Annotated in this window: 110 protein-coding genes, 2 tRNA genes, 2 other RNA genes, 1 pseudogene and 1 other annotated feature (2 of these 116 only partly in view); of the genes and pseudogenes, 54 read left to right on the top strand and 61 right to left on the bottom strand. The window is 51.2% G+C overall.

All coding sequences use genetic code 11. The features are described from left to right. The 6 genes from M4I31_RS10905 to pspA all read right to left on the bottom strand — a co-directional run. Positions 1 to 402: the beginning of an ABC transporter substrate-binding protein gene (locus tag M4I31_RS10905; RefSeq protein WP_085048114.1), read on the bottom strand. It extends 891 nt beyond the left edge of the window; only the first 402 of its 1,293 coding nucleotides appear in the window; it begins with the start codon at positions 400 to 402; its stop codon lies beyond the left edge, outside the window. A 13-nt stretch (positions 403 to 415) separates the two neighbouring features. Then, entirely contained in the window at positions 416 to 2,098 is a 1,683-nt protein-coding gene (locus M4I31_RS10900; RefSeq protein ID WP_176281251.1) for a sugar phosphorylase, read from the bottom strand. 191 nt (positions 2,099 to 2,289) lie between these two features. Further along, positions 2,290 to 2,520, bottom strand: a complete 231-nt coding sequence (gene pspD, locus M4I31_RS10895; RefSeq protein ID WP_038640914.1) for a phage shock protein PspD — start codon at positions 2,518 to 2,520, stop codon at positions 2,290 to 2,292. A 14-nt stretch (positions 2,521 to 2,534) separates the two neighbouring features. After that, positions 2,535 to 2,894, bottom strand: a complete 360-nt coding sequence (gene pspC, locus M4I31_RS10890; protein ID WP_004193243.1) for an envelope stress response membrane protein PspC — start codon at positions 2,892 to 2,894, stop codon at positions 2,535 to 2,537. Then, positions 2,894 to 3,118, bottom strand: a complete 225-nt coding sequence (pspB, locus tag M4I31_RS10885; protein WP_038640917.1) for an envelope stress response membrane protein PspB — start codon at positions 3,116 to 3,118, stop codon at positions 2,894 to 2,896. Before pspB ends, pspC begins: the two co-directional genes overlap by 1 nt. 54 nt (positions 3,119 to 3,172) lie before the next feature. Continuing rightward, complete coding sequence (pspA, locus tag M4I31_RS10880; RefSeq protein WP_085048112.1) at positions 3,173 to 3,841, bottom strand: phage shock protein PspA; 669 nt, start codon at positions 3,839 to 3,841, stop codon at positions 3,173 to 3,175. A gap of 155 nt (positions 3,842 to 3,996) precedes the next feature. Here pspA and pspF point away from each other — a divergent pair, with 155 nt between their 5' ends. Beyond that, complete coding sequence (gene pspF, locus M4I31_RS10875) at positions 3,997 to 4,986, top strand: phage shock protein operon transcriptional activator (RefSeq protein WP_165353568.1); 990 nt, start codon at positions 3,997 to 3,999, stop codon at positions 4,984 to 4,986. 82 nt (positions 4,987 to 5,068) lie between these two features. Then, the gene (locus tag M4I31_RS10870) at positions 5,069 to 5,713 is read left to right on the top strand and encodes a quinolone resistance pentapeptide repeat protein QnrB12 (RefSeq protein ID WP_038640920.1); all 645 of its coding nucleotides are present in this window, start codon (positions 5,069 to 5,071) and stop codon (positions 5,711 to 5,713) included. Positions 5,714 to 5,808: 95 nt separating this feature from the next. Here M4I31_RS10870 and M4I31_RS10865 read toward each other — a convergent pair whose 3' ends face one another. The 4 genes from M4I31_RS10865 to M4I31_RS10850 form a co-directional block, all read right to left on the bottom strand. Further along, the gene (locus M4I31_RS10865; protein ID WP_085048111.1) at positions 5,809 to 6,717 is read right to left on the bottom strand and encodes an SDR family oxidoreductase; all 909 of its coding nucleotides are present in this window, start codon (positions 6,715 to 6,717) and stop codon (positions 5,809 to 5,811) included. 176 nt (positions 6,718 to 6,893) lie between these two features. After that, positions 6,894 to 7,409 (bottom strand): 2-oxo-tetronate isomerase, encoded by a 516-nt coding sequence (locus M4I31_RS10860; protein ID WP_233638400.1) that lies wholly within the window; start codon positions 7,407 to 7,409, stop codon positions 6,894 to 6,896. A gap of 10 nt (positions 7,410 to 7,419) precedes the next feature. Further along, the gene (locus M4I31_RS10855; protein ID WP_038640925.1) at positions 7,420 to 7,866 is read right to left on the bottom strand and encodes a DUF421 domain-containing protein; all 447 of its coding nucleotides are present in this window, start codon (positions 7,864 to 7,866) and stop codon (positions 7,420 to 7,422) included. A gap of 9 nt (positions 7,867 to 7,875) precedes the next feature. After that, positions 7,876 to 8,379: a hypothetical protein gene (locus M4I31_RS10850; RefSeq protein ID WP_085048109.1), complete on the bottom strand. Its 504-nt coding sequence runs from the start codon at positions 8,377 to 8,379 to the stop codon at positions 7,876 to 7,878. A gap of 131 nt (positions 8,380 to 8,510) precedes the next feature. Here M4I31_RS10850 and M4I31_RS10845 point away from each other — a divergent pair, with 131 nt between their 5' ends. The 6 genes from M4I31_RS10845 (at position 8,511) to sapF (ending at position 14,515) form a co-directional block, all read left to right on the top strand. Continuing rightward, positions 8,511 to 8,903: a YdeI family stress tolerance OB fold protein gene (locus M4I31_RS10845; RefSeq protein WP_085048108.1), complete on the top strand. Its 393-nt coding sequence runs from the start codon at positions 8,511 to 8,513 to the stop codon at positions 8,901 to 8,903. A gap of 329 nt (positions 8,904 to 9,232) precedes the next feature. Beyond that, the gene (sapA, locus tag M4I31_RS10840; RefSeq protein WP_038640931.1) at positions 9,233 to 10,876 is read left to right on the top strand and encodes an ABC transporter substrate-binding protein SapA; all 1,644 of its coding nucleotides are present in this window, start codon (positions 9,233 to 9,235) and stop codon (positions 10,874 to 10,876) included. Beyond that, positions 10,873 to 11,838, top strand: coding sequence for a peptide ABC transporter permease SapB (gene sapB / locus M4I31_RS10835; protein WP_038640933.1), 966 nt, complete (start codon positions 10,873 to 10,875; stop codon positions 11,836 to 11,838). Before sapA ends, sapB begins: the two co-directional genes overlap by 4 nt. Continuing rightward, positions 11,825 to 12,715 carry a peptide ABC transporter permease SapC gene (sapC, locus tag M4I31_RS10830; RefSeq protein WP_016156640.1) on the top strand — a complete coding sequence of 297 codons (891 nt, stop codon included), beginning with the start codon at positions 11,825 to 11,827 and terminating at the stop codon, positions 12,713 to 12,715. Before sapB ends, sapC begins: the two co-directional genes overlap by 14 nt. Further along, positions 12,715 to 13,707 (top strand): peptide ABC transporter ATP-binding protein SapD, encoded by a 993-nt coding sequence (sapD, locus tag M4I31_RS10825; protein ID WP_003020556.1) that lies wholly within the window; start codon positions 12,715 to 12,717, stop codon positions 13,705 to 13,707. The genes sapC and sapD overlap by 1 nt, the downstream gene beginning before the upstream one ends. A 1-nt stretch (position 13,708) precedes the next feature. Next, positions 13,709 to 14,515 carry a peptide ABC transporter ATP-binding protein SapF gene (gene sapF, locus M4I31_RS10820; protein ID WP_038640937.1) on the top strand — a complete coding sequence of 269 codons (807 nt, stop codon included), beginning with the start codon at positions 13,709 to 13,711 and terminating at the stop codon, positions 14,513 to 14,515. A gap of 40 nt (positions 14,516 to 14,555) precedes the next feature. Here the strand turns inward: sapF and M4I31_RS10815 are convergent, their stop codons facing one another. Next, the gene (locus M4I31_RS10815; RefSeq protein ID WP_085048107.1) at positions 14,556 to 15,245 is read right to left on the bottom strand and encodes an EAL domain-containing protein; all 690 of its coding nucleotides are present in this window, start codon (positions 15,243 to 15,245) and stop codon (positions 14,556 to 14,558) included. A 443-nt stretch (positions 15,246 to 15,688) separates the two neighbouring features. Here M4I31_RS10815 and fabI point away from each other — a divergent pair, with 443 nt between their 5' ends. From fabI to osmB, 7 genes are all read left to right on the top strand, one after another. Further along, on the top strand, positions 15,689 to 16,477 hold the full coding sequence (gene fabI, locus M4I31_RS10810; protein WP_038640941.1) for an enoyl-ACP reductase FabI: 789 nt from the start codon (positions 15,689 to 15,691) through the stop codon (positions 16,475 to 16,477). A gap of 212 nt (positions 16,478 to 16,689) precedes the next feature. Beyond that, complete coding sequence (locus M4I31_RS10805) at positions 16,690 to 17,832, top strand: carboxymuconolactone decarboxylase family protein (RefSeq protein ID WP_085048106.1); 1,143 nt, start codon at positions 16,690 to 16,692, stop codon at positions 17,830 to 17,832. A gap of 89 nt (positions 17,833 to 17,921) precedes the next feature. Continuing rightward, on the top strand, positions 17,922 to 19,856 hold the full coding sequence (locus tag M4I31_RS10800; RefSeq protein WP_085048105.1) for an exoribonuclease II: 1,935 nt from the start codon (positions 17,922 to 17,924) through the stop codon (positions 19,854 to 19,856). Positions 19,857 to 20,119: 263 nt separating this feature from the next. Further along, a complete protein-coding gene (gene pdeR, locus M4I31_RS10795; RefSeq protein ID WP_085048104.1) occupies positions 20,120 to 22,111 on the top strand; it encodes a cyclic di-GMP phosphodiesterase in 1,992 nt (663 codons plus the stop codon). A gap of 182 nt (positions 22,112 to 22,293) precedes the next feature. Beyond that, on the top strand, positions 22,294 to 22,476 hold the full coding sequence (locus tag M4I31_RS10790) for a hypothetical protein (RefSeq protein ID WP_042308514.1): 183 nt from the start codon (positions 22,294 to 22,296) through the stop codon (positions 22,474 to 22,476). 81 nt (positions 22,477 to 22,557) lie between these two features. Beyond that, positions 22,558 to 23,310 carry a DNA-binding transcriptional regulator YciT gene (locus M4I31_RS10785; RefSeq protein WP_085048103.1) on the top strand — a complete coding sequence of 251 codons (753 nt, stop codon included), beginning with the start codon at positions 22,558 to 22,560 and terminating at the stop codon, positions 23,308 to 23,310. Between the two features lie 268 nt (positions 23,311 to 23,578). Continuing rightward, the gene (gene osmB / locus M4I31_RS10780) at positions 23,579 to 23,797 is read left to right on the top strand and encodes an osmotically-inducible lipoprotein OsmB (protein ID WP_038640946.1); all 219 of its coding nucleotides are present in this window, start codon (positions 23,579 to 23,581) and stop codon (positions 23,795 to 23,797) included. An 89-nt stretch (positions 23,798 to 23,886) separates the two neighbouring features. Here the strand turns inward: osmB and yciH are convergent, their stop codons facing one another. The 5 genes from yciH to pgpB all read right to left on the bottom strand — a co-directional run bounded on the left by yciH (position 23,887) and on the right by pgpB (position 27,539). After that, positions 23,887 to 24,213, bottom strand: a complete 327-nt coding sequence (gene yciH / locus M4I31_RS10775) for a stress response translation initiation inhibitor YciH (RefSeq protein ID WP_061381244.1) — start codon at positions 24,211 to 24,213, stop codon at positions 23,887 to 23,889. Then, a complete protein-coding gene (gene pyrF / locus M4I31_RS10770; protein WP_139815561.1) occupies positions 24,214 to 24,951 on the bottom strand; it encodes an orotidine-5'-phosphate decarboxylase in 738 nt (245 codons plus the stop codon). 189 nt (positions 24,952 to 25,140) lie between these two features. Next, positions 25,141 to 26,310: a lipopolysaccharide assembly protein LapB gene (lapB, locus tag M4I31_RS10765; RefSeq protein ID WP_038640951.1), complete on the bottom strand. Its 1,170-nt coding sequence runs from the start codon at positions 26,308 to 26,310 to the stop codon at positions 25,141 to 25,143. 6 nt (positions 26,311 to 26,316) lie between these two features. Beyond that, the gene (locus tag M4I31_RS10760) at positions 26,317 to 26,625 is read right to left on the bottom strand and encodes a LapA family protein (protein WP_038640953.1); all 309 of its coding nucleotides are present in this window, start codon (positions 26,623 to 26,625) and stop codon (positions 26,317 to 26,319) included. Positions 26,626 to 26,774: 149 nt separating this feature from the next. Further along, on the bottom strand, positions 26,775 to 27,539 hold the full coding sequence (pgpB, locus tag M4I31_RS10755; RefSeq protein ID WP_085048101.1) for a phosphatidylglycerophosphatase B: 765 nt from the start codon (positions 27,537 to 27,539) through the stop codon (positions 26,775 to 26,777). Positions 27,540 to 27,740: 201 nt separating this feature from the next. Between pgpB and ribA the strand changes: the two genes are divergently transcribed. After that, entirely contained in the window at positions 27,741 to 28,331 is a 591-nt protein-coding gene (gene ribA / locus M4I31_RS10750) for a GTP cyclohydrolase II (RefSeq protein ID WP_038640958.1), read from the top strand. 52 nt (positions 28,332 to 28,383) lie between these two features. Here the strand turns inward: ribA and acnA are convergent, their stop codons facing one another. From acnA to topA, 5 genes are all read right to left on the bottom strand, one after another. After that, the gene (gene acnA, locus M4I31_RS10745; RefSeq protein ID WP_038640960.1) at positions 28,384 to 31,059 is read right to left on the bottom strand and encodes an aconitate hydratase AcnA; all 2,676 of its coding nucleotides are present in this window, start codon (positions 31,057 to 31,059) and stop codon (positions 28,384 to 28,386) included. Positions 31,060 to 31,366: 307 nt separating this feature from the next. After that, a complete protein-coding gene (locus M4I31_RS10740; RefSeq protein WP_165407704.1) occupies positions 31,367 to 31,534 on the bottom strand; it encodes a hypothetical protein in 168 nt (55 codons plus the stop codon). A 3-nt stretch (positions 31,535 to 31,537) separates the two neighbouring features. Next, on the bottom strand, positions 31,538 to 31,678 hold the full coding sequence (locus tag M4I31_RS10735) for a YmiA family putative membrane protein (RefSeq protein WP_216422382.1): 141 nt from the start codon (positions 31,676 to 31,678) through the stop codon (positions 31,538 to 31,540). 314 nt (positions 31,679 to 31,992) lie between these two features. Next, the gene (gene cysB / locus M4I31_RS10730) at positions 31,993 to 32,967 is read right to left on the bottom strand and encodes an HTH-type transcriptional regulator CysB (RefSeq protein WP_042308079.1); all 975 of its coding nucleotides are present in this window, start codon (positions 32,965 to 32,967) and stop codon (positions 31,993 to 31,995) included. A gap of 208 nt (positions 32,968 to 33,175) precedes the next feature. Further along, positions 33,176 to 35,773, bottom strand: a complete 2,598-nt coding sequence (gene topA / locus M4I31_RS10725; RefSeq protein WP_250856869.1) for a type I DNA topoisomerase — start codon at positions 35,771 to 35,773, stop codon at positions 33,176 to 33,178. A gap of 398 nt (positions 35,774 to 36,171) precedes the next feature. Between topA and M4I31_RS10720 the strand changes: the two genes are divergently transcribed. Continuing rightward, the gene (locus tag M4I31_RS10720) at positions 36,172 to 36,423 is read left to right on the top strand and encodes a YciN family protein (protein ID WP_003020616.1); all 252 of its coding nucleotides are present in this window, start codon (positions 36,172 to 36,174) and stop codon (positions 36,421 to 36,423) included. A 108-nt stretch (positions 36,424 to 36,531) separates the two neighbouring features. Here M4I31_RS10720 and sohB read toward each other — a convergent pair whose 3' ends face one another. Continuing rightward, positions 36,532 to 37,578, bottom strand: coding sequence for a protease SohB (sohB, locus tag M4I31_RS10715; protein WP_069324978.1), 1,047 nt, complete (start codon positions 37,576 to 37,578; stop codon positions 36,532 to 36,534). A gap of 222 nt (positions 37,579 to 37,800) precedes the next feature. Between sohB and M4I31_RS10710 the strand changes: the two genes are divergently transcribed. Continuing rightward, the gene (locus M4I31_RS10710) at positions 37,801 to 38,562 is read left to right on the top strand and encodes a YciK family oxidoreductase (RefSeq protein ID WP_085048099.1); all 762 of its coding nucleotides are present in this window, start codon (positions 37,801 to 37,803) and stop codon (positions 38,560 to 38,562) included. Next, positions 38,559 to 39,149, top strand: coding sequence for a cob(I)yrinic acid a,c-diamide adenosyltransferase (gene cobO / locus M4I31_RS10705; protein WP_085048098.1), 591 nt, complete (start codon positions 38,559 to 38,561; stop codon positions 39,147 to 39,149). Before M4I31_RS10710 ends, cobO begins: the two co-directional genes overlap by 4 nt. Positions 39,150 to 39,232: 83 nt before the next feature. Here the strand turns inward: cobO and rluB are convergent, their stop codons facing one another. The 3 genes from rluB to rnm all read right to left on the bottom strand — a co-directional run bounded on the left by rluB (position 39,233) and on the right by rnm (position 41,716). Further along, complete coding sequence (gene rluB / locus M4I31_RS10700) at positions 39,233 to 40,108, bottom strand: 23S rRNA pseudouridine(2605) synthase RluB (protein WP_038640972.1); 876 nt, start codon at positions 40,106 to 40,108, stop codon at positions 39,233 to 39,235. Between the two features lie 100 nt (positions 40,109 to 40,208). Next, positions 40,209 to 40,829 carry an L-threonylcarbamoyladenylate synthase gene (locus tag M4I31_RS10695; RefSeq protein WP_042308069.1) on the bottom strand — a complete coding sequence of 207 codons (621 nt, stop codon included), beginning with the start codon at positions 40,827 to 40,829 and terminating at the stop codon, positions 40,209 to 40,211. Then, positions 40,826 to 41,716 (bottom strand): RNase AM, encoded by an 891-nt coding sequence (rnm, locus tag M4I31_RS10690; protein ID WP_087856124.1) that lies wholly within the window; start codon positions 41,714 to 41,716, stop codon positions 40,826 to 40,828. Before rnm ends, M4I31_RS10695 begins: the two co-directional genes overlap by 4 nt. 123 nt (positions 41,717 to 41,839) lie before the next feature. Here rnm and trpL point away from each other — a divergent pair, with 123 nt between their 5' ends. The 6 genes from trpL to trpA all read left to right on the top strand — a co-directional run bounded on the left by trpL (position 41,840) and on the right by trpA (position 48,508). Continuing rightward, the gene (gene trpL, locus M4I31_RS10685) at positions 41,840 to 41,884 is read left to right on the top strand and encodes a trp operon leader peptide (protein WP_012905981.1); all 45 of its coding nucleotides are present in this window, start codon (positions 41,840 to 41,842) and stop codon (positions 41,882 to 41,884) included. After that, positions 41,861 to 41,955, top strand: a sequence feature (Trp leader region). It overlaps the preceding gene by 24 nt. 23 nt (positions 41,956 to 41,978) lie before the next feature. Next, entirely contained in the window at positions 41,979 to 43,541 is a 1,563-nt protein-coding gene (locus tag M4I31_RS10680; protein WP_085048097.1) for an anthranilate synthase component 1, read from the top strand. After that, positions 43,541 to 45,136 (top strand): bifunctional anthranilate synthase glutamate amidotransferase component TrpG/anthranilate phosphoribosyltransferase TrpD, encoded by a 1,596-nt coding sequence (gene trpD / locus M4I31_RS10675; protein ID WP_038640980.1) that lies wholly within the window; start codon positions 43,541 to 43,543, stop codon positions 45,134 to 45,136. The genes M4I31_RS10680 and trpD overlap by 1 nt, the downstream gene beginning before the upstream one ends. Before the next feature lie 3 nt (positions 45,137 to 45,139). Next, positions 45,140 to 46,498 carry a bifunctional indole-3-glycerol-phosphate synthase TrpC/phosphoribosylanthranilate isomerase TrpF gene (gene trpCF, locus M4I31_RS10670; RefSeq protein ID WP_085048264.1) on the top strand — a complete coding sequence of 453 codons (1,359 nt, stop codon included), beginning with the start codon at positions 45,140 to 45,142 and terminating at the stop codon, positions 46,496 to 46,498. Between the two features lie 10 nt (positions 46,499 to 46,508). Continuing rightward, on the top strand, positions 46,509 to 47,702 hold the full coding sequence (gene trpB / locus M4I31_RS10665; protein WP_085048096.1) for a tryptophan synthase subunit beta: 1,194 nt from the start codon (positions 46,509 to 46,511) through the stop codon (positions 47,700 to 47,702). Then, positions 47,702 to 48,508 (top strand): tryptophan synthase subunit alpha, encoded by an 807-nt coding sequence (gene trpA / locus M4I31_RS10660; RefSeq protein ID WP_085048095.1) that lies wholly within the window; start codon positions 47,702 to 47,704, stop codon positions 48,506 to 48,508. Before trpB ends, trpA begins: the two co-directional genes overlap by 1 nt. 32 nt (positions 48,509 to 48,540) lie before the next feature. Here trpA and M4I31_RS10655 read toward each other — a convergent pair whose 3' ends face one another. Next, positions 48,541 to 50,013 (bottom strand): GGDEF domain-containing protein, encoded by a 1,473-nt coding sequence (locus M4I31_RS10655; protein ID WP_085048094.1) that lies wholly within the window; start codon positions 50,011 to 50,013, stop codon positions 48,541 to 48,543. 185 nt (positions 50,014 to 50,198) lie between these two features. Beyond that, positions 50,199 to 50,471, bottom strand: a complete 273-nt coding sequence (locus M4I31_RS10650; protein WP_085048093.1) for a hypothetical protein — start codon at positions 50,469 to 50,471, stop codon at positions 50,199 to 50,201. Between the two features lie 649 nt (positions 50,472 to 51,120). Here M4I31_RS10650 and M4I31_RS10645 point away from each other — a divergent pair. Continuing rightward, positions 51,121 to 52,755 carry a phosphoethanolamine transferase gene (locus M4I31_RS10645; RefSeq protein ID WP_320204151.1) on the top strand — a complete coding sequence of 545 codons (1,635 nt, stop codon included), beginning with the start codon at positions 51,121 to 51,123 and terminating at the stop codon, positions 52,753 to 52,755. A 65-nt stretch (positions 52,756 to 52,820) separates the two neighbouring features. On the opposite strand, the gene ompW is transcribed toward M4I31_RS10645, so the two are convergent. Further along, positions 52,821 to 53,459 carry an outer membrane protein OmpW gene (ompW, locus tag M4I31_RS10640; protein WP_038640990.1) on the bottom strand — a complete coding sequence of 213 codons (639 nt, stop codon included), beginning with the start codon at positions 53,457 to 53,459 and terminating at the stop codon, positions 52,821 to 52,823. 283 nt (positions 53,460 to 53,742) lie between these two features. Here ompW and M4I31_RS10635 point away from each other — a divergent pair. The 4 genes and pseudogenes from M4I31_RS10635 to yciA form a co-directional block, all read left to right on the top strand. After that, a pseudogene (locus tag M4I31_RS10635) lies at positions 53,743 to 53,829 on the top strand (YkgJ family cysteine cluster protein); the annotation flags it as partial. A gap of 28 nt (positions 53,830 to 53,857) precedes the next feature. After that, a complete protein-coding gene (locus M4I31_RS10630) occupies positions 53,858 to 54,601 on the top strand; it encodes a YciC family protein (protein WP_085048092.1) in 744 nt (247 codons plus the stop codon). Between the two features lie 53 nt (positions 54,602 to 54,654). Continuing rightward, positions 54,655 to 55,194: a septation protein A gene (locus M4I31_RS10625; protein ID WP_069324644.1), complete on the top strand. Its 540-nt coding sequence runs from the start codon at positions 54,655 to 54,657 to the stop codon at positions 55,192 to 55,194. 164 nt (positions 55,195 to 55,358) lie between these two features. Further along, a complete protein-coding gene (yciA, locus tag M4I31_RS10620; protein ID WP_038640996.1) occupies positions 55,359 to 55,760 on the top strand; it encodes an acyl-CoA thioester hydrolase YciA in 402 nt (133 codons plus the stop codon). An 87-nt stretch (positions 55,761 to 55,847) separates the two neighbouring features. Here the strand turns inward: yciA and tonB are convergent, their stop codons facing one another. Continuing rightward, positions 55,848 to 56,564: a TonB system transport protein TonB gene (tonB, locus tag M4I31_RS10615; RefSeq protein WP_038643203.1), complete on the bottom strand. Its 717-nt coding sequence runs from the start codon at positions 56,562 to 56,564 to the stop codon at positions 55,848 to 55,850. 224 nt (positions 56,565 to 56,788) lie between these two features. On the opposite strand from tonB, the gene M4I31_RS10610 reads away from it, so the two are divergent. Beyond that, on the top strand, positions 56,789 to 57,085 hold the full coding sequence (locus M4I31_RS10610; protein WP_006684292.1) for a YciI family protein: 297 nt from the start codon (positions 56,789 to 56,791) through the stop codon (positions 57,083 to 57,085). 50 nt (positions 57,086 to 57,135) lie between these two features. On the opposite strand, the gene M4I31_RS10605 is transcribed toward M4I31_RS10610, so the two are convergent. Next, positions 57,136 to 57,309: a YciY family protein gene (locus M4I31_RS10605; RefSeq protein WP_087856120.1), complete on the bottom strand. Its 174-nt coding sequence runs from the start codon at positions 57,307 to 57,309 to the stop codon at positions 57,136 to 57,138. A gap of 142 nt (positions 57,310 to 57,451) precedes the next feature. Between M4I31_RS10605 and cls the strand changes: the two genes are divergently transcribed. Further along, complete coding sequence (gene cls, locus M4I31_RS10600; protein WP_250856868.1) at positions 57,452 to 58,912, top strand: cardiolipin synthase; 1,461 nt, start codon at positions 57,452 to 57,454, stop codon at positions 58,910 to 58,912. A gap of 34 nt (positions 58,913 to 58,946) precedes the next feature. Beyond that, complete coding sequence (locus M4I31_RS10595; protein WP_003020691.1) at positions 58,947 to 59,276, top strand: HI1450 family dsDNA-mimic protein; 330 nt, start codon at positions 58,947 to 58,949, stop codon at positions 59,274 to 59,276. Between the two features lie 33 nt (positions 59,277 to 59,309). Here M4I31_RS10595 and M4I31_RS10590 read toward each other — a convergent pair whose 3' ends face one another. The 7 genes from M4I31_RS10590 to ychE form a co-directional block, all read right to left on the bottom strand. Then, the gene (locus M4I31_RS10590; protein WP_038641095.1) at positions 59,310 to 60,146 is read right to left on the bottom strand and encodes an ion transporter; all 837 of its coding nucleotides are present in this window, start codon (positions 60,144 to 60,146) and stop codon (positions 59,310 to 59,312) included. 46 nt (positions 60,147 to 60,192) lie between these two features. Next, on the bottom strand, positions 60,193 to 61,197 hold the full coding sequence (gene oppF, locus M4I31_RS10585) for a murein tripeptide/oligopeptide ABC transporter ATP-binding protein OppF (RefSeq protein ID WP_006684288.1): 1,005 nt from the start codon (positions 61,195 to 61,197) through the stop codon (positions 60,193 to 60,195). Further along, positions 61,194 to 62,207, bottom strand: a complete 1,014-nt coding sequence (gene oppD / locus M4I31_RS10580) for a murein tripeptide/oligopeptide ABC transporter ATP-binding protein OppD (RefSeq protein WP_038641097.1) — start codon at positions 62,205 to 62,207, stop codon at positions 61,194 to 61,196. The genes oppF and oppD overlap by 4 nt, the downstream gene beginning before the upstream one ends. 11 nt (positions 62,208 to 62,218) lie before the next feature. After that, on the bottom strand, positions 62,219 to 63,127 hold the full coding sequence (oppC, locus tag M4I31_RS10575; RefSeq protein WP_008784950.1) for an oligopeptide ABC transporter permease OppC: 909 nt from the start codon (positions 63,125 to 63,127) through the stop codon (positions 62,219 to 62,221). A 14-nt stretch (positions 63,128 to 63,141) separates the two neighbouring features. Continuing rightward, the gene (oppB, locus tag M4I31_RS10570; RefSeq protein WP_003020708.1) at positions 63,142 to 64,062 is read right to left on the bottom strand and encodes an oligopeptide ABC transporter permease OppB; all 921 of its coding nucleotides are present in this window, start codon (positions 64,060 to 64,062) and stop codon (positions 63,142 to 63,144) included. 234 nt (positions 64,063 to 64,296) lie between these two features. Beyond that, complete coding sequence (oppA, locus tag M4I31_RS10565) at positions 64,297 to 65,928, bottom strand: oligopeptide ABC transporter substrate-binding protein OppA (protein ID WP_069324647.1); 1,632 nt, start codon at positions 65,926 to 65,928, stop codon at positions 64,297 to 64,299. A gap of 773 nt (positions 65,929 to 66,701) precedes the next feature. Beyond that, positions 66,702 to 67,349, bottom strand: a complete 648-nt coding sequence (gene ychE, locus M4I31_RS10560; RefSeq protein WP_038643209.1) for an NAAT family transporter YchE — start codon at positions 67,347 to 67,349, stop codon at positions 66,702 to 66,704. Between the two features lie 487 nt (positions 67,350 to 67,836). Between ychE and adhE the strand changes: the two genes are divergently transcribed. After that, complete coding sequence (gene adhE, locus M4I31_RS10555) at positions 67,837 to 70,515, top strand: bifunctional acetaldehyde-CoA/alcohol dehydrogenase (protein WP_038641104.1); 2,679 nt, start codon at positions 67,837 to 67,839, stop codon at positions 70,513 to 70,515. Positions 70,516 to 70,754: 239 nt separating this feature from the next. Here the strand turns inward: adhE and tdk are convergent, their stop codons facing one another. Next, complete coding sequence (gene tdk, locus M4I31_RS10550) at positions 70,755 to 71,372, bottom strand: thymidine kinase (protein ID WP_038641106.1); 618 nt, start codon at positions 71,370 to 71,372, stop codon at positions 70,755 to 70,757. A 630-nt stretch (positions 71,373 to 72,002) separates the two neighbouring features. Here tdk and hns point away from each other — a divergent pair. Then, positions 72,003 to 72,416: a histone-like nucleoid-structuring protein H-NS gene (gene hns / locus M4I31_RS10545; RefSeq protein ID WP_003020723.1), complete on the top strand. Its 414-nt coding sequence runs from the start codon at positions 72,003 to 72,005 to the stop codon at positions 72,414 to 72,416. A 138-nt stretch (positions 72,417 to 72,554) separates the two neighbouring features. On the opposite strand, the gene galU is transcribed toward hns, so the two are convergent. From galU to rssA, 3 genes are all read right to left on the bottom strand, one after another. After that, a complete protein-coding gene (gene galU / locus M4I31_RS10540; protein ID WP_038641107.1) occupies positions 72,555 to 73,463 on the bottom strand; it encodes a UTP--glucose-1-phosphate uridylyltransferase GalU in 909 nt (302 codons plus the stop codon). 204 nt (positions 73,464 to 73,667) lie between these two features. Next, positions 73,668 to 74,681 (bottom strand): two-component system response regulator RssB, encoded by a 1,014-nt coding sequence (gene rssB, locus M4I31_RS10535; RefSeq protein ID WP_038641109.1) that lies wholly within the window; start codon positions 74,679 to 74,681, stop codon positions 73,668 to 73,670. 89 nt (positions 74,682 to 74,770) lie between these two features. Further along, positions 74,771 to 75,682: a patatin-like phospholipase RssA gene (gene rssA / locus M4I31_RS10530; RefSeq protein WP_069324649.1), complete on the bottom strand. Its 912-nt coding sequence runs from the start codon at positions 75,680 to 75,682 to the stop codon at positions 74,771 to 74,773. Between the two features lie 111 nt (positions 75,683 to 75,793). On the opposite strand from rssA, the gene M4I31_RS10525 reads away from it, so the two are divergent. The 6 genes from M4I31_RS10525 (at position 75,794) to M4I31_RS10500 (ending at position 77,869) form a co-directional block, all read left to right on the top strand. Continuing rightward, positions 75,794 to 76,249, top strand: a complete 456-nt coding sequence (locus M4I31_RS10525; protein ID WP_038641113.1) for a YchJ family protein — start codon at positions 75,794 to 75,796, stop codon at positions 76,247 to 76,249. Positions 76,250 to 76,304: 55 nt separating this feature from the next. Then, positions 76,305 to 77,147, top strand: coding sequence for a formyltetrahydrofolate deformylase (purU, locus tag M4I31_RS10520; protein ID WP_006684274.1), 843 nt, complete (start codon positions 76,305 to 76,307; stop codon positions 77,145 to 77,147). 168 nt (positions 77,148 to 77,315) lie between these two features. Continuing rightward, positions 77,316 to 77,457, top strand: a non-coding RNA gene (locus M4I31_RS10515) — RtT sRNA. Positions 77,458 to 77,485: 28 nt separating this feature from the next. Next, positions 77,486 to 77,570: transfer RNA gene (locus M4I31_RS10510), tRNA-Tyr, on the top strand. Between the two features lie 37 nt (positions 77,571 to 77,607). Continuing rightward, positions 77,608 to 77,692: transfer RNA gene (locus M4I31_RS10505), tRNA-Tyr, on the top strand. Between the two features lie 45 nt (positions 77,693 to 77,737). Beyond that, positions 77,738 to 77,869: non-coding RNA, RtT sRNA (locus M4I31_RS10500), on the top strand. A 196-nt stretch (positions 77,870 to 78,065) separates the two neighbouring features. On the opposite strand, the gene narI is transcribed toward M4I31_RS10500, so the two are convergent. The 5 genes from narI to M4I31_RS10475 form a co-directional block, all read right to left on the bottom strand. Further along, positions 78,066 to 78,743, bottom strand: a complete 678-nt coding sequence (gene narI / locus M4I31_RS10495; protein WP_038641116.1) for a respiratory nitrate reductase subunit gamma — start codon at positions 78,741 to 78,743, stop codon at positions 78,066 to 78,068. After that, a complete protein-coding gene (narJ, locus tag M4I31_RS10490) occupies positions 78,743 to 79,453 on the bottom strand; it encodes a nitrate reductase molybdenum cofactor assembly chaperone (protein ID WP_008784959.1) in 711 nt (236 codons plus the stop codon). Before narJ ends, narI begins: the two co-directional genes overlap by 1 nt. Then, positions 79,450 to 80,988 (bottom strand): nitrate reductase subunit beta, encoded by a 1,539-nt coding sequence (gene narH / locus M4I31_RS10485; RefSeq protein WP_038641118.1) that lies wholly within the window; start codon positions 80,986 to 80,988, stop codon positions 79,450 to 79,452. Before narH ends, narJ begins: the two co-directional genes overlap by 4 nt. Beyond that, entirely contained in the window at positions 80,985 to 84,728 is a 3,744-nt protein-coding gene (locus M4I31_RS10480; protein ID WP_085048090.1) for a nitrate reductase subunit alpha, read from the bottom strand. The genes narH and M4I31_RS10480 overlap by 4 nt, the downstream gene beginning before the upstream one ends. A gap of 515 nt (positions 84,729 to 85,243) precedes the next feature. After that, the gene (locus M4I31_RS10475) at positions 85,244 to 86,635 is read right to left on the bottom strand and encodes a NarK family nitrate/nitrite MFS transporter (RefSeq protein ID WP_085048089.1); all 1,392 of its coding nucleotides are present in this window, start codon (positions 86,633 to 86,635) and stop codon (positions 85,244 to 85,246) included. A gap of 339 nt (positions 86,636 to 86,974) precedes the next feature. Between M4I31_RS10475 and narX the strand changes: the two genes are divergently transcribed. Continuing rightward, positions 86,975 to 88,771 carry a nitrate/nitrite two-component system sensor histidine kinase NarX gene (narX, locus tag M4I31_RS10470; RefSeq protein WP_085048088.1) on the top strand — a complete coding sequence of 599 codons (1,797 nt, stop codon included), beginning with the start codon at positions 86,975 to 86,977 and terminating at the stop codon, positions 88,769 to 88,771. Continuing rightward, the gene (gene narL / locus M4I31_RS10465) at positions 88,764 to 89,414 is read left to right on the top strand and encodes a two-component system response regulator NarL (protein ID WP_038641125.1); all 651 of its coding nucleotides are present in this window, start codon (positions 88,764 to 88,766) and stop codon (positions 89,412 to 89,414) included. Before narX ends, narL begins: the two co-directional genes overlap by 8 nt. A gap of 21 nt (positions 89,415 to 89,435) precedes the next feature. On the opposite strand, the gene M4I31_RS10460 is transcribed toward narL, so the two are convergent. Next, the gene (locus M4I31_RS10460) at positions 89,436 to 90,821 is read right to left on the bottom strand and encodes a YchO/YchP family invasin (RefSeq protein ID WP_085048087.1); all 1,386 of its coding nucleotides are present in this window, start codon (positions 90,819 to 90,821) and stop codon (positions 89,436 to 89,438) included. A gap of 208 nt (positions 90,822 to 91,029) precedes the next feature. On the opposite strand from M4I31_RS10460, the gene M4I31_RS10455 reads away from it, so the two are divergent. Together M4I31_RS10455 and M4I31_RS10450 are read left to right on the top strand one after the other, a co-directional pair. Then, entirely contained in the window at positions 91,030 to 91,383 is a 354-nt protein-coding gene (locus tag M4I31_RS10455) for a DsrE/DsrF/TusD sulfur relay family protein (protein WP_085048086.1), read from the top strand. Positions 91,384 to 91,644: 261 nt separating this feature from the next. Continuing rightward, positions 91,645 to 91,890 carry a DUF1883 domain-containing protein gene (locus M4I31_RS10450; RefSeq protein ID WP_038641131.1) on the top strand — a complete coding sequence of 82 codons (246 nt, stop codon included), beginning with the start codon at positions 91,645 to 91,647 and terminating at the stop codon, positions 91,888 to 91,890. Positions 91,891 to 91,944: 54 nt separating this feature from the next. On the opposite strand, the gene M4I31_RS10445 is transcribed toward M4I31_RS10450, so the two are convergent. Both M4I31_RS10445 and chaB read right to left on the bottom strand, forming a co-directional pair. Then, a complete protein-coding gene (locus M4I31_RS10445) occupies positions 91,945 to 92,640 on the bottom strand; it encodes a gamma-glutamylcyclotransferase (protein WP_038641133.1) in 696 nt (231 codons plus the stop codon). A gap of 196 nt (positions 92,641 to 92,836) precedes the next feature. Then, a complete protein-coding gene (gene chaB, locus M4I31_RS10440; protein ID WP_038641135.1) occupies positions 92,837 to 93,067 on the bottom strand; it encodes a putative cation transport regulator ChaB in 231 nt (76 codons plus the stop codon). Between the two features lie 274 nt (positions 93,068 to 93,341). Between chaB and chaA the strand changes: the two genes are divergently transcribed. Then, complete coding sequence (chaA, locus tag M4I31_RS10435; protein ID WP_038641137.1) at positions 93,342 to 94,442, top strand: sodium-potassium/proton antiporter ChaA; 1,101 nt, start codon at positions 93,342 to 93,344, stop codon at positions 94,440 to 94,442. Positions 94,443 to 94,497: 55 nt separating this feature from the next. Here the strand turns inward: chaA and M4I31_RS10430 are convergent, their stop codons facing one another. Both M4I31_RS10430 and M4I31_RS10425 read right to left on the bottom strand, forming a co-directional pair. Then, positions 94,498 to 96,189, bottom strand: coding sequence for an amidohydrolase (locus tag M4I31_RS10430; protein WP_085048085.1), 1,692 nt, complete (start codon positions 96,187 to 96,189; stop codon positions 94,498 to 94,500). Positions 96,190 to 96,217: 28 nt separating this feature from the next. After that, the gene (locus M4I31_RS10425) at positions 96,218 to 96,808 is read right to left on the bottom strand and encodes a TetR/AcrR family transcriptional regulator (protein WP_038641141.1); all 591 of its coding nucleotides are present in this window, start codon (positions 96,806 to 96,808) and stop codon (positions 96,218 to 96,220) included. Between the two features lie 72 nt (positions 96,809 to 96,880). Between M4I31_RS10425 and bdcA the strand changes: the two genes are divergently transcribed. Next, positions 96,881 to 97,594 carry an SDR family oxidoreductase gene (gene bdcA, locus M4I31_RS10420; RefSeq protein WP_085048084.1) on the top strand — a complete coding sequence of 238 codons (714 nt, stop codon included), beginning with the start codon at positions 96,881 to 96,883 and terminating at the stop codon, positions 97,592 to 97,594. Between the two features lie 46 nt (positions 97,595 to 97,640). Here the strand turns inward: bdcA and kdsA are convergent, their stop codons facing one another. From kdsA to hemA, 6 genes are read right to left on the bottom strand one after another with little or no spacing between them, the layout of a single operon-like run. Beyond that, a complete protein-coding gene (kdsA, locus tag M4I31_RS10415; protein WP_038641145.1) occupies positions 97,641 to 98,495 on the bottom strand; it encodes a 3-deoxy-8-phosphooctulonate synthase in 855 nt (284 codons plus the stop codon). Positions 98,496 to 98,530: 35 nt separating this feature from the next. Next, complete coding sequence (gene sirB1, locus M4I31_RS10410) at positions 98,531 to 99,340, bottom strand: invasion regulator SirB1 (RefSeq protein WP_006684256.1); 810 nt, start codon at positions 99,338 to 99,340, stop codon at positions 98,531 to 98,533. 3 nt (positions 99,341 to 99,343) lie between these two features. Then, a complete protein-coding gene (sirB2, locus tag M4I31_RS10405) occupies positions 99,344 to 99,736 on the bottom strand; it encodes an invasion regulator SirB2 (protein WP_085048083.1) in 393 nt (130 codons plus the stop codon). Next, the gene (gene prmC, locus M4I31_RS10400) at positions 99,733 to 100,566 is read right to left on the bottom strand and encodes a peptide chain release factor N(5)-glutamine methyltransferase (RefSeq protein ID WP_085048082.1); all 834 of its coding nucleotides are present in this window, start codon (positions 100,564 to 100,566) and stop codon (positions 99,733 to 99,735) included. Before prmC ends, sirB2 begins: the two co-directional genes overlap by 4 nt. Then, positions 100,566 to 101,648 carry a peptide chain release factor 1 gene (gene prfA / locus M4I31_RS10395; RefSeq protein ID WP_038641152.1) on the bottom strand — a complete coding sequence of 361 codons (1,083 nt, stop codon included), beginning with the start codon at positions 101,646 to 101,648 and terminating at the stop codon, positions 100,566 to 100,568. The genes prmC and prfA overlap by 1 nt, the downstream gene beginning before the upstream one ends. Positions 101,649 to 101,688: 40 nt before the next feature. Beyond that, positions 101,689 to 102,945: a glutamyl-tRNA reductase gene (hemA, locus tag M4I31_RS10390; protein WP_038641154.1), complete on the bottom strand. Its 1,257-nt coding sequence runs from the start codon at positions 102,943 to 102,945 to the stop codon at positions 101,689 to 101,691. Positions 102,946 to 103,156: 211 nt separating this feature from the next. Here hemA and lolB point away from each other — a divergent pair, with 211 nt between their 5' ends. The 4 genes from lolB to dauA all read left to right on the top strand — a co-directional run bounded on the left by lolB (position 103,157) and on the right by dauA (position 107,648). Next, the gene (gene lolB, locus M4I31_RS10385) at positions 103,157 to 103,780 is read left to right on the top strand and encodes a lipoprotein insertase outer membrane protein LolB (RefSeq protein WP_085048081.1); all 624 of its coding nucleotides are present in this window, start codon (positions 103,157 to 103,159) and stop codon (positions 103,778 to 103,780) included. After that, a complete protein-coding gene (gene ispE / locus M4I31_RS10380; protein ID WP_085048080.1) occupies positions 103,777 to 104,628 on the top strand; it encodes a 4-(cytidine 5'-diphospho)-2-C-methyl-D-erythritol kinase in 852 nt (283 codons plus the stop codon). The genes lolB and ispE overlap by 4 nt, the downstream gene beginning before the upstream one ends. A 265-nt stretch (positions 104,629 to 104,893) precedes the next feature. Next, positions 104,894 to 105,841, top strand: coding sequence for a ribose-phosphate diphosphokinase (gene prs / locus M4I31_RS10375; RefSeq protein WP_001518537.1), 948 nt, complete (start codon positions 104,894 to 104,896; stop codon positions 105,839 to 105,841). Between the two features lie 124 nt (positions 105,842 to 105,965). Beyond that, positions 105,966 to 107,648 carry a C4-dicarboxylic acid transporter DauA gene (dauA, locus tag M4I31_RS10370; RefSeq protein WP_085048079.1) on the top strand — a complete coding sequence of 561 codons (1,683 nt, stop codon included), beginning with the start codon at positions 105,966 to 105,968 and terminating at the stop codon, positions 107,646 to 107,648. A gap of 76 nt (positions 107,649 to 107,724) precedes the next feature. Here the strand turns inward: dauA and M4I31_RS10365 are convergent, their stop codons facing one another. Continuing rightward, positions 107,725 to 109,188: an aspartate aminotransferase family protein gene (locus M4I31_RS10365; RefSeq protein WP_085048078.1), complete on the bottom strand. Its 1,464-nt coding sequence runs from the start codon at positions 109,186 to 109,188 to the stop codon at positions 107,725 to 107,727. Between the two features lie 15 nt (positions 109,189 to 109,203). Next, positions 109,204 to 110,589, bottom strand: coding sequence for a diaminobutyrate--2-oxoglutarate transaminase (locus tag M4I31_RS10360; RefSeq protein WP_038641163.1), 1,386 nt, complete (start codon positions 110,587 to 110,589; stop codon positions 109,204 to 109,206). 611 nt (positions 110,590 to 111,200) lie between these two features. On the opposite strand from M4I31_RS10360, the gene lysC reads away from it, so the two are divergent. Beyond that, the gene (lysC, locus tag M4I31_RS10355; protein WP_085048077.1) at positions 111,201 to 112,562 is read left to right on the top strand and encodes a lysine-sensitive aspartokinase 3; all 1,362 of its coding nucleotides are present in this window, start codon (positions 111,201 to 111,203) and stop codon (positions 112,560 to 112,562) included. Between the two features lie 121 nt (positions 112,563 to 112,683). Here the strand turns inward: lysC and ychH are convergent, their stop codons facing one another. Then, on the bottom strand, positions 112,684 to 112,965 hold the full coding sequence (gene ychH, locus M4I31_RS10350; protein WP_085048076.1) for a stress-induced protein YchH: 282 nt from the start codon (positions 112,963 to 112,965) through the stop codon (positions 112,684 to 112,686). Positions 112,966 to 113,240: 275 nt separating this feature from the next. On the opposite strand from ychH, the gene pth reads away from it, so the two are divergent. After that, positions 113,241 to 113,825 (top strand): aminoacyl-tRNA hydrolase, encoded by a 585-nt coding sequence (gene pth, locus M4I31_RS10345; RefSeq protein ID WP_085048075.1) that lies wholly within the window; start codon positions 113,241 to 113,243, stop codon positions 113,823 to 113,825. A gap of 115 nt (positions 113,826 to 113,940) precedes the next feature. Beyond that, a complete protein-coding gene (gene ychF / locus M4I31_RS10340) occupies positions 113,941 to 115,035 on the top strand; it encodes a redox-regulated ATPase YchF (RefSeq protein ID WP_038641169.1) in 1,095 nt (364 codons plus the stop codon). Positions 115,036 to 115,241: 206 nt separating this feature from the next. Here the strand turns inward: ychF and M4I31_RS10335 are convergent, their stop codons facing one another. Then, a protein-coding gene (locus M4I31_RS10335; RefSeq protein ID WP_085048074.1) for a hypothetical protein crosses the window boundary here: on the bottom strand, positions 115,242 to 115,343 show its final stretch. It continues 1,011 nt past the right edge of the window; only the last 102 of its 1,113 coding nucleotides appear in the window; its start codon lies off the right edge, out of view — the gene reads right to left on this strand; the stop codon is at positions 115,242 to 115,244.

The following is a 115,343-nucleotide window of genomic DNA, read 5'->3' as shown; positions in this document are numbered from 1 at the left end:
ATCTTCGGTACGCACAATACGCAGTACGCCATCATAAAACGCGTCTTCACCCACACCGTTGATGACCTGCGCCACCGCTTTGCGATCGATAAGCGATTCTTTGTCCATGACTTTCGCGTAGTCATGGCTGGTTTCAATGACTTCAGGAAGTGAACCGCTACGTGCGAGGGTAATCACTTTGGTGTTGTAAGCATCCTCTTCAACAGGAACCTGTTTGACGCTGATACCGGGGTTCTCTTTTTCAAAGCGCTCAATCAGTTTGGCAATAACCGCCTGCCGCTCCTGTTCTACAGAAGAGTGCATAAATTCAATCGCGACAGAGGATTTTTTATCATCCTTACACCCGGTAACCAGGGCGCAGGACACCAGTGCTGAAATCAGCACAATTTTAGCTTTAAGCATGGAATGTTCCTTTTTATTTCTTAATCCACATAACCTGCCAGGCGTGTAACGTTAATTCCTTACCCGAAATACTTTCTTCGCTAATCAAATCAAATCCATTTTCAATATCAATATTAATGGTTTGTGTCTGAGCGCTGATATTAAATAAACCAGTAATTTCTTCGCCTGTTTCTGCCGTACGTTTAATTTGCATAACGGCCGGTGTAACACTGTTAATCTTAAAATCACTATCAGGATGAAATGCTTTGTTATTACGCCGCAGAACAATTAATCGGGATAACTCATGGTAAATGGCGTGACGCAAACAAGTTTCATCGGCCAGTTCCGTTTCTATTTGTCTTATATGATATTTTTTACGGTTGATCGCCCGGTTATAACCCAGTTTTTCCACACCTTCATAGTCATTGCGCGATCCGAGGATACTTTGAATATAAATCGCTGGCACACCAGGAAAACTCAGCAAAATGGCATGGGCAAGTATAAAGCGGGAAAATCTTTCAGCATCACTGCTATTACCCGGCGTTAACGCATCCATATAGGTTACGTTAATTTCATACGGGCTTCGGCTACCATCAGGATTATTCTTCCAGTTAACCAGGGCGCCTTCCTGTTGTAATTCCGTCACCAGTCGCATGATTTCATCTTCAGGTAACAGGCCCCGTAACGGGTTGAGGCCAATTCCGTCATGCGATGCGAGGAAATTAAACCATGTGGTCTCAGTCGATGGCAGTTCCAGTGATTGCGCCCACTGACACAATGTCGTTGTATCCTGGCGTTGCACCGCATGCAGCACCAACGGCGGCAGCGAGAACTGGTACACCATGTGCGCCTCATCGCGGCCATTACCGTAATAGGAAATGTTATCCTTATGCGGAACGTTCGTTTCAGTAATAATCGCCGTACCAGGTGCCGCGCAGTCAGCAATAGCGCGGAACAGTTTGATAAGCTGATGCGTTTTTTCCAGGTGAATACAGGTTGTCCCTGGCTCTTTCCACATAAAACCAACCGCATCCAGGCGGACATAATCAGCGCCCTGCTCCAGGTAACTCAGCAGTACATCGACCATCGCCAGTAATACCAATGGATTGGCATAGTTGAGATCGATCTGGTCGTCGCTGAATGTCGTCCAGAGATGACGCACAGTATTATCTTTCAGCGTAAACGGGGTCAGTAACGGTAATGCACGTGGGCGCGTGACGTTGCTCAGGTCCGTATCAGGATCCATCGCAATAAAGAATTCTTCATAACCGTCAAGCTGTTGCAAATAGTTATTAAACCATTCGCTTTTAGCTGACATATGGTTACAAACAAAATCAAACATCAGTCGACTGGATTCAGCTAATTGCTTAATATCATTCCAGTCACCGGTTTCTTCGGCAACCTGATAGTAATTAATTACTGAAAAACCATCATCCGATGACCACGGATAAAATGGCAACAGATGCACATGAGAAAATATCGACTTAAGCCATTCATTATAAAACTGATTAAACGTTGGCAGCGGTTTTTTATCTTCCGCGTAAAATTGATCGGCGTAGGTGATCAGAACGACATCACCTTCATCCCAATGCGCTTTACGGTTTTTTTTAATTAATTTTTGTGATTTTTCTAAACGCGCAACCAGCGCTTCATAGTGAAGTGAAGAAAATGTGTCGCCATAGACTTCACTCAGACATTTTTGGATTTTTTGGTTCACCTTCATTTCTCGTGGTAGCGGTCCCATAACGCAAGAGACTACTCTGCCGGAAATAAGCTGTCAATCAGCTGAGGTGGCCTGGAGAGGGGTTATAAAAGAATTTTGGCAGCCAAAAAATCGTATTTGTGAGCTGCCGCAAATTAACTGAGGGAATGTTGATTAATTGTTGCTTGCTTTTGTTGTTTCGGATATCAGGGTTGATTACCTGAATAGCGTTTCGACAATTTTGTCGCTGCCCGGCTCAACAAAGGTTCAAGTACTAACGCCAGCAACATTTTTAGCGGACGTCGGGCCACGGACTTCACGGCCCACCCTGCTACTCCAGCCGGGCCATAGCGCAGCGCAGTCAACAGCACCAGCTTACCTGCTATTTTAAAGCCTGGCTTTACCTTTTGCCCGGCACGTTGCCAGCGATTATTCATTTTTAACCTCACAATTACAATTGGCGGAAGCGACTGCGTAATGTGAAGGTATCAGATGTCACATAACGCTCCATCTCACGCAAACGCTTTTCACTTGCAGCCAGCTCACGATCGACAGCATCCAACAACTCACCGCTTGATGGCTGCTGTTCTCCGGAAACCACGTTGTCCGGCATCGGATCCAACACAAACGTCAGTACGATGTAGGCGACAAAGGTGAAAAAGGCCAGACCAAAAAAGATGGACAGCACCACCAGGATCCGCACCAGTTTCACAGGAACATCGAGATAATGCGCAATACCCGCGCAAACCCCTTTCACCATGCCTTGCTGCGGTATACGCCACAGTTTTTTGTTCAGATTAACGCCCCCCATTAGCGGTCCCTCCAGTTTGGATGTTCAGCATCAAGGATGTCTTCCAGCGCTTGAATGCGCTCACGCATCCGCTGTGCGTCCTGGTTAAGTTCAGCCAGACGCTGTTGTTCACTTTGCGCCAGCTCGCCGCGACTGGAACGATTGCTGTAATGCAGCCAGAGCCAAATCGGTAAGACGAACAGCACAAAGATGGTTAACGGGATGGCCAGAAATAGCGCGCTCATGAGTACTCCTTACAGGTGATGAGCGGCGGCGCGTTCGGGCACCGCCAGATATTATTATTGCTTGTCTTGCTGCATTTTGGCTTTCAATTGCGCCAACTGCTCGCTGATTTCATCATCTGCTTTCAGGTCAGCAAATTGCTGATCCAAAGACTTCTGCTTACCGAAGTTATGGCTTTCAGCTTCAGCTTCCATTTGATCGATACGGCGCTCAAAAGATTCAAAGCGCGCCATCGCTTCATCCAGTTTGCCGCTGTCCAGTTGACGACGAACATCACGGGAAGAGCTGGCCGCCTGATGGCGCAGCATCAACGCCTGCTGGCGAGCACGGGTTTCACTAAGTTTGTTTTCCAGTTCACCAATCTCTTTTTTCATGCGCACCAGCGTATCGTCAACCAGCGTTACCTCATGCTCCAGGGAGGCAATCAGGTCAGTCAGTTTCTGTTTTTCGATTAACGCAGAACGCGCCAAATCTTCTTTCTCTTTGCGCAGCGCCAGCTCTGCTTTTTCCTGCCACTCTGCCTGTTGGGCGCTGGCCTGTTCGATACGACGCGATAACTGTTTCTTTTCTGCCAGCGCGCGTGCGGAGTTTGAGCGCACTTCAACCAGCGTGTCTTCCATTTCCTGGATCATCAACCGCACCAGCTTCTGTGGATCTTCAGCCTTTTCCAGCAACGCATTAATGTTGGCGTTCACGATGTCGGCAAAACGAGAAAAAATACCCATAATGTAATCCTCACTTACTGTTCTGATATCGGGCAATGCCCTGCTGCTGTTCTAATGCACTTCGCATGCCAACTTTTTAATCTCTTGAATTACTTGAAAATATCCAATTTTACCTGCCGGGATAAATAGGGTAAATTGGTGAATAACACTAACAAATGGTGAATTTCATCATGGCAGGATACAAAGATAATCTTCTGGGCGAAGCGAACAGCTTTATTGAAGTTCTGGAGCAGGTTTCTCATCTCGCGCCGCTGGATAAACCTGTGCTGGTCATTGGGGAACGCGGTACGGGGAAAGAGCTTATCGCCAACCGCCTGCACTATCTCTCCACCCGCTGGCAAGGCCCGTTTATTTCACTTAACTGTGCGGCGCTAAACGAAAATTTACTCGATTCCGAACTTTTTGGTCACGAAGCTGGCGCCTTTACTGGCGCGCAGAAACGTCATCCGGGTCGTTTCGAGCGCGCCGATGGCGGCACGCTATTTCTTGATGAACTGGCGACCGCCCCGATGCTGGTACAGGAAAAACTGCTGCGCGTTATTGAGTACGGAGAACTGGAACGCGTCGGCGGTAGCCAGCCGTTGCAGGTCAACGTACGACTGGTTTGCGCAACCAATGCCGACCTGCCGCGCATGGTAAGTGAAGGCACGTTCCGCGCGGACCTGCTGGATCGTCTGGCTTTTGATGTGGTGCAACTCCCACCGTTACGCGAACGTCAAAGCGATATCATGCTAATGGCTGAACATTTTGCCATTCAGATGTGCCGTGAGATCGGGTTACCGTTGTTTCCAGGGTTCACCGACGAGGCCAAAGAAACGCTCCTCCACTACCGTTGGCCGGGCAATATTCGTGAGCTGAAAAACGTCGTGGAGCGTTCGGTTTACCGACACGGGACCAGCGATTACCCGCTGAATGAGATTGTGATTGACCCGTTCAGGCGTCACACCACACCGCCGCAGGCGCAGGAAACCAGACCTGCATCCGTAACCTTACCGCTGGATCTGCGTGAATTCCAACAGCAGCAGGAGAAGGAATTTTTGCAAAGCAGCTTACAGCAGGCGAAATTTAATCAGAAAAAAGCCGCTGAATTATTAGGTCTGACCTACCATCAGCTCCGTGCGTTACTCAAGAAACACCAAATTTAGCGTACAGGGGCAGACGTTGGACGCGAGGGTTAAAACAGTTTACCATGATGCAATCACTGTATAAAAAAACAGGTTAATCATGATGACTCTGGCGTTAGTTGGCGAAAAAATTGACAGAAACAGATTCACTGGTGCGAAAGTTGAAAATAGCACATTTTTCAACTGTGATTTTTCGGGTGCCGACCTCAGCGGCACTGAGTTTATTGGCTGCCAGTTCTATGATCGAGAAAGCCAGAAAGGGTGTAATTTTAGTCGCGCTATCCTGAAAGATGCCATTTTCAAAAGTTGTGATCTCTCCATGGCGGATTTCAGGAATGTGAGCGCGCTGGGAATCGAAATTCGCCACTGCCGCGCACAAGGTTCAGATTTTCGCGGCGCAAGCTTTATGAATATGATTACCACACGCACCTGGTTTTGTAGCGCCTATATCACCAATACCAACTTAAGCTACGCCAACTTTTCAAAAGTCGTACTGGAAAAGTGCGAGCTGTGGGAAAACCGTTGGATGGGTACTCAGGTACTGGGGGCGACGTTCAGTGGTTCAGATCTTTCCGGCGGTGAGTTTTCGTCGTTCGACTGGCGGGCCGCAAACTTTACGCACTGTGATTTGACCAATTCAGAACTGGGCGATCTCGATGTCCGGGGTGTTGATTTGCAAGGCGTCAAACTGGACAGCTACCAGGCATCGTTGATCCTGGAACGTCTTGGCATCGCTGTCATTGGTTAATATTCAGGGAGCGGTGCCTGCCGCCCCCTGCCCTTAAACAATATTGTCCGCGCTGGCTTTCCCCCGCGGACGTTTCGACTCAGCGAACATAGACGTCAGAGAGTTCCGGTCCCCCCGTCAGAACACCATACCTGACCGGATGTATAGCTGTTCTCTTCAGCCGCTAAAGTGACATACAGAGGGGCAATTTCTACCGGTTGGCCTGGCCGACCGAGCGGCGCATTTGCGCCAAATTTCTCAATTTTTTCCTGTGGCTGGCCGCCGCAACACTGCAATACCGTCCAGTACGGTCCAGGCGCGACAGCATTCACACGGATCCCTTTGGGTGCCAGTTGCTTTGCCAGCGATTTAGTAAATGCCACTATCGCCGCCTTGGTCTGAGCATAATCAAGCAGGATCTCACTTGGCTCATAAGCCTGTACCGACGAGGTGTTAATAATCACGCTGTCTCGTGAGAAATGAGGAACAGCCGCTTTGGTGATCCAAAACATGGCGTAGACATTGGTCTTGAATGTCGCATCAAACTCTTCTGTGGTGAGGTCTTCGATCGATTCGCAAAATTGCTGACGACCGGCGTTATTCACCAGAATATCCAACCCTCCCAGCGCTTCTACCGCCTGTTTTACCAGATGGTTACAGAAAGTTTCGTCACGAATATCACCGGGAATCGCCGCGACTTTTCTCCCTGCTTTTTTTATCAATTCGACAACCTCACGCGCATCGTCCTCTTCTTCAGGTAAATAATTAATCGCGACATCGGCGCCTTCGCGGGCATAAGCAATGGCAACAGCACGCCCAATACCTGAGTCACCTCCGGTAATTAATACCTTGCGACCATTTAACCTGCCGCTTCCCTGATAGCTTTCTTCGCCATGATCGGGACGCGGTTGCATTTTTCCAGCCAGACCCGGAAAAGGTTGTTTTTGATGTGGAAAAGGCGGCTGCGGAAAACGTTTTGAATTAGTTTTATTGGTGGTCTGTTTTCCTTTATTTAGGTCAGTCATTCAATCACCTCTCATGAGTCATCATTCATCGCAAAGACTAATAAGCGTAGAACAAAATGAATGACATGACCTTTATAATTTACCCACAACTTAATTTTTGCCAAATATTAACCTGGTCCTTACGATGATAACTTCACATTGCGTTGAGATATTTACTCGGATAAGTCCTGGTTTATTTATTTGTTCTTCCAGGCTGAAACTTCTTCAACCAATACCGCCAGGCTAAAACGTACCGCCTTTTCTATAACGTCCTGGCAATCCCCGGAAAAATATTCCCGTTTTGTTATTATCCGCCCGCGGAAATTCCACGCAAACCACACCGTTCCTGCAGGAGTACCATCCTCCCCACCCTCCGGCCCCGCATATCCGCTAATGGCTATGCTGATGTCGGTTTCGGCTTGCTCACGTATCCCTGCAGACATCTCACTGACCGTTTGCTCACTAACGGCGCTATATTTCTCCAGCGTACTGGCCCGCACGCCGAGCATTTTCTGCTTGGCGCGATCGCTAAAGGTTATAACGCCGATATCATAAAATTCTGCGGTATCCGCCTGTGCACAAAGCGCGGCGGCCAAGTTTCCTCCTGTACAAGATTCTGCGGTAGTCAACGTTAAACCGCGATCAATAAGCGTTTTTGCAACCCGTTTCGTCAGTTCATTGCGTGTTTTTGCGTCATTGTACTCCGTGTTCATTACCGCCTCGCTAATTCTCTTCAGGAATGACAGAAATATGTCCGTTACGTTCCAGAATGGCATACTTGATTTTACTGGATTCGGTAATCCCCTGATTTTGCCGCGCAGCGACTAATATATCGTCAAGAGAAACATCCACTTTCTTCATTTTATCCAATAAAGGGATCCCGTGATCAAGCAGGATAACCGGAGAGCCATCCAGTACAGATTCTGCCCCACCTACCTTTTTCTTAATGAAACCAAACAGAATATCAATAGTAACCAGTGTGACAATCGTGATCATGGCGCCGGTTAGCGAAAAATCATTACCCAATAAGGCTTGCTGAGTTGCTTCACTGATAATCAGTAATAAAATCAGATCGAAGCTGGTCATTTGTAACAATGCCCGGCGACCGGCTATTTTGAAAACCACCAGCAAAATAAGGTAAATGGCTAATGCCCGGAAGACCATCTCCATACCCACCTCCTAAGGATAAATAAATTGTCTGAAGCGGATTTCAGGTTCGCCATTTAGCTGGAGAAAACTCATTACACTTCCTGGCTTCACGGGCGTAACCTGCAGCCAGACAGTAAAATCCTGCGTTGCTTCAGAATCATTGTAGACAAGGTAAAGATGATTACCCTTGCTGTACATGCTGTCTGGCTGCGGCCAAATATTTTCCATCTCATAAAAGTTGTTGAAATCGCCGCCAATGCGCAACGTCATGTTCACAGAATCATGCTTCTGTGCCGAGATTTTAAATTTAAATTCCGTTTGCAAACGACCAAATTTTTCGAATTGTAACTCTGTTGTCTTTAAGGTGTTTTTTCTCGTTACCTCACTTAAATACCCGCCGGAAAACGCTCCCGCAGTAGCAAGTAATACAATGCAGAGCAAACAGATAAAACCAATCTTGTGAAAGCCTGATTCAAAATTCAGAAAACGCTGACTCTCTTTCACTCCTTGCAAATGGGCTTTCTCTCTGTTCATTTCACCGCCTCGCTTATATCACACCAATCCTTTGTTTTATTGAAAAATTATCATTTGAGACTTATCCCACTCGCCAGATTAATAAATAGCAACCAAACTTAATAAGTCAAATCAATTTCTATGGAGGCTCTATGAAAATATCTTTCGCCCCCTTACTGTGTTGTTTTTTATTGCCATCAGCGTTTGCCGATGATAATGGTGGATTGAAAAAAGATACCGCCCCGCCACCTGCCCACGCACTGGATGAAGGATATCGCGGCACTGAAGATGCAAGAATCATGGCCGTCCAACAAGCTAAAACTATGCATGACGGAGCGACTATCTCTTTACGGGGTAATCTCATTGAGGATCAAGGAGGAGATAAGTTTATCTTCCGTGACAAAACCGGCACGATCAATACGCTTATTCCGCTTGCCGTCTTTGATGGCCGAACGGTAAAACCCGATCAAATGATCAGGATTAACGGTAGCCTTGACGCTAAAATGCAACCGCCGGTGGTACGCGTTAATAAAATCCAGAAGTAATTCGACATACGGGAAGATATTCACTCTTCCCGCCTCATTCTTGTTTATTTTCCTCTGATTCTGCAGACATTCCTCCCACACAACAGACTCATTTTTCCCGTCAGACACCTCCCGCCATTGAATCCGGCGTTTAAGCGAGTCAGAGGTGCCATGAAAATGCTAAGATAGCTAATACAGGATATGCAAAGTGGATAGCAGGTATGAATTTTGACCAACTGGCGATGTTGAATTCGCGGTTATCAACCCTGCAGCCCCCAAACACAAACGGTAATGGCAAATGTCATTAAGTATTAGTAAGATAGCTTCTTTATATATAACCCTTTAAAATTATGCGCCTGGTTTTATCATCTCTGATCGTGATGGCTGGACTTCTGAGTGGTCAGGCTGCAGCTGCGCCTGAGCAGGCCTCGTACGCTGATATTCGTGACAGTGGCTTTGTCTATTGCGTCAGCGGGCAGGTCAATACGTTCAATCCGCAAAAAGCGAGCAGCGGTCTCATCGTAGACACATTAGCGGCCCAATTGTATGACCGACTGCTTGATGTCGATCCCTATACTTATCGTCTGGTGCCAGAACTGGCTGAAAGCTGGGAAGTATTGGATAACGGCGCAACCTACCGCTTCCATTTACGTCGCGATGTTCCGTTTCAAAAGACAGCCTGGTTCACGCCCACCCGCAAACTGAATGCGGACGATGTGGTATTTACCTTCGAGCGCATCTTTGATCGCCAACATCCGTGGCACAATATCAATGGCAGCAGTTTTCCCTATTTTGACAGCCTGCAGTTCGCCGATAACGTCCAAAGCGTGCGCAAGCTGGACAACAACACCGTTGAATTTCGCTTAAATCAACCCGACGCCTCCTTCTTGTGGCACCTTGCCACACATTATGCCTCGGTGATGTCGGCAGAATATGCCGCCAAATTAGCCAAACAGGATCGCCAGGAATTACTTGACCGACAGCCCGTCGGCACAGGTCCGTACCAACTTTCAGAAAATCGTGCAGGCCAATATATTCGCCTGCAACGGCATGAAAAATTCTGGCGAGGTACCCCCTTGATGCCCCAAGTCGTGGTGGATCTCGGCTCTGGCGGAACCGGCCGTTTATCGAAATTGCTGACCGGCGAGTGCGACGTGCTGGCCTGGCCGGCTGCCAGCCAGCTCAGCATATTGCGTGATGATCCTCGACTGCGTTTGACGTTGCGTCCTGGGATGAATATCGCCTATCTGGCGTTCAACACGGATAAACCGCCGTTGAACAACCCTGCCGTACGACATGCGCTAGCGCTGGCCATTAACAACCAACGGTTAATGCAATCTATTTACTACGGTACGGCGGAAACCGCGGCATCTATTTTGCCTCGCGCCTCGTGGGCTTATGACAACGAAGCTAAAATTACTGAGTACAACCCGGCAAAATCGCGCGAGCAGTTAAAAGCGCTGGGGCTGGAAAATCTGACATTACAACTTTGGGTCCCCACCAGTTCTCAGGCCTGGAACCCAAGCCCGCTGAAAACCGCAGAACTGATTCAGGCTGATATGGCTCAGGTGGGTGTGAAAGTGAAGATCATCCCGGTAGAAGGTCGTTTTCAGGAGGCGCGATTAATGGATATGAACCATGATCTGACGTTGTCCGGCTGGGCAACTGACAGTAACGATCCTGACAGCTTTTTCCGACCAATGCTCAGTTGTGCCGCCATTAACTCACAGACCAACTTTGCCCACTGGTGCAATCCGGAGTTTGACAGCATTTTGCGCAAAGCCCTCTCTTCGCAACAACTCTCCTCGCGAATTGATGCCTACGACGAAGCGCAAAATATTCTCGCGCGCGAGTTGCCGATCCTGCCGCTGGCCTCTTCGCTTCGTTTGCAGGCTTATCGCTATGACATCAAAGGGTTGGTGCTCAGCCCGTTCGGCAACGCTTCTTTTGCCGGGGTTTCCAGGGAAAAGGCTGACGAGGTGAAAAAACCATGATTATCTTCACCCTGCGCCGTTTTTTATTACTGCTGGTCACCCTGTTCTTCCTGACTTTTATTGGGTTCAGCCTGAGTTACTTCACACCTCATGCGCCGTTACAGGGCGCATCGCTGTGGAACGCCTGGGTATTCTGGTTCAATGGCCTGATTCACTGGGATTTTGGTGTGTCCAGTATTAACGGCCAGTTGATCTCAGAACAACTCAAAGAGGTGTTTCCGGCGACGATGGAGCTGTGCATTCTGGCCTTTGGTTTTGCACTGATGGTCGGGATCCCGATAGGCATGTTAGCGGGCATAACACGTAATAAATGGCAGGACCGTTGCATCAGCGCATTGGCTCTGATGGGCTTTTCTATTCCGGTTTTTTGGCTGGCGCTGCTGCTGACGTTGCTCTTCTCACTGACCCTCGGCTGGCTGCCCGTTTCCGGACGTTTTGATCTGCTCTACGAAGTTAAGCCCGTTACCGGATTTGCCATTATCGACGCCTGGATCGCCGACTCGCCCTGGCGCGATGAAATGCTGGTCAGTGCGATCCGCCATATGGTGCTTCCGGTGTTAACGCTCTCGGTTGCACCGACGACGGAAGTTATTCGTTTGATGCGTATCAGCACCATTGAGGTCTTTGATCAAAACTATGTTAAAGCGGCGGCTACTCGTGGTTTGTCACGGTTAACGATTTTACGCCGTCACGTACTGCACAACGCTCTGCCACCGGTTATCCCGCGCCTGGGGTTACAGTTTTCCACCATGCTGACGCTGGCGATGATCACCGAGATGGTCTTTAGCTGGCCAGGTCTTGGCCGTTGGCTGATTAACGCGATTCGCCAGCAGGATTACGCGGCGATTTCGGCGGGTGTGATGGTGATAGGCTCACTGGTTATCATCGTTAACGTCATCTCTGATATTTTGGGTGCTATGGCTAACCCTCTGAAACATAAGGAATGGTATGCCTTACGATAGCGTCTACAGCGAAAAGCGCCCGCCTGGTACGCTGCGCACCGCATGGCGCAATTTTTACGGCGATGCAACCGCAATGATCGGCCTGTATGGCTGTGCGGGACTGGCGATTCTGTGTATTTTTGGTGGTTGGTTCGCGCCTTACGGCATCGACCAGCAGTTTCTCGGCTATCAGCTTTTACCGCCGTCATGGTCGCGCTATGGCGAAGTCTCTTTCTTCCTCGGAACTGATGACTTGGGGCGTGATGTTTTAAGCCGCCTGCTCAGCGGTGCGGCCCCAACCGTGGGAGGTGCGTTTGTCGTTACTCTCGCCGCCACGCTGTGTGGCTTGTTACTGGGGGTGGTTGCCGGAGCAACGCACGGTTTGCGTTCCGCGGTGCTGAATCACATTCTGGACACTCTGCTGTCGATCCCTTCACTGTTGCTGGCGATTATTGTTGTGGCTTTTGCCGGTCCGCATCTGACTCACGCGATGTTTGCCGTCTGGCTGGCGCTGCTGCCGCGGATGGTTCGTTCCGTCTACAGCATGGTGCATGACGAGCTGGAAAAAGAGTATGTTATTGCCGCTCGCCTTGATGGCGCAACCACGCTCAATATTCTGTGGTTCGCCGTTCTGCCCAATATTACCGCCGGGCTTATCACTGAAATTACCCGTGCGCTGTCGATGGCGATTCTGGATATCGCCGCGCTGGGTTTTCTTGACCTTGGCGCGCAGTTGCCATCACCGGAATGGGGAGCCATGCTCGGCGACGCGCTGGAGCTGATTTATGTCGCACCGTGGACAGTGATGCTGCCAGGCGCGGCGATCATGATAAGCGTGCTGCTGGTTAACCTGCTGGGTGATGGCGTGCGCCGCGCAATTATTGCGGGGGTGGAATAATGCCATTACTCGATATCCGCAACCTGACCATTGAATTCAGAACCGGCGACGACTGGGTAAAAGCGGTTGACCGTGTCAGCATGACCCTCAATGAGGGGGAAATCCGCGGACTGGTCGGCGAGTCCGGCTCCGGCAAGAGCCTGATCGCCAAGGCTATTTGCGGCGTCGCCAAGGATAACTGGCGCGTAACCGCAGACCGTATGCGCTTTGATGACATCGATCTCCTGCGCCTTTCCGCGCGTGAACGACGCAAGCTGGTCGGTCATAACGTTTCCATGATCTTTCAGGAACCGCAATCGTGTCTTGACCCGTCCGAGCGTATTGGACGACAGCTGATGCAAAATATTCCAGCCTGGACCTATAAGGGGCGCTGGTGGCAGCGCATCGGCTGGCGCAAACGCCGGGCGATTGAGCTTTTGCACCGCGTCGGGATAAAAGATCATAAAGATGCCATGCGCAGCTTCCCGTATGAACTGACCGACGGCGAGTGTCAGAAGGTAATGATCGCTATTGCACTGGCGAATCAGCCGCGCTTGCTGATTGCCGATGAACCGACGAACGCGATGGAGCCAACGACCCAGGCGCAAATATTTCGCCTGCTGACCCGGCTGAACCAAAACAGTAATACTACCATTTTGTTGATCAGCCATGACCTGCAAATGCTCAGCCAGTGGGCGGACAAAATCAACGTAATGTATTGCGGACAAACGGTGGAAACGGCGCCCAGTAAAGATCTGGTGACGATTCCACATCATCCTTATACGCAAGCGTTGATCCGCGCCATTCCTGATTTTGGTAGCGCGATGCCGCATAAAAGTCGTCTGAATACCATGCCAGGAGCGATTCCATTGCTGGAACAATTACCCATCGGCTGCCGTCTGGGGCCGCGCTGCCCTTATGCTCAGCGTGAATGTATTGAAACCCCACGACTGACCGGAGCGAAGAATCATCTCTACGCCTGTCATTTCCCGCTGAACATGGAGAGAGAGTGAGATGGTAGAAACCCTGCTCGAAGTTCGCAATCTGAGCAAAACCTTTCGCTACCGGACGGGTTTATTTCGCCGCCAGACCGTTGAGGCCGTTAAGCCACTCAGCTTTACCCTGCGCGAACGTCAGACACTCGCGGTCATTGGTGAGAATGGTTCCGGTAAGTCCACGCTGGCAAAGATGTTAGCTGGCATGATTGAACCCACCAGCGGTGAACTGCTGATTGACGATCATCCGCTCCAGTATGGTGATTATTCATTCCGTAGTCAGCGTATCCGTATGATTTTTCAGGATCCGTCAACATCGCTTAACCCTCGCCAGCGTATTTCACAAATCCTTGATTTCCCGCTGCGTCTGAACACCGACCTGGAACCTGAACAGCGTCGCAAACAGATTATAGAAACGATGCGCATGGTTGGACTGTTACCTGACCATGTGAGCTATTACCCGCATATGTTGGCGCCGGGGCAAAAACAGCGTCTGGGGCTTGCCCGCGCGCTTATTTTACGACCTAAAGTGATTATCGCCGACGAGGCCCTTGCCTCTCTGGACATGTCGATGCGTTCGCAGCTCATCAATTTGATGCTGGAATTACAGGAAAAACAGGGGATTTCGTATATCTATGTGACTCAACATATCGGCATGATGAAGCACATTAGCGATCAAGTATTAGTCATGCATCAGGGTGAAGTTGTTGAGCGTGGCAGTACCGCGGATGTTCTGGCTTCCCCGCTGCATGAGCTGACTCGTCGTCTGATTGCAGGGCATTTTGGCGAGGCGCTCACCGCCGACGCCTGGCGGAAAGATCGCTAACAAAGCCGCTGCCCTCCGAAACCGGAGGGCAAGTGCGCCATCAGTGACCAACACCGGGTAAGAGCAGTGTCTCAACCTCGTTAAAAACGACTGACGGAAAAACGCTCCCCTGTATCGCCCAGACACCTGCGGCGCTGACGTCATCGATAAGTCGTAATGTTTCGACCCCCTCCACCGCAACGCGATCGCAATATTCCCGGATGTTTTTGATAAGCACCGGGAACATCGGCTTTTCTACCTGTTCAAGGAAGAAACCGCGATCCAATTTAACCACGTCAAAATGACCGCAAACCAGCGGACTTGCCCCGACGTTACCGGAGCCGAGATCGCCCAGCCATAGCGCGTTTGGGCCGTCACAGAGTGAATTAATCAGCAGATTATTCAGGCAAATCGTACTCGACAGAAAACGCTCTGACAGTTCCAGTGCAATAAAGGGCATTGCGTGTAGGGCCGACTTGATGACCGGATCACCAATCGCCAGAAGTGCCATTTCATCGATGAGATGAAGGGTACAGAGCAGATTGTTGCTCTCAAACCAATCACGCTTTTCGGCAATTAACTGAATTTGCTTGAGCATGAAATTACGCTTTTGTTCGCTATTCCACGCTGAAACGACGAAATCTGCATGCAATGGGCGAACCGTATCTGCAGCAAACCGGGCGATCATCTCCACGCCCAGCAACTTATTTGTTGTGTCTCTCATCGGTTCCGCGATGAAATGATAGTGCATAAGACCACTCCAATTGATCATAACTTCCTGATAATGCACTTTTAATCACAATCAATCAATAATATCGATCAATGTATCGATATTGATCGATAAAAACAATATATCATAACAATCTGAATATATGCATGTTTTTTGTTTTAAGAAAGTTCCTACCTTGCTATGTTTATTAACATCAGCTAGCGCCTTAATAATACCATTTTAGCGCCTTTAAAGCCTTGTATTTTCTCATTGTCTTCAATGCAATACGGGTCGGGCAAAGCACAACCAGGGGAAGTAATATCCTCGCCATTTGCAATGAATGGTAAGGGGCATTTAGGGGTGATAACCATTCTAAAAGGAACAATGAGTAGGATATAATTTCAGCCCAATTTCGCGCGTTTTTGACATGGCAATCATCACGCATTGATTGCTACGAAGAAGCAATGACCATAAGGATTAAAGCTATGGGTTTTCTTTCCGGTAAGCGTCTTCTGGTGACGGGTCTTGCCAGTAAATTGTCCATTGCCTGGGGAATCGCTCAGGCAATGCATCGTGAAGGCGCTGAACTGGCGTTCACCTACCAGAACGACAAACTAAAAGGCCGAGTGGAGGAATTTGCCGCTCAACTGGGGTCCAGCATCGTACTACAATGTGATGTTGCCGAAGATGCCAGCATCGATGCGATGTTCGCTGAACTGAGCCACTCCTGGCCGAAATTCGACGGATTCGTGCATTCCATCGGTTTCGCGCCTGCTGACCAGTTGGATGGCGACTATGTGAATGCGGTCACCCGCGAAGGTTTTAAAATTGCTCATGACATCAGCGCTTACAGCTTTGTTGCGATGGCAAAAGCTTGCCGCTCTATGCTTAACCCTGGCTCTGCGCTACTGACGCTATCCTACCTGGGTGCAGAGCGCGCAATCCCTAACTACAACGTGATGGGTCTGGCGAAAGCGTCTCTGGAAGCCAACGTCCGTTACATGGCTAACGCAATGGGTCCTGAAGGTGTACGAGTGAACGCCATTTCCGCAGGTCCAATCCGCACTCTTGCCGCTTCCGGCATCAAAGATTTCCGTAAAATGCTGGCGCATTGTGAAGCGGTGACGCCGATTCGCCGCACCGTGACGATTGAAGATGTAGGCAATTCCGCAGCATTCCTGTGCTCCGATCTTTCTGCCGGCATCTCTGGTGAAGTCGTTCACGTAGATGGTGGCTTCAGCATTGCAGCGATGAACGAGCTGGATCTGAAATAATCGTTTAGTCCTCTGTGGGCGGCCTGCCGTCGCCCATGATTTTCACCTCCTCCTCCACTGCCCTGTGCCATATATACTTTTCCGATATTTATTATCACGTAACAATCTTTCATCCCCTCATCGGCTTACGTCAGGATATTGCAGCGCAAACGATCCGGCGTAGATGTATGACGACGTGTCCGGGTCGCCACTTTTTAGACCAAGGAACGCCCATGGAACAACGCCGCATTGTAGGCAAAAGCCACTGGTATCATGAGACGCAATCCAGCACGTATCCGCAAGATGTTCTGCCGCTGGTGCCGGAGGCCGCTCATGTTGACGACAGCTTTTTACTGGACCTGGCGATACCTCATGACGTGCTTTTACCCTTTCAATCCTGGTTAACCCCTGCCCGTAAACTTGCCCAACTTCTTTTCCCTGCTCACGTCGTACTGGATCGGATGCATACGTTCAGCGCCTATGAACGGATGAGTACAGCCCTGACCGTCGCTCAGGTGTATGGCGTGCAGCGATTGTGTAATCACTATGCCGCGCGCTTAACGCCGCTGCCCGGTCCTGATTCGTCTCGCGAAAGTAATCATCGACTGGCGCAAATCACCCAATATGCGCGCCAGCTCGCCAGTTCACCGGCTGTGATCGGCGAGCGGGACCGTCAGCACCTGGATGCGGTCGGGCTGACCAGCTGCGATAGCATATTGATGAATCAAATCATCGGCTTCGTCGGTTTTCAGGCCCGGGTAGTCGCATTACTTCAGGCCTGCAGCGCTCACCCGGTACGTCGAATACCGGGCCTCGATATACAGCAATTCGCTCACGCTTCGCCATTTAGCGCCACCAACGCCAGCTGGCACGCTGCGCCATTAGAACCCGAGCAGATGCACACCCGCGCGAAACTGCGCGCGGATTATCCCAACGAACTGCACGCGCTGCTCCCCCTGCTAGCACATTCACCTGCCGTTTTAGATTTACTTGGGTCACTGATTTCCAGCACGCTACGCAGCGATATGCCGACGCGGGCATTTTCTCTGACGACCCTGATGACATCACGCATCAACGGCAGCGTGTCCTGCTTTAATGAACATGCGCATACGGCATATGAATTAACTGACATCATCACTGTCCTTCGTCAGGATGAACGTGAATTGCAGCGCTGGGAACAACGACATCCGGTTGAGCGCGTCACCCTGCAGGCGGTACAATGGCTCACCCGAGCGCCCGACCGCTTTAGCGCCGCACTGTTAACACCGTTGTTCGATCAGGGTATCTCTTCAGAACAGGCGATTAACCTGCTGGCCTGGAGTGGATTATGCGGATGGTTAAATCGCTTGAAAATCGCGCTGGGCGAGACGTATTAACCGATCCACTTACTTAAAGAGCGCTTGCTGCAACTGACAGAATCGCGTAAAACTGTCAGCCGCTCTTTTAGCCACGAAAATAGACAATTATGCTTCAGGACAACCCGCTGCTAGCGCAGCTTAAACAGCAACTACATTCCCAGACGCCGCGTGCTGAAGGGGTGGTAAAAGCCACGGAAAAAGGCTTTGGCTTCCTGGAAGTCGATGCACAAAAAAGCTATTTCATTCCACCGCCGCAGATGAAAAAAGTGATGCATGGCGACCGTATTGTTGCGGTGATCCATACGGAAAAAGATCGTGAGTCTGCTGAACCGGAAGAGCTAATCGAACCCTTCCTGACGCGCTTCGTGGGTAAAGTTCAGGGCAAAAATGACCGTCTGTCTATTGTGCCGGATCATCCGTTACTGAAAGAGGCGATCCCTTGTCGCGCCGCCCGTGGCGTTGAGCATGAATTTAAAGAAGGTGACTGGGCCGTGGCAGAAATGCGCCGCCATCCGCTGAAAGGCGATCGCACCTTCTACGCTGAACTAACCCAATTTATCACCTTTGCGGACGATCACTTTGTCCCGTGGTGGGTCACGCTGGCGCGCCATAATCTCGAAAAAGAAGCACCGGACGGCGTTGCGACCGAAATGCTGGACGAAGGTCTGGTGCGTCAGGACCTGACCGCCCTCAATTTCGTCACCATCGACAGCGCCAGCACCGAAGATATGGACGATGCGCTGTATGCTGAAGAACTGGCCGATGGCAAGCTACAGTTAACCGTTGCTATTGCCGATCCTACCGCCTGGATTGCAGAAGGCAGCAAACTGGATAAAACGGCGAAGATTCGTGCGTTCACCAACTATCTGCCGGGATTCAATATCCCGATGCTGCCACGTGAACTGTCTGACGATCTCTGTTCTCTGCGCGCGAACGAAGTACGCCCGGTTCTGGCTTGCCGCATGATCATTACCGCCGACGGTACGATTGAAGACAACATCACCTTCTTCGCTGCGACTATCGAGTCTAAAGCGAAGTTGGCCTATGACAACGTCTCCGACTGGCTGGAAGGCACCGGCGACTGGCAGCCTGAAAACGACGCGATTGCTGAACAAATCCGTCTACTGCATCGTATTTGTCTGAGCCGGGGTGAATGGCGTCACAACCACGCGTTAGTATTTAAAGATCGTCCGGATTACCGTTTTGTCCTCGGTGAAAAAGGCGAAGTGCTGGATATTGTGGCGGAACCGCGTCGCATCGCTAACCGTATCGTAGAAGAGTCAATGATTGCGGCAAATATTTGTGCTGCACGCGTTCTTCGCGACACGCTGGGCTTTGGAATTTATAACGTCCATATGGGATTTGATCCGGCAAACGCTGACGCACTGGCCGCGCTACTGAAAACCCATGGTATGCATGTAGATGCCGAAGAGGTCCTGACGCTGGAAGGCTTCTGCAAACTGCGCCGCGAACTGGATGCGCAGCCTTCCGGTTTCCTCGATAGCCGTATCCGCCGGTTCCAGTCGTATGCTGAAATCAGCACCGAACCAGGCCCGCACTTTGGGCTGGGTCTGGAAGCATATGCCACCTGGACCTCTCCTATTCGTAAGTATGGCGACATGATCAACCACCGTCTGCTTAAGGCCGTCATCAAAGGCGAAACGATTGCCCGTCCGCAGGATGATACGACCCTGCAAATGGCCGAACGTCGTCGTCTGAACCGCATGGCTGAACGCGATGTGGGTGACTGGTTATACGCCCGCTTCTTGAGCGACAAAGCCGGCACCGACGTCCGCTTCGCGGCCGAGATCATTGACGTCAGCCGCGGCGGTATGCGAGTACGTTTAGTGGATAATGGCGCAGTCGCATTTATTCCGGCCCCGTTCCTGCATGCTGTTCGTGACGAACTGGTATGCAGCCAGGAAAGCGGCACCGTACAAATCAAAGGTGAAGTGGTTTACAAAGTCACGGATGTGATTGATGTAACCATTGCCGAAGTGCGGATGGAAACCCGCAGCGTTATCGCACGTCCAGCCGTGTAACATTGATAAAGCTAACGGCCTTTCTCTTTCTGTGAAAGGTCGTTTTCTTTTCCCTCCCAAATCTCCATCACGCACTACACTTCTTTCATCCGGTCTAATTTATTTTTTACTATTTTCAGTTCCGCTAGCTTTGCTTTTTTTAGATTCTGCATTACATATAAATACATAAATAAAACAATACGTTCAGCCATAGTCACCCTGTATGAATCATGGCTAACTATACTTTTGAGGCTCTATGCGCTTTAAACGGGATAGTACACATCATGAAAGACGTCCGGGAGCGGGTTACGTTGTATAGCTATGTGGGCACTCATAACCCCTACTGGCGTTTGTCAGAGGATTGCAACATCCTGCATTTCTCTATCGACGAAGCGTCAGCAGTCGATCAGACCGTCGAATTGTCAGCTGAGCAAGCCGACCGCATTCGCGAAATGACGGTGATTACATCGAGCCTGTTGATGACGCTTCCCATTGAAGATGACGACATACCCGTGCATCTGGTCGGCAGGAAAATCAATAAGCGCGAATGGGCGGGAAGCGCATCCGCCTGGGATGACACCCCTTCCGTCGCGCGCGACCTGGCTCACGGCCTCTCTTTCGCTGAGCAGGTCGTTTCTGAAGCTAACTCCGTCATTGTCATTCTTGACCGTATGGGCAACATTCAACGTTTTAATCGCCTGTGCGAAGAGTACACCGGTCTCAAAGAGCGCGAAGTGATTGGCCAAAGCGTTTTCACGCTGTTTATGAGCCGGCGCGAGGCCGCAGCCTCACGGCGCAACATTGAGGTGTTTTTTCGCGAAGGTAACTCTTATGAGGTCGAACGTTGGGTTAAAACCTGCAAAGGCCAGCGTCTGTTTCTGTTCCGCAATAAGTTTGTGCATAACGGTAGCGGCAAGAACGAAATATTTCTGATCTGTTCCGGTACCGATATTACTGAAGAGCGCCGCGCGCAGGAACGTCTACGGGTATTGGCCAATACCGACTCCATCACTGGTTTACCGAACCGCAACGCAATTCACGAGCTGATCAGCAACGCCATTGAAAACGCGGGCGATACGCAGGTTGGGATTGTCTATCTCGATTTGGATAACTTTAAAAAGGTGAACGACGCCTACGGTCATATGTTTGGCGATCAGTTGTTACAAAGCGTGTCGCTGGCTATCCTCAGTTGCCTCGACGACAACCAGCTACTGGCCAGGTTTGGCGGTGATGAATTCATTGTCCTTGCCACCGAAACGTCCCAGGGTGCGCTGGAGGCTACGGCATCGCGTATCCTGACGCGCCTGCGTCAACCTTTTCGCATTGGACTGATAGAAGTCTATACCGGATGTTCAATCGGTATTTCTCTCGCGCCACAGCATGGACAGGACGGCGAGAGCGTCATCCGTAACGCGGATACGGCCATGTACACAGCAAAAGAAGGCGGTCGTGGTCAGTTTTGCGTCTTCTCACCGGAAATGAATCAACGAGTTTTTGAATATTTGTGGTTGGATACCAATCTGCGTAAGGCGCTGGAAAACGATCAACTGGTTATCCACTATCAGCCAAAAATAACCTGGCGCGGAGAAGTTCGTAGTCTGGAGGCTCTGGTTCGTTGGCAGTCCCCGGAACGTGGCCTCATACCGCCGTTGGAGTTTATCTCCTACGCCGAAGAATCAGGGCTCATCGTTCCGCTCGGTCGATGGGTTATTCTGGACGTCGTGCGCCAGGTGGCAAAATGGCGTGCCAAGGGGATAAATCTACGCGTGGCGGTAAACGTGTCTGCGCGCCAGCTCGCCGACCAGACGCTATTTACCGCTCTCAAGCAGGTGCTTCACGATCTCAACTTTGAATACTGCCCGATCGATGTTGAATTAACGGAAAGCAGTTTGATTGAAAATGAGCAGTTGGCGCTATCCGTCATTCAGCAATTTAGTCAGTTGGGGGCACAAATCCATTTGGATGATTTTGGCACCGGTTATTCGTCGCTATCTCAACTGGCCCGCTTCCCGCTTGATGCGATAAAACTGGATCAAACCTTTGTCAGAGATGTGCACAAGCAACCTATTTCGCAGTCGCTGGTGCGGGCCATTGTCGCGGTCGCGCAAGCGCTCAACCTGCAGGTCATCGCCGAAGGCGTTGAAAGTGCAAAAGAGGATGCGTTTTTGACCAAGAACGGCGTCAATGAGCGTCAGGGATTTTTATTCGCCAAGCCGATGCCTGCAGTTGCGTTCGAACGATGGTATCGACGACACCTGAATAAAAAAACGCGATAATGCAGAAAGATTCCTCGAAGAAAATAGCCATAAATGGACAATACGTGATGATTCTATCTGTATGTAATCACAGAATATATAATATTCTTCAATCATTCAGGTTAATACTATTTTTCCCTTCTCTTTTGCCATGAAATTCTGCATCATGAAATTCAAACTCTATTGCCCTTTGGATGATGACCATGTCTGATATCGACGCTCAGCGTCTGGCCGAACGCATTGATACCGTGCTGGATATCCTCGTTGCAGGTGATTACCACTCAGCCATCCACAATCTCGAAATTCTGAAGGCTGAACTGTTAAACACAGTCAAAGAAGATACTCAATCTTTGTCAACTAAACAGAAAGCTCCGTGGGAGATCTGATGACATCGCTCTCTTGATGTTACTGCTATCAGCAGACTTCCGTTTATTTTCCGATACGATATTGCTATAAAAATTAATACTATGAATTCCCGACAACAATCCATTTTGCAGATGGTGACCGATAAAGGTCAGATGAGCGTCGCCGATCTGGCAAAAATCACCGGCGTTTCAGAAGTGACGATTCGACAGGATCTGAATACGCTGGAAAAACAGAGTTATTTACGCCGTGCGCACGGATTTGCTGTTTCATTGAACAGCGATGATGTGGAAACACGCATGATGACCAATTTCACGCTAAAACGTGAGCTGGCCGAATTCGCTGCATCACTGGTCAGCCCCGGCGAGTCTGTATTCATTGAGAATGGCAGCAGCAATGCGCTCCTGGCAAGAACCCTGGCGGAGCAAAAAGATGTCACTATCATTACGGTGAGCAGCTACATCGCTCACCTGCTCAAAGAAACACCCTGTGAAGTGATTCTCCTCGGCGGGATTTATCAGAAGAAAAGTGAGAGCATGGTCGGCCCCCTGACTCGCCAGTTTATCCAGCAGGTACACTTCAGTAAGGCCTTCATCGGCATTGATGGCTGGCAGGCAGAAACCGGCTTCACCGGACGCGATATGATGCGTTCTGATGTGGTTAATGCGGTACTGGAAAAAGGCGCAGAGGTTATTGTGCTTACCGACAGCTCAAAATTTGACGCCATTCATCCTTATACCCTGGGGCCTTTAGCACGATTCAGTCGCGTCGTGACGGACTCTAAGCTCAGCGCCAGCGTACAAATGCAGCTTGAACATTCAGGATTAACCGTCAATATCATTGATACCAACGCATAATGGCTGCGCAAGATGATTTGTCGGCAGGCAAATCATCTCCTCTCTGAGAGTTATCTGACAACCCAATTAAGACTTTTTACCTGTTGTTAACAGGATAAACTCGTAGAATTAATATTAGCGATATAACAGGAGCGAACATCCAACTGCAGGATATTGGTTGTCATGCCTTCGCTAAACGGTTTCACGGAAATATCTTTGATAGTCGCGATTTAACGCTATCCTTAAAGAACACTGGATTCCGTGAATCAATAATTCAGGAGAAAGTATTATGTTAGTAACGAGCAAAAAAATGACCGCAGCCATTCTGGCGCTTACTCTGGCAATGTCTCTGAGCGCCTGCTCTAACTGGTCCAAACGCGATCGCAATACCGCTATCGGTGCCGGTGCGGGTGCAGTAGGTGGTGCAGTCCTGACCGATGGCAGCGCGCTGGGTACGCTGGGTGGTGCTGCTGTTGGTGGTATTATTGGCCATCAGGTAGGTAAATAATTTACGGTTGACCGGCTCGATATAATTAAACGTTTACTTTTTCAGCTCTGTATTTTAAAAAGCCACGGATTATCTCCGTGGCTTTTTTATTAACCGCCAGCCAGTTTGACTTTCATGCCTTTGGCCTCCAGCAATGATTTTATCAGGTCACGTTTATCGCCCTGAATTTCAATCACGCCATCTTTTACCGCCCCACCGCAACCACATTTTTTCTTCAGTTCCGCGGCTAATTTAGCCAGTTCCGCATCATCCTGATCAATACCGGTGATCAGGCACACGCCCTTGCCTTTACGACCGCTGGTCTGGCGTTGAATGCGGACAATACCATCACCCTTTGGACGCTCAGGGGCGGCCTTCGGTTCTTCAATGCGTCCGGAGTCGGTTGAATAGACCAGGCGAGAGTTTGAATCGCTCATTTACACACCTCGTTTCAGAGTGGCATTGATCATCTTCAGCGTCTGCGCCGGGTCGGCAGACTGCGTGACCGGACGACCAATCACCATGTAATCCACACCGGCTAACTGCGCCTGCTCTGGCGTCATAATACGACGCTGATCGCCCGCCTCGCTGCCTTCAGGACGAATACCCGGGGTCACTAACTTAAATGCCTGTCCAAACGCCTGTTTGAAACGTACCGCTTCCTGGGCAGAGCATACGACTCCATCCAGCCCGCAATGTTGGGTTAAACGCGCCAGTCTTTCAGCATGCTCCGCAGGTGACAACGTCACACCGAGATCGGCCAGATCGCTGGCTTCCATGCTGGTTAGCACCGTCACAGCAATCAGCAATGGCGCATCGTTACCAAAAGGCACCAGGGCCTCACGGGCTGCCGTCATCATGCGCGCCCCGCCAGAGGCGTGTACGTTAACCATCCACACGCCAAGGTCGGCAGCCGCAGCTACGGCATGTGCAGTTGTATTGGGAATATCATGAAATTTCAAATCCAGAAAGACGTCAAAACCGCGCTGTTGTAGTTCGCGAACCAACTGAGGTCCAAAAAGCGTGAACATCTCTTTGCCCACTTTCAAACGGCAATCACGAGGATCAATTCTGTCGACAAAAGCTAATGCTTTATCACGATTTGCGTAATCAAGAGCGACAACGACAGGAGAATCAGTAACAGCACGAGAAGAAGATGAAGCAGTAAACGTCATGACCAGACCTTCCTGAGGATGGGCGCCACCGGTGGCGCAAAATGGGTAAACGGCGTGCATTCTACCTGCGGCAATAGAAAATTAACAGGCGCGATTACATTTCTGCCAGGCGAACCGGCTGTGGAGGTTGATGATGGGACGATTACACCCTATAAGGATGTTGTAACTAAGTTGAAGCTTTTTTAAAAATTACAGCCCATCAAGCCCACGAATAGGTTTAATGGTTGACCATGAACGGCAGGATGGACAATGCCAGTACAGCGTATAAGCGGTAAACCCGCATTTTTGACAGCGATAGCGCGGCTTACTACGTACCTGCTCCCCGACCATATCGCGCAGCACCATCAGGCTCTCTTTGGCGCGCCCTTCTTCTGCTTCGTTAAGATGATAATCCATCAGCTTGTGGAATACACGCATCGTAGGATGGCGCTGCAGCTGACGAGTAATATAAACCTGAGCGGTATCAGTTCCCTCACGCGCCTCAAGGATATCTGCAAGCATCAGTTCAGCGGCGGCACCGGTATTTTCCTCAACCGCACGGCGTAAAAACTCTGCCCACTCATCGTTTTTGCCCAGATGCTGGTAGCAGCTTTGCAGCATTTCCAGCGTTTCACTGACCAGCTCTTTATCCTGAGAAATCACCCGTTGCAGACTTTCAACCGCCCTGGAGTAATCGCCGTTCAGCATATATACGCGCCCCATCATAATGGAAACGCGGGCGCTGTTTTTGTCTGCTGCCGCCCCTTTTTTCAACAGCGTCATGGCACGATCCATATCGTCGTTGCCCATTTGCTGTAACGCCAGTTCGCAATAGAAATGCGCTATCTCAATGCGTTGTTTGTCTTTGCCAAGCTTTACCAGACGCTCTGCAACGTCAATGGCTTTTTGCCATTCGCTGGTTGCCTGATAAATTTGCAGCAACTGTTGTAATGCCCCAACGCGAAAATCTGTTTCATCAGTAAGCTGATTGAACATGTCTTCCGCACGGTCATACAGGCCTGCGGCCATGTAGTCGCGGCCCAGTTGTTGCACTGCCAGCAAGCGCTGTTCGTATGTCAGCGAGGCACTTTCCATAAGCGTTTGGTGGATGCGGATTGCACGATCGACTTCACCGCGCGAACGGAACAGGTTTCCGAGGGTGAGATGAGCCTCAACGGTGCCCGTGTCCTCTTTCAGCATATCAAGGAACAGATCCACCGCTTTATCTTGTTGGTTGCTCAGGAGGAAGTTAACCCCGGCGACATAGTCACGGGAAAGTCGGTTGGCTTCATCCTGCTTTGTTTGTTGCGCACTTCTGCGACCCATATACCACCCATAGGCAGCGGCTACAGGTAAAAGCAGAAACAACAACTCCAACATAAATAATTATTCCTTTACAACCGACGAATCGGCGGGTACCGCAACGTCGGTCGCAGGCGCAAGCTGGTTTTCCAGTCGTTTGATTTTACGTTCGGCGCGCGCAAGAGACACTCGAACCTTCAGCCAGAAAAGGCCGCAAATTAGCCAACCAATCGCAAAACCTGCTGCAAACAATACAGCAAGCAGCGTAGAGATACGATACTCACCCTGAGCCAGCAGGTAATTAAACGTAACCTGTTGATCGTTTTGCGCACCTAATGTCACCGAAATAACAAAAATCGCCAACACCAGTAAGAAAATGAGTAAATATTTCACATTACTTCCCGTTATGTGGTTTAAGCGAATAAATCGTGTCCAACTTACCGCGTTGAGCCCTTTAAATTACCATTTTCACACCGAGTGCGAAATGGAAAAGCGCTTTATGCCTTCTGATTTAAGGGCAAAATTCGAAAAATCAATCATAGCTAACTTTCTTGCTCACGCTGCGCGATTTCTTTCGTCTCCTGCACTGGCGGTGTTAAGGGTCCGCATATCCGCTGCGCAAGCCAGGTTGCCAGGGTCACCAACAGCCAGGAAATCAGCGTTGCGACCACCAAATCACGGGGCCAGTGCATTCCCAGCAGCAAGCGGCTCCCCATCACCCCCGTCGCCCAGATAAGTAAGAATGCTATAGTCAGCGTACGTCTGCGCGGCCACAGCAATCCTACCGCCAGCAAAGCCCAACTGGCAGCAAACATTGTATGCCCGGAGGGAAAAGCAAATCCTGTTTCTTTTTGCCAGTGCTTACGTAGAAACGTTGGCACGTCCCGCTGTTCGGCTAATTGTTCTTTGACTAAGTTCCCGCGATCTTTCCGTTTTAAAGTGTAGAACTCATCCACCGGAATATGGTGCGTTTTTTCCAGCCATACAACAAATGGCCGCGGTTCCTGCACCTTATCTTTAACCCATGACTTCACGCCCTGCCCAACTAAAATCGCCACCGCCAGGATCGCAAACAGCATTACCGCCGCTTTCAGACGAAAACGCAGACACCATAAAAACCATGCACAGAGCACTACGTGAGTGATAATCCCCCATGGCTGTGTCACCGTTTCCGTTACCCAGAACAGGGATTTTAACCACCAGACATTATGCCCAGGTTGCCAGTTCCAGCCTGATACCCATACAGCAACCGGCATGATAAGCAGCAGTCCGGCGCCGACTGCGGTGCGCTTTGCAATTGAAAGCATTGCCTCTCCTTTCGTTGATAAGTCTCACAATCATAACTGAAAAATGCGCACGCCGGGAAAATTGACAATTTTGTGCCATTCCAAAAGCGAATCCGTTGTCGCAATTAGGTGAACATCGCTGGCTTATGGCAAAATAGTGCAATACAGAACAGAAGCCAACAGGCGACGGCACGACAGTGCCAGCATAATCTGGAGAATTACATGCAGCTTAAACGTGTGGCAGAAGCCAAACTGCCAACCCCCTGGGGTGATTTCCTGATGGTGGGATTTGAAGAACTGGCAACCGGACACGATCATGTCGCACTGATTTTTGGCGATATTACAGGCCAAACGCCTGTCCTGGCACGTGTCCACTCTGAGTGTCTGACTGGCGATGCGCTGTTTAGCCTGCGTTGCGATTGTGGTTTCCAGCTCGAAGCAGCCCTGTCGCATATTGCCGAAGAAGGGCGTGGCATTCTGCTCTATCATCGTCAGGAAGGGCGCAACATTGGACTGTTAAATAAAATCCGCGCCTATGCGCTGCAGGACCAGGGTTATGATACCGTTGAAGCCAATCATCAGTTAGGCTTTGCAGCAGACGAGCGTGATTTCACACTGTGTGCGGACATGTTCAAACTGCTGGGCGTTGACGAGGTACGTTTGTTGACCAATAACCCGAAGAAAGTGGAAATTCTGACCGAGGCGGGTATCAATATCGTTGAACGCGTGCCGTTGATTGTGGGTCGTAACCCGAATAATGAACATTATCTGGATACCAAAGCCGCGAAAATGGGCCATTTGTTAAATAAATAATTTCCATTTACCCGATACAGAAAAAAGCCTGCTCCCGCAGGCTTTTTACATGTCAGTTCAACATATTACGAATGACGTAGTGCAGAATGCCATCGTTCTGGTAATACGTTAACTCCGTCGCGGTATCGATGCGGCAACGGCATAAAATCACCTCTTTATGCCCATCCGCACGGGTCAAACTTACCGGAACTGTCGCCCCCGGTTTAATGTTTTGCAGATCCGTAATATCAATCGCTTCCTCACCGGTTAATCCCAGCGTTTTACGCGTAACCCCCTGTGGGAATTCAAGCGGTAAAATCCCCATGCCGATCAGGTTAGAACGGTGAATTCGCTCAAAGGACTCAGCAATCACCACGCGCACACCCAGCAAGCGTGGGCCTTTCGCAGCCCAGTCACGACTGGAGCCAGAACCATATTCCTTACCGGCAATGACCGCCAGCGGAACATTCTCCTGTTGGTATTGCATGGCCGCATCATAGATAGCTACCACTTCCGTCCCCGGTAAATGCCGCGTCATTCCGCCTTCCACGCCAGGCACCATCTCATTGCGGATACGTATATTGGCAAAAGTACCGCGCATCATCACTTCATGGTTTCCGCGGCGGGAACCGTAGGAGTTAAAGTCTTTGCGCTCAACGCCGTGGCTTTGTAGATACCGACCGGCCGGGCTATCCGCTTTAATGCTACCGGCAGGAGAAATGTGATCGGTGGTCACCGAGTCGCCTAACATCGCCAAAATGCGTGCGCCATGAATGTCCTGTACCGGATCCGGTGTAGCCTGCATACCATCAAAGAACGGCGACAAACGGATATAGGTCGAGTCAGACTGCCAGCCATAGGTGTCAGCCCGATCAACTTGAATCGCTTTCCATTCCGGCGTGCCTTCAAATACTTCGGCATACTCTTTATGGAACATCGCGGTAGAGACCTGCTCAACGGCCCGGGCGATTTCCTGGGCAGTTGGCCAGATATCTTTCAGGTAAACGGGATCGCCTTTTCTGTCATGGCCTAACGGGTCTTTCGTCAGGTTAATATTCATATTCCCCGCCAGCGCGTAAGCGACTACCAGCGGCGGTGACGCCAACCAGTTCGTCTTGACGAGCGGATGGATGCGGCCTTCAAAATTACGGTTGCCGGAAAGCACTGCGCCGACCGTGAGGTCGCCTTTTTTGATAGCCGTCTCAATAGGATCGGGCAACGGTCCGGAATTACCTATACAGGTGGTACAGCCATAACCCACGAGGTTAAAGCCCAACTCGTCAAGATACGGTGTGAACCCGGCCTGCGCCAGATAGTCAGAAACGACTTTAGAGCCAGGCGCCAGCGAGGCTTTAACCCAGGGTTGACGTTTCAGACCGAGCGTAACCGCTTTCTTCGCCAGCAGCCCCGCCGCCATCAATACGCTTGGGTTAGAGGTGTTGGTACAGGAGGTGATCGCCGCAATCACCACCGCGCCATCCGGCAACAGGTATTGATGCCCGTTCATTGTATAATCCACTGGCTGACGATCTTTTAGCGAGCTATTCACCTCAAGCTCGTTACTCGCCGAGAACGCTTTCGGGACATCTGCAAGTGCCACTCGATCCTGTGGACGCTTCGGTCCGGCAAGACTCGCTTCCACACTGCCCATATCCAGCTCCAGCGAACTGGTAAATACAGGTTCATCGCCTGGGTTACGCCACATCCCCTGCGCTTTAGCATAAGCGCCGACCAGGTCGACCTGCTCCTCACTGCGTCCGCTCAGGCGCATATATTCAAGCGTGATGTCATCAATCGGGAAGAAACCACAGGTTGCGCCATATTCCGGCGACATGTTCGCAATGGTTGCCCGATCGGCCAGCGGTAAGGTATCCAGGCCATCACCATAGAATTCAACAAATTTCCCAACCACACCATGCTTACGCAGCATTTGGGTGACGGTCAGCACCAGATCGGTCGCGGTGATACCTTCCCGCAGTTTACCTACCAGCTTGAAGCCCACCACGTCAGGGATAAGCATAGAGACCGGCTGGCCCAGCATCGCGGCTTCGGCTTCAATGCCGCCGACGCCCCAGCCCAGCACACCGAGACCATTTATCATCGTAGTATGGGAGTCGGTACCGACCAGCGTATCCGGATAAGCCACCCATTCACCGTTTTGTAATTCGCTCCAGACGGCTTTACCCAAATACTCAAGGTTAACCTGGTGGCAAATCCCCGTTCCCGGCGGCACAACGCTGAAGCGACTGAATGCTTGCTGTCCCCATTTCAGGAACACATAGCGCTCATGGTTACGTTCCATTTCCAGACGGACGTTCTCTTCGAAAGCGTCATCATCACCGAAACGATCCACCGTTACGGAGTGGTCAATGACAAGATCCACCGGCGAAAGCGGATTCACTTTTGCCGTATCCCCGCCCAAACGTTTTACCGCTTCGCGCATAGCGGCCAGATCGACCACTGCGGGTACGCCAGTAAAGTCCTGCATCAAAACGCGAGCGGGTCGATAGGCAATCTCACGGTCGGCATGCGCGGTTTTCAGCCAACGCGCCAGCGCATGAATATCGTCTTCGGTAACGGTATTTCCGTCCTGCCAGCGAAGCAGGTTCTCCAGCAAAACTTTTAGCGATTTGGGCAGGCGGGTGATATCACCCAGAGTTTGTGCGGCCAGAGGCAAGCTGTAGTAACGGTAGGTTTTATCATTAACCTGCAATGTGTCCATACTGGCTTCGCGTAGGGTCGACGACATAGCTCCTCCTTAAATGACAGGGTTAGATCCCCTGATTTTCTTCAGGGTTAGTATTAAAGATAACACAAACAAAATGTAACGCTTTGATAACAACTCAAATTGATAAAAGTGTAAACATCGGAAGAGCGGAGTGCGGTGTGAAATACACGGGGAAGATTCGAGAGCGGAAGTTGATAGCGTTAATGTGTAACAGGCATGTTGGTAGTCGATAATATGCTGATTAGAGTGGACATCGCGATTGTACGCAATAAGTCATACGAGATATCAGACAGAGGACGAATAATAATGACGATAAAATTCGTATTAATTACTGTTTCTGTTCATCATCAGTAAACAGATCAATAAACGCGCGTTGTTCAGGGGAAAGCGTCCAGGAGGTGGGGATTTCCGGCCCATTCTCTGCGCCGGTATTGCTATCTGGTTCATTTTCATGGGGAGCTGGCGTCACGGTGGTGTGTTGTTCCGGTGCGGACATGACCTACCCCCACACTTGCCAGGCCACGAGCGCGACGACAATCCAGAACACTGCGGAGCCGAGAAAAACAGCAAACCAGGCTTTACGTTTCATCACGGGATCCCTGCGTGCTGGCTGGTTTCCTGAAGGCATCGCTAACCTCATACTATCGAAATTACTTATCATTTAGGCACCAAACAATCGGTACAATTAATCATCAGATAGGAGGAATCCTAATAAAAAAGGCAAAAAAAAGCCAGTTAATTTTCAGACTCGTCCTGATAAATAAATCGATTGTTTGATCGGTTATCAATATTTGAAAGGAATTTTTAGCAAGCTGGCTAATTTGAAACTACTTTAGAGAACCTTTTCCATAAACTATATATGGTTAATTTATTCACTGTAAATTATCGATTAATTCAGCGTCTCCCGTCGGTATCGCTTTATGCAGAAGGATACCGACGAGGTAACTGCCGGTATTATTTCTCAGGCAATTTAATATCTTTAAACATGGCTTCTATATCATCGTTAGAACGCAGCGCTACCGCAGTATCCACCACATCTCGCGTCAGGTGCGGCGCGAAACGTTGAATAAAATCATACATGTAACTGCGTAAAAACGTGCTGCGACGAAAACCAATTTTGGTGGTGCTATGACTGAAGATATCGTGCGCGTCAACACGTACAAGATCAGGGTCGGAGACGGGATCAACCGCCATGCTGGCAATCACCCCCACCCCAAGCCCCAGACGCACATAGGTTTTAATGACATCGGCATCAGTCGCGGTAAATACTATACGCGGTTCCAGACCCGCACGGTTAAACGCGGTATCCAGTTCCGAACGCCCGGTAAAACCGAAGGTGTAGGTGACCAGCGGATACTGCGCTAACTCTTCAATAGAAACGGACGCTTTTCCCGCCAGCGGATGATCCGGCGTCACGACGATCGAGCGGTTCCAGTGATAGCAAGGCAGCATCACCAAATCGTCATACAGATGCAGGGCTTCTGTCGCAATGGCAAAGTCTGCATTCCCTTTCGATACCGCTTCGGCGATTTGCGTCGGCGATCCCTGGTGCATGTGCAAAGAGACGCGAGGGTAACGCTCAATAAAACCTTTAATCACGTTTGGCAGTGCGTAACGTGCTTGCGTGTGGGTCGTCGCGATGTATAACGAGCCTTTGTCCGGCCAGGTATGTTCGCCAGCCACCGACTTAATGGCATCCACCTTCGACAGAACCTCACGCGCAATACGGATGACTTCCTGCCCCGCTGGCGTAACCTGCGTCAGGTGCTTGCCGCTACGGGCAAAAATCTGGATGCCAAGTTCATCTTCAAGCATACGAACTTGCTTACTGATGCCTGGCTGGGAGGTATAAAGCCCTTCCGCCGTTGAGGAGACATTAAGGTTGTGGTTCACCACCTCAACAATGTAGCGAAGCTGCTGTAATTTCATGTCAAGCCATCCCGATTTATGCCATCAGATCATCGTTTCAGAGCAGGCTCGTTAGCGCTGCTAATACGATTTAATAATAAAAAACGTGTTAACTATAACCACTATATCATTTCTATGTAAGCTGTATAGGCATGACAAAAAATAATACGTCTGAAACAAAAAGGGCCGCTTACGCGACCCTTTAAGGAAGAATTCAGGCGGAATGCCGTTATTTCTTCCCTTCTACCCATTTACCGTCAACAAAGAACGCTGACCAACCGGTCGCCTTACCGTCTTTCTCAGCGGCAACGTATTGCTGCTTGGTTTTACGGCTGAAACGAACCATGGACTTGTTGCCATCCGGGTCAGTCTGCGGCGCGTCTGCCAGATAACGCAGTTTTTCCGGCAGACGATCGCGGAAGCGGTACAGCTCTTCCACTAACGGCGCGCGGGTCTCACGTGATTTCGGGAACGTATTTGCCGCCAGGAAGATACCTGCCGCGCCATCACGTAACACAAAATACGCGTCAGATTTTTCACACGGCAGTTCCGGCAGCGGAACCGGATCTTCTTTCGGCGGAGCGACTTCACCGTTACGCAGGATCTTACGAGTGTTTTTGCACTCGTCGTTGGTACACGCCATGTACTTACCGAAACGCCCCATTTTCAGGTGCATTTCAGAACCACATTTTTCGCACTCAACGATAGGACCGTCATAACCCTTGATGCGGAATTCACCCTCTTCGATCTCGTAGCCGTCACAGGTCGGGTTATTACCACATACATGCAGCTTACGCTTAGGATCGATAAGGTAGCTGTCCATCGCCATACCGCACTTCTGGCAGCGACGTTTGGCGCGCAGAGCGTTCGTTTCCGCGTCGTCGCCTTCCAGCACGTTCAGCACTTCGTTTTCCGGCACCAGGTTAATGGTGGTTTTGCAACGCTCTTTCGGCGACAGCGCATAGCCGGAACAGCCGAGGAAAACGCCGGTGCTGGCGGTACGAATACCCATCTTGCGTCCGCAGGTCGGGCAATCAATACTGGTCAGCACCATCTGGTTCGGACGCATACCGCCCTCTTCAGGATCTTTTTCGGCTTTATCCAGTTGCTGAGTAAAATCGGTGAAGAAGTTGTCGAGTACGCCTTTCCATTCGGCTTCGTGATTCGCCACCTGGTCGAGGCTGTCTTCCATCTGCGCGGTAAAATCGTAGTTCATCAATTCGCGGAAGTTTTCTTCCAGACGATCGGTGACGATTTCACCCATTTTTTCAGCATAGAAGCGACGGTTCTCAACACGAACATAGCCGCGATCCTGAATCGTGGAAATAATCGACGCATACGTTGATGGACGACCAATACCCCGCTTTTCAAGCTCTTTAACCAGCGAGGCTTCACTGAAACGTGCAGGCGGTTTGGTAAAGTGTTGCGCTGGCGTCAGTTCGACAAGCGTCAACGTATCGCCTTTATCCACGGCCGGTAAGATGCGATCTTCATCGCCCTTACGCAATGCAGGCATCACTTTGGTCCAGCCATCGAAACGCAGAATACGACCACGCGCTTTCAGGCGGAAATCACCCGCGCCCACGGTTAAGGTGGTGGAGTCGTATTTCGCCGGCGTCATCTGACAGGCAACAAACTGACGCCAGATCATCTGGTACAGTTTTTGCGCATCAGCTTCCATGTCTTTCAGCGATTCCGCCTGTACGGCGACATCGGAAGGACGGATAGCTTCGTGCGCTTCCTGAGAGTTCTCTTTGCTGGCGTACTGGTTCGCGCTCTCCGGCAGATATTTTTTGCCAAAATTATCGCTGATGTACTCGCGAACCATGTTCACCGCATCCTGGCTCAGGTTGGTTGAGTCAGTACGCATATAGGTGATGTAGCCCGCTTCATACAAGCGCTGCGCCATCATCATGGTTTTCTTCACGCCAAAGCCCAGTCGCGTGCTCGCAGCCTGCTGTAGCGTGGAGGTAATAAACGGCGCGCCCGGCTTGCTGCTGGTCGGTTTATCTTCACGTTCCAGGACGCTATAGCGCGCTTTTTCCAACAGGCTGACAGCGGCAAGCGTTTGTTCCCGATTGACCGGGCGGAACGGTTTATCATTCTGGTGCGTCACCTCAAGCGGCAACGCATCGCCTCCAGGCGTGGTCGTGTCAGCACCAATTTCCCAGAACTCTTCTGGAACAAATGCTTTGATTTCGCGTTCGCGCTCAACCACCAGACGCACGGCAACCGACTGTACGCGGCCTGCTGACAGACCACGCGCAATTTTTTTCCACAGCAGCGGCGACACCATATAGCCCACCACGCGGTCCATAAAGCGGCGCGCCTGTTGCGCGTTAACCCGGTCGATGTTCAGTTCGCCCGGTTTTTCAAACGCCTGACGAATAGCGTTTTTAGTAATTTCGTTAAACACCACACGGCTGTAGCGTGCGTCATCGCCGCCGATCACTTCCCGCAGGTGCCATGCAATGGCTTCCCCTTCGCGGTCAAGGTCGGTTGCGAGATAGATGTGGTCGGCTTTTTCAGCCAGTTGCTTCAGTTCAGAAACAACTTTCTCTTTACCAGGCAGCACTTCATAGCGCGCATCCCAGTTGTGCCACGGGTCAACACCCATGCGGTTGACGAGAGCGCCACGTTCATCCTTTTTGGGCTTTTTAGCCGTTTTGGTGGAGGTTGAGTCGGCGCTCTTTTTAGTTGCTGAGCCACTGGTCGGCAAATCACGGATATGACCAACGCTGGATTTCACCACGTAGTCATTACCCAGATACTTGTTGATCGTTTTGGCTTTTGCCGGGGACTCAACGATGACAAGAGCTTTACCCATATTCACCTTTACCTAATTTGATTCTTCCAGAATGCGTCGCACGTTGATTCACCTTCCACTGGCGACGAGACATTGATGTGGTCTCTGCGTCGGCGGATATCAACCCCTTAAACTTTTTCGCGCTTGTAATGTAACTCTCATGTAACTGAGTTAACAGGCTTTTTTGCTCACAAACGCTATAGCACGACGAAGTATTGGTCGAATGTCAAGCAAATCTGTTGCCAGATTGACGAAAGCGTCACACTGTACCTGATAAAATGCGTTACGCAACTTTATTAGCATGCAAAAACAAATCCCGCCAGTTGCAACCCCGACGTAAGACCTTCATTTATGTCAGGGAATATTTGCCCATAAGCCGGGCTCGGCGTAGACTAATGTCCTTGTTTAAGGAGTAAATAATGCATAAAGACACGCAACCTATCGATCGCGAAACGCTGCTGATTGAAGCCAACAAAATCATTCGTGAGCATGAGGACACGCTGGCGGGGATTGTCGCCACCGGCGTTACGCAGCGAAATGGCGTGCTGGTTTTCAGCGGAGATTACTTTTTAGACGAACAAGGGCTTCCGACGCCCAAGAGTACGGCGGTGTTTAATATGTTTAAGCACCTGGCGCACGTACTTTCTGAAAAGTATCACTTGATCGATTAATACAAGAAATGATTTGCCGGATGGCGGCTCCGCCTTATCCGGCCCGGGATGTTACGATCCTCAAGGCCGGATAAGATGCTTTAGCATCACCATCCGGCAATGACAATTTTACATCAGCGGTTTCTGTCCTCGCTGCCACCAGCGCAGCAGCAAACGATCGGCGCTCTCGGCCGCACTCCCGGTAAAGCGATCCATCAGTTTTTTGCGCTGCATATAGCGAACGCTTAACACTTCGCGACCTTCCATTAGCCCGAGAATCACTTCGTCGCTGGTATTGATTTCATCCACCAGCCCGTTTGCCAGCGCCTGTTGCCCAAACCAGTGTTCGCCGGTGGCCACCTGTTCAATGTCCAGAGTCGGACGCATGCGCTGCACAAAATCTTTAAACAGGTGATGGGTTTCATTCAGATCTTCGCGGAATTTTTGCCGCCCTTCTTCCGTGTTTTCACCCAGCAGCGTCAGCGTACGCTTATACTGCCCGGCGGTGTGCAGTTCGATATCAATATCCTTCCCCTTCAGAAAGCGGTTAAAGTTCGGGATCTGCGCCACGACGCCAATAGAGCCGACAATAGCAAACGGCGCTGAGACAATTTTATCGGCTACGCAGGCCATCATATATCCACCGCTCGCGGCGACTTTATCCACCGTTACGGTCAACGGAATCTGCTTATCGCGCAAACGCTGTAACTGCGACGCAGCCAGACCATAACCATGGACCACACCGCCCGGGCTTTCCAGGCGAACCACCACTTGATCCTGCGGTTTAACGACCGCCAACACCGCCGTCACTTCCTCACGTAACGCGCTGACCTCATGGGCGTCCATGCTGCCTTTAAAATCCAGCACCCATACACGTGGTTTATCAGATGATGTACTGTCTCCCAGCTTCGCTTTTGCCTTGGCTGCCTTTGCTTCCAGTTTCTGTTTCTTTTTCTGCGCCTTATGCCAGAATTTTTGCTGATGCCCGTCCAGTAGCGCCAGCGACAGATCATCCTTCATCTCTTTATATTGCTCGCTGAGGTTAATAACCCGCAGCTCCCCGCGCTGACGCTTGCGTTGTGTCGCGTTCACAATCAGCATCACAACTACCGCAATAGCCACCACGACAGTGACAATTTTTGCCAAAAACAGCCCATATTCAGACAACAATTCCACGAGACCCACCTTGGTTAAACAACGCTATTTCCGCTCAGTGTACAACAGGCTGCTTAACCCGTCTTGCTTCATCCATCCTGGCGCAGAATCAGCAAAAAGCATGACAAAGCGTTCATTTTGCGGTGTTATTGCCTTTGGCTGATTGAAAAAGAACAGGGTTTAAGGCATAAAGCCGAAACGTTATCGCGAACGAGAAGGCCAGAGCGTTGCCGAGGAGTAGCCGTGCATTACCAACCTAAACAAGACCTTTTACAGGACCGCATTATTCTGATTACCGGTGCCAGTGATGGTATCGGACGTGAAGCCGCACAGACCTATGCGCGATACGGCGCGACCGTGATTCTGCTTGGGCGCAACGAAGAAAAACTGCGCCAGGTTGCCCGCACTATTGCCGATGAAAACGGTACGCAGCCACACTGGTTCACGTTGGATCTGCTCACTTGTACGTCTGAAGAATGCCACCAGCTTGCACAGCGCATTGCCGCACATTTTCCACGTCTGGATGGTGTTCTCCATAATGCCGGATTACTGGGTGATATTTGTCCGATGAGCGAACAAAATCCGCAGGTCTGGCAAGATGTCATGCAGGTAAATGTGAATGCCACCTTTATGCTGACCCAGGCATTGCTGCCGCTATTGCTGAAATCCGATGCCGGATCGCTGGTCTTTACCTCTTCCAGCGTTGGTCGCCAGGGACGCGCCAATTGGGGAGCGTATGCCACTTCCAAATTCGCTACCGAAGGCATGATGCAGGTTCTGGCAGATGAATATCAGAACCGTCACCTGCGCGTAAACTGTATCAATCCAGGCGGTACGCGTACCAGCATGCGAGCCAGCGCATTTCCAACTGAAGATCCGCAAAAATTGAAAACTCCCGCCGATATTATGCCGCTCTATCTGTGGCTGATGGGCGATGACAGCCGCCGTAAAACCGGTATGACTTTCGATGCCCAACCGGGCCGTAAACCAGGAATAGCTCAATGAGTGAAGAACGCTACCAGCAACGCCAGCAGCGCGTTAAAGAGCGGGTTGATGCCCGCGTTGCCGCTGCAAAGGATGAGCGCGGGATCATTATCGTGTTCACCGGAAACGGTAAGGGTAAAACCACCGCAGCGTTCGGGACCGCCACGCGCGCGGTGGGCCATGGTAAAAAAGTCGGCGTGGTGCAATTTATTAAAGGTACCTGGCCAAACGGTGAACGAAACTTACTCGAACCCCATGGCGTAAAGTTTCAGGTTATGGCGACAGGATTTACCTGGGACACGCAAAACCGCGAGTCGGATACCGCAGCCTGTATGGCCGTATGGGAACATGGAAAGCGAATGCTGGCTGACGCTCAACTGGATATGGTTATCCTGGACGAACTGACCTATATGGTGGCGTACGACTATCTGCCGCTTGAAGAGGTTATCAATGCCTTAAATGCGCGCCCAGCCCATCAAACGGTGATCATCACCGGTCGGGGATGTCATCGCGATATTCTTGAGTTAGCAGATACGGTCAGCGAGCTACGCCCGGTTAAGCACGCGTTTGAAGCGGGCGTGAAAGCTCAGATGGGAATTGATTACTGACAGCAGGCCGGATAAGGCGCTTGCGCCGCATCCGGCTCCACGCTAACGCCTGATGGCGCTTTGCTTATCAGGCCTGGTCATGATTAACCGTTGTTGCTGCGACCGCCCGGACGACGGCTGCTGCCGACCTGTGAGTGGCGCTTCACCGCACGACGGATCTGGTTCGCTTTCATCCGACGACGATCTTTCTCGACGGCAACTTTAGAGGTCGTTTCCGGCTTCAGCTCCACCAGTTCACGCAAATAGTTGGTCTGCGCAAGATCAAGCTCCGTCCAGCCGCCACGCGGCAGGCCTTTCGGCAGCGGGATATCGCCGTAACGGACACGGATAAGACGGCTTACCTGCACGCCTACAGCTTCCCACAGGCGACGTACTTCACGGTTACGTCCTTCGGTCAGCGTGACGTTGTACCACTGGTTGATCCCTTCACCACCGCTGAACTTGATTGTTTTAAACGCCGCCGGACCATCTTCCAGCTGTACGCCACGACTCAGATCGCGCAGTTTCGCGTCATCAACCTGACCAAACACACGCACCGCATATTCACGCTCAACTTCACGGCTTGGATGCATCAGACGGTTTGCCAGTTCACCGTCGGTAGTGAACAACAGTAAACCGCAGGTATTCACATCCAGACGCCCCACGGCAATCCAGCGCGCATCGCGCAGTTTTGGCAGACGATCAAACACGGTCGGACGACCTTCCGGATCGTTACGGGTACACAGTTCACCTTCTGGTTTGTAATAGGCCAGAACGCGACAGATTTGTTCCGCAGACTCTTTAACCGAAATCAGATGACCGTCGATACGGATTTTCAGACCCGGCGTCACTTCAACGCGATCGCCGAGCGTGGCAATTTTACCATCAACGCTCACACGGCCCGCGGCAATAATGGTTTCAATTTCACGGCGAGAACCGTGGCCGGCGCGCGCCAGCACTTTTTGTAACTTTTCGCTCATAGAGCTTCCTTTAGATGTCGCCTTCACAGGCGTCGAACAGGAGAATCAACGGCGCCAGTCAGCGCCATTTTAAGGCCGCGTAGTATAGCGGTTCGCGCCCTTATAAGAAAGGTTTAACGTCGCCGACGCCTTCACGCAAGACCACCGGAGAATCGTCAGTTAAATCGATGACCGTGGTCGGCTGCTGGCCGAGATAGCCGCCGTGGATAATCAACTCCACCTGCTTCTCCAGACGATCCTTAATCTCTTCCGGGTCAGATTCGGTAAATTCACTGCCCGGCAGCATCAGTGACGTGGAAAGCATCGGTTCGCCCAGCGCTTCCAGCAGCGCCAGCGCAATCGGATTCGACGGCACACGCAGGCCGATGGTCTTACGTTTTTCCTGCAACAATCGGCGTGGCACTTCTTTCGTCCCTTTCAGGATAAAGGTGTAGTTGCCCGGCGTGTTATTTTTAATCAAACGAAAAGCCACGTTATCGACAAACGAATAGGTCGACAGTTCGGACAGGTCACGGCACATCAGCGTAAAGTTGTGTCCGTCCGGCAGGTGGCGAATGCGACAAATGCGCTCCATTGCGCCTTTATCTTCAATTTTGCAGCCCAACGCATAGCCGGAATCGGTTGGATAGACAATCACCCCGCCCTTACGCACGATTTCAACGGCCTGATTGATCAGCCGCTGCTGCGGGTTTTCGGGATGAATATAAAAAAACTGGCTCATACTTTCCTCTCTGTAATCTCAGGCTGTTCCCAAAGTTGCCAGACGCCTTCTACGCCTGCGGGCAACCAGAGTTTACGACCCAGTTCAATCCACGGGCAGGGCTGATGAAAATCAGATCCTTGCGATGCCCACAATTGATGCTGGCGCGCAAGCGTCGCCAGATGGGTGCGTTCATTGGGAGACTGTTGGCACTGCGCCACTTCCATCGCGTCACCGCGGTGTTCAGCGAAGTATGCAACCAGTCTTTTCAGCCACTTAGCGCTAAGATCGTACCGCCCCGGATGAGCCAGAACTGCCTTACCGCCAGAATGATGAATGACATCAATAGCTTGTTCTATTGTACACCACTGCGGCGGAACGTAACCGGTTTTCCCACGGGCAAGGTATTTTTTAAAAACATCTGCAATAGTCGTGGCTTTTCCGCATTCCACCAGAAAACGCGCAAAATGTCCCCGCGTGACCGCCCCGCCATCTGCCAGACGCAACGCGCCTTCCCATGCGCCGGGAATATGCGCTTTGTCGAGTCGTTCAGCAATCAGGCGCGCGCGCTGCTGACGGCGCTCCGTTTGTTGCGCCAAAAACTCGCACATCAATGGATGAGAAATATCTATATTCAGACCCACAATATGGATCTCATGATTTTCCCACACCGTTGAAATCTCGACGCCCGAGATCAGATTTAACGCTAAACCCGAACGTGAAATTTCTTCTCTTGCCGCCGCAATACCGCCCGTGGTGTCATGATCGGTGATCGCCAGTGTGCCGACTCGCATCTCTACCGCACGGTGTACTAAGGCTTCAGGGGTTAATCGCCCATCGGAGGCTGTAGTATGACTGTGCAGGTCATAAATCACTGCGTAATTCGTGTCGCTCAAGGCGGCTCCCATTTCAATAAATGTCGTAACACGCCCATCATAGCGGTTTCGACAAATTTACTGAAATCAGGTGTTGACTTTACTCCATCGAACTAGTTAACTAGTACGCAAGTTCACATGAAGAAGGTATCTGAGATGAAAGCAACATTTGTTCTGCACGGTTGGTGGCGCACTTCCTGATTTCGGGCAGTGTCTTACGTCTGCAATATGCAACCAGATACCCGGCCCGCCAACTGAGCGGGCTTTTTTTTGAACAAAATTAATGAGAACAACGATGCAAACACCAAAACCGACACTCGAACTGCTTACCTGCGATGCCGCCTACCGTGAGAATCCGACGGCGCTGTTTCATCAGGTATGTGGCGCTCGTCCAGCGACACTGCTGCTTGAATCTGCAGATATCAACAGCAAAGATGATCTGAAGAGCCTGTTGCTGGTCGACAGCGCGTTACGCATCACCGCCCTGGGTGACACTGTCACTATTAAGGCGCTCTCCGCGAACGGCGCATCGCTGCTGCCCCTACTGGATGCAGCGCTGCCTGCTGGCGTTGAAAACGAACAACAGCCGAACATACGCCATTTGAAATTTCCCAATGTAAGCCCGTTGCTGGATGAAGACGCCCGCTTATGTTCCCTTTCCGTATTTGATGCTTTCCGTTTATTGCAGGAACTGGTCAACGTCCCTGCGCAAGAACGTGAAGCGATGTTCTTCGGCGGTCTGTTTTCCTATGACCTGGTCGCCGGTTTTGAAGATTTACCTCAGCTTGAAGCAGGTAACCGTTGCCCGGACTACTGCTTCTATCTGGCTGAAACGCTGATGGTCATCGATCACCAAAAGAAAAGTACCCGCATTCAGGCCAGCGTATTTACCCCCAGCGATGGCGAAAAACAGCGTCTGAACGCTCGTCTGGCGCAACTGAGCCAGCAGCTTACCGAGCCAGCTCCGCCACTGCCCGTGACAGAAATTCCGCAGATGCGCTGCGAATGTAACCAGAGCGATGAAGAATTTGGCGCTGTGGTGCGCGGGATGCAAAAAGCCATTCGCGCAGGCGAGATTTTCCAGGTGGTTCCGTCCCGCCGTTTCTCATTGCCCTGCCCGTCACCGCTGGCGGCCTACTATGTGCTGAAGAAAAGTAATCCCAGCCCGTATATGTTTTTCATGCAGGACAACGATTTCACGCTGTTCGGCGCCTCCCCGGAAAGCTCGCTGAAATATGATGCCACCAGCCGGCAGATTGAGATCTACCCGATTGCCGGGACGCGTCCGCGCGGTCGCCGTGCGGATGGCTCGCTGGACCGCGATCTCGACAGCCGTATCGAGCTGGAGATGCGTACCGATCATAAAGAGCTTTCCGAGCACCTGATGCTGGTTGACCTTGCGCGTAACGACCTGGCGCGCATCTGCACGCCGGGCAGCCGCTACGTTGCTGACCTGACCAAAGTGGATCGCTACTCCTTCGTGATGCACCTGGTTTCCCGCGTGGTCGGCGAACTGCGTAGCGATCTGGATGTGCTGCATGCGTACCGCGCCTGTATGAATATGGGCACGCTAAGCGGCGCGCCGAAAGTTCGCGCCATGCAGCTTATCGCCGAGGCAGAAGGTCGTCGCCGTGGCAGCTATGGCGGCGCGGTAGGCTACTTTACCGCCCATGGCGATCTGGATACCTGTATTGTGATTCGTTCCGCACTCGTGGAAGACGGTATTGCCACCGTACAAGCCGGTGCCGGGATTGTTCTGGATTCTGTACCGCAGTCTGAAGCCGATGAAACCCGTAATAAAGCGCGTGCGGTTTTACGTGCTATCGCCACCGCGCACCACGCACAGGAGACCTTCTAATGGCTGACATTCTGCTGCTCGATAACATCGACTCATTTACCTATAACCTGGCGGATCAGCTGCGTACTAATGGTCACAACGTGGTGATTTACCGCAACCATATTCCGGCCCAGACGTTAATTGACCGCTTAGCAACCATGAAAAACCCGGTGCTGATGCTCTCTCCGGGACCCGGTGCGCCAAGCGAAGCAGGCTGCATGCCGGAACTGTTAACCCGCCTGCGCGGTAAGCTGCCGATTATTGGTATTTGTCTGGGGCATCAGGCGATTGTTGAGGCCTACGGCGGCTATGTCGGTCAGGCCGGAGAGATCCTGCACGGTAAAGCATCCAGTATTGAACATGACGGTCAGGCAATGTTCAGCGGTCTGGCAAATCCATTGCCGGTAGCGCGTTACCACTCGCTTGTTGGCAGCAACGTTCCAGCCGGTTTGACCATCAACGCCCACTTTAACGGCATGGTGATGGCGGTCCGTCACGATACCGACCGCGTGTGTGGCTTCCAGTTCCATCCGGAATCGATCCTCACCACCCAGGGCGCACTTCTGCTGGAGCAAACGCTGGCATGGGCGCAACAGAAACTCGAACAGACCAATACGCTGCAACCTATTCTGGAGAAACTGTATCAGGCTCAGACGCTGTCCCAACAGGAAAGCCACCAACTGTTCTCGGCCGTAGTACGCGGTGAACTGAAGCCGGAACAGCTCGCTGCGGCCCTGGTGAGCATGAAAATTCGTGGCGAACACCCGCATGAAATTGCCGGCGCGGCAACCGCGCTGCTGGAAAACGCCGCCCCGTTCCCGCGTCCTGATTATCTGTTTGCCGATATTGTCGGTACCGGCGGTGACGGTAGCAACAGTATCAATATCTCCACGGCCAGCGCCTTTGTTGCGGCGGCCTGTGGACTGAAAGTGGCCAAACACGGCAACCGCAGCGTCTCCAGTAAATCGGGCTCTTCAGATCTGTTGGCGGCATTTGGCATTAATCTGGACATGAACGCCGATAAATCCCGTCAGGCGCTTGACGATCTCGGCGTGTGCTTCCTGTTTGCACCGAAATACCACACCGGTTTTCGCCACGCCATGCCGGTACGCCAACAGTTAAAAACCCGCACGCTGTTTAACGTGCTCGGTCCGTTGATTAACCCGGCGCATCCGCCGCTGGCGCTGATCGGCGTTTACAGCCCGGAACTGGTGCTGCCGATTGCCGAAACGCTGCGCGTATTGGGGTATCAGCGTGCCGCGGTCGTACACAGCGGCGGCATGGATGAAGTTTCGCTGCATGCGCCGACTATTGTGGCAGAGCTGCATGATGGCGAAATCAAGAGTTATCAACTGACGGCGGAAGACTTTGGCCTGACGCCGTACCATCAGGAACAGCTGGCGGGCGGTACGCCGGAAGAAAACCGTGACATTCTTAGTCGCTTGTTACAAGGTAAAGGTGAAGCCGCTCATGAAGCAGCCGTTGCCGCGAATGTCGCCATGTTAATGCGCCTGCACGGTGAAGAAGATTTAAAAACTAATGCGCAAACCGTGATTAATGTGCTGCGTAGCGGCGCGGCCTACGACCGTGTTACTGCGCTGGCAGCAAGAGGGTAAATGATGCAAACCGTTTTAGCGAAAATTGTCGCTGACAAGGCGATTTGGGTAGAAGCCCGTAAACAACAACAACCGCTGGCCAGCTTTCAGAATGACGTACAACCCAGCGCTCGTGATTTCTACGATGCGCTGCAAGGCGCACGTACCGCCTTTATTCTGGAGTGCAAAAAAGCCTCGCCATCGAAAGGTGTGATCCGTGATGACTTCGACCCGGCACAGATTGCGGACGTGTATAAACATTATGCTTCAGCGATTTCCGTACTGACCGATGAAAAATATTTCCAGGGCAGCTTTGATTTCCTGCCCATCGTCAGCCGTATCGCGTCGCAACCCATCCTGTGTAAGGACTTTATTATCGATCCTTACCAGATATACCTGGCGCGTTTCTACCAGGCGGACGCCTGCCTGCTGATGCTGTCAGTACTGGAGGATGAGCAATATCGACAACTCGCCGCCGTGGCCCATAGCCTGAAAATGGGTGTTCTGACCGAGGTCAGCAACGAAGAAGAGCTGGAACGCGCGATTGCGCTTGGCGCAAAAGTCGTCGGTATTAACAACCGCGATTTACGTGACCTGTCGATTGATCTGAATCGCACCCGCCAACTGGCGCCACGTCTGGGCCATGGCGTAATCGTCATCAGCGAGTCCGGTATTAATACCTACGGCCAGGTACGCGAACTCAGCCACTTCGCCAACGGTTTTCTGATTGGCTCTGCGCTGATGTCGCATGATGACCTGCACGCCGCTGTGCGTCGGGTTCTGCTTGGCGAGAACAAAGTCTGCGGTTTGACCCGGGCTCAGGATGCAAACGCGGCATATGAAGCGGGCGCAATATATGGCGGGTTGATTTTTGTGCCCTCATCTCCGCGCGTAGTTAGCGTTGAGCAGGCGCGGGAAGTGATGAGCGGCGCGCCATTACAGTATGTCGGCGTGTTCCGCAACACCGAGATTACCGAGGTGCGCGATAAAGCGTTGGCCCTGGGACTGACTGCGGTGCAACTGCATGGGAGCGAAGATCAGACCTATGTTGACGCGCTGCGCGATGCGCTGCCCAAACAGGTGCAAATCTGGAAAGCGCTGAGTGTTGGCGAAACGTTGCCAGACCGGGATTATCAGCATGTCGATAAATACGTGTTCGACAACGGCCAGGGTGGTAGCGGTCAACGCTTCGACTGGTCGCTTTTAGGCGGGCAATCGCTGGAAAACGTTTTACTGGCTGGCGGACTTGGCGCTGATAACTGTGTCAACGCGGCAAAAACCGGCTGTGCCGGGCTCGATTTTAATTCTGGCGTAGAGTCACAGCCGGGCATCAAAGATGCACGACTTCTGGCTTCGGTCTTTCAGACGCTGCGCGCATATTAAGGAAAAGGACATGACAACATTACTCAATCCGTACTTTGGTGAATTTGGCGGTATGTATGTGCCACAAATTCTGATGCCTGCTCTGCGTCAACTGGAAGAAGCTTTCGTCAGCGCGCAAAAAGATCCTGAGTTTCAGGCGCAGTTTACCGATCTGCTGAAAAACTATGCTGGTCGTCCAACCGCGCTGACAAAATGCCAGAACATTACTCACGGGACCAACACCACGCTGTATCTTAAGCGTGAAGATTTACTGCACGGCGGCGCGCACAAAACTAACCAGGTGTTGGGTCAGGCGTTACTGGCGAAGCGTATGGGGAAAACGGAAATCATCGCCGAAACCGGCGCAGGTCAGCACGGCGTCGCATCGGCGATAGCCAGTGCGCTGCTGGGTCTGAAGTGCCGTATTTATATGGGCGCGAAAGACGTTGAGCGTCAGTCGCCTAACGTTTTCCGTATGCGTCTGATGGGGGCAGAAGTCATTCCTGTTCATAGCGGTTCTGCAACGCTGAAGGATGCCTGTAACGAAGCCCTGCGCGACTGGTCTGGCAGCTACGATACCGCGCACTATATGCTCGGGACGGCGGCAGGACCGCATCCCTTCCCGACCATTGTACGTGAATTCCAGCGCATGATCGGCGAAGAAACAAAAGCGCAGATCCTGGAAAAAGAAGGTCGTTTGCCGGACGCTGTTATCGCCTGCGTGGGCGGTGGTTCTAACGCCATTGGTATGTTTGCCGATTTTATTAATGAAACCAGCGTCGGTCTGATTGGCGTAGAGCCAGGCGGTCACGGGATCGAATCCGGTGAACACGGCGCACCGTTAAAACACGGTCGTGTCGGGATTTACTTTGGCATGAAATCCCCGATGATGCAGACCGAAGAAGGACAGATTGAAGAGTCTTACTCTATTTCCGCAGGTCTGGATTTCCCGTCTGTCGGGCCGCAGCATGCATACCTGAACAGCATCGGTCGCGCCGATTATGTTTCAATCACCGACGATGAAGCGCTGGAAGCCTTCAAAACGCTGTGTTTACATGAGGGGATTATCCCGGCGCTGGAGTCCTCCCATGCCCTGGCACACGCCCTGAAAATGATGCGTGAAAATCCGGAAAAAGAGCAGTTACTGGTGGTAAATCTCTCCGGTCGCGGCGACAAAGACATTTTCACCGTACACGATATTCTGAAAGCGCGAGGGGAAATCTGATGGAACGTTACGAAAATCTTTTTGCACAGTTGAAGGACCGCAAAGAAGGTGCTTTTGTCCCCTTCGTAACCCTGGGCGATCCGTCGGTTGAGCAGTCACTGAAAATCATTGATACGCTGATTGAAGCCGGTGCTGATGCGCTTGAGCTAGGCATTCCATTCTCCGATCCGCTGGCGGACGGTCCGACCATACAGGAAGCCACACTGCGGGCATTCGCCGCGGGCGTGACACCGTCACAATGCTTTGAGATGCTGGCATTGATTCGTCAGAAACACCCTACCATTCCAATTGGTCTGCTGATGTATGCCAACCTGGTATTCAGCAAGGGTATTGACGAATTCTACGCTCAGTGTGAGAAAGTCGGTGTGGATTCTGTTTTGGTGGCAGATGTGCCTGTTGAGGAGTCTGGACCATTCAGAACTGCGGCACTCCGCCACAACATTGCACCTATTTTCATCTGCCCCCCTAACGCTGATGAAGAACTGCTCCGCCAGATTGCCTCTTACGGTCGCGGCTATACCTATCTGCTTTCACGTGCTGGCGTGACCGGTGCTGAAAATCGTGCGGCGTTACCGCTCCATCATCTGGTGGAAAAACTGAAAGAATACGGTGCTCCTCCGTCATTACAGGGATTTGGTATCTCAGCGCCTGACCAGGTCACCGGCGCGATTGAAGCCGGTGCTGCCGGGGCAATTTCCGGCTCAGCGATTGTGAAAATCATTGAGAAGAATGTTGCCGCACCTGAGCAGATGCTGGCTGAGCTGAAAGCCTTTGTCAGCGCAATGAAAGCGGCCACGCCTTACTAAGCTAAATCAACCGCCAGAGACTTCTGGCGGTTTTACCCTTCTTTGGTGTTCTTCATTTTGTACATGGCGTTATCCGCATTCTGAATTGCCACATCCAGCTCGCCGTTCACTTCCGCAATCCCCCACGACACTGACAATGGCACGGTATGACCGTCCACCACAAACACATGGCTGGTCACCTGCCCGCTAATGCGTTGCGCAATTGCCTTAGCGTCACTTGCCTGCGAGCGAAACAGCAGGATCATAAACTCATCCCCGCCGGTACGAATCACAATATCGTGGCTGGTTCGGGTGTTAGACAGCATTCGGTTAGCGATAATTTGCAGCGCCCGGTCACCTGCCGCATGGCCCCAGGTATCATTGACAGCCTTGAACTTATTGCAATCCAGTAACACCACCGAGCAGTGCGATAAATCACGACGCTTGATGATGTCGAGAATTCGGCGGTTAAAACAACCGGTCAGCGTGTCGATATAAACCTTGAGGTCGCTTTCATTCAGCCAGGATTTTAGTGAGAAACTGATGATGACGAAGAAGAACGGCGCCAGCAGGATCACAATTCCGGCATGCGAATCACGCACCATAAAACGGCCTAATGACAGCGAATAGTGCAGCGCATATTTCTCCGAAAAGTTGCGCACCATATAGCGGGACTGGCCTGTACATCTGCCGGATAAACAAAGGCTCTCATTGTTGGTCAAATTCACCAACTCCACATTCAGCTCAGGTGGAAGGTGGTAGTCAAAGGCTTGAGCCAACGCTTCCTGCAATTCCGGCTTTGAATGGTCATAGACCAGATAGGCCACGATTTGGTCTGATATCTCTTTACCCGACAGATCGTAGATATAGCTCACCACGCTGTAAGCTTTTTCACCGGTAATTTTATCGGTATAGAAGTTCGTTGAACTAAGGGCTTTGTTTTTGACGTTTTTTTGCAACAGTCGGGTATAGAAATCGACAGGTGGATAGAAAAAGTTGGTGATATCCCGCGCCATTTCAGAATTGGAGAAGCTGAAATTGCGCGAATCGGAAGCCATAAACCAGTAAAAATAATCTGAGTTTTTGGCGATAATGTAACGATGCGCATCGAAGCTCCCCGGGTTTAGCTCATTGACCATCCCGCGAATAAACTCCGCCGCCGTATACATACACAACGCATTATGACTGGTTCGCTGGGCAATAATTGTCCCCGTCGCCGAATGCAGCCGCTTTGGGTCGGCGTTAATGCCCCATTCATCTTCATTGCGGGGAACAAATTGTGAAATTTCGCCACATTGCTCGCCCGTTTTGATATGGTGATAGCGCTCGCCAATCGCGTCGGCGATCAACTCGTTATCGTTAAAAATGTCCATCATGCGCGCTTGCAGGCGATTAACACCTTCACTGGCTGCCGCTATCCGCTGCTCATAGATAATAAACAGAAATAACGAAGTAAATATCAACGTAATGAGCCCTGATACCAGCAATGCCTGCCTGTTTCTGAGCTTATCCTGCACAATCTTCACGAGTCCACCCTGCTAGTTAACATATTGCCAAACCGGTTACCCGTTTATGTTGTTGCATAACTGCGCTGTACGTTGATTGAGAATATTTACCGCCCCTTCGCTGATGAGTCAAAAGCTCGCCGTTGCGCGCGCTGAAGTTACCGATTTATACAACAAAAGCACATATTTGTTAACATAAATGCAAACTAAGCATCGCCTTCAATGGGATACCCTGCCCGACGGATAGCCTCACGGCAGTCGTTCACACCGGCGGCGTACCCCGCTTCAATCTCACAAACCGGGCTGGCGCTGCAATAAGGCAGTTTAACCGGAGTGGCCATAAGTTTCTCCAGAATCTCCATTTTATCCATGTAATTCAGCAGCTCACGAGCCACGCTTACGGCAAACTCGGCCGTATCATCGCCGGTGAACGGTTCCAGAAGCGTGATTTTTTGTTGGAGTTGATGGCGGGTTAGCATCGTCAATACCCTCAAAGCCAGTTTGCTTAAAGAGTAGCATTACATCGAAGAAGAGAAATACGCCACTGACGATTCAGGGGGCAAATCTTAATCACAGCCTTCACAGTTATGGCTGAAACCGGGCACGGTACCCTCGTATTTTTACAGAACATATTCATAGGTAGCGAATAGCTCTGCCCATCCCACATTCGATCTGAGATGTTGCCGTTGTTTGCAATGTTTAAGAGATGAGCAGCGAAACGCTGAATGCATCAATATCATAAAGTTTTAGTAATGATTTACATAGATATCATATTAAATGTGAATATTACATTGGCTCATCAAGACTAAAATCGTTATAGTGTCTGAGTAATAGCGTTATTTTTGCAAGGCCATAATAATTTCACTTAGGTCATGTTATTAACGTGTGAATTAATTGTTTATAAATGCAGGATGCTCCAGGACTATTTGCACTTAACTCAAATTCACCTTTTAAAAATATTCAGAAAGCCAAAGGGATCAAACCACAGGATAACAACTAAATAGCATTGAATAAAACGACATAACGGCGATCACACCTGAGACAGGTCTGTGAGGTTGCTACATGTAACTTATTCACCCTCAATAATTGCATGAGTAAACAATAAAAGCACATAAGAAGAAAATTCTTATGTTTAAAACATATTTTGTTTGTCAGGATATCTGGGTCCATAAATTAAAAATCATGTCTATCCAATTTAATCTTCAAATGGTCAGAAGTGGTTTACGCCCACTTAAAATTATTCCGCTAATTATTTCTGTGTTAATTATTGCCAGTGTTAATATATTAACTGCAAAATATAACACTGTAATTAATCGGACGCTTGTGTTTTTCATGATCATGCTTTCATTACGATGCCTACAGTATGTTTTTTTCAGAAATATTCTGGCTGTTTTAATTTTAATACCCGTCGCAGCTGATATCACTCTTCAATTGCATGCCTGGAATAATTACAACTCAGAATTTAGTTATGGATTTGCGTTAAGTGTTTTGAACACAACTCCCAGTGAAGCAATAGCGATGCTGAGATTATATTGGCGCGACTGTGTTACGTTCTTTACACTTGTAATGTTTTTTATTTACTCTATAAACACTGGCGCGAGACCTGTACCCTATCGATTTCGTCACTACCCAATAGTTATTTTGGGCTTAATAATTTTCTTTTTGTTTTCGCAAGCTTATCTCCACCAGATAAGGAAAAGTAATGTTGAAAGTCTGGTGCAACGAGTCATCCGCTCTACTCCAGTAAGTACCGGAAAAGAGTTTATGCAGGCTATGCAAGATAACGCCATAATTTCTGATATCGGTACAAACATTCCCAATTATAAGATAACAGTAACTGATACCGGGATCGAAAACTATATACTGATCGTCGGGGAATCTGCGCGTGCGTTAAATATGGGGATATATGGATACACAAGGGATACCACCCCTGAACTTATCAAACAAAAGCAGCAACTTTTACTGTTTAATAACGCGATTGCGCCTGCACCGGTAACAATCATGGCCGTCCCCCTGGCACTTACTGCTGACTCAGTGCAAGCCCGTCACCCGCGTAATTACAGCGATAATATTATTAATATCACCAACCAGGCTGGCTATGATACATACTGGTACAGTCGCCAGGGAAATGGAGGGGCGCATAACAATATAATTACCGGGATTGCCATGAATGCACATCAGCATGAATGGATAGAATATGGCTATGATGAGGCGTTGTTACCGTTATTACATAAGGCATTGCAGAAGCCAGGTAAGAAACTTATTGTCCTGCATTTATATGGCAGTCATGAACCTTCCTGTCAACGTTTTCCAGAAAGTCATACTGTCTTATTTGGCCAGAGTAAAGCTGACGATTGTTATGATAACTCAATTCGCTATACTGATGAACTGATGGGTAATATATTCAATGCACTGGAAAACACTCGCTCATCAGTAATGTATTTTTCCGATCATGCGCTGATCCGTGATCCTGCTCGCTCGGTGGTTTATTCTCATGGTGGTGTTAGACCGCCTAAAGAGGCATTACAAATCCCGATGTATATTTGGTACAGCCATTTAGTCGATGAGAAAACAAAGTTCACTGGAGATTATAATACGCCGTGGTCTGCCGATGATCTTAACTCTCTTGCAGAATTGTGGCTTGGCATCCATCGTCAGGGCAACGCGAAAAAGTCTATGAAATCCTGGTTAATAAACTACCAAAAGGAGATTTTCATCATGGACACAACGGGTAAAAAATACCATTGGAATGATGTTCGTTAATGCTGAAGAGTTGGCAAAACTGGTCATCAAATGACCAGTTTTGCAGAAGGGCTTTGCAGAAGAGCTTAAAAACGATAACCCGCAGAGAACATAAACACCCACGGATCGAGACGCACGCTGTCTCGCTGCTGGACGCCACCCATTTTATAACTTGCGGTGGTGTCGATATCCATGTACCAGACCGACATGTTAATCAGCCAGTCGCGGTTAATCAGATAGTCCATACCGACTTGCCCTGCCGCCCCCCAGGAATCTTTCAGGCTCAGGTCCGATAAGCCGGTTTTTTTGCCGTTATCGTTAAAACTTTCGTCGAAGAAGGTGGTGTAGTTCACACCAACACCAACATAAGGACGCAGTTTGCTGCTGGAGTCACCGAAGTACCACTGCGCCATTAACGTCGGTGGCAAGTGGTGAACAGTGGCAATATCGCCCGTCGCGGCAGTCCCAATTTTGTGACGGAACGGCGTGGCTGCCAGTAATTCAACACCGATATTGTCGGTTGCCATGTAGGTGAATGTCAGACCCAGTTGGGTGTTATTACTGACATCAAAGCCACCTAAGCTTCCCAGCGTCCCCCCCGCGCCTTCCGTCGGCCTGACGGTGGCAGAACCCGCACGAATGAAGAATTCTCCAGCCTCATGCGCAAATGCGTTACCAGAGAGAAGAGTTGTTAAAGCCACTGCTGCAACTGTTAATTTTTTCATGTCCGCTCCATCGTTATGGTTATAAAAGCGGAACAAATATACCCACATTGGAGTAATAAGTGATCTTACCTGGATCACATTGACTTTGATAATTTAACATTTATTGATCCAGATTAAGTTAGAACTTGCATTCAAAATCCTGGTTAAATTAATTCAGATCAATTTTGATATATTTTCGCCATGCAAGTATCCGATACTCGCTGATGGCAAGCGTTGCTTATTTGCCCATGATGCGCAGAGAACAATCAGCGTTCTTGCATAACGCTGAAGTGATAGCCAAAAATTACCGGAGCTTTACAAAGATATGCCTTTCCATACATCGCGCGATGCTGCCACTGTAGAGTTATCCAGGGTACAATTGCCCGCAAATGAACACCTGCAAAACTCAAGGAGAGTGCATGTCTATCACGGCGAAATCCGTTTACCGTGACACGGGAAACTTTTTCCGTAATCAATTCATTACCATCTTGCTGGTATCGTTGTTGTGCGCGTTTATCACAGTGGTGTTAGGGCATGCCTTTTCTCCCAGTGACGCACAAATTGCGCAGCTCAGTGAAGGGGATCAGTTAACCAGTAGCGTGGGTCTGTTCGATCTGGTACAAAATATGAGCCCGGAGCAACAGCAAATTCTGCTACGCGCTTCCGCGGCGTCGACATTTTCAGGCCTGATTGGTAATGCCATCCTCGCGGGAGGTATCATCCTGATGATTCAGCTGATTTCAGCAGGTCATCGGGTCAGCGCGTTACGCGCCATCGGCGCCAGTGCGCCAGTGTTGCCCAAGCTGTTTATTCTGATTTTTCTGACTACTCTGCTGGTGCAAATCGGTATTATGCTGGTGGTCGTACCCGGTATTCTGCTGGCTATCCTGTTAGCTCTCGCACCGGTGATGTTGGTACAGGATAAAATGGGTGTCTTTGCCGCAATGCGCAACAGTATGCGTCTGACATGGTCTAATATGCGACTGGTCGCGCCGGCAGTGATCGGTTGGCTGCTGGCTAAAACGCTGCTGTTGCTTTTTGCGCCAAGTTTTGCGGTACTTACGCCGAACGTAGGCGCGGTATTGGCGAATACGCTGAGCAATATGATCTCCGCCGTGTTGCTGATCTATTTGTTCCGCCTGTACATGCTGATTCGCCAATAAACCCTGAACGCATACCGGGCGCAGGCCTGGTGCTTTTGATGACGGAATGAAGAATGAAGCAGTTTCTTGATTTTTTACCGCTGGTTGTCTTTTTTGCCTTTTATAAGCTTTACGACATCTACGCGGCGACCTCGGCACTGATTGTCGCGACGGCTGTGGTTTTGATTTACAGCTGGGTTCGCTACCGCAAGGTCGAGAAGATGGCGTTAATCACCTTTGTTCTGGTTGCCGTGTTCGGTGGCCTGACTATCTTCTTCCACAACGATGAATTCATTAAGTGGAAAGTTACGGTGATTTACGGACTGTTTGCCGGTGCGCTGCTGGTTAGCCAGTGGGTGATGAAAAAGCCACTGATTCAGCGCATGTTAGGCAAAGAGCTGACCCTGCCGCAGCAGGTCTGGTCGAAGCTTAATTTAGCCTGGGCCGTCTTTTTCATTCTCTGTGGCCTGGCGAATATCTATATCGCTTTTTGGCTGCCGCAGAATATTTGGGTCAACTTTAAAGTATTCGGCCTGACAGCCCTGACCTTATTCTTTACGCTGCTGAGCGGTGTCTATATTTACCGCCATCTGCCGCAGGAAGATAAATCGTAATACATGCCCGCCAGATCTACCGATCTGGCGAATTTTTATCCCCTCAGGTTCCTCATTACCGCTAACCCGGCTTACTTCCACTTCACACGCCGCATCCCTCTGTTCTCAACGCGCAAATTCTAGTAGCATCGCGCCTGTAATCTTTCTCTATAGTCGGTTCAACAATGACAACAACGAATAATACTCCCCAGGGTGAACTGGTTTTACGCACTCTGGCTATGCCTGCCGATACCAATGCGAACGGTGATATTTTTGGCGGCTGGCTGATGTCACAAATGGATATAGGTGGCGCTATTCAGGCCAAAGAGATCGCACATGGTCGTGTGGTAACGGTGCGCGTTGAAGGAATGAGCTTTTTACGCCCGGTTGCCGTAGGCGATGTGGTTTGTTGCTATGCGCGCTGCGTGAAGCGCGGGACGACCTCGATCAGCATTAATATTGAAGTCTGGGTGAAGAAAGTTGCTTCAGAACCTATCGGCCAGCGCTACAAAGCCACCGAAGCCCTGTTTATCTATGTTGCCGTTGATAAAGACGGTAAGCCACGTCCGATCCCTACCCTGGGCTGATAAGTCACGATAGCATCGCCCTCCGGCAATCACTCAGTTCATTGCTTATTGCCGGATGGCGGCGAACCGCCAAATCCGGCCTGCGCCTTATTCAATCTGCGTTGCGCCGTTCAGACGGAACACGATATTCACTACCAGTCCGGACCCCGGTTTCCCGGCCTCATAGCGCCATCTGCGCATCGCATTTTTCACTTCACGCTCAAACATATTCGCCGGCTGCGCGGACAGAATTTCCACGTTTTCAACACGGCCATCCGGCGTCACATCAAATTTAACTTTAACACGACCTTCTATGCGTAGCGCTTGCGCTCGCGCAGGATACTGCGGCTGATTACGGCTTAAAGCGCGAGGACCTGCTGGCGCACTTACCGCTGCTTTACTGGTTGCCGGCGCAGTACTGGTCGTTGGACGCGCAGGCGCCGTATTTTCAAATGGGGATGCCGGGCGCGGCTCTGCGGGTTTAGCATCACGTTTGGGCTGCTCTACCACTTTTTTCACCGGTTTTGGCTTCGGTTTAGGCTTGGGCTTCGGTTTCTCAATCACTACCGGCGCCTCTTTTGGCGGCTCCGGGATTGGCTCTGGTTCCGGTTCTGGCTCGACTACGGGTTCCGGCGGCGGCTGAACGGCCTGGGGCGGTTCGAGATCGGCAGGCGCGACCATGGTAACGGAGATCGGCTGCGCTGGCGCAGGCAGTTCAATAACCTGATGTACCGAGGTATACAATAGACCCGCCACTACAGCACCATGGATGCCGACGGAAAGTAACGTTGGCCAGGGAAAGCGACGAGGTAAATCAAGGGTCATTGAAGTCATAATCGTTTCAGTTAAAAAACCAGGCCCTGATTTTAAATGCAAATAGCAATCATATTCAATAAGACCTGGGCAGTAAGCCGCATTTAAAACACGATTTTATGTAAAAAAACCTTCATCACAATGTGGTCTTAACAAATCCGTTATCTTTACGTTGCAGTTGGCATGCCTTTCCAATAACGTAATTAACGACTTTTACCGATTAAGGAGCTCTACCCGTGCTGTACGTTATTTATGCTCAAGATATCGCAGACTCTCTCGACAAACGCCTTTCCGTGCGCCCTGCTCATCTGGCCCGTCTGCAACTCCTGCATGACGAAGGACGACTGCTCACGGCAGGACCGATGCCAGCAGTTGACAGTAACGATCCGGGTGTCGCGGGGTTTACCGGCTCGACGGTAATTGCAGAATTTGAATCTTTAGAAGCAGCGCAGGCGTGGGCAGAAGCCGACCCCTATGTCGCAGCAGGCGTTTACGCGCAGGTTTCAGTAAAACCGTACAAGAAAGTATTTTAAAAACAGAACGAAAGCAGACATTGGGCACCACCAGCGGTGCCCTTTTGAGATCAGATACTGTGGATTGCAAACAGCAACGAGTTACGTTGATGATTCAGAATACACTTTCTGATGCTATGGATACGCATGTTACGACGCGATTGTCCTTCAAGCCAACGTGCTTTACGGCGGCTAGCCTGACGCTGCATCCGCCAGCGTCCCACTTCCGTTCTACTACGCTTCATGTTAACTACTCTTCCAGTCACTGAGCGGCCATTATAACGCCACACCGAATGCAGGCCAGTGGTTTTCCCGTGTTTTTATTTGCCAGATTTATCCTGATGCGTAAACTCTTAACAATACGCTTTCAAAAGGATTTTTAAATTTATGACAACCTTCTACACCGTGGTGAGTTGGCTGGTCATTCTGGGTTACTGGGTACTCATTGCTGGCGTCACATTACGCATTCTAATGAAGCGACGCGCAGTGCCCTCCGCAATGGCATGGCTGTTGATCATCTATATACTGCCATTGGTAGGGATCATAGCTTATCTGTCCTTCGGTGAACTCCACCTGGGTAAACGCCGCGCCGAACGCGCCCGGGCAATGTGGCCTTCCACGGCCAAATGGCTGAACGACCTCAAAGCCTGTGAACATATTTTCGCACAGGAAAACAGCAGCGTTGCTTCTTCATTATTTAAGCTGTGCGAGCGTCGTCAGGGAATCGCCGGCGTTAAGGGGAATCAACTGCAGCTGCTCACCAGTTCCGATGACGTGATGCAGGCGCTGATCCGTGATATTCAACTGGCGCGTCATAATATCGAGATGGTGTTCTACATCTGGCAACCGGGAGGTATGGCCGATCAGGTTGCCGAGTCGTTAATGGCGGCCGCCAGAAGAGGCGTTCACTGCCGCCTGATGCTGGACTCTGCGGGCAGCGTGGCATTCTTCCGCAGCCCGTGGGCGGCGATGATGCGTAACGCGGGTATTGAAGTCGTCGAAGCCCTCAAGGTTAACCTGATGCGTGTGTTTTTGCGCCGGATGGACCTGCGCCAACACCGTAAGATGGTGATGATCGACAACTATATTGCTTATACCGGCAGCATGAACATGGTCGACCCGCGCTTCTTTAAGCAGGATGCGGGCGTGGGTCAATGGGTCGATTTAATGGCGAGAATGGAAGGACCTGTTGCCACCGCGATGGGCATCGTCTATTCCTGCGACTGGGAAATTGAAACCGGGAAACGCATTTTACCCCCGCCGCCGGATATCAATATCATGCCGTTTGAGCAGGCCAGCGGTCACACCATTCACACTATCGCCTCAGGACCAGGTTTTCCTGAAGATTTGATCCATCAGGCGCTATTAACTGCTGCTTATTCGGCGCGTGAATATTTAATTATGACCACGCCCTATTTCGTCCCCAGCGATGATTTACTGCATGCGATCTGTACGGCCGCACAGCGTGGGGTCGACGTCAGTATCATTCTTCCGCGTAAGAATGATTCCCTGCTGGTTGGCTGGGCAAGCCGGGCATTTTTCACCGAACTGCTGGCTGCGGGCGTCAAAATATATCAGTTCGAAGGCGGCTTGCTGCACACCAAGAGCGTACTGGTTGATGGCGAACTGAGCCTGGTCGGTACCGTTAACCTGGATATGCGCAGTTTGTGGCTGAATTTTGAAATCACGCTGGTTATTGATGACGCAGGATTCGGGGGCGACCTCGCCGCAGTGCAGGATGATTATATTTCTCGTTCACGCCTTCTTGACGCTCGTTTGTGGGTAAAACGACCACTCTGGCAGCGGATTGCCGAGCGACTGTTTTACTTCTTTAGCCCGTTGCTGTAAAACGTGCCAATCAGACAGTAAACAGGTAGTCATTATGGATATGGATTTGAACAACCGCCTGACCGAAGACGAAACGCTTGAGCAGGCTTACGATATTTTTCTCGAACTGGCTGCGGACAACCTCGATCCGGCAGATATCATTCTGTTCAATTTGCAGTTTGAAGAGCGCGGCGGTGCAGAATTATTTGACCCGGCAGAGGACTGGCAGGAACACGTCGATTTTGACCTGAATCCTGACTTCTTTGCCGAAGTGGTGATTGGTCTGGCAGATACAGAAGACGGCGAGATTAACGACATTTTTGCCCGCGTTCTGTTGTGTCGCGAAAAAGATCACAAGCTCTGCCACATTCTCTGGCGCGAATAATTAAAAAAAGCTGCTCTCGCAGCTTTTTTTCTTTTAGCCCGGTAATTTGCTTCCGCACCGGTTACAAAACTGCGCGCTGTGCTCATGCTGACTTTGCTGACACTGCGGACATTTACGCTGATTCTGCCGATGCTGGAACGCACTGCTCATATGCGTCGTTATCAAACCTGTCGGGATCGCAATCACGGAATAACCGATCAAAATCAGCACTGACGCTACCATGCGCCCGAGCGGCGTGTGGGGCGTGATATCGCCATAGCCGACGGTGGTTACCGTGACGATGGCCCAATACACTGATGCATTCAGCGTACTAAAACCATATTTGGGTCCTTCAATCAGATACATTAGCGCGCCGAATACAATCATCAGAATGGCAATAAATGAATAGAACAAGATTAGCTGATGCCGGGCGCTTTTTATTGCGCTCCAGAATATACGCAGAGAAGGCATAAAGCGCAGCAGTTTGAGAATTCGCAGTACACGCAGGACACGCATCGCCCGCCAGGCGAAAACATAACTCAGACTGATTTCCGGCCATAACCACATCACATACAGTGGCAGAATGGTGGCAAGATCAATAATCCCCCAGAAGCTAAATACATATTTAGCGGGATTAGCCCAGCAGCATAATCGCAACAGATATTCGAGAGTAAAGACCAGAGTGATAAAGACTTCCAGCCAGACAAATACGCGCCACTCCTCAAAGGTCAAATGGTATTGCGTCCCGACCCCGGACTCAACGAAGATAACAATCACGCTGAGCAGCGCGAACAGTGCGCACATACCTTCAAAACGGCGCCCCGAGCGTGTGTCTAAATCAAATAATGTACGATAAAGCGTACGGCGAACAGAAGAAACTAAGCCAGACACAAATACCTCACCAAAAAGAAGGGCTGACCTTTGTCAGCCCTCTCGATTATAGCGGGTCTACTTTCAGGCAGGAAACGGCGTGTCGAAAACTGCCTTCAAGAACCGGGCGTGTTTTTGCACACTCTGGTCCGGCAATCGGGCAGCGCGTACGGAACACACAGCCCGAAGGAGGATTAATCGGCGACGGCAACTCGCCTTCCAGCAACTGGATAACTTTGTTCCTTTCCATATCCGGATCGGGGATCGGCACAGCAGACATTAGCGCTTTGGTATAGGGGTGCAGCGGATTATGGTACACCTCGTCATAGGTGCCTAATTCCACTGCGTGTCCGAGATACATCACCAGTACGCGATCGGAGATATGCTTAACCACTGCCAGGTCGTGGGCAATGAAAATTAATGACAGCCCCATTTCACGCTGTAGCTGCTGCAGGAGGTTGACGACCTGAGCCTGAATGGATACGTCCAGCGCAGAAACCGGTTCATCACAGATAATCAGTTTCGGTTCGAGAATCAGCGCGCGGGCAATACCGATACGCTGACATTGGCCGCCGGAAAACTCATGCGGGTAACGGTTAATCAGGTTTGGCAGCAACCCAACCTTCATCATCATTGCCTTCACGCGGTCACGGACTTCCTGCCCCGGCAGTTTCGGATGATAAGTCCGCAACGGCTCGGCAATAATTTCACCAATGGTCATACGCGGGTTTAATGACGCCAGCGGATCCTGGAAAATCATCTGGATATCACTGCGCACCTCACGCCATTCATCAGGTTTCATACCCAACAAATCTTTCCCCAGCCAGGCGACCTTTCCATCAGTGGCTTTCACCAGACCGATAATCGCCCGAGCAAAGGTCGATTTTCCGCAGCCGGATTCCCCCACCACGCCAAGGGTTTCACCTTCATACAATCGCAGGGTGACGCCATCAACCGCTTTCAGGGATTTCGACGGTTGCCAGAACCACTGCTTACCATCCTTAATGTCGAAATGAACTTTGAGATCGGCAATTTCAAGGAGTACTTTTCGTTGTTCGGTGACCGTATTCATACCAGTTCCTCCACCGGTTTAAAGCAGGCGCGCAGACGGCCCGGACTAAATTCCTCCAGTGGTGGGGCACTGCTACAGATTTCCATCGCATGCGGGCAGCGCGGCTGGAACGGACAGCCTTTTGGCAGACGCAGCAGGTTCGGCGGATTGCCCGGGATAGTCAACATCTCTTCCCCTTCGGCGTCCAGACGCGGTACGGCATTCAGCAAACCAATTGAATACGGATGAACGGGCTTATAAAAGACATCCCGTGCACTGCCATATTCCATGGTTCGTCCGGCGTACATCACCAGCACTTTGTCACAAATACCGGCGACAACCCCCAGATCGTGGGTGATCATGATAATTGCGGTGTTAAATTCACTTTTCAGTTCATTCAGCAGCGTCATAATTTGCGCCTGTACCGTAACATCGAGCGCGGTAGTCGGCTCATCGGCGATCAATAATTTTGGTCTGCACAGCAGCGCCATGGCGATCATTACGCGCTGACGCATTCCGCCAGAGAATTCATGCGGATACATTTTCATGCGCTTGCGCGCTTCCGGCATTTTCACCGCATCCAGCATTTTTACTGACTCTTCAAACGCTTCTGCTTTACTCATGCCTTTGTGCAGCATGAGCACTTCCATCAGTTGCTCTCCGACCCGCATGTACGGATTCAGAGAGGTCATCGGATCCTGAAAAATCATTGAGATTTGCTCGGCGCGCAGTTTGTTCAGCTCGTGCTCCGGTAAATTCAATATTTCACGCCCGTTAAACGTAGCGGAACCTCCGATACGGCCATTCGCCGCCAGCAGCCCCATCAGGGCAAACGCGGTTTGCGATTTGCCCGAACCGGACTCACCCACAATACCCAACGTTTCTCCGGCTCGCAGGGAAAAGTTTAAATCGTTTACTGCAGTAACATCGCCATCGGGGGTGGCAAACGTCACGCGCAAATCCTTAACGTTCAGCAGTGCGTTAGCCTGTTGTTGCGCGAGCGGCGCGGTTGCGGTCTCAATTACGCTCATGGCGGCGCTCCTTAACGGTCTTTCGGGTCGAGGGCATCACGCAGGCCATCGCCAATAAAGTTAAAACAGAACAAAGTAACCACCAGGAAACCGGCCGGGAACAGCAACAGCCATGGCGATACTTCCATTGAGTTGGCGCCATCACTCAGCAATGCGCCCCAGCTACTTAACGGCTCCTGCGTCCCTAATCCCAGAAAACTCAGGAAAGACTCAAACAGGATCATGCTGGGCACCAGCAACGAGGCGTAGACCACCACAACCCCCAATACGTTTGGCACAATATGACGGATAACGATGCGCACGGTAGACACCCCGCCGACTTGCGCCGCCTCAATAAACTCTTTGCGCTTCAGACTCAGCGTTTGTCCACGCACGATACGCGCCATATCCAGCCAGGAAACCATTCCGATAGCGACAAAAATCAGCAGGATGTTTTGTCCAAAGAAGGTCACCAGCAGGATCACGAAGAACATGAACGGGAAGGAGTTGAGGATTTCCAGCAGGCGCATCATTACCGAGTCGATTTTACCGCCGAGATAACCCGACAAAGAACCATACAGCGTGCCAACCACGACCGCCACCAACGCGGCGGCAATGCCAACCATCAGCGAGATGCGCCCGCCAATCGCCACACGCACCAGCAGGTCGCGACCTGATGAGTCGGTGCCAAAGTAGTGCCCGGACTCCATATCCGGCGCGCTGGACATCATTCCCCAGTCGGTATCAAAGTAGGTAAACTGCGACAGCATCGGCGCCAGCGTCACAAACAGCGCAATAATCACCAGCACCACCAGGCTTGCCACCGCCGCGCGGTTATGCATAAATCGGCGACGTGCGTCCTGCCACAGGCTGCGACCTTCGACCTCCAGCTTTTCACTGAAATTCTCCAGCGCCTCGCTGTTTTTCTTACTTAACATCATAGCGAGCTCCAGTATCAGTAACGAATCTTCGGATCGATAACGGCATACAGCACATCGACAATCGCGTTAAACACGATAGTCAGCGTACCGACCAGAATGGTCAGACTCAGGACCAGCGAATAATCGCGATTTAAGGCGCCATTGACGAACAGTTGCCCAATGCCCGGCAAACCATAGATGGTTTCAATGACCATTGAACCAGTGATTATGCCGACAAATGCCGGTCCCATATAAGACAGCACGGGTAGCAGCGCAGGTTTTAACGCATGGCGGAAAATAATCCGCCGCATCGGCAGCCCTTTGGCGCGCGCGGTACGAATAAAGTTTGAGTGCAGCACTTCAATCATTGAGCCGCGGGTAATACGGGCAATACTGGCGATATAGGCGAGCGATAACGCCACCATCGGCAGGATCATAAATTTCAACGCCCCGCCGTTCCAGCCACCGCCGGGCAGCCATTTCAACGTTATGGCGAATATCATGACCAATAAGGGAGCAACGACGAAACTGGGGATAACCACCCCGGTCATCGCGACCCCCATTACCGTGTAGTCCCAGCGCGTATTTTGCTTCAGCGCGGCGATCACCCCTGCGCTAACGCCGACGAGCACCGCCAGAATAAAGGCCGCTGCGCCAAGCTTCGCTGACACCGGAAAACTTGAAGCGACAAGGTCGTTAACCGTGTAATCTTTATATTTAAAGGATGGCCCAAAATCGCCATGCGCCAGTTGTTTCAGGTAGCTGAAATACTGTGTGGAGATGGGATCGTTGAGATGATATTTCGCTTCTATATTAGCCAGCACTTCTGGCGGCAATGCGCGTTCCCCGGTGAATGGGCTTCCCGGCGCAAGGCGCATCATAAAGAATGAAATCGTAATAAGAATAAACAGCGTCGGAATCGCTTCCAGACAGCGACGTAATATAAATTTCAACATAACCCGTACCTTCCGGCGTGTGCCTTTATACCCGTCATACTTCCAGTCGCAGGTGCGTTGGCTTTCTCACTCACCCCGGTCACTTACTACTCGTAAGCTTCCGGGGATTCGTTGCGTCGCCGCCTTCCTGCAGCTCGAATTATTTAGGGTATCCCCCTTTTCATTCGAAGAGGTGTGAATAGTGCGATGAAAAAAGACACTGTGGGGCAAAATTGATTGCCCCACGTCTTGCCATTAATGCTTGATAATATACAAGTCTTTTACATGGATATTATCCATCGGGTCTTTACCGGAGTATCCGCCAACCCATGGTTTCACCAGGCGGGCGTTAACATAGTAATAAACCGGTACAATCGCAGAATCTTTATCCAGTTGCTGCTCCGCTTTCGAATACAGCTCACTGCGCTGCGCTTCATCTGTCACTTTCAGTGTATCTGCAATCAGCTTGTCAAATGCAGGGCTCTTATAGTGAACAGTGTTGTTGGAGCTGTCGGACAGCACCATATTCAGGAAGGAAGTTGGTTCGTTGTAATCCGCGCACCAGCCCGCACGTGAAACATCATAGTTGCCCTGATGACGCGTATCGAGGAATGTTTTCCACTCCTGGTTTTCCAGCTTGACGTTAGCGCCCAGATTTTTCTTCCAGATAGAAGCTGCGGCGATAGCCAGCTTCTTGTGCAGGTCTGAGGTGTTATACAGCAGGTCAAAGGTCAACGGTTTTTCAGCGGTATAACCGGCTTCAGCCAGCAGTTTCTTCGCTTCTTCATTACGTTTTTCCTGTGACCATTTGAACCACTCTGGCTCAACCAGTTTCGCGCCATCGGTGTAAGGAGGGGTAAAGCTATAGGCAGGCAGGTCGCCCTGGTTTTTCACTTTGTTGACGATGATGTCACGATCCATCGCCAGCTTCAGAGCGGTACGAACACGAACATCGTTGAACGGTGCTTTCTGGTTGTTGATTTCGTAATAATAGGTGCACAGATACGGGTCAACGTGAACTTCGTTCGGGATCTCTTTTTTCAGTTTCTGGAATAACTCGATCGGCATGTTGTTATAGGTCATGTCGATTTCACCGCTGCGATAGCGGTTAACGTCAGTCACTTCAGAAGAAATTGGCAGGTAGGTCACCTGGTTAATAACGGTTTTGGCGTTGTCCCAGTAGTTGGTATTACGCTCAAGCACAATGCGCTCGTTAACCACCCAGTCCTTCAGTTTATACGCACCGTTAGTGACAATGTTGGCGGGCTGAGTCCACTTATCGCCGTATTTTTCAACGGCGGCTTTAGGAACCGGAGAAACGGAAGAGTGCACGAGCAGTTTGTAGAAATAAGGAACAGGTTCGCTCAGGGTGACTTCAAAAGTATGATCATCAATCGCTTTCACACCGAGATCGGTGACCGGCTTTTTACCGGCGATAATGTCATCAATATTGACGATATGACCGTACTGCAAATAACTGGCGTACGGTGAGGCAGTATTTGGGTTAGCCAAACGTTGCCAGCTGTACACAAAATCTTGCGCGGTAACAGGTGTACCGTCAGACCATTTAGCATCTTTACGCAGATGGAACGTCCAGACTTTAAAATCTTTATTGTCCCATTTCTCAGCCACGCCCGGCGATGGTTTGCCATCGACATCGCTGATTAATAAACCTTCAAACAGGTCCCGGTTAATGTTGGATTCCGGCACCCCTTCGATTTTATGTGGGTCGAGAGACTGAACTTCCGAACCGTTATTACGCACCAGAGTCTGCTTTTCAGCAAGCTGCACACCCGCTGGCACAACTGCCGCCGTGGCCACATTTCCAGCGATTAGCGCAGTGAGGATCCCCGCAGCTACTAAACTTTTTTTAGTGATGTTTGTCATTGTGTTTGTACTCCCTCATTATTATGGCTGGTTTTTTAACCAGACTGTTAATCCTGTCAGGATCCCTGTACGGCACCGGAGATTTTCTGCCGTCAGGTGGTTTATTGTTTTACTGCTTGCTATCACCGACTTTATTTATTCTGGCGATTCGTACGACCGCCTTGCGTCGATTATCTACGTGTCTCCCCTGCCGGAAACACGCTATTACCCTGTTGAGAGAAACCAAGTGAAAATCATTCTCATCAACGTCAATTCTTCTGCAAAATACCTGGCCGGAAAGTACCAAATGCGTTTCTTCATCGCCAATACATTTTACAAATTTGTTAACCAATTCTCTTTTATTAGAAATAAATCTCACTGGCAAAGGCTTGCGAATGAAAATTCATGGCAATAAAACATTAATAATCAATGAATTGCCTGATTGTCATAGTTGACGCCCCTGTCCGGTATCAACACCATGCCAAAATGCACATAAATTTAACAATTGATTATTAATTAGCACATTCATCTAAAAAAAACGCTGAAATAACTAATAACATTTCGATAATCCCACAGCAAGCCCCAGAGTATGATGTTAATAAAATAACAGCAATATCGTGCTCCCTCTGACGCAGTGCTGAGTGTTATATCCATAAAATCAATGAATAACTAAATCGTTAACCATCAGCATTTTTCATTACTGTTATGCTGATTATCAACTTTAGTGAGAAGTTTTACTGATAATGAAAGGAAACGGAGCCAACAGCGGCTCCGTTTATAGTGAAGAAGGAATATCAGGCGAGCAAACCGGGGAAAATGGATTTGATACCAGTAACAATGAATTCAATCCCTAAGGCCATGAGTAACAGCCCCATAATACGCGTAATAACGTTGATCCCCGTTTGCCCCAGCAAGCGCACTAACCACGGCGCCATGCGAAACAGCCCCCAACAACACAAGGCAAACAACGCAATCGCGATAAAAAAGCCAAACAGATTAATCGCACTGTGGTAACGCGTCCCCCAAACGATGGTCGAGCTAATTGCCCCCGGTCCCGCCATCAGGGGCAATGCCAACGGCACCACGCCAATGCTTTCACGAATGGCGGTTTCTGATTTTTCCTGTTTGTTCTGCTTATCTTCGCCAAGTTTGCCACTAATCATCGACATCGCGATAGTCACAACCAGAATACCGCCGGCAATCCTGAACGAATCTATAGAGATACCGAAAAGTTGCAGGATACCGTCGCCCAGGAACAGCGAAGTCCACAGGATGATAGCGACCGACAGGTTTGCCGTGAGATTGGTTTTGTTTCGCGCAGCCGCAGTTTGGTAGCTGGTCATACTGATAAAGACCGGGATGATCCCTACCGGGTTAACCAGGGCAAATAACCCAATAAAAAATTTAAAATAAACAGGAAAATCAAATAGCGTTTGGATCACGGTTAGCTCCGAAGCGTTAGCCGGATAAAATGAGTCATAAAAATTGGAAAAATCCGCGCTGAAGATACGCCTTTTGTCAGCATACTTCACCTTCTATCTGCGTATATCTACGTAAATACGCTACTAATACTTAGTGTTATTAATATGTATTAAATATGCTAATGTGATTAGCATTCATCACCTCAATTTTTTAACACTTACCGAGAAACGCTAAAAGGGCCTGCTGAAAGGTGTCAGCTTTGCGAAATCTTGATCCAGATCACGCAATTACTACTCAGAAGTGAGTAACCTTGCTTACGTCCCCTGGAGGTAAAGCGTAAAAGTTATCTGGCGCTTGCGTATAAGCTCTTTTAGTAAATCAAGGTAAAGTGGACGTTAATTAACCGTTTGATTTTCAAACCGTTACACAAATTTTCGTCGGTCTGTCTATACTCTCGTATCGAGCAGATGATTTACTAAAAAAGTTTAACATTATCAGGAGAGCATTATGGCTGTTACTAATGTCGCTGAACTTAACGCACTTGTAGAGCGCGTAAAAAAAGCCCAGCGTGAATATGCCAGTTTCACTCAAGAACAGGTTGACAAAATCTTCCGCGCCGCCGCTCTGGCTGCCGCAGACGCTCGAATCCCTCTCGCGAAAATGGCCGTTGCCGAATCTGGCATGGGCATTGTCGAAGATAAAGTGATTAAAAACCACTTTGCTTCTGAATACATTTACAACGCTTACAAAGATGAAAAAACCTGTGGAGTGCTGTCTGAAGACGACACTTTCGGTACCATTACTATTGCTGAACCGATTGGTATCATCTGCGGTATCGTTCCAACCACTAACCCGACTTCTACTGCTATCTTCAAATCGTTGATCAGCCTGAAGACCCGTAACGCCATCATCTTCTCTCCGCATCCGCGTGCTAAAGATGCCACTAACAAAGCTGCTGACATCGTTCTGCAAGCGGCAATCGCTGCTGGCGCACCGAAAGATTTGATCGGCTGGATCGATCAACCTTCCGTAGAACTGTCTAACGCGCTGATGCACCACCCGGACATCAACCTGATCCTTGCGACCGGTGGTCCAGGCATGGTTAAAGCGGCATACAGCTCCGGTAAACCGGCAATCGGCGTAGGCGCAGGTAACACCCCTGTTGTTATCGACGAAACCGCTGATATCAAACGTGCTGTTGCATCTGTTCTGATGTCTAAAACCTTCGATAACGGCGTAATCTGTGCTTCTGAACAGTCTGTTGTCGTGGTTGACTCTGTATACGACGCAGTACGTGAGCGTTTCGCCACTCACGGCGGCTACCTGCTGCAGGGCAAAGAGCTGAAAGCTGTTCAGGACGTTATCCTGAAAAATGGCGCGCTGAACGCCGCTATCGTTGGTCAGCCAGCCTACAAAATTGCTGAACTGGCAGGCTTCTCCGTACCAGAAACCACTAAGATTCTGATTGGTGAAGTTAAGGTTGTTGACGAAAGCGAACCGTTTGCTCACGAAAAACTGTCTCCGACGCTGGCTATGTATCGTGCGAAAGACTTCGAAGACGCAGTGGACAAAGCTGAAAAACTGGTTGCGATGGGCGGTATCGGTCATACCTCTTGCCTGTACACCGACCAGGATAACCAGCCAGAACGCGTTGCTTACTTCGGTCAGATGATGAAAACCGCGCGTATCCTGATTAACACCCCTGCTTCTCAGGGTGGTATCGGTGACCTGTACAACTTCAAACTCGCACCTTCCCTGACTCTGGGTTGTGGTTCCTGGGGTGGTAACTCCATCTCTGAAAACGTTGGTCCTAAGCACCTGATCAACAAGAAAACCGTTGCTAAGCGAGCTGAAAACATGTTGTGGCACAAACTTCCGAAATCTATCTACTTCCGTCGTGGCTCTCTGCCAATCGCGCTGGATGAAGTGATTACTGATGGTCACAAACGTGCGCTGATCGTGACCGACCGCTTCCTGTTTAACAATGGCTATGCTGACCAGATCACCTCTGTTCTGAAAGCGGCTGGCGTTGAAACCGAAGTGTTCTTTGAAGTTGAAGCTGACCCGACTCTGACCGTTGTTCGTAAAGGCGCTGAGCTGGCTAACTCCTTCAAACCAGACGTGATTATCGCGCTGGGTGGTGGTTCCCCGATGGACGCCGCGAAAATTATGTGGGTTATGTACGAACACCCGGAAACCCACTTCGAAGAACTGGCGCTGCGCTTTATGGATATCCGTAAACGTATCTACAAGTTCCCGAAAATGGGCGTGAAAGCGAAAATGATCGCCGTCACCACCACTTCCGGTACCGGTTCTGAAGTAACACCGTTTGCGGTTGTGACCGACGATGCAACCGGTCAGAAATATCCGCTGGCTGACTACGCCCTGACCCCGGATATGGCGATTGTCGATGCCAACCTGGTGATGGATATGCCGAAGTCCCTGTGTGCGTTCGGTGGTCTGGATGCCGTTACTCACGCTCTGGAAGCTTACGTTTCCGTACTGGCTTCTGAGTTCTCTGACGGTCAGGCTCTGCAGGCGCTGAAACTGCTGAAAGAAAACCTGCCAGCGTCCTACCACGAAGGTTCCAAGAACCCGGTAGCCCGTGAGCGTGTACACAGTGCAGCGACCATCGCCGGTATCGCATTTGCGAACGCCTTCCTGGGTGTATGTCACTCCATGGCGCACAAGCTGGGTTCTCAGTTCCACATTCCTCACGGTTTGGCGAACGCCCTGCTGATCAGCAACGTTATTCGTTACAACGCGAACGACAACCCGACCAAACAGACAGCATTCAGCCAGTACGACCGTCCGCAGGCGCGTCGTCGCTATGCTGAAATCGCCGACCACCTGGGTCTGAGCGCACCGGGCGACCGTACTGCCGCGAAAATCCAGAAACTGCTGGGCTGGCTGGACGAAATCAAAGCTGAACTGGGTATTCCTAAGTCTATCCGTGAAGCTGGCGTGCAGGAAGCTGACTTCCTGGCACACGTTGACAAACTGTCTGAAGATGCGTTTGACGACCAGTGTACTGGTGCTAACCCGCGTTATCCGCTGATTGCTGAGCTGAAGCAGATTCTGCTGGATACCTACTACGGCCGTGAGTACAGCGAAGGTGAAACCACCGCTAAGGCTGAAGCAGTAGCTGCACCGAAAGCTGAGAAAAAAGCGAAGAAATCCGCTTAATTCCTTCAGAAAAGTTTTAGTCTGACTATAAACGGTCCCTTTTCGGGACCGTTTTTTTTGTACCTTACACGACCAAAATCAGGTAATACCTGACTCAACCACTTGTGAGATATGGCCTGGTGAAGATTACTTGCAGGGAGGAAGCCAGGATGGCGTCAGAAGAGCGTGTGACAGGGTAGAGACACGCATGAATGGTTGTGGCCTACCCTGTGTTTATAAGCGCCCAGAAGCGCATAGGGTTAATCGTGGCTGTGTCGTTCTTGTATTGCCGTCAGAGAGCCTTCAGACTGCGCTTGCTTATAATGCTTACGGCATACCGACACATAGCGCTCGTTTCCGCCTATAACCACCTGCTCGCCTTCGTTAAAAGGTCTTCCGGCCTGATCAAGACGTAGCACCATGCTGGCCTTACGGCCACAGAAGCAAATAGTTTTTAATTCAACCAGCTTATCTGACCACGCAAGCAGGTATTCACTGCCGCAGAATAGCTCACCACGAAAATCGGTGCGTAAACCGTAACACAACACGGGAATATCCAGCCGATCGACAACTTCAGATAATTCATAAACCTGTTGTCGCGTCAGAAACTGAGACTCATCAACCAGTACACAGTGAATTCTTTGCTGCGCATTGTCGGCGCGAATCTCTTCGAACAATGATGAATTTTGGTTAAACAATTTTGCAGGTGACGATAGACCTATACGTGAACTTACTTTTCCAGTGCCAAAACGGTCATCAATTTCCGCTGTATATACTACAGCGCGCATTCCACGTTCCTGATAATTGTACGAAGATTGCAGCAATGCAGTCGACTTACCGGCATTCATTGCAGAATAGTAAAAATATAGCTGTGCCATTGACCGTAGGCCCTCATCTGGGGAAATAAATATGGGCGGGATTGTAGCATATTTCACGAACATGTCGGTGCAGCGTTGTCCCGAAAGACGTATAAAGAAGCGTACCGACTCGCTCAGCGCCGCCTTAATAACCAGAGAATGCAGGTGCTCTTTATGGCTGGGAGTATGATAGCGCGACGTCTTAACCCAAACAGGCTGGGGCTGAACCGTATATACACATTCTTTCACAAATAGTGCTCATGAAATTGATCGGCCTCGCTTATCAAGGGTCGACAATTAAGAAACCGTTCCCTTATTGTTATTGAATCGCCCCACCGCCGCCATGTAATAGCGAATTCACGTAAGAAAAACTAATACAAAAGGTTGAAATCACTGCAAAGTGATACTATTTGAACACGATAAAATGTGACCTGAATCTTGAATTTTTACTCTCAACCGTTGAGAAGCCCCCCCGCCAATAAGCCTTTTTTATGCCCAACATCACGGAGAATTTAAGACAGAGGAATTAATTCTGATACTAAATAAAGCGCAATTTTGAATTCCTTACATTCCTGGCTATTGCACAACTGAAATTATCGCTCTATTATTAGCTCAACAAACCACCCCCAATATAAGTTTGAGATTACTACAATGAGCGAAGCACTTAAAATTCTGAACAACATCCGTACTCTTCGTGCGCAGGCAAGAGAATGTACTCTGGAAACGCTTGAAGAAATGCTGGAAAAATTAGAAGTTGTAGTTAGCGAGCGTCGTGAAGAAGAAAGCGCTGCCGCTGCTGAAGTTGAAGAACGTACTCGTAAACTGCAACAATATCGTGAAATGCTGATTGCTGACGGTATTGATCCGAACGAGCTGCTGAATAGCATGGCTGCTGTTAAATCTGGCACCAAAGCTAAACGCGCTGCGCGTCCGGCTAAATATAGCTATGTTGACGAAAACGGTGAAACTAAAACCTGGACTGGCCAGGGTCGTACACCGGCTGTGATCAAAAAAGCGATGGAAGAACAAGGTAAACAACTGGACGATTTCCTGATCAAGGAATAATTCAGAAATGGTTTGCTTAAAATCCCGCCACTGGCGGGATTTTTTTTACCTGTACTTCGCATGGCCCCTACCCGGATTAGGTATAAAAAAAACGGCGCTGGATTAACAGCGCCGCTCTGACCTGATAATTACTGGCGGTTACTTCTTAATACCCATCTCTTCTTCCAGCCAGGCTTTAAATTCAGCGCCGAGGGTATTATGGCGAATACCATATTCAACGAACGCCTGCATATAGCCCAGCTTATTACCACAGTCATGGCTTTTGCCCTTCATGTGATAGGCTTCAACCGTTTCTTTTTCAATCAGCATATCGATAGCGTCAGTGAGCTGAATTTCGTCACCCGCTCCCGGAGGCGTTTTTGCCAGCAGAGGCCAGATATCCGCACTGAGAACATAGCGGCCCACGACTGCCAAATTAGATGGCGCAACATTCGCTTTCGGCTTTTCAACAACGCCAACCATCGGCACGCTTTCGCCCGGCGCTAATTCAACGCCTTTACAATCCACTACGCCATAAGCGGTAACATCTTCTACGGGCTCGACCATAATCTGGCTGCTGCCGGTTTCATCAAAACGATGAATCATTTCGGCGAGGTTTTCACGGGATAAATCTGATTCATATTCATCCAGAATTACGTCTGGCAGAATAACCGCAACCGGTTCATCGCCAACAACCGGGTGCGCGCACAATACAGCGTGACCCAGACCTTTAGCCAGCCCCTGACGTACCTGCATAATAGTGACATGCGGCGGACAAATAGATTGCACTTCTTCCAGCAGCTGACGTTTTACACGTTTTTCCAGCATAGCTTCTAACTCAAAGCTGGTATCGAAGTGGTTTTCAATGGAATTTTTAGACGAGTGAGTTACAAGTACAATTTCAGTGATACCCGCAGCAATACATTCGTTTACCACGTACTGAATTAATGGCTTATCAACCAACGGTAGCATCTCTTTCGGGATTGCCTTCGTAGCCGGTAACATCCTGGTTCCTAATCCCGCAACCGGGATAACGGCCTTTTTGACTTTTGAATTAATAGCAGCCATTTAAAACTCTCCTGGACTGTTCATGTATTGAACGTGTTCATCAATCTGTATCGCATCCAAGTATATCAGTACAGCGGTAAGCCTCTGGTCTGAAAAGGACGCACGTCGGTATAATTAAGACAAATACGAATAAATCTGGCGCTGATAGTAGCACTCGCAGCATGAGGGAGGTGAAGCAATTTCATTCCTCCCTCGCTCAATTGTTCATTCCGCAGACAACATCAGGCGCAGGCGACCACCCGCCCCCCAAATTTGGCACTGCCATGACTCACAGCGCTGGCTCAACTGATTAAGATAGGTATTGCCAAGCGTTCCCAACGGTACGCCATTGCTGATTTGTACCTGATGGGAACCGGTATTTAATGTCGCATTCAGTCCTGCTGATACCAGAATCAGGTTTTTTAACCCGCTGTGGTAATACCCTACCAGCAAGGGAAACTGGCCGGGTAAATTAGCCTGACGCAGCAAATGGTTCACCTGTTTCAATAATGCCCCTAACTCTGGCAGCCGCTGATTTTGTTGCGTCAGTTGCTCCTGCAGCAAACCGTTAAATAGGGCTCGCAGTAATAATGCGGCCAGCACGCCATTATCCCCTGCCCGCGTGACATCCAGACAATAAAAAGCAAGGTCGTGATCCGACAGCGGCGCAATATCCAGCACCAGTCCCGGTTGATCGGCGGCAACCAATTGCCGATAGTTTATGCGACATTGTGAAATCACTTGCGATACAGGAGGCTGTAGCTCCTGCAACAGCTTTGCTGCAGCGGCAGGATCGTCCACCATGGCATCCCAGTCGCGAAACAGCCGCTCTTCTTCTTCAACCCGCGAATTGAACATATTGGGATACAGGCACGCAAAAACCGTTTCTCGCAGACGATTAAGATCCTTCACCGGTTTCAGAAGAACGTCGTCCACACCGAGTCGCAGCGCTTTGGCTATATCAGACATGTTTTCCGTCGCTGAAATCACCAGTATTGGCGTTTGATCGCCCCGATTGCGTAAATACTCAACCAGTTTAAGACCGTTCATTCGTGGCATTGCCAGGTCGCAGATCATCAAGTCAGGCGTAAAATGGCCAAGTAAATCCAGTGCTTCAAGCCCATCGCCGGCCACCGCCGTTGTCGCTCCCAAAGAGGAAAACCATGAGTCCATGAGTGAGCGGAATACCGGCTCATCCTCAACGATAAGAATCTGTTTTCCGACCAATGGCTGCGTCATATTCTCCCCCCTGACTGGCTTTAATAAATAGTGGCATGCTATTGCTACTCACGCCTGTCAGATTTAACTTAAGTATTGATAAAAAATGCCTAGACGTTGGTCTTCACCAGAGGTAGAAGCTCATCCATTTTCTTCTCAACCGCCAACTGCCCGGCAGCAATTGCTGCACTGGCGCGGTGGAAATCCAGCGTGGATATTTGCGGACAAAACGGCTGAATCAGGATATCAGGCGGGTCGCCAGCCATACGGTTACGTTTCAGACGATTTTCCAGAACCTGAATAGAGGTTGTCATGATCTCCATCGCCGTCGGCGCGGTCACTGTCCGCCTCGCCGTAATGTTGCTCAGACGCTCTTTCAGACGGCCATGCCATGAGAGTTCGTCAGCGCCATCGCCTGATTCAGCATCGCTACTGACGTTGAAGGAGAGTAAATCTTGCTGCATAAGGTGCGCATCGTGTTGCAGGTCGACCGCAATAACGATATCGGCGCCCAGCGCACGCGTCAGGGAAACGGGGACGGGATTCACCACCGCGCCATCGACCAACCAGTAGCCATTATGCGCTACAGGGGACATCAGACCAGGAATACTGCAGGATGCCCGGACAGCCAGGTGCAAATCACCTTCGGTGAACCAGAGTTCCCGACCCGTACTTAAATTGGTTGCAACAGTTGCGAAACGGCGTGTGCATTGTTCAATCGCTTCTACCGGCATGACATTACGGTACTGGTTGAACACCCGTTCTCCGCGCAGTAGTCCTCCCCTGCGCCAGGAGAGATCCATCAGGCGTAAGACGTCCCAATAACTGAATGAACAAACCCACTGTTCGAGTGCAGGCAACTTATTGCAGGCGTAGGCAGCGCCAACCAGCGAACCAATGGAGCACCCTGCCACAATATCAACATCAATCCCCATATGCTTAAGGGCTTTAATCACGCCGATATGCGACCAGCCGCGCGCCGCGCCGGAACCTAGCGCCAGCCCAATTTTAATTTTTCTCATTGTACGTACAAACTTCCCCTGGCTTGCAGACGTAGCAACATCGCTACCGCTCAGTTAACATAGTGCCACCCTGGCGTTTTTACGCCGTTTTTTTATTCCAGGGAGTACTTTGTGTCTCAGCTTTGTCCCTGTGGTAGCGCTGTCGAGTATAGCCTATGTTGCTACCGTTATGTGTCCGGCGCGCAAGTAGCACCTACGCCGTCACACCTCATGCGTTCTCGTTACTGCGCTTTTGTGATGAAAGACGCAGATTACCTTATCAAGACCTGGCATCCGGACTGCCATGCCGCTGCGTTTCGTGACGACATTATCGCAGGATTTACGCATACCGAATGGCTGGGGCTGACCGTTTTTGAGCAACACACGGCAGATTCAGAAAATATTGGCTACGTCAGTTTTGTCGCGCGGTTTTCTGAACAGGGAAAAACTGGCGCAATTATCGAACGCTCTCGTTTTTTAAAAGAAAACGGTCAGTGGTACTATATAGACGGTACACGCCCTCAAATTGGACGAAACGACACCTGCCCTTGTGGCTCGGGTAAAAAATTTAAGAAGTGCTGCGGCTAATCAACGCCCGACAGTATCAATTTTGCAAACATTCTCAATAGGATCACCGCTGCAAATGCATTCATTACAACGAAAAGTGCTGCGTACTATTTGCCCGGACCAAAAAGGTCTGATCGCGCGCATTACAAATATCTGTTACAAGCATGAACTGAATATCGTGCAGAATAATGAGTTCGTGGACCACCGTACCGGGCGCTTTTTTATGCGTACCGAGCTGGAGGGCATTTTTAATGATGTCACGCTGCTTGCCGATCTTGATAGCGCCTTACCAGATGGTTCCATCCGTGAATTAACGCCGGCAGGACGCCGCCGTATCGTTATTTTAGTGACCAAGGAAGCGCATTGTCTGGGCGATCTGTTAATGAAGGCCAATTATGGCGGGCTGGATGTTGAAATCGCTGCGGTGATCGGTAACCACGAGACGCTGCGTCCTTTGGTTGAGCGCTTTGATATTCCGTTTGAACTGGTCAGTCACGAAGGTTTAACCCGTGACGAACACGACCAGAAAATGGCCGATGCTATCGACGCGCACCAACCTGATTATGTCGTGCTGGCAAAATACATGCGCGTACTGACGCCGACCTTTGTTTCACGCTTCCCGAATAAGATTATCAATATTCACCATTCATTCCTGCCGGCATTTATTGGCGCTCGCCCATACCACCAGGCTTACGAGCGCGGGGTGAAGATCATTGGCGCAACGGCCCACTATGTGAATGATAACCTCGATGAAGGCCCTATCATTATGCAGGACGTAATTCATGTTGATCACACCTACACCGCAGAAGACATGATGCGTGCCGGCCGTGACGTTGAAAAAAATGTATTAAGTCGCGCGCTGTATCAGGTTCTGGCTCAACGCGTATTTGTTTATGGTAACCGAACGATCATTCTGTAATCGATTGATAATTTAATTGGTTACCTTTACATCTTTACGCGTAAAAATCAGGCAACCAGTTCTTTTTTATCAACGGAATACTTTACAGGGGCGCATCATCTGTTATGATGCGCCCCGCTTCCAACAGAAGCAGGCCAGTAATAAGCATTACCCCGTGGTGGGGTTCCCGAGCGATCATAAGGGAGCTGACTGCAAATCTGCCGTCATCGACTTCAAGGTTCGACTCGAGCGATAGTGAGAGAACGTTGCCGCAGGCAACGGCCCGAAGGGTGAGGAGCTTTAGCTCCGAATAATCCTTCCCGCTATAGAATGCAAGCAGCATAATGAATTTACCCTGTGGTGGGGTTCCCGAGCGGCCAAAGGGAGCAGACTGTAAATCTGCCGTCATCGACTTCGAAGGTTCGAATCCTTCCCCCACCACCATTCATTCTTGTAAGTTCTCAAAAATAAGTATACCCCTGGTGGGGTTCCCGAGCGGCCAAAGGGAGCAGACTGTAAATCTGCCGTCATCGACTTCGAAGGTTCGAATCCTTCCCCCACCACCATCATTTCCCTGTCGCACTTCAGCAAAATCAAACCTTATTGCACTATATTCTGCCCATGCGGGAAGGATGAGAAGCTTCGATTAAGGTTCGGTTCGAGCGTCAGCGAGAAAGCGTTGCCGCAGGCAACGACCCGAAGGGCGAAACGCACAGCGCGGAGTCATCCTTCCCCCACCACCATCTTTTCATAAAGCATCGACACCCAATCCAACTGCAATGCCCTATCGTGCCCGCAATAGGCCTGATGCGCTGCGCTTATCAGGCCTACAGAGAGCTGACGTCTGCGTAGGCCGGATAAGGCGGTTACGCCGTCATCCGGCAAACAGGCATAAAAAAACCCCGCCGGAGCAGGGTTTTGTCTTACACTGATAACCGATTAGTGACGCGCGCGTACAATCTGGTATTTGCGGGTCAGATACTCGACCGGAACGCTCCAGATGTGCACCAGACGCGAGAACGGGAACAGCAGGAACAGCGTCATACCCAACACCAAGTGCATGCGGAAGATAAACGCCACGCCATCCAGATATTCAGACGCGCCGCCGTGGAAGGTCACCACCGTTTGCGCCCAGTTCACCAGTTTCATCATCTCGCTACCGTCCATATGCTGAGCGGAGAACGGAATAGTCAGCAGGCCAAGAGCACACTGGATAACCAGAATGGACAGCACCAGAATATCCGCACCAGTGGTGGTGGCCCGCACGCGTGGGCTGAACAGACGACGTTTCAGCAGCAGCACGCCGCCGACCAGACACATCACGCCTGAGGCGCCGCCCGCAAACATAGCCATCTTTTGTTTCACTTCCAGCGGTAGCCACGCTTCGTACATCCAGTGCGGCGTCAACATGCCCAGAAAGTGCCCGGCAAAAATGCCCAGGATCCCGATATGAAACAGGTTTGACGCCAGGTTCATCCCTTTGCGATCCAGCATCTGACTGGACGCCGCGCGCCAGGTATATTGTCCATAGTCATAACGCAGCCAACTGCCGATCAGAAAGACAGAACCCGCGATGTACGGATAGATGTCAAAGAAGAACGTATTCAGGAAGTGCATTATTGCTGTCCTCCGGTGGTGATATTCAGATACTGCGGCGCAACGGCCCCGGCAAAACGACGCTGGTGAGCGGAGATTTCCGACTCGCCACACCCCTGATCGGCGAAGAATTTCACCTGCTCTTCTTCCCAGACCGCATCAAGCGCTTGCGGTGTATCATCACGCGCTTCATCCGCAATTTTTTCAGCCACTTTGTCGCTGTCGATAACGGTATTTGCCAGTTTTAGCAGCAGATCAAACAGCACCGCATAACGGCTTTCACGCTGTTGCAAGCGAGCGCTGAGCAAAGCCAGAATCGGCGCGATATCCTGTAAACCACCTAACGCTTCGCTTTTCGGCAACTGCGCAAGGTATTCCAGATACAGCGGCAGATGATCGGGAAGTTCACGGCTGTCGAGCTGCAAACCGTGCTGTTCATACTGTGCCATCAGGTCAACCATCGCCTGACCGCGATCGCGGGACTCCCCGTGGACATGTTCAAACAGCAGCAGCGATGTGGCGCGGCCCCGGTCAAACAGTTCGCTGTAAGCGGCCTGTACATCCAGCATGTCCTGCGCGGTTAAATCGCGCAGGAAAACGCCCAGGGTCTGGGCATCCTCTTTATCCAGGTTCTCAGATGACGCGAGTGCATCGAAAAGCTCCTGCTGATGCTGCCATAAGGCAGCATCCGGGTACTCGAGCAGACGCGAAACAATGACGAGTTCAATCATTGGTGCGGCTCCGTTTTGCTGGTCACATCAACAGCGTCGATGCGGCGGCTGTTGAACAGATTGAATTTGGTATCAGAACCGTGGCAACCATCGCCGAAGGTAAAGCCACAACCGCTTTTCTCCGGGAATGCCTCACGCGCCAGTTCACGATGGCTGCTTGGCACCACGAAACGATCTTCGTAATTAGCAATCGCCAGGTAACGATACATTTCCTGTGCCTGCGCTTCGCTTAATCCCACCTCTTCCAGCGCACGGGTATCAACTTTTCCGTCAACAGTTTCCGCACGTTTGTAGTGACGCATTGCCAGCATACGTTTCAGCGCCAACAGTACCGGCTGAGTGTCGCCAGCGGTCAACAGGTTCGCCAGGTACTGAACCGGGATACGCAGACTGTCTACATCCGGCAGAATGCCGTTGCTGCCAAGCTCGCCCGCATCGGCGGCAGATTGAATCGGTGACAAAGGCGGCACGTACCAGACCATCGGCAGCGTGCGGTATTCCGGATGCAGCGGCAGCGCCAGCTTCCAGTCCATCGCCATTTTGTAAACCGGAGACTGTTGTGCAGCATCGATGACGCTCAGTGGAATACCATCTTTTAGCGCCTGTTCAATGACAGCCGGATCGTTCGGATCGAGGAACACGTCCAGTTGACGCTGGTACAAATCTTTTTCGTGCTCAGTGCTGGCCGCGCTTTCGATCGCATCTGCGTCATACAGCAGTACGCCGAGATAACGGATACGGCCAACACAGGTTTCGGAGCAAACGGTCGGTTGACCCGCTTCGATACGCGGGTAGCAGAAAATGCACTTCTCGGACTTCCCGCTCTTCCAGTTGAAGTAAATCTTCTTGTACGGGCAGCCGGTGATGCACATACGCCAGCCGCGGCACTTGTCCTGGTCGATCAGCACGATGCCATCTTCTTCACGCTTGTAGATAGCACCACTCGGGCAGGTCGCCACACACGCCGGGTTAAGGCAGTGCTCGCACAGGCGCGGCAGGTACATCATGAAGGTGTTTTCGAACTGGCCGTACATCGCCTTCTGCATGTTTTCGAAGTTCTGGTCCTTGGCGCGTTTTTCGAATTCGCCGCCCAGAATTTCTTCCCAGTTCGGACCGCTGGTGATTTTGTCCATCCGCTGACCGGTAATCAACGAGCGCGGACGGGCAATCGGCTGCGCTTTGCTGCCTTCCGGCGCGGTGTGCAGATTCTGATAGTCGAAATCAAACGGCTCGTAGTAGTCATCCATACCCGGTAGATGCGGGTTAGCAAAGATTTTACCCAGCAGCAGCGCACGGTTACCCATGCGCGGTTGCAGTTTACCGTTGATTTTACGGATCCAGCCGCCCTTCCATTTTTCCTGATTTTCCCAGTCATTGGGGAAACCGACGCCAGGCTTACTTTCCACGTTATTGAACCAGGCGTACTCCATACCTTCACGGCTGGTCCAGACGTTTTTACAGGTCACTGAACAGGTGTGGCAGCCGATGCACTTATCAAGATTCAGCACCATGCCGACTTGTGAACGAATTTTCATTTTACGCTCTCCTGTACCTGGTCATTGCCTTCGCCATCCAACCAGTTAATGTTCTTCATCTTACGTACAACGACGAACTCATCGCGGTTTGAACCGACGGTGCCGTAGTAGTTAAAGCCGTAGGCCAACTGTGCATAGCCGCCGATCATATGGGTCGGTTTCGGCGTAATACGGGTCACCGAGTTGTGGATCCCGCCACGCTGCTGGGTGATTTCTGAACCCGGCAGGTTAACGATACGTTCCTGCGCGTGGTACATCATGGTCATCCCGGCCGGCACACGCTGGCTGACAACAGCGCGGGCAGTTAATGCACCGTTGCTGTTGAAGACCTCGATCCAGTCGTTATCTTCGATACCCAGGTCTTTCGCATCCGTTTCACTCATCCAGACGATCGGACCACCGCGTGACAATGTCAGCATCAGCAGGTTGTCGCTGTAGGTGGAGTGGATACCCCATTTCTGGTGCGGCGTCAGGAAGTTGAGCGCTTTTTCCGGGTTACCGTTAGACTTCTCGCCGATCACCGCTTTCACTGAACGGGTATCGATTGGCGGACGGTAAACCAGCAGGCTTTCACCGAAATCACGCATCCACTGGTGATCCTGATACAACTGCTGGCGACCAGACAGCGTACGCCATGGGATCAGCTCATGAACGTTGGTATAACCGGCGTTATAAGACACATGTTCATCTTCCAGGCCTGACCATGTCGGGCTGGAGATAATTTTGCGCGGCTGCGCCTGTATATCGCGGAAACGAATTTTTTCGTCTTCTTTATTTAGCGCCAGATGCGTATGGTCACGACCGGTAAATTCACTCAGCGCAGCCCAGGCTTTAACGGCTACCTGACCGTTAGTTTCCGGCGCCAGGGTGAGGATCATCTCGGCGGCATCAATGGCGGTATTAAGCCAGGGCTGGCCTTTCGCCGGGCCTTCAGCCTTGGTGTAGTTGAGCTTACGCAGCAGATCCATTTCGCTCTGGGTATTCCAAGCAATCCCTTTCCCGCCGTTACCGATTTTTTCCATCAGCGGGCCGATGGAGGTAAAGCGTTCATAGGTTGCCGGATAATCACGCTCTACGGTCATGATGTGCGGCGCGGTAACGCCAGGAATCAGGTCGCACTCACCTTTTTTCCAGTCCTTCACGTCCAGCGGCTGCGCCAGCTCAGCGGCGGAGTCGTGCTGAATCGGCAGCGTAACAACGTCGGTTTCTTTACCGAGGTGGCCCACGCACACTTCAGAGAATTTCTTCGCGATGGCTTTATAGATTTCCCAGTCGCTCTTCGATTCCCAGGCCGGGTCAACGGCGGCAGACAACGGATGAATAAACGGATGCATATCCGAGGTATTCATGTCGTCTTTTTCATACCAGGTTGCGGTCGGCAGCACGATATCGGAATACAGACAGGTACTCGACAGACGGAAGTCCAGCGTCACCACCAGATCCAGCTTGCCGTCCAGTCCGTTGCCCTGCCATTCCACTTCTTCTGGCTTCACGCCGCTCTGCTGGCCGAGATCTTTCCCCTGAATACCGTGTTCAGTACCCAGCAGGTACTTCAGCATGTACTCGTGGCCCTTACCGGAAGATCCGAGCAGGTTGGAACGCCAGATAAACAGGTTACGCGGATGGTTTTTGCCGTTTTCCGGCTGTTCCGCCGCAAAGCGAAGAGAACCGTCTTTCAGGGCGTTAACGGTGTAATCCACCGGCGTCATGCCGGCTTTCTGCGCTTCTTCAGCGATACGCAGCGGGTTAGTCCCTAACTGCGGTGCAGACGGTAACCACCCCATTCGTTCAGCGCGAACGTTGAAGTCAATCAAATGACCGCTATAACGGGATTTGTCTGCCATCGGGGACAGCAATTCCTGTGCGGTAACCGTCTCATAGCGCCATTGGCTGGAGTGGTTATAGAAGTAAGAGGTGCTGTTCATATGACGAGGCGGACGCTGCCAGTCCAGCGCAAACGCCAGCGGCTGCCAGCCGGTTTGCGGGCGCAGTTTTTCCTGCCCGACATAGTGGGCCCAACCACCGCCGCTCTGGCCGATACAGCCGCAGAACACCAGCATATTGATCAGGCCGCGATAGTTCATATCGAGGTGGTACCAGTGGTTCAGACCTGCACCGACGATAATCATCGAACGACCGTGCGTTTTATCGGCGTTATCCGCAAATTCGCGGGCGATGCGCACGATTTGAGCGCGCGATACACCGGTAATTTTCTCTGCCCATGCCGGCGTATACGCTTTCAGGTCATCGTAGCTGGTTGCACAGTTTTCATCGTTCAGACCGCGTTCCAGACCGTAGTTGGCCATGGTCAGATCGTAAACGGTCGTCACCAGCGCGGTAGAACCGTCGGCCAGTTGCAGACGTTTAACCGGCAATTTGTGCAGCAGAATGTTTTCCAGTTCAACTTTATTGAAGTGTTCGGTACCTTCGCCGCCAAAATAGGGGAAGCCGACTTCAGCGATGTCATCCTGGCTACCGAGCAGACTGAGTTGCAGTTCGGTTTCATCGCCCGATGTACCGTCGCGCTGCTCGAGGTTCCATTTACCCTTTTCGCCCCAACGGAAACCAATTGAACCGTTTGGCGCAACCATTTCACCGTTGCTGTTGATAGCGACGGTTTTCCATTCCGGGTTATTTTCCTGGCCCAGAGAGTCAACCAGATCCGCTGCACGCAGCATACGACCAGCAGCATAATAGCCGTCGCGCTCTTCGAGCATCACCAGCATTGGCATGTCAGTATAACGACGAACGTAGTCGGTGAAGTACTGGCTCGGGTTATCGAGGTGGAACTCGCGCAACATGACGTGACCCATCGCCATTGCCATCGCCGCATCGGTCCCCTGCTTCGGCGCCAGCCACAGGTCGCACAGTTTGGCGATTTCCGCGTAGTCCGGCGTAATCGCTACCGTTTTGGTGCCTTTATAGCGAACTTCAGTAAAGAAGTGCGCATCCGGAGTACGGGTCTGCGGGACGTTAGAACCCCATGCAAGAATGTAGCTGGAGTTGTACCAGTCAGCGGATTCAGGGACGTCGGTCTGTTCGCCCCAGGTTTGCGGAGAAGCCGGCGGCAGGTCGCAGTACCAGTCATAGAAGCTCAGGCAGGTACCGCCAATCAGCGACATATAGCGTGCGCCGGATGCGTAAGAAACCATCGACATCGCCGGGATCGGCGAGAAGCCTGCGACGCGGTCAGGACCATAGGTTTTGATGGTGTACACGTTAGAAGCGGCAATCAGTTCATTGACTTCCTGCCAGGAGGAGCGAACGAAGCCGCCACGACCACGCGCTTGTTTGAAGCTTTTTGCTTTGTCGGCGTCTTCGATAATGGATGCCCAGGCATCTACCGGATCGCTGTGCAGTTTTTTGGCTTCACGCCACATCTTCATCAGACGTTTGCGCATCAGCGGGTATTTCAGACGGTTAGCGCTGTAGAGATACCAGGAATAGCTCGCACCACGCGGGCAGCCGCGAGGCTCGTGGTTTGGCATATCTGGACGGGTGCGTGGGTAGTCAGTTTGCTGGGTTTCCCAGGTCACCAGACCATTTTTCACATAGATTTTCCAGCTGCATGAACCGGTGCAGTTTACGCCGTGGGTTGAACGCACGACTTTGTCATGCTGCCAACGCTGGCGATATCCGTCCTCCCAGTCCCTGTTGGTATTGAGAAGCTGGCCGTGCCCATCGGCAAAGGTTTCGCCCTTCTGCTTGAAGTAGCGAAACCGGTCCAGGAATTTACTCATCGGTTTTCTCCTGTAGGAGCCTGACGGCTCTCTGATAAATCGACATTGCTTATTTGCCAGCGAAGGTAACGCTCTGAAAGGGCGTGAGAATTGATAACGATCAAGGCAGACAGGGATGAAAAATGAGGGGTGTTTTTCACATACCCCCTAAGTGGGATATCACTGAATTAATTAAAGCATTGAATTTAAATAACTTTTTAAAATCCACTTATCATGTAAATGTTAAATTCTTTATAAGTGGGTATTAAGGGGTATCCCCCCTGCCAGGCATATTGCGAGCACCGTTCTCACAGGATGTTGTCATGTCACAACACAAGAGTATGTTGTAACTAATAGCAGGCAAAAAAAAGCGCGGTCTAACGCCGCGCAATGGATAATCAACCTACACTTCATCCTTCAAACTGCCTCTGCGTTGGCTGCGCTCGTTCTCCCCAGTCACTTACTACAGTAAGCTCCTGGGGATTTCTCACTTGCCGCCTTGACGCAATTCGAATGATTTTGTGTATACCACTTTTTTACTTTTTAGAATGACGTCCGTACACCGCCCAAGTGATAACCACGCAGGCGACATAGAAGATCACAAAGACTTTCATCGCATCAACAGGTGAGCCCGTTAACGCCAGGGAAGTACCAAATGCTTTGGGGATAAAGAAGCCGCCAATCGCGCCAATGGCAGAGATAAAACCGAGCGCAGCCGCAGTGTCGGTTGCCGCTTCACGCATCGCCTTCTCTTCTGACCCGCCTTCCGCTATCACTCTGTCCATCGTCAGCTTGCGGAAGATAACGGAGATCATCTGGAAGGTTGAACCACTGCCCAGACCGGCCGTCAGGAACAGTGCCAGGAACACCGCGAAGAAAGCGGTAAAGTTGCCCCCTACGCCATTGGTTGGCAGCGTCAGGAACAGCAAGGCACTGAAGAGAGCCATCAGCACGAAGTTCACCAGCGTCACGCGAGTTCCGCCCAGGCGGTCAGAAATTGCACCGCCAGCTGAGCGCGCCAGCGCGCCAATCAGCGGGCCAAAGAAGGCGTAATGCAGGATCTGTACCTCAGGAAACTGCGTTTTTGACAGCATCGCGAAACCGGCTGAGAAGCCGATAAATGACCCGAAGGTTGCCAGATACAACAGGCTCATGATCCACAGGTGCCCGCGCTTTAGCACCGGCAATTGCGCTTTCAGAGACGCTTTTGAGGTTGCCAGTTCGTTCATACCAAACCATGCAGCCAGCGTCAGCACAGCGAGGAACGGAACCCAAATCCATGCGGCGTTTGCCAGATACAACTGCGTGCCATCCGGTTGCTCAACGCCCTGGCTACCAAATGCAGCGAAGATTGACAGTGAGACCACCAGCGGAGCAACCAACTGCATTACGCTGACCCCCATGTTGCCCAGACCACCGTTCAGACCCAGCGCACCGCCCTGCTTTTGTTTTGGAAAGAAGAAGCTGATATTCGCCATGCTTGATGCAAAGTTCGCACCAGCAAAACCGCACAGTAAGGAGATAATAATAAAGGTACTAAATGGCGTGGTGGTATCCTGCACCGCAAAACCTAACCATACGCATGGGACGATCAGGATACCGGTGCTGAATGCCGTCCAGCGGCGTCCACCAAACAGGGGAACCATAAAGGAGTACGGCACACGCAGCAGCGCGCCGGAAACCGACGGCAACGCCGTCAACATGAACAATTGCTCCGTGGTGAAATTAAAGCCGACTTTCGGTAAGTTCACCGCCACGGCGCTAAATAACATCCACACGCAAAACGCCAGCAGCAAGCAAGGGACGGAAATCCACAGGTTACGGCTGGCGATTCGTTGACCACGCTGTTGCCAGAAGACAGGATCTTCCGGCCGCCATTCTGTAATTACAGCTCCAGATGCCCTTTCCGGGGCAGATGAGTGACTCATAGACACCTCTGATACTTGTTTCGATGCCTGCAACCTTAGGGTTTACAGCTGGAGGTAAGTTGATATAAATCAAAGGAAAAGGTGTCATTATTCATGCCTAAAATTTATCATCACCCTAAATGAGTACATTACTTCGGTAAAAAAGATGTGGTTTTTCACGCTTCTGTCGTCTTCTACTCCCCCCGACCCATGACCTCCCCCTTGACTGGCAATTAAGAGGTAGCCCGTTTGAGGTATGGGTATACTCCAGTGTATCGCCGAGAATAACGCCACTGCCTGCAGCAGAACCGTTATTCAAAAGGGTTTCTGTTCTACGAAGACCCGAAGGAACAAGTCACCATGTTTAAACGTTGTCTCTCCCCGCTTACGCTGGTCAACCAGGTGGCGCTGATTGTTTTATTGTCTACTGCCATCGGCGTGGCAGGCATGGCTGTCTCCGGTTGGCTGGTTCAGGGCGTTCAGGGTAGCGCCCATGCAATTAACAAAGCCGGCTCGCTGCGTATGCAGAGTTATCGTCTGCTGGCGGCGGTACCCCTGGAAGCCGACGATCAACCGCTACTGGATGAAATGGAGAAAACGGCGTTTAGTCCAGAGTTAACGCGGGCCGCACAGCGCGATGGACAACAGGCGCAGTTAAAAGCATTACAGGATTACTGGCACACTGAGCTGGCGCCAGGGCTTGCCCACGCGCAAACGCCTGATGCGGTAGCGCAAGATGTAACGCGCTTTGTTGTTGGATTGGATAAGCTGGTTACCGCCTTCGACCATACCACCGAATTACGCATTGAACGCGTCGTCCTGCTACATCGCCTGATGGCGGCATTTATGGCCTTACTGCTGGTCTTCACCATTATCTGGCTACGCGTACGTCTGCTGGAACCATGGAAACAGCTATTGGCGATGGCGCGAGCCGTCAGCCAACGTGATTTTACCCAACGTGCGCATATCAGCGGGCGTAATGAGATGGCGGCTCTGGGCTCGGCGCTGAATAATATGTCGGAAGAGCTGGCTGAAAGTTATGCGGTACTGGAACAGCGGGTGCAAGAGAAAACGGCCGGACTGGAGCATAAAAATCAGATCCTCTCTTTTCTGTGGCAAGCCAACCGCCGCCTGCATTCTCAGGTGCCGTTGTGCGAACGCCTCTCTCCGGTGCTGAACGGCCTGCAGAATTTGACCCTGCTACATGATATTGAGCTGCGGGTTTATGATCTGGAGGATGAAGATAATCATCAGGAATTTACCTGTCAGTCCAATGTCAGTTGCGATGAGAAAGGATGTCATCTGTGCCCACGCGGTACGTTGCCCGCGATAGACGGTGGTATCACGCTGAAATGGCGGCTGACCGACGCACATACCCAGTATGGTATCCTGCTCGCTACGTTGCCGAACGGACGCCATCTCAGCCACGATCAGCAACAACTGGTCGATACCCTGGTTGAGCAACTGACCGCGACGCTGGCGCTCGACAGACATCAGGAGCGCCAGCAGCAGTTGATCGTGATGGAAGAGCGTGCCACCATTGCGCGCGAACTCCATGATTCTATTGCACAATCGCTTTCATGTATGAAGATGCAGGTTAGCTGTTTGCAGATGCAGGGCGATGCGCTGCCCGAGAATAGCCGCGAACTGCTTAGCCAGATTCGTAATGAACTGAACGCCTCGTGGGCGCAACTGCGTGAGCTGTTAACGACCTTCCGTTTACAGCTCACTGAACCCGGATTGCGACCCGCGCTGGAAGCCAGTTGTCAGGAATACAGCGCCCGCTTTGGTTTTACGGTTAAGCTGGACTATCAGTTGCCGCCACGCCTGGTCCCTTCGCATCAGGCGATTCACTTATTACAAATTGCTCGTGAAGCCCTGAGCAACGCCCTGAAGCACTCCCATGCTGATGAAGTCGTCGTGACGGTGGTGCAAAATGGCAAACAGATCAAACTCACAGTACAAGATAACGGCTGCGGCGTACCGAAAAACGCCGAACGCAGTAACCACTACGGCATGATAATAATGCGCGACCGTGCGCAGAGCTTGCGCGGCGATTGCCGAGTACGCCGTCGTGAGACAGGCGGTACTGAAGTTACTGTCACTTTTATTCCCGAAACAAACTTCACAGAAGTCCAAGGAGATACCCATGAGTAATCTGGAACCGGCAACCATCCTGTTGATCGACGATCATCCGATGCTGCGAACCGGTGTAAAACAGCTTGTCAGCATGGCGCAGGATATCACCGTTGTCGGTGAAGCCAGCAATGGCGAACAGGGTATCGAGCTGGCTGAATCTCTTGATCCCGATCTGATCCTGCTTGATCTCAACATGCCCGGCATGAACGGTCTGGAAACCCTCGACAAGCTGCGTGAAAAGTCCCTGTCTGGCCGCATCGTGGTGTTTAGCGTGTCCAATCATGAAGAAGATGTCGTTACCGCACTGAAACGCGGCGCGGATGGTTACCTGCTGAAAGATATGGAGCCGGAAGATTTACTGAAAGCATTACAACAGGCCGCCGCCGGTGAAATGGTACTGAGCGAAGCCTTAACGCCGGTTCTGGCCGCCAGCCTGCGCGCCAACCGCGCAACGTCCGACCGTGATGTCACCCAGTTGACGCCGCGCGAGCGCGATATTCTCAAGCTTATCGCCCAGGGCCTGCCCAACAAGATGATTGCCCGCCGTCTTGACATCACCGAAAGCACGGTTAAAGTTCATGTGAAGCATATGCTGAAGAAAATGAAGCTCAAATCACGCGTAGAAGCCGCGGTTTGGGTGCATCAGGAACGCATTTTCTGATAACGAAGTCGTGCATCATGGTTAACGAGGATCATTTGCCGAAACGCTGATAAACGGTTCGGTCAGTGATAGCGTGATCTCATTGGAAGAGACACGCTGGCCCAGTTCATCTTCTACCACTACCGACAGCCGCCAGCGGTTTGTCGCCCCTTCTCTACTGTCCCACTTCGGCATAATAATCGTCCAGCCCTGTGCGCTGCGGGTACTGCTGCCAGCGGTTAAGCTCAGCGCCTGAGTATCGCCCTGCCATGCAAGGTGGCGAATCCCATGCAGGCTGCGCACTTGTACCTTCAGCGCCACCGTTTCTCCCGGCTTGAGATCCCAGGGCGGCGTGGCCAAAAATACCGACAGGGTTTTATGCTGCCGATACTCCAGCGTCGGCAAACTATTCCGCTGCGGATCGTCATAACGACTGCCGCGCAGCGAGCGGCTGTTTGCCACTTCGCTGACCATCAGCTGTTTTTTTAACGGAACGCCGAAACGATAATTCAGCGTTAATCCGAGGTTATTCTGACTGACGCCATTTTCACCCTGCTTATGCTGCGCAGTCATCGTAATCAGCGGCACCGGCGTATAGCTCAGCCCGAGGTTCACCGCTACCGGATTGTGATACCCGGTTCCTGAATGAAACAGATCCACCCGGTCGCCAAAATACTGTTCAACGCTGACGCTGGTATTGAGATGTTGATAGAACGGCATCCGCATTTGCGCGGTAAGGTCGTAGCCGCGGGCCATCCGTTGTTCCTGTGTGGTGGAACGATTCTGCCAGGAGGAAAACGGCTGGTAGTAGTTAGCGGATAAACGTAAATACTCGCCCCACGCTTCTGCACCTAAGCCGCCCCGGGGCAGATTTTCATCCAACAGATTGTCATAAAACGTGTTGTAACCCAGTAGCCATCCGTCATGTACCCAGCGCTGCCCAATTCCCGCATTGCTGACTAAGCCCTCATCCTGTTGCGTTAAGCCTAACTGGCTCCAGGTAAGATAGCGCTGATTGTCCTGCCACGGAATAAACCAACTTCCCCGGCTGCCGGTAAAGCTGCCCTCTTTATCAACCTGCAACCCGACGCTGGCATTTCCCCAGGGAGAGAGCCAGGATTCCAGTTGTTGATTCACCTGTTCGCTGACCGTGTCACGTACCTGACCAAACGCGAACTGCTTCGCCTGCTCGCCGGTATCAAGGCCGTTATCGGTCATACTGGCTTCACCGAATGCTTTCACCATTTCGGCGAAATGCTTTTCGCCTGCCCGCGATTCCGGCGCCATACCGAGCTCGGGCAAGCCATCGCTATTGTTATCGAATGGGTTTTCAGCCTGGTGAATAAAAGAGGATTGTGCGCTGGCAGTACCCCCTGCCAGTGGCAAGAGTGCAAATACGGCGAGAGGGAAATAAATAATACGGCTCAAATCGTTAGTTATTTCTTACATCAATTAATCAGGCACACTTAACCTAAACCATAACGTCTTCAGCAATTAATTGCAGCCTTTATCCCCGTTTTCGGGATTTTCTGACCCGAATAATCAGGGGTAGCCACATGCTTTCTTTTCGATATCTGGTACAGGGAGTACCATACACGCCAGGAATTATCCCTCCCATCCGACAACAGGAGTCAAAATGCAAAAGATAGTGATCGTCGCGAACGGTGCGGCCTATGGAAGCGAATCGTTATTTAACAGCCTGCGTCTGGCCATCGCCTTGCGTGAACAAGAAGCCTGTCTCGATCTGCGTCTGTTTTTAATGTCGGATGCGGTTACGGCGGGATTACGCGGTCAGAAACCGGCGGAAGGATACAATATTCAGCAAATGCTGGAGATCCTGACAGCGCAAAACGTTCCGGTAAAACTGTGCAAAACCTGCACTGATGGCCGTGGGATCACCGACCTGCCTTTAATTGATGGCGTCGCCGTGGGCACGATGCCAGAACTGGCGCAATGGACGCTGGATGCAGATAAAGTATTGACCTTCTGACAGCGCCTTACAGGCACGCGCACTGAAAGTGCCGGAAATTTCCGGATTTTATCTTAGATGGGCGCGGTTTCGTTGAACGTTAGCACGCCCTTTCAACCGTCTTGAGGAATTTTGTCACTTTTGTTTAATCGTTATGCCATTTTTTGATCAAAATCAGCATTCTGTTGCTCCCCCTTTGGTGTTATGCAATGAGTGAAATGTGAACAACATCACGCAGCACTTTCGACAGAAAGTACGTTGTTTTCAAGAACGGGGTGAAAAATGGCATTAGTGAAGGCGAGTTTAAAGTTATTTGGTGGCGATACGGTGGTTGTGCGCTGTTCCGAGCGCTGTCACATCCATCTGATGAGCGAGAAAAATCACGTCAAAGACACGCAGTCCGACATCTTAAGCGTGCAGGACCGTGATAACGCATGGTTGACCGTACCTTATACCGGCGTCTGGAACGTGCTGATCGACAGCCACAGTCAGTCGCTTGAGCATTCGATAAGTTTTATTGCAGCGTAATCGTGAAATGCCCGATAAGCACCTGGCTGTCGGGCACACAACACTCCGCCGACGCTATGCAAAACCTGGTCGTATAATCCCTTCCGGCAGGTTCTCTCCCAACAATCGTTTGACCGTAATCACCAGATCGTTAAGACAATCATCCTGCATTCCCAGCTTCACCAGTTCTTGTTCCAGCGAGAACAGATACTGGGCATTAGTGCCTAAAGGTCCGCTGGCCGCAGCGATAAGCGGCGCTATCACCTGCGCGCGTGTATCCGACTCAAACAGCGGATGGCGCGGATCCATAATAAAGACCAGCGCGTTTACCGTCCGTCCGTCATCCAGCGCCAACTGACACCAGGTCGGCAGGTAGCAACCGGTGATCATTTCACGCTTCCACAGCAGAGAAAGCTCTTGCTCCAGCGATGCGTCTGGTAAGCGATAAGCCACACCGGTAGTGCGTCCACCCTCTTTCAGGGCCAGCATCCGTCCCGGCTGACAGGCCGTTCCTCGCCCCGCCGTCAGACGCAGGCAAAATGCACGGTGCCAACCGACCAATGTTCCGGTACAGGACTCTTCAAATTCTAAGGCCGGGTTCCACATCAACGATCCATAACCGAAGATCCACACCGGTCCATCATCTGGTCGGCAAGCAAGCGTGGCGGCCAGTGAGGCTGCCCGTTGTTCCGCTGACCAGAGTAGTGATTCTTCAATAGCGCCAAACGCCGTCTTACAGTCGGCATTCAATAAAAAATCACGCGTTAACACCTTACACCTCCGCCACTGCAGCTTCCCTGCGACAACTTTTTTGACGCCTTCCGGGCATTTTTACTGCTCATTTTGAAACCAATAGCTGGACAATAGGCAATTCATCGCTCGCTTGCAAGCCAGTAACGGCGCGGCGTAGCACGATTCGCTAACGGATGACTCAGGCTAGTTTATAAAGGCATTATAATTGATACCGTTACGTCTTTTTATGCCATTTATCATCATCACCTTTTTGATAATCATTTTTCACCGCCGCCCACGCCACCTTGTGCGCTGTCTCTTCGCGAGTGGCATCATCGCGACGGTCAGATTTATCTTTATACTGTTCCCAGGCGCTGTTAAAGGCTTCTTTATAGATGTCCTGAGCATGGGATGGCAGAACATGCTGTACGCTGTCAGGCAGATCGCTTTTAGATTTATAGGGCATTGTGAACTCCTCTTTTTGGGCTAAACCTTAAGTGTGGTTAACAATGCTGCGATGCGCCAATAATGAACATTTTTAAATTACTTCTTCATCTAACTTTCTGTTAATTAAATACTCTATAAACAAGACATTTGTTTTTGGCCACTTAGAGATGGAAAATAAGCGATGCGGTAAAATTTCGTAAAATGTCACCTACAAAACCGCTTTTTCTGTTATTTTTTACATTCTTTAATACTTTTATAATTATAAATACCTGCAGAGATGGAGAATTAACTTAATGACACAACTACATGAGGCGGTAAAAACCCGCCACAAGGAGACCTCTCTCGTCTTCCCGATTTTGGCACTGGTAGTACTGTTCTTATGGGGGAGCAGTCAGTCACTACCAGTGGTCATCGGTATTAATGCGCTGGCCCTTGTTGGTATATTAAGCAGCGCATTCAGCGTTGTCCGTCATGCGGACGTATTAGCACATCGACTTGGCGAACCCTACGGCTCGCTGATTCTCAGTCTGTCAGTTGTTATTCTTGAAGTCAGTTTAATTTCCGCATTAATGGCGACCGGCGATGCCGCGCCTACGCTAATGCGCGACACGCTGTATTCGATCATTATGATCGTCACCGGCGGTTTAGTCGGTTTTTCATTACTGCTGGGCGGCCGCAAATTTGCCACTCAGTATATGAACCTGTTTGGTATTAAGCAGTATTTAATCGCCCTGTTTCCACTGGCCATTATTGTGCTGGTGTTTCCAATGGCGTTACCGGGAGCCAATTTTACTACTGCGCAGGCGCTACTGGTGGCGCTCATTTCTGCGGCAATGTACGGCGTCTTCTTGTTGATTCAAACAAAAACGCACCAGAGCCTGTTCATTTACGAGCATGAAGATGAGGGTGACGACGACGATCCGCATCACGGTAAGCCGTCAGCGCACAGCAATATATGGCACGCCGCCTGGCTCATCATTCACCTGATCGCTGTTATCGCCGTCACCAAGATGAACGCCAGTCCACTGGAAACCTTGCTGACTGAACTCAATGCGCCCGTGGCATTTACCGGTTTCCTGGTGGCGCTGTTGATCCTCTCGCCTGAAGGGCTGGGGGCGCTGAAAGCGGTGCTGAACAATCAGGTACAGCGGGCGATGAATTTGTTCTTCGGTTCAGTATTAGCCACTATTTCACTCACCGTACCGGTAGTGACGCTGATAGCGTGGGCAACAGGAAATGATTTGGTGTTTGCTTTGGGCGCGCCAGAGATGATTGTCATGGTCTCGTCGCTGGTACTGTGCCACATCTCTTTCTCCACCGGACGAACCAATGTGCTTAACGGCGCCGCGCATCTGGCGCTATTTGTCGCCTATCTGATGACGATATTTGCCTGATAACTAGTTTGGCGGGATCCACGGCCCTTTGCAGGGCCGTTTTCTTTTAGCGCGTTTATTGCTCCGGATAAACCTGTTGGCCATCGACAAACGTTAATAACGATTCCGTTTGATGCAGCTTGTCTGGCGCAATAGCCATAATATCTTGATTCAGCACCGCAAAATCGGCGAGCTTACCTGCTTGCAAACTTCCTCTTTGCTGCTCAGCAAAAGCCAGCCAGGCGGCATTTCGGGTATACATTTTTAACGCATCTTCCCGACTTAACTGGCGGGTGTCATGGCGTACTGAGCCGTCGAGCGCTTTACCTGTGACATGATATTCAATGGCATGCCACACTCCCGCAACGCCAATCCGCGTCGCATCTGTACCGCCGGCAACGATTACCCCCTGCTCTAACGCGGGTTGCACTGGCGATGATAGCGCCGCCACCGTTTTACCATTTGCGCGTTCAATGGCGGGAGATTCAAAATATGGCCCCATCTGGACAGAGTAGGCTAAACCGAGTTTCTTCATGCGGGCAATCGTTTCGGGCGTACCGGTATTAAGATGCGCAATAGACCAGCGCAACGGCGCAATATCATGCGATTTAGCCACCTCGCTAATGACATCTAAAATCGCATCCGCACTGTCATCGGTATAAGCATGTATTTCAACGGCAACACCTTCTTTGGCGGCAAGCTGAAGCACCTTTAATTGTTCTTGTTGGGACTCTGCTGGGGATGTGAACCCAGATGACATCCGCACGCCATCATTCATTGCCATCACCAGGCTTTCACCGAAGCCCAGAAAGGCTATTCTGCCGTCATCATGCATTGCCGGGCGAAACGCCAGGCGTTGTTTAAACCATTCCGTTTCATTACCAGGCGGTGCGGATAAACGATATCCAACGCGTATCCTGAGAGGTTGCTGCTGCTGAAGTTTAAAGAAATCACGATAAGCTTGCTCATGCCCGGCAGAAGGATCGATAAACCCGACCACGCCGCGTTTATTTAAATAACGTACAAAGGCGTTAAGGTTCTTTTCCACATCGCCAGTCTGGCTAATCTGGGCGAAAAGCTGGTTAAAACTGCCAATGGTCCCGCGCAATTTCCCCGTTGCCAGCCCTTTATCATCGCGTTCTATCACGATCCCTGCCGGAACATCCGGCTGTGGACTATTAAGTTTTAGGGTCTCGATAGCCTTTTGATTTAACAGCGCATAGTCATAAAGGCTTTGTATATATGCAGGATGATGAGGCAGCGCCTGATTCAGTTCCTGAACCGTCGGATCCCGCTTTTCAGCAAATTGTTCCGGTATCCATGAACCCGCCACCGCTACCCATTGCTCAGCGTCTTTCTTTGCCGCAGATTGCGACAGTTTATTTAACGCATCGGGTAAATTTTTAGTATCAAACCAGTAGGTTTCAAATAAAAATGTCCTTCCCCCCCGAATGCCATGCAGATGCGCATCAATTAACCCCGGAATAACAGTTTGCCCCGTAAGATTAATTTCCTTCGTGTTCGGTCCGGACCATTTTTTCACCGTTTCATTATTACCCACCGCAATAATATGCCGCCCTTTTACCGCCAGCGCCTGCGCATTGGGTTGTTGTTCATCCATGGTAATCAACTTGCCGTTATACAAAATAACGTCGGCCTTGTCCTGAGAATGCGCCAGAAATGAAATTCCTATCAGAATTGCGGCCAACGCTACGTTGCGCATAGCCGGAGGGGGAGTATTAAAGCAAAGTCCCAGTTTACCCATCATATTTATCTACCTTTTCATGTGATGAAAATCAGGAAAGCTGATGCAACACCGCCTGGCTGGCGATGTGTGCGCTGGATAGCAAACGTTCGAGCGTATGCCCACAACGGGCTTTTCCCGACAGACCAAGCATCGTGGTACTGATGTAATCGGTCAGGCTATCAGCCACTTCGGGATGGCGCTGTGCAATAAAGTCATGAATTTTATGTTCTGCAACCGAGTAGAAAGCCCGGGCCACCTGCCGTGCCTGCGGATCGTTGCTATGCGTGCCCTCCAGAACCAAACAACCAGGCGCATGCGGATCAGCGGCATAGCGTCGCGCCGCCTCTTCAAGCAACGCAGCAAGGCTTTCGGCAACCGGTCTGTCAGAACGCAAAATGTCATCAAACGGGATCGCATCAGTTTGTACATAGCGACCAAGCACGCGTTCATAAAGACCGATTTTGTTCCCAAAAGCGGCATAAAAACTGGGGGGCTTGATGTTCAGGGCCTGCGTAACATCCGCTACGCTCACAGCGTCGTATCCATGCGCGTGAAATAAGGGCTGTACTTTGGCAACAGCCAGTTCCGGATCAAAATTACGTGGTCGGCCTGGGGCGCGCGAACATTTTGTAGTGCTCATTACAAATCCATTGACAGAAAACCATGCACCCATTATATATCGATCACTACATAATTGTTCAAGGAGTATCTCATGTCCCCATTTAACGGCAAATCAGTTCTGGTTCTTGGCGGCAGTCGGGGGATTGGCGCGGCTATTGTGCGCCGTTTCGCCGCAGATGGCGCAGCGGTTACCTTTACCTATTCAGGCTCCGCAGACGCTGCAAAAGCGCTTGCGGATGAAACAGGTTCCCACATGACGCAAACCGATAGCGCCGATCGCGATGCCGTCATTAACCGGGTACGGGAAAGCGGCCCGCTGGATGTGTTAGTGGTGAATGCAGGAATTGTGCTGTTCGGCGACCCGCTGGAGCAGGATCCCGATGACGTTGAGCGCCTGTTCCGCATTAATATCCACGCGCCCTGGTACGCGGCAGTAGAGGCGGCACGACAAATGCCTGACGGCGGGCGGATTATCATTATTGGTTCAGTGAACGGCGATCGTATGCCAATTGCCGGTATGGCTTCCTACGCGTTAAGCAAGTCTGCTCTGCAAGGCCTGGCAAGAGGGCTGGCCCGTGATTTCGGCGCGCGTGGCATTACAGTCAACGTAGTGCAACCGGGTCCCATTGATACTGACGCTAATCCAGCAGAAGGTCCATTGAAAGAGCTGATGCACAGCTTTATGGCACTAAAACGCCACGGTCGACCAGAAGAAGTGGCCGGAATGGTTGCCTGGCTGGCTGGTCCGGAGGCCGGGTTTGTGACGGGAGCTATGCATACAATTGATGGGGCGTTTGGCGCCTGACAGTAATAACAGGCCGGAGACAAGTGCCCCGGCCTGTTCAGTTGTCTTAGTTCTCAGTATCGAGCTCGTCGAAGCTTTTCACCAGGTCATCAATCGCTTTGATCTGCGTGAGGAACTGTTCCAGTTTCGCCAGCGGCAGTGCGGATGGGCCATCGCATTTCGCATTGGCTGGATCCGGATGCGCTTCAATAAACAGACCTGCCAGACCTACCGCCATGCCCGCGCGCGCCAGTTCAGTCACCTGACCACGACGGCCGCCGCTTGCGGCACCAAACGGGTCGCGGCACTGCAGCGCATGGGTGACGTCGAAAATCACCGGCGAATTGCCAGAGACCTTTTTCATCACGCTAAAGCCCAGCATATCCACAACCAGGTTGTCATAACCGAAGTTCGCGCCACGGTCACACAGGATAACCTTATCGTTACCGCCTTCATGGAATTTATCCACGATATTACCCATCTGACCCGGACTTACGAACTGCGGTTTTTTCACGTTGATAACGGCACCGGTTTTCGCCATCGCTTCCACCAGATCGGTCTGGCGAGCGAGGAATGCCGGCAGTTGAATCACATCCACCACGTCAGCAACAGGCTGTGCCTGGCTGGCTTCGTGAACGTCGGTGATCACTTTTACGCCAAAAGTTTGCTTCAGCTCCTGGAAGATTTTCATCCCTTCTTCAAGGCCCGGCCCACGGTAAGAGTGGATGGAAGAACGGTTGGCTTTATCAAAGGAGGCTTTGAACACGTAAGGGATACCCAGTTTTTGAGTAACGGTTACGTAGTGCTCACAAATGCGCATCGCCAGATCGCGGGATTCCAGCACGTTCATTCCGCCAAACAGCACGAACGGCAGGTCATTTGCCACGTTGATGTCGCCAATGCTAACCACTTTTTGTTTCATAGGATCGCCTTAAACGGTAGGTAAAGTGTCATTAATCAATGCAATACAATTTGTTTGTGCGAAATGGTATTAATCTGCGCACGAATCATTTCGCTGATCGGGTCTTCCGGACACTGCTCAACGAAATAACTTAAATCTGTCAGCGCAACATGTTCACACTCCAGTTGCGCATATATCAATCCCCGATCGCGTATTTCATACGGGTCTTCAGGATTAAACTGTAATAATGCTTCACTGGCTCGCAGCGCCAGTTCCATTTGCCGCTCTTCCATCAGCGATGATTTCAATGTGTCGAGCAGTTTGCGGATCACTTCTGCGTTATCCGCTTCATCCAGATCTTCATTGAACAGTTCCGCGACCGGGCTGATGTTCCCCTTCAGCCACACTTCCAGCGTGTGTTCATTTAACGTTTCGCCATTGAACGGATTGATTAGCCACATTTCGCCATCAAGCGATTCAATGCGCAGGATGAGTTGTGTCGGGAAAATCACCGGTACCAGCGGCAGATCAAGTCGGTTGGCAATCCATAATAAGATCGCGCCCAACGACACCGCACTGCCCTGACGATTTTTCAGAACCTGGTCGAGCCATAGTGCATCAGAAAGACGATAGACGCCGTGGGTATCCGTAAACCCCCATTCGCCGTAAAAAAGTGCCAGCAGTTTTTCCAGTTGCTCATCCTGAGACAGGAGCTGGCTAATTTCTTCTTGCGCCAGACTGACCAGACGTTCCAGTTCGTCATAGACAGTTTGTGTTGGAAAATCCAGACGGATAGACTCCGACGCCAGGATCATCCCATCACACAATGGCGCTTTATTAAATTCGAAATCAGCTAACGACCTCATGACTTACCCCAGTAACGGTATTTTTGTGGTGGCGAGTTTAATGATGATGTACAGCACCACCAACGCCAGCGGAAATGCGACTAATCGCGCCTGCTGGCTGCGCGCCCGACGGTAATCGAGCGCAATAAAACCCAAAACGATGTAAATGATAACCCCAAACAGCTTTTCAGTCAGCCATGTCCCTTGTTCGGTGAATGGCAGGATGTGCGTTTTAATCATTAACGCCACGCCGCTGACTAATAAAACGGTATCCACCACCGGCGGCACAATGCGCGTCCAGCGGGCACGGGCTAGACGCGCGTCGGTGTAACGCCACCAAAAACGCAGCGTCAGCAGACTAACGGAAAACGCAATGCTGATGAGATGAACGTTGAGTAACACACTGATGGTACTCATGATGGGATGCGTCCAAGCGTAATTCGCTCGTTGCCGCCATAATCACGGCAGGTTTCAACCGCCAGATAACCCGCGCGCGTAAAGGCATCGCGCACGGCCTCACCCTGCTGCCAGCCATGTTCCAGCAACAGATAGCCGCCGGGCGTTAACACGTGCTGAGACCGATCGATAATATGTACGATATCCGCCAGCCCCCGATCGCCCGCCACCAGCGCCGACAGCGGCTCAAAGCGCACATCGCCCTGCGCCAGATGCGGATCCTGTTCGTCGATGTACGGAGGATTGCTGACAATCATGTCAAACTGCTGCCCCTGCAAAGCGCTAAACCAGTCGCTTTGCAGCACGCGAACATTGCCGATAGCCAGGTGCTGCGTATTACGCATAGCCAGCGCCACGGCATCCGGCATCCGATCAACCGCCGTCACCGCGCAATCCGGACGCTCGGTTGCCAGCGCCAGGGCAATCGCGCCCGTACCGGTCCCCAGATCGAGAATGCGACATGCACAGGCTGGCAGGCGAGCCAGCGCCTGCTCCACCAGACACTCGGTATCCGGACGCGGAATCAGCGTGGCTGGCGATACAAACAGCGGCAGCGACCAAAACTCGCGAACGCCGGTTAAGTGCGCCACGGGTTCGCCCCGCTGACGCCGCTCCAGTAATGTGTCGAGCTGCTGACGCTGCGCCTCGGTTAACAGCGTTTCGCCAAAAGCCAGAATAAAGGTGCGCCCCTTACCGGTAACGAACTCGAGTAAAATCTCGGCGTCACGGCGCGGGCTTTCGCTTGCCGGTAATTGGCTTATCGCTTCACGCAGCCAGTGCTGATAGTCCATCAATCCTGCTCGGACAATGCCGCCAGTTGGTCGGCCTGGTATTCCTGGACAATTGGCTCAATGAGCATATCCAGTTTGCCTTCCATCGCTTCATCCAGACGGTAGAGCGTCAGGTTAATGCGGTGATCGGTCACGCGCCCCTGCGGGAAGTTATAGGTGCGGTTGCGATCGCTGCGATCGCCGCTGCCCAGCAGGTTGCGACGTTCAGAGGCTTCCGCCTGTTGACGCCTTGCCACTTCGGCCGCACGAATGCGCGCCCCCAGCACCGACATCGCTTTCGCTTTGTTTTTATGCTGTGAACGTTCGTCCTGACATTCCACCACGATGCCGGTTGGCAAGTGGGTAATACGGATTGCGGAGTCGGTGGTGTTAACGTGCTGGCCCCCTGCGCCTGATGAGCGGAAGGTATCAATACGCAGATCGGCCGGGTTGATGTCCGGCAGTTCAGCATCCGGCAGTTCCGGCATGACCGCGACCGTACAGGCAGAGGTGTGAATTCGTCCCTGTGATTCCGTCGCCGGTACGCGCTGCACGCGATGACCGCCGGACTCAAATTTCAGTCGGCCATAAACGCCTTCGCCGCTAATCTTGGCAATGACTTCTTTAAATCCGCCATGCTCGCCTTCGCTGGCGCTCATGATCTCAACCCGCCAGCGACGCGCTTCAGCGTAACGGCTGTACATGCGGAACAGATCACCGGCAAACAGCGCCGCTTCATCACCACCGGTTCCCGCGCGCACTTCAAGGAAGGCGTTACGTTCGTCATCAGGATCTTTCGGTAACAGCAGAACCTGCAGGTGTTGTTCCAGCTGTTCACATTTCTCTTTTGCTTCGCGCAGTTCATCCTGCGCCATTTCACGCATTTCAGGATCGTCGAGCATCATCTGAGCCGTCTCGATATCTTCCTGAACCTGTTGCCAGTCCGTAAAACAGCGCGATACATCGCTTAATTGGGCATATTCGCGCGACAGTGCACGAAAACGTTCCTGGTCTGCGATAGTACCCGCATCGCCGAGCAGCGCCTGAACTTCTTCATGGCGTTCATGCAGGGCTTCCAGTTTGGCAACGATAGAAGGCTTCATAGGCGTAAATGCACCCTGTAAAAATAAGATTGGTGTGCTGCTACTCCAGCCCGAGGCTGTCGCGCAGAATATTCAGGCGTTCACTATCCCCGTCACGGGCGGCCTGTTGAAGTGATTTGGTTGGTGCATGGATTAGGCGGTTAGTCAGTTTCCAGGCCAGATCCTGCATAATGGCTTGCGCATCACCGCCCTGTTGAAGAGCGGCCAACGCTTTGGCGGTCAGTTCATCACGGATCTGTTCTGACTGACTGCGATACTCGCGGATAGTGTCGCTTGCGCCCTGGGCACGCAGCCAGGCCATAAACTCACTGGTTTCCTGCGCTACAATCGTTTCGGCTTCCACAGCAGCCGCTTTGCGCTGCGCCAGGTTATGCGAAATGATGCTTTGCAGATCGTCAACGCTGTACAAGTAGGCGTTGGACAATTTGCCCACTTCCGGCTCGACATCGCGCGGTACGGCGATATCCACCAGCAGCATAGGCTGGTTGCGACGGTTTTTAAGCGCACGCTCTACCATTCCTTTACCGATAATCGGCAGCGGACTGGCGGTTGAACTGATAATAATATCGGCATCCTGCAAGCGGGCGTCGATATCGCTCAATGAAATCACTTCGGCGCCGACTTCATCCGCCAGCACCTGCGCGCGTTCACGCGTACGGTTGGCGATGATCATATTCTTCACTTTGTGTTCGCGCAAATGACGCGCGACCAGCTCGATGGTCTCGCCTGCGCCGACTAACAGCACGGTTACCGTGGAGAGCGATTCAAAGATCTGCCGCGCCAGCGTACAGGCGGCAAAAGCCACGGAAACAGCGCTGGCGCCGATATCGGTTTCGGTACGGACACGTTTAGCGACAGAGAACGATTTCTGGAACATGCGCTCGAGCGCACTGGCGTTCTGGTGGCCTTTCTGCGAATCCGCAAAGGCTTTTTTCACCTGTCCCAAAATCTGCGGCTCGCCAAGCACCAGCGAATCCAGACCACTGGCAACACGCATCAGATGGCTGACGGCGTCATTGTCCTGGTGCCAGTACAGGCTATTGCGCAGATCTTCTTCATTAAGATTATGGTATTCGCACAACCAGCGAATCAGCGCTTCTTGCAGGTTATCCTGCTCTTCCACGCTGAGGTAAATCTCTGTGCGGTTACATGTCGACAGCACTACCCCGCCCTGCACCATTGGCAGCGCTTGCAGGCTGTCCAGCGCCTGATCGAGCGTATCCGGCGAAAACGTTACGCGTTCTCGCAGCGATACAGGTGCCGTTTTATGGTTAATACCAAGCGCTAAAAGGGTCATGTGAGCGGGAATAGTACCAGCGTTGATAAGGTTAGACTGGGTGCATCATACAGGATGCGTGCGGTCAATAAAAGAGACAGCCCCCTTTTGGAGTAATAGCTTAGCGCACAAATTTAAGCGATTTAAGATAACTTGAACGTAGACGATGTCAGATGGTGGCGCTAGCATTGAGAGTTATAACTGCAACGTATCTCAAGGATTTGTCATCATTATGACCCTGCCTGATTTTCGCCTGACTCGCCTGCTGCCCCTTGCGGCCCTGGTTCTTAGTGCCTGTACCCTCAACGCGCCGAAAGGTCCCGGCAAAAGCCCCGATTCCCCGCAGTGGCGCCAGCACCAGCAGGAAGTACGCGCCCTGAACCAATATCAGACGCGCGGTGCGTTCGCTTATATCTCCGATCAACAGAAAGTGTATGCCCGCTTTTTCTGGCAGCAAACCGGACAGGATCGCTATCGTCTGCTGCTGACCAACCCGCTGGGAAGCACGGAACTGGAACTCAATGCGCAGCCGGGCAACGTTGAACTTGTCGATAATAAAGGTAAGCACTACACCGCCGACGACGCCGAAGAGATGATTGGAAAACTGACCGGCATGCCTATTCCGTTGAACAGTCTGCGCCAGTGGATCCTTGGTCTGCCGGGTGACGCTACCGATTACAAGCTCGACGACCAATATCGTCTGAGTGAAGTGAACTACAGCAAAGACGGTAAAAGCTGGAAAGTGGTCTATAGCGCCTACGACAGCAAAACGCAGCCTGCGATGCCGGCCAATATGGAGCTGTCCGACGGCTCCCAGCGTATTAAGCTGAAAATGGATAACTGGATTGTGAAATGATGAGCCATTGGCCCTCTCCGGCGAAACTGAATCTGTTTTTATACATTACCGGGCAGCGTGCGGACGGTTACCACACGCTGCAGACGTTATTCCAGTTTCTCGACTATGGCGACGAGATTGGCATCAATCTGCGCCACGACGGTGAAATTCATCTCTTAACACCGGTGGAAGGCGTTGCGCATGAAGATAACCTGATCGTGCGCGCGGCGCGTTTGCTGATGAAGACGGCGTCTGCGACCGCTCGCCTGCCCGCAGGAAGCGGCGCGGACATCAGTATCGAAAAACGCCTGCCGATGGGTGGCGGCCTGGGCGGTGGTTCGTCAAATGCGGCCACCGTTCTGGTGGCGCTGAATCATCTCTGGCAGTGCGGGCTTTCGGTTGATGAACTGGCGGCAATCGGCTTGACGCTGGGGGCGGATGTTCCCGTGTTCGTGCGCGGCCACGCGGCTTTTGCCGAAGGCGTGGGAGAAATTCTGACGCCGGTCAATCCCCAGGAAAAATGGTATCTGGTCGCTCATCCGGAAGTCAGTATTCCAACGCCGCTCATTTTTAACGATCCTGACCTCCCGCGTAACACGCCAAAAAGGTCAATAAAAACGTTACTAAAATGTGAATTCGGCAATGATTGCGAGGTTATCGCAAGAAAACGTTTTCGCGAGGTTGATGCGGCGCTTTCCTGGCTGTTAGAATACGCGCCGTCGCGCCTGACTGGTACAGGGGCCTGTGTCTTTGCTGAATTTGATACAGAGTCTCGTGCTCGCCAGGTGCTTGAGCAAGCCCCGGAATGGCTCAAAGGCTTTGTGGCGAAAGGCGTCAACCTCTCCCCTTTGCATAGAGCGTTACTCTAAATCATTCGGGTTTCAGGAAGATGGCGAGATGACGGAGCGCCTGGCGCATACAACAGTATGTACTGGTGTGAGGAATTAACGCCAACGCACATGAAACGCGAAGGATGAAGGGTAAACCGGGCAAGCTGAGTTGCGGTGACAACGTCACCCTGTTCCAGACGTTGCATCGCGCTCTTTAATACACCGCATGGAGAGGATACTGCCTGGCCCGCACAGTTTTCGGCAGATTCTTTCCACCAATGGACGCATGCCTGAGGTTCTTCTCGTGCCTGATATGAAGCTTTTTGCTGGTAACGCCACCCCGGAACTAGCACAACGTATTGCCAACCGCCTGTACACTTCACTCGGCGACGCCGCTGTAGGTCGCTTTAGCGACGGCGAAGTCAGCGTACAAATTAATGAAAATGTACGCGGTGGTGATATTTTCATCATCCAGTCCACTTGTGCCCCTACTAACGACAACCTGATGGAATTGGTCGTTATGGTTGATGCGCTGCGCCGTGCTTCCGCAGGCCGTATCACTGCCGTTATTCCTTACTTCGGCTATGCACGTCAGGATCGTCGCGTACGTTCCGCTCGTGTACCGATTACCGCTAAAGTCGTCGCTGATTTCCTGTCCAGCGTTGGCGTTGACCGCGTCCTCACCGTTGACCTGCATGCTGAACAGATCCAGGGCTTCTTTGACGTACCGGTTGATAACGTATTCGGTAGCCCGATCCTGTTAGAAGACATGCTGCAACTGAACCTGGACAACCCGATCGTGGTTTCTCCGGATATCGGTGGCGTCGTGCGTGCCCGTGCTATTGCTAAACTGCTGAACGATACCGATATGGCTATCATCGACAAACGTCGTCCGCGTGCGAACGTTTCTCAGGTGATGCACATCATTGGTGACGTTGCAGGTCGTGACTGCGTACTGGTTGATGACATGATCGATACCGGCGGTACGCTGTGTAAAGCAGCAGAAGCACTGAAAGAACGTGGTGCAAAACGCGTATTTGCTTACGCAACCCACCCGATCTTCTCAGGTAATGCGGCAAACAACCTGCGCAACTCAGTGATTGATGAAGTCGTTGTCTGTGACACTATTCCACTGACTGACGAAATCAAAGCACTGCCAAACGTGCGTACATTGACCCTGTCGGGTATGCTGGCCGAAGCGATTCGTCGTATCAGCAACGAAGAATCCATCTCTGCCATGTTCGAGCATTAATCGAGCCCGGCTCAAAAACCCGCTGCGGCGGGTTTTTTTATCTGTAATACTTATTTGTATGACTTTTGCCTCCTTCACCTGCCATTTAGTTGACAGATGATGCGCTCATGGATGAAACATTATTGTGAACAGATTATTTTCCTCACATGTGATGCCTTTCCGCGCCCTCATCGACGCTTGTTGGAAAGAAAAATATACCGCTTCTCGCTTTACCCGTGACCTGATCGCCGGGATAACCGTGGGGATCATTGCCATTCCTCTGGCAATGGCCCTGGCAATAGGCAGTGGCGTTGCGCCGCAGTACGGTCTGTATACCTCCGCCGTCGCTGGGATTGTTATCGCCCTCACCGGGGGGTCGCGCTTTAGCGTCTCTGGCCCAACCGCCGCCTTCGTGGTGATCCTGTATCCGGTGTCGCAACAGTTTGGGCTGGCAGGCCTGCTGGTTGCCACGCTCATGTCCGGGATATTTCTGATCCTTTTCGGCCTCGCCCGCTTTGGTCGCCTGATCGAATATATTCCCGTGTCGGTTACGTTAGGCTTTACGTCGGGTATTGGTATCACCATCGGTACCATGCAGATTAAAGATTTTCTTGGCCTGCAAATGGCCCATGTACCGGAGCACTACCTGCAAAAAGTTGGTGCGCTGTTTATGGCCTTGCCGACCATCAACTTCGGCGATGCCGCCATTGGCGTTGTAACGCTGGGGATCCTGATTTTCTGGCCTCGTTTGGGGATCCGACTACCGGGCCACCTTCCTGCTCTGCTGGCAGGCTGTGCGGTAATGGGAATTGTGAACCTGACCGGTGGTCACGTTGCGACCATCGGTTCCCAGTTCCACTACATTCTGGCTGACGGCTCACAGGGTAACGGTATCCCGCAGTTGCTGCCGCAACTGGTATTGCCGTGGAATATGCCCGAGTCAAACTTTACCCTGAGCTGGAGTTCGTTACAGGCGCTGTTACCGGCAGCCTTCTCGATGGCGATGCTGGGGGCGATTGAATCTCTGCTGTGCGCCGTCGTCCTCGACGGGATGACCGGCACCAAGCATAAAGCCAACAGCGAGCTGATTGGCCAGGGGCTGGGTAACATCGTCGCGCCGTTCTTTGGCGGTATCACCGCCACGGCGGCGATTGCCCGTTCTGCGGCCAACGTCCGCGCCGGGGCAACCTCACCCATTTCTGCGGTCATCCACGCGATTCTGGTGATCCTGGCGCTATTGGTTTTAGCGCCGCTGCTTTCCTGGCTACCGCTTTCCGCCATGGCCGCACTGCTGCTGATGGTGGCATGGAACATGAGTGAAGCCCACAAAGTGGTGGATCTGCTGCGCCATGCGCCAAAAGACGACATCATCGTCATGCTGATGTGTATGTCGCTGACGGTGCTGTTCGACATGGTTATCGCCATCAGCGTCGGGATCGTTCTCGCCTCTCTGCTGTTTATGCGCCGTATTGCGCGTATGACGCGTCTGGCGCCGGTCAACGTTGATGTACCAGGCGATGTTCTGGTGCTACGCGTCATCGGCCCGCTGTTCTTTGCCGCAGCGGAGGGATTATTTACCGATCTCGAGTCGCGTATTGCGGGTAAACGCATTGTGGTATTGAAGTGGGACGCAGTCCCGGTGCTGGATGCCGGTGGTCTGGACGCCTTCCAGCGTTTTGTTAAACGTCTGCCGGAAGGTTGCGAATTACGTATCAGTAACCTGGAGTTCCAGCCGCTACGTACTATGGCGCGCGCGGGTATTCAGCCTATACCAGGACGTCTGACGTTCTTCCCGAATAAAGACGCCGCGCTCGCAGACATCATCTAACCCGTCGCGGGTCGTCGAAGCGCTACAGATAAAAAAATGGCTCCCGCGGGAGCCATTTTTATACCAAGCTTAATGCTTACGCTTTCAGCAGTTGCTCAGCCGTCGCCTTCACGCTCGCCAGCAGGACTTTCACATCCTCCAGGCACACGGTCGGGTTCAGCAGCGTCAGCTTCAGGCAGGTGATGCCATCGGCTTCGGTGACGCCGACGTTGGCGCTACCGGAAGCCAGCAGCACGTCGCCGATACGCTGGTTGAGCAGCGCAACAAACGCCATATCGTCGCTTGCCGGACGGAAGCGGAACAACACGCTTGCCAGCTGCGGCTCCATCACCAGCTCCAGATGCGGCTGGGTTTTCACAAACTCAGCCACATCACGGGCCAGCGTTACGCCGTTATCGATAATTTCGGCATACTGCTTTTTACCCAGCGCTTCGAGGCCCATCCACAGCTTCAGCGCGTCGAAACGGCGCGTGGTCTGCAGCGACTTCGACACCAGGTTCGGCACGCCGTGCTCTTCATCGAAATCAGAGTTCAGGTACGCCGCCTGGTAGCGCATCAGCTCGTAGTGACGCGCGTCTTTTAACAGGAACGCGCCGCAGCTGATGGTCTGGAAGAACTGTTTGTGGAAGTCCAGCGTCACGGAGTCTGCCAGTTCAAGACCGTTCAGGAAGTGACGATACTGCTCAGACAGCAGTAACGCCCCGCCCCACGCCGCATCGACGTGCATCCAGATCTGGTGCTCTGCCGCCAGCGCCGCGATATCCGCCAGCGGGTCGATAGCGCCCGCATCGGTCGTCCCGGCCGTGGCGACAATCGCCATCACCTGCTCGCCGTTGGCTTGCGCCTGGGCCAGCTTGTCTTTCAGGTCAGACAGGTCCATACGTGAGAACACATCGGTCTTCACCTGAGTAACGGAACGGTAGCCCAGCCCCATCAACGCCATGTTTTTCTGCACGGAGAAATGCGCGCTTTCAGAGCAAAACACTTTGATTTTGCTCAGGTCGCCGGTCAGACCATTCTGCTGAATGGAGTGTCCCTGGCGAGCAAAGAACGCGTCGCGCGCCAGCATCAGGCCCATCAGGTTACTCTGGGTGCCGCCGCTGGTGAACACACCTGCATCACCTGCCGCATAGCCCACCTGCTCACGCAGCCATTCGATCAGTTTGATCTCAATGATCGTGGCCGACGGGCTTTGGTCCCAGGAGTCCATGCTCTGGTTAGTGGCGTTGATCAGCACTTCCGCCGCCTGGCTAATCACCAGGCTTGGGCAGTGCAGGTGCGCCACGCACTGCGCATGGTGAACCAACAGGCTGTCTTTGAGAAAGTATTCAACCGCACGCTCAATAGCGGCCTGGTTGCCCAGGCCTTGAGACGTAAAATTCAGGTTGATACGTTCGCGCAGCTGCTCAACGGTTTTGCCCTGATACATTTCAGGCTGCTTCAACCATTCAACGACCGCTTTCGTACTCTGCTCGATAGCGTCCTGATAGGCGGCAATACTCTGCGCCGAGCCGGACAGAATCGGGTTTACGTCTGACATTCGATCCAACTCCGTTTAAACCGGCTTCACGCCAGCGCCCAGCAGGGCGTTTTCGAATTTATCGAGGAACACTTCCAGCTCAGCGTTAGTGATCAGCAGAGACGGCAGCAGGCGCAAGACGCAACCGTTACGACCACCGCGCTCCAGAATCAGCCCGTTTTCGAAGCATTTTTTCTGCAGCAGCGCAGACAGCTCGCCATCGGCCGGGTAGCAGCCCATGTGATCCTGCGCTTCGTTCGGCTTAACGATTTCCAGACCGATCATCAGACCCAGACCGCGCACCTGGCCAATCACCGGGTAGCGTTTCTGCAGGTCAGCCAGTTTGCCTTTCAGCCACTCGCCCTGGGCGGCAACTTTGTCGGCAATCTTGTCATCTTTAAGGATCTTCAGCGTTGTCAGGCCAGTCGCCATCGCAAGCTGGTTGCCGCGGAAGGTACCGGTATGGTGGCCCGGAGCCCACGCATCGAACTGCTTCTTAATCCCCAGAACCGCCAGTGGCAGACCGCCGCCCACCGCTTTGGACATGACGATGATGTCTGGCTCGATACCCGCATGTTCGAAGGCGAACAGCTTACCGGTACGCGCGAAGCCTGCCTGGACTTCATCGATGATCAGCAGAATGCCGTGTTCCTGAGTGACTTTACGGATGCGCTGTAACCACTCGACCGGCGCCGGGTTCACGCCGCCTTCGCCCTGCACGGCTTCAAGGATCACCGCAGCCGGTTTACGCACGCCACTTTCAACGTCGTTGATCAGGTTTTCGAAGTAGTAAGTTAATGCTTTCACGCCAGCCTCACCGCCGATACCCAGCGGGCAGCGGTACTGATGTGGATACGGCATAAACTGCACTTCCGCCATCATGTTGCTGACGGCTTCTTTCGGCGACAGGTTGCCGGTTACGGACAGCGCGCCGTGGGTCATCCCGTGGTAGCCGCCGGAGAAGCTGATAATGCTGGAACGGCCGGTTACTTTCTTCGCCAGCTTCAGCGCCGCTTCAACGGCATCGGCACCGGACGGCCCGGTGAACTGCAGGCAATACTCTTTGCCCTGGCCCGGTAATAAAGACAGTAAATAAGATGAAAATTCATCTTTTAACGGCGTGGTAAGATCAAGCGTATGTAACGGTAAGCCGCTTGTGATGACACTTTGAATGCTCTGCAGCACTTCAGGATGATTGTGACCGAGCGCCAGGGTACCGGCACCTGCAAGACAATCAAGATATTGATTATTTTCTACGTCAGTAATCCAGACGCCCTGCGCTTTCGCAATCGCTAATGGCAGTTTACGTGGATAGCTGCGGACATTAGATTCAAACTCAGCCTGTCTTGCTAAAAAGGTATCATTGCTCTGCGGTAATGAATTAGCACTTAAAGTATCAATACGGACTTTATCCGTCATCATATCACTCCTACAACCAGGTGTAGATTAACGCCTGATTGAATAAATGGTTATAAGGATTACCTGTAAAAAAGCGCGGCTAATATATGTTGTTTTAGCACAGGACTCAATCATTTATTTTCCAACGTCTTAAATGAGCATTTTTACCTTAAAATTCAAAGCATAAAGTACATCCGACATTAGGAAATCATAAACAAATATAGCTATTTATTTTACAAAATTGTTGCCAGTCGCAACGTATACGATGTTATAAAAACCATGAGGTTTTCATGTTTTTATTATTTTTTTACATGTTTTTACCATTAATAATGTACGCGTTTATTCACTACGACATGATTTTTCACTTATTTTTCGATAAATCGAATAAAAAAGTCGATCCCTAAATATAAATCACTTAGTATGGCGCGCTTATTTACAGGCTCTGTAAATAAAGAACTAATGCGCAGCACCCGGTAACGCGTACAGGCGACACGCGTTATCGACAACAGGGATTCCCTGGGTTGTCAGCAGAAATGTTCGCGGGCGGACATTTCGTAAGGAGAACGTGCGTTCCCTTATGCCGAGAATGAAAATTTTCTAGCCATACTTTTATGGCGCCCTGATATGAGATTGTTATGACTCGCATTTATCCACCATCCGTCGTTGCCAAATTTGGCGGCACCAGCGTCGCTGATTTTGATGCGATGAACCGCAGCGCCAGCATTGTTCTTGCTGATCAAGATGTCCGTTTAGTCGTTTTGTCTGCTTCCGCAGGCGTAACAAACTTACTGGTCGAGCTTTCTGAAGGTCTGGAAACACATCAACAATTAGATAAGCTTGAGACGTTACGCGCCATCCAATACAACATTATTTCCCGCCTGAAGCAGCCGTCCGTTATCAGCACGGAAATCGATAATCTTCTCAACAACATACGCCGCCTTGCAGAAGCGGCGACGGTTTCACCGTCCGATGCGCTAAGCGATGAGTTAGTCAGCCACGGCGAACTGATGTCCTCTTTGCTGTTTACTGAAGTATTACGTGAACGGCACGCCGAAGCCGGGTGGTTTGACGCCCGCAGCGTAATGCGTACCAACTCGAACTACGGCTGCGCTGAACCGGATCTCAGCACCCTGCACCACCAGGTGGAGACTCATCTGCGCCCGCGTCTTGAACAGGCTATTATGGTTACCCAGGGATTTATTGGTCGCGAAGCAGGCGGGCATACCACAACGCTGGGACGCGGCGGGAGTGATTACACCGCCACGCTACTTGGTGAGGCGCTGCACGCCGCACGTGTGGACATCTGGACTGACGTTGCCGGGATCTACACCACCGATCCGCGCATTGCACCACGGGCCAAACGGATCGACCATATCTCATTTTCCGAGGCCAGCGATATGGCCGCCTACGGTGCGAAGGTTCTTCACCCGGCGACGCTGCTCCCGGCAATGCGGAAAAACATTCCGGTCTTTGTTGGCTCAAGTAAAGATACTTCTGCCGGTGGTACGCTGGTGCACAACACCACCGATAATCCACCGCGTTATCGGGCACTCGCCGTGCGCCGTAAACAGACGCTATTACGATTACACAGTTTGCAGACACAACCGCCCTGTGCTTTTCTGGCGCAGGTATTTGCCATTTTATCCCACCACGCGGTGGCAGTGGATTTGGTCACGACATCAGAAAATTGTATTGCGCTGGCGCTGGACGCCACTCATGCGACATCGGGTGAGGACCATATACTGAGCACGGCATTGTTTACCGCATTGTCCTCCCACTGTCGGGTGGAAGTGGAAACCGGACTGGCATTAGTCACTTTGGTGGGCAATAAACTGACCCGGGCTGCGGGGGTTTGCAAAGACGTTTTTGCCTGGCTCGAAGAGCATACGGTACGCATGATTTGCCACGGCGCATCAAACGATAACTTGTGCATTTTGTTACCAGCCGACGCGGCGGATAGCGCGATTAAGACGTTACATTATCGATTATTCGAATAACATCTCTGCTAATGCGCAGCGAAGATAAGCGCATTTATCCAGGACAACATGAACAAGCAGAGGACTGGTTTTCAACCAGGACTCTGCCCGCAAACAGTGGCTCTCGCAGCGGAGAGGCTATTTAGTTGTGGTGATGATTGGTATCACCGCGACGGCAGCGTTTGTCATAATGACGTACCCACCAGTAACGGTCACTGATTTGTTCGTGCCCGCCGACTCTGGCCCCCGCTAACCAGAGAACTCCGCCGACAAAAATACTGAGCACGGCACCATGTGCGAAAAACTGTGGCAGATTAAATTGCGGCAATTGGTTTAAAATAGAGTAACCAACGCCACCCACCATCACCACCAACCCTAAAGCCATGAGCACGTTACCGAGTAACGAAGCGTTTTTGCGTTTCATGTGTCACCTCCGGAACTTTGGGTTGTTACAGGGAATCCCCCTAATCCTTATGTGTAAAGTATAGACAACACTGCCGTTCGCAAGTGCGGGAGCGATCACAATTACAAACACCCGCGCAACAAAACTTTACAAATAAGCTACTGAACACACTCAATTTCTAATAGTCCAGTTTCGCAATTATTCAGTTTTCTGAGGATAAGCACGCAGTTTTTTGTCAAGCGCAGCGCCAGACAGTAAACTACACGTCGTTTATAGATACATTCAGGACAAAACACGTGTCGATTAAATTGATTGTCGGTCTGGCAAACCCCGGCGCAGAATATGCGGCAACGCGGCATAACGCCGGTGCTTGGTATGTTGATCTACTGGCAGAGAGACTACGCGCGCCCCTGCGCGATGAGCCGAAATTCTTCGGCTACACCTCCAGGGTTACGCTCGAAGGCGAAGATGTCCGCCTGCTGGTGCCGACCACATTTATGAATCTGAGCGGCAAGGCGGTCGGCGCGATGGCAAGTTTTTATCGCATCAACCCCGATGAAATTTTGGTTGCGCATGACGAACTAGACCTGCCGCCAGGGGTGGCGAAATTTAAGCTTGGCGGTGGTCATGGCGGACATAATGGCCTGAAGGACATCATCAGCAAGTTAGGCAATAACCCTAACTTTCATCGTTTACGCGTTGGAATTGGCCATCCGGGCGATAAAAACAAAGTTGTCGGGTTTGTTTTAGGCAAACCACCTGTTTCTGAACAGAAGTTAATTGATGAAGCGATTGACGAAGCGGTCCGTTGTACCGAGATTTTGTTCAAAGATGGCCTGACTAAAGCAACGAGCCGGTTACATACCTTTAAAGCGCAATAAGCAGCGATGTGCGGCATTTTGCTCGCGTGCTGTGTATAATAGGCAAAGTTATTTACTTTTCTACAATCTGTTTTCCATAACAGATTGAATATCAAAAGATTAAGGTGATTTAAACATGGGATTCAAATGCGGTATCGTCGGTTTGCCAAACGTAGGCAAATCCACCCTGTTCAACGCGCTCACAAAAGCGGGTATTGAAGCGGCAAACTTCCCGTTCTGTACTATCGAGCCGAACACGGGTGTTGTCCCGATGCCCGATCCGCGTCTGGATCAGCTGGCCGAAATCGTCAAACCGCAGCGCATCCTGCCAACCACGATGGAATTCGTTGATATCGCGGGCCTTGTAAAAGGCGCCTCTAAAGGTGAAGGTCTGGGTAACCAGTTCCTGACTAACATCCGCGAAACCGAAGCTATCGGCCACGTGGTGCGCTGCTTTGAGAACGACAACATCATCCACGTTAATAACAAAGTGGATCCGGCTGACGATATTGATGTTATCAATACCGAACTGGCGCTGTCCGATCTGGATACCTGTGAACGCGCTATTCATCGCGTACAGAAAAAAGCCAAAGGCGGCGACAAAGACGCTAAAGCTGAACTGGCTGCCCTGGAAAAATGCCTGCCGCAGTTGGAAAACGCCGGAATGCTGCGCGCGCTGAAAAATCTGACTGACGAAGATAAAGCGGCCATCAAATACCTGAGCTTCCTGACGCTGAAGCCGACCATGTATATCGCCAACGTCAACGAAGACGGTTTTGAAAACAACCCGTACCTCGACAAGGTACGCGAAATCGCCGCTGCTGAAGGTTCCGTAGTGGTAGCTGTTTGCGCCGCCGTTGAAGCCGACATCGCAGAGCTGGACGACGCCGACCGTGAAGAGTTTATGGCCGAGATGGGTCTGGAAGAACCGGGACTGAACCGCGTGATCCGCGCAGGCTATGAGCTGCTGAATCTGCAGACCTATTTCACCGCGGGCGTGAAAGAAGTACGTGCATGGACCATCCCTGTCGGCGCTACCGCTCCGCAGGCGGCCGGTAAAATTCACACCGACTTCGAGAAAGGATTCATCCGTGCACAGACTATCGCGTTTGAAGACTTCATCACCTACAAAGGTGAGCAAGGCGCGAAAGAAGCCGGTAAGATGCGTGCAGAAGGGAAAGATTACATCGTGAAAGATGGCGATGTGATGAACTTCCTGTTCAACGTCTAATTCGTTTCTGTTGTCTCATGCGATCTCAGTGAATCGCATGAAAAATGGAAAACCCCATAAAATCCACGCAATTGCGTGGATTTTTCATTTCAGAGAGTCTCAACTTTTACATTAAAATCTATCAATAACAGTATGACGTGCCCATAGACGCCCCTTGCGGGATGATTTATCTATGGGCCAGAGACACTTAGCTATAGGAAAGAAAATTACAGGGACGGGGCTTTGAAATACCCTATACCAATCGTCTTACGGAAACGCCAGTTCTGCCATTGCGGCCATAATACCTGGGCGATCATCGCAATCGCTAT

The sequence above is a fragment of the Citrobacter sp. XT1-2-2 genome (genome assembly GCF_023516235.1).
Taxonomy (GTDB): Bacteria; Pseudomonadota; Gammaproteobacteria; order Enterobacterales; family Enterobacteriaceae; genus Citrobacter; species Citrobacter werkmanii.
The sequence above is the reverse complement of the archived record's forward strand: the minus strand, read 5'-3'. Positions and strand labels throughout refer to the sequence as shown.

Bases quoted from the DNA above. Each gene is read 5' to 3' on its own strand.
- M4I31_RS10850 (WP_085048109.1), bottom strand. From the start codon at position 8,379: ATGAACAGAGAGAAAGCCCATTTGCAAGGAGTGAAAGAGAGTCAGCGT.
- M4I31_RS10860 (WP_233638400.1), bottom strand. From the start codon at position 7,409: ATGAACACGGAGTACAATGACGCAAAAACACGCAATGAACTGACGAAA.
- ispE (WP_085048080.1), top strand. From the start codon at position 103,777: ATGATGAGCCATTGGCCCTCTCCGGCGAAACTGAATCTGTTTTTATAC.
- hemA (WP_038641154.1), bottom strand. From the start codon at position 102,945: ATGACCCTTTTAGCGCTTGGTATTAACCATAAAACGGCACCTGTATCG.
- rssB (WP_038641109.1), bottom strand. From the start codon at position 74,681: ATGACGCAGCCATTGGTCGGAAAACAGATTCTTATCGTTGAGGATGAG.
- bdcA (WP_085048084.1), top strand. From the start codon at position 96,881: ATGTCCCCATTTAACGGCAAATCAGTTCTGGTTCTTGGCGGCAGTCGG.
- oppB (WP_003020708.1), bottom strand. From the start codon at position 64,062: ATGTTGAAATTTATATTACGTCGCTGTCTGGAAGCGATTCCGACGCTG.
- ompW (WP_038640990.1), bottom strand. From the start codon at position 53,459: ATGAAAAAATTAACAGTTGCAGCAGTGGCTTTAACAACTCTTCTCTCT.
- narI (WP_038641116.1), bottom strand. From the start codon at position 78,743: ATGCACTTCCTGAATACGTTCTTCTTTGACATCTATCCGTACATCGCG.
- trpD (WP_038640980.1), top strand. From the start codon at position 43,541: ATGGCTGACATTCTGCTGCTCGATAACATCGACTCATTTACCTATAAC.
- tonB (WP_038643203.1), bottom strand. From the start codon at position 56,564: ATGACCCTTGATTTACCTCGTCGCTTTCCCTGGCCAACGTTACTTTCC.
- M4I31_RS10740 (WP_165407704.1), bottom strand. From the start codon at position 31,534: ATGTCCGCACCGGAACAACACACCACCGTGACGCCAGCTCCCCATGAA.
- hns (WP_003020723.1), top strand. From the start codon at position 72,003: ATGAGCGAAGCACTTAAAATTCTGAACAACATCCGTACTCTTCGTGCG.
- osmB (WP_038640946.1), top strand. From the start codon at position 23,579: ATGTTAGTAACGAGCAAAAAAATGACCGCAGCCATTCTGGCGCTTACT.
- M4I31_RS10360 (WP_038641163.1), bottom strand. From the start codon at position 110,589: ATGATGACGGATAAAGTCCGTATTGATACTTTAAGTGCTAATTCATTA.
- trpB (WP_085048096.1), top strand. From the start codon at position 46,509: ATGACAACATTACTCAATCCGTACTTTGGTGAATTTGGCGGTATGTAT.
- sapA (WP_038640931.1), top strand. From the start codon at position 9,233: ATGCGCCTGGTTTTATCATCTCTGATCGTGATGGCTGGACTTCTGAGT.
- oppF (WP_006684288.1), bottom strand. From the start codon at position 61,197: ATGAATACGGTCACCGAACAACGAAAAGTACTCCTTGAAATTGCCGAT.
- M4I31_RS10870 (WP_038640920.1), top strand. From the start codon at position 5,069: ATGACTCTGGCGTTAGTTGGCGAAAAAATTGACAGAAACAGATTCACT.
- pspA (WP_085048112.1), bottom strand. From the start codon at position 3,841: ATGGGTATTTTTTCTCGTTTTGCCGACATCGTGAACGCCAACATTAAT.
- M4I31_RS10805 (WP_085048106.1), top strand. From the start codon at position 16,690: ATGGAACAACGCCGCATTGTAGGCAAAAGCCACTGGTATCATGAGACG.
- pspC (WP_004193243.1), bottom strand. From the start codon at position 2,894: ATGGGGGGCGTTAATCTGAACAAAAAACTGTGGCGTATACCGCAGCAA.
- cls (WP_250856868.1), top strand. From the start codon at position 57,452: ATGACAACCTTCTACACCGTGGTGAGTTGGCTGGTCATTCTGGGTTAC.
- fabI (WP_038640941.1), top strand. From the start codon at position 15,689: ATGGGTTTTCTTTCCGGTAAGCGTCTTCTGGTGACGGGTCTTGCCAGT.
- sapF (WP_038640937.1), top strand. From the start codon at position 13,709: ATGGTAGAAACCCTGCTCGAAGTTCGCAATCTGAGCAAAACCTTTCGC.
- M4I31_RS10365 (WP_085048078.1), bottom strand. From the start codon at position 109,188: ATGTCAGACGTAAACCCGATTCTGTCCGGCTCGGCGCAGAGTATTGCC.
- kdsA (WP_038641145.1), bottom strand. From the start codon at position 98,495: ATGAAACAAAAAGTGGTTAGCATTGGCGACATCAACGTGGCAAATGAC.
- pspF (WP_165353568.1), top strand. From the start codon at position 3,997: ATGGTGAATTTCATCATGGCAGGATACAAAGATAATCTTCTGGGCGAA.
- cobO (WP_085048098.1), top strand. From the start codon at position 38,559: ATGAGTGAAGAACGCTACCAGCAACGCCAGCAGCGCGTTAAAGAGCGG.
- M4I31_RS10865 (WP_085048111.1), bottom strand. From the start codon at position 6,717: ATGACTGACCTAAATAAAGGAAAACAGACCACCAATAAAACTAATTCA.
- M4I31_RS10800 (WP_085048105.1), top strand. From the start codon at position 17,922: ATGCTTCAGGACAACCCGCTGCTAGCGCAGCTTAAACAGCAACTACAT.
- oppD (WP_038641097.1), bottom strand. From the start codon at position 62,207: ATGAGCGTAATTGAGACCGCAACCGCGCCGCTCGCGCAACAACAGGCT.
- narX (WP_085048088.1), top strand. From the start codon at position 86,975: ATGTTTAAACGTTGTCTCTCCCCGCTTACGCTGGTCAACCAGGTGGCG.
- purU (WP_006684274.1), top strand. From the start codon at position 76,305: ATGCATTCATTACAACGAAAAGTGCTGCGTACTATTTGCCCGGACCAA.
- M4I31_RS10480 (WP_085048090.1), bottom strand. From the start codon at position 84,728: ATGAGTAAATTCCTGGACCGGTTTCGCTACTTCAAGCAGAAGGGCGAA.
- narL (WP_038641125.1), top strand. From the start codon at position 88,764: ATGAGTAATCTGGAACCGGCAACCATCCTGTTGATCGACGATCATCCG.
- M4I31_RS10645 (WP_320204151.1), top strand. From the start codon at position 51,121: ATGTTTAAAACATATTTTGTTTGTCAGGATATCTGGGTCCATAAATTA.
- M4I31_RS10595 (WP_003020691.1), top strand. From the start codon at position 58,947: ATGGATATGGATTTGAACAACCGCCTGACCGAAGACGAAACGCTTGAG.
- M4I31_RS10815 (WP_085048107.1), bottom strand. From the start codon at position 15,245: ATGCACTATCATTTCATCGCGGAACCGATGAGAGACACAACAAATAAG.
- M4I31_RS10605 (WP_087856120.1), bottom strand. From the start codon at position 57,309: ATGAAGCGTAGTAGAACGGAAGTGGGACGCTGGCGGATGCAGCGTCAG.
- M4I31_RS10695 (WP_042308069.1), bottom strand. From the start codon at position 40,829: ATGAGCCAGTTTTTTTATATTCATCCCGAAAACCCGCAGCAGCGGCTG.
- trpA (WP_085048095.1), top strand. From the start codon at position 47,702: ATGGAACGTTACGAAAATCTTTTTGCACAGTTGAAGGACCGCAAAGAA.
- lysC (WP_085048077.1), top strand. From the start codon at position 111,201: ATGACTCGCATTTATCCACCATCCGTCGTTGCCAAATTTGGCGGCACC.
- M4I31_RS10735 (WP_216422382.1), bottom strand. From the start codon at position 31,678: ATGAGGTTAGCGATGCCTTCAGGAAACCAGCCAGCACGCAGGGATCCC.
- pyrF (WP_139815561.1), bottom strand. From the start codon at position 24,951: ATGACGTTTACTGCTTCATCTTCTTCTCGTGCTGTTACTGATTCTCCT.
- M4I31_RS10855 (WP_038640925.1), bottom strand. From the start codon at position 7,866: ATGGAGATGGTCTTCCGGGCATTAGCCATTTACCTTATTTTGCTGGTG.
- M4I31_RS10450 (WP_038641131.1), top strand. From the start codon at position 91,645: ATGGCATTAGTGAAGGCGAGTTTAAAGTTATTTGGTGGCGATACGGTG.
- M4I31_RS10650 (WP_085048093.1), bottom strand. From the start codon at position 50,471: ATGCTAACCCGCCATCAACTCCAACAAAAAATCACGCTTCTGGAACCG.
- M4I31_RS10785 (WP_085048103.1), top strand. From the start codon at position 22,558: ATGAATTCCCGACAACAATCCATTTTGCAGATGGTGACCGATAAAGGT.
- tdk (WP_038641106.1), bottom strand. From the start codon at position 71,372: ATGGCACAGCTATATTTTTACTATTCTGCAATGAATGCCGGTAAGTCG.
- sirB2 (WP_085048083.1), bottom strand. From the start codon at position 99,736: ATGAGTACCATCAGTGTGTTACTCAACGTTCATCTCATCAGCATTGCG.
- lolB (WP_085048081.1), top strand. From the start codon at position 103,157: ATGACCCTGCCTGATTTTCGCCTGACTCGCCTGCTGCCCCTTGCGGCC.
- sapC (WP_016156640.1), top strand. From the start codon at position 11,825: ATGCCTTACGATAGCGTCTACAGCGAAAAGCGCCCGCCTGGTACGCTG.
- sapD (WP_003020556.1), top strand. From the start codon at position 12,715: ATGCCATTACTCGATATCCGCAACCTGACCATTGAATTCAGAACCGGC.
- M4I31_RS10720 (WP_003020616.1), top strand. From the start codon at position 36,172: ATGCATAAAGACACGCAACCTATCGATCGCGAAACGCTGCTGATTGAA.
- narH (WP_038641118.1), bottom strand. From the start codon at position 80,988: ATGAAAATTCGTTCACAAGTCGGCATGGTGCTGAATCTTGATAAGTGC.
- trpCF (WP_085048264.1), top strand. From the start codon at position 45,140: ATGCAAACCGTTTTAGCGAAAATTGTCGCTGACAAGGCGATTTGGGTA.
- sapB (WP_038640933.1), top strand. From the start codon at position 10,873: ATGATTATCTTCACCCTGCGCCGTTTTTTATTACTGCTGGTCACCCTG.
- galU (WP_038641107.1), bottom strand. From the start codon at position 73,463: ATGGCTGCTATTAATTCAAAAGTCAAAAAGGCCGTTATCCCGGTTGCG.
- ribA (WP_038640958.1), top strand. From the start codon at position 27,741: ATGCAGCTTAAACGTGTGGCAGAAGCCAAACTGCCAACCCCCTGGGGT.
- pspD (WP_038640914.1), bottom strand. From the start codon at position 2,520: ATGAATAATCGCTGGCAACGTGCCGGGCAAAAGGTAAAGCCAGGCTTT.
- M4I31_RS10430 (WP_085048085.1), bottom strand. From the start codon at position 96,189: ATGATGGGTAAACTGGGACTTTGCTTTAATACTCCCCCTCCGGCTATG.
- M4I31_RS10845 (WP_085048108.1), top strand. From the start codon at position 8,511: ATGAAAATATCTTTCGCCCCCTTACTGTGTTGTTTTTTATTGCCATCA.
- M4I31_RS10425 (WP_038641141.1), bottom strand. From the start codon at position 96,808: ATGAGCACTACAAAATGTTCGCGCGCCCCAGGCCGACCACGTAATTTT.
- oppC (WP_008784950.1), bottom strand. From the start codon at position 63,127: ATGATGTTAAGTAAGAAAAACAGCGAGGCGCTGGAGAATTTCAGTGAA.
- prmC (WP_085048082.1), bottom strand. From the start codon at position 100,566: ATGGACTATCAGCACTGGCTGCGTGAAGCGATAAGCCAATTACCGGCA.
- M4I31_RS10475 (WP_085048089.1), bottom strand. From the start codon at position 86,635: ATGAGTCACTCATCTGCCCCGGAAAGGGCATCTGGAGCTGTAATTACA.
- M4I31_RS10625 (WP_069324644.1), top strand. From the start codon at position 54,655: ATGAAGCAGTTTCTTGATTTTTTACCGCTGGTTGTCTTTTTTGCCTTT.
- pdeR (WP_085048104.1), top strand. From the start codon at position 20,120: ATGAAAGACGTCCGGGAGCGGGTTACGTTGTATAGCTATGTGGGCACT.
- oppA (WP_069324647.1), bottom strand. From the start codon at position 65,928: ATGACAAACATCACTAAAAAAAGTTTAGTAGCTGCGGGGATCCTCACT.
- rnm (WP_087856124.1), bottom strand. From the start codon at position 41,716: ATGGGAGCCGCCTTGAGCGACACGAATTACGCAGTGATTTATGACCTG.
- yciH (WP_061381244.1), bottom strand. From the start codon at position 24,213: ATGAGCGATTCAAACTCTCGCCTGGTCTATTCAACCGACTCCGGACGC.
- M4I31_RS10790 (WP_042308514.1), top strand. From the start codon at position 22,294: ATGTCTGATATCGACGCTCAGCGTCTGGCCGAACGCATTGATACCGTG.
- cysB (WP_042308079.1), bottom strand. From the start codon at position 32,967: ATGAAATTACAGCAGCTTCGCTACATTGTTGAGGTGGTGAACCACAAC.
- ychF (WP_038641169.1), top strand. From the start codon at position 113,941: ATGGGATTCAAATGCGGTATCGTCGGTTTGCCAAACGTAGGCAAATCC.
- topA (WP_250856869.1), bottom strand. From the start codon at position 35,773: ATGGGTAAAGCTCTTGTCATCGTTGAGTCCCCGGCAAAAGCCAAAACG.
- yciA (WP_038640996.1), top strand. From the start codon at position 55,359: ATGACAACAACGAATAATACTCCCCAGGGTGAACTGGTTTTACGCACT.
- acnA (WP_038640960.1), bottom strand. From the start codon at position 31,059: ATGTCGTCGACCCTACGCGAAGCCAGTATGGACACATTGCAGGTTAAT.
- pspB (WP_038640917.1), bottom strand. From the start codon at position 3,118: ATGAGCGCGCTATTTCTGGCCATCCCGTTAACCATCTTTGTGCTGTTC.
- adhE (WP_038641104.1), top strand. From the start codon at position 67,837: ATGGCTGTTACTAATGTCGCTGAACTTAACGCACTTGTAGAGCGCGTA.
- pgpB (WP_085048101.1), bottom strand. From the start codon at position 27,539: ATGCTTTCAATTGCAAAGCGCACCGCAGTCGGCGCCGGACTGCTGCTT.
- rluB (WP_038640972.1), bottom strand. From the start codon at position 40,108: ATGAGCGAAAAGTTACAAAAAGTGCTGGCGCGCGCCGGCCACGGTTCT.
- sirB1 (WP_006684256.1), bottom strand. From the start codon at position 99,340: ATGAGGTCGTTAGCTGATTTCGAATTTAATAAAGCGCCATTGTGTGAT.
- lapB (WP_038640951.1), bottom strand. From the start codon at position 26,310: ATGTTGGAGTTGTTGTTTCTGCTTTTACCTGTAGCCGCTGCCTATGGG.
- M4I31_RS10455 (WP_085048086.1), top strand. From the start codon at position 91,030: ATGCAAAAGATAGTGATCGTCGCGAACGGTGCGGCCTATGGAAGCGAA.
- chaA (WP_038641137.1), top strand. From the start codon at position 93,342: ATGACACAACTACATGAGGCGGTAAAAACCCGCCACAAGGAGACCTCT.
- rssA (WP_069324649.1), bottom strand. From the start codon at position 75,682: ATGAGAAAAATTAAAATTGGGCTGGCGCTAGGTTCCGGCGCGGCGCGC.
- chaB (WP_038641135.1), bottom strand. From the start codon at position 93,067: ATGCCCTATAAATCTAAAAGCGATCTGCCTGACAGCGTACAGCATGTT.
- M4I31_RS10630 (WP_085048092.1), top strand. From the start codon at position 53,858: ATGTCTATCACGGCGAAATCCGTTTACCGTGACACGGGAAACTTTTTC.
- ychH (WP_085048076.1), bottom strand. From the start codon at position 112,965: ATGAAACGCAAAAACGCTTCGTTACTCGGTAACGTGCTCATGGCTTTA.
- narJ (WP_008784959.1), bottom strand. From the start codon at position 79,453: ATGATTGAACTCGTCATTGTTTCGCGTCTGCTCGAGTACCCGGATGCT.
- prfA (WP_038641152.1), bottom strand. From the start codon at position 101,648: ATGAAGCCTTCTATCGTTGCCAAACTGGAAGCCCTGCATGAACGCCAT.
- M4I31_RS10680 (WP_085048097.1), top strand. From the start codon at position 41,979: ATGCAAACACCAAAACCGACACTCGAACTGCTTACCTGCGATGCCGCC.